Source organism: Phyllobacterium endophyticum, from assembly GCF_003010935.1.
Lineage (GTDB): Bacteria > Pseudomonadota > Alphaproteobacteria > Rhizobiales > Rhizobiaceae > Phyllobacterium > Phyllobacterium endophyticum.
This window is the reverse complement of the sequence record NZ_PGGN01000005.1, coordinates 171,027-286,369: the sequence shown is the minus strand read 5'-3', so window position 1 is coordinate 286,369 and position 115,343 is coordinate 171,027. Positions and strand designations below refer to the sequence as shown.

General features: G+C 57.4%; 107 protein-coding genes, 1 pseudogene and 1 riboswitch (2 of these 109 cut by a window edge). Of the genes and pseudogenes, 68 read left to right on the top strand and 40 right to left on the bottom strand.

All coding sequences use genetic code 11. The features are described from left to right. The 4 genes from CU100_RS22990 to gcvP form a co-directional block, all read left to right on the top strand. Positions 1–29: the final stretch of a metal ABC transporter permease gene (locus tag CU100_RS22990; protein ID WP_106718955.1), read on the top strand. Its footprint begins 814 nt before the window's first position; only the last 29 of its 843 coding nucleotides appear in the window; its start codon lies off the left edge, out of view; the stop codon is at positions 27–29. A 141-nt stretch (positions 30–170) separates the two neighbouring features. After that, a riboswitch (glycine riboswitch) is annotated at positions 171–270 on the top strand. A 155-nt stretch (positions 271–425) separates the two neighbouring features. After that, positions 426–1,529, top strand: a complete 1,104-nt coding sequence (gcvT, locus tag CU100_RS22985; RefSeq protein WP_106718954.1) for a glycine cleavage system aminomethyltransferase GcvT — start codon at positions 426–428, stop codon at positions 1,527–1,529. A 6-nt stretch (positions 1,530–1,535) separates the two neighbouring features. Further along, the gene (gene gcvH / locus CU100_RS22980) at positions 1,536–1,904 is read left to right on the top strand and encodes a glycine cleavage system protein GcvH (RefSeq protein WP_106718953.1); all 369 of its coding nucleotides are present in this window, start codon (positions 1,536–1,538) and stop codon (positions 1,902–1,904) included. Positions 1,905–1,910: 6 nt separating this feature from the next. Then, complete coding sequence (gene gcvP / locus CU100_RS22975; RefSeq protein ID WP_106718952.1) at positions 1,911–4,709, top strand: aminomethyl-transferring glycine dehydrogenase; 2,799 nt, start codon at positions 1,911–1,913, stop codon at positions 4,707–4,709. A gap of 57 nt (positions 4,710–4,766) precedes the next feature. On the opposite strand, the gene CU100_RS22970 is transcribed toward gcvP, so the two are convergent. Then, positions 4,767–5,828 carry a GSU2403 family nucleotidyltransferase fold protein gene (locus CU100_RS22970; RefSeq protein WP_106718951.1) on the bottom strand — a complete coding sequence of 354 codons (1,062 nt, stop codon included), beginning with the start codon at positions 5,826–5,828 and terminating at the stop codon, positions 4,767–4,769. A 218-nt stretch (positions 5,829–6,046) separates the two neighbouring features. Between CU100_RS22970 and CU100_RS22965 the strand changes: the two genes are divergently transcribed. Then, positions 6,047–6,799: an ABC transporter substrate-binding protein gene (locus CU100_RS22965; protein WP_106718950.1), complete on the top strand. Its 753-nt coding sequence runs from the start codon at positions 6,047–6,049 to the stop codon at positions 6,797–6,799. Between the two features lie 167 nt (positions 6,800–6,966). On the opposite strand, the gene CU100_RS22960 is transcribed toward CU100_RS22965, so the two are convergent. From CU100_RS22960 to CU100_RS22950, 3 genes are all read right to left on the bottom strand, one after another. Further along, positions 6,967–7,221, bottom strand: coding sequence for a hypothetical protein (locus CU100_RS22960; protein WP_106718949.1), 255 nt, complete (start codon positions 7,219–7,221; stop codon positions 6,967–6,969). A 237-nt stretch (positions 7,222–7,458) separates the two neighbouring features. Beyond that, positions 7,459–8,934: a M81 family metallopeptidase gene (locus CU100_RS22955; RefSeq protein ID WP_106718948.1), complete on the bottom strand. Its 1,476-nt coding sequence runs from the start codon at positions 8,932–8,934 to the stop codon at positions 7,459–7,461. Positions 8,935–8,942: 8 nt separating this feature from the next. Further along, on the bottom strand, positions 8,943–9,308 hold the full coding sequence (locus tag CU100_RS22950) for a RidA family protein (RefSeq protein ID WP_106718947.1): 366 nt from the start codon (positions 9,306–9,308) through the stop codon (positions 8,943–8,945). A gap of 197 nt (positions 9,309–9,505) precedes the next feature. Between CU100_RS22950 and CU100_RS22945 the strand changes: the two genes are divergently transcribed. The 3 genes from CU100_RS22945 to CU100_RS22935 are packed head-to-tail and all read left to right on the top strand — an operon-like array spanning position 9,506 to position 12,256. Beyond that, positions 9,506–10,294 carry an SDR family oxidoreductase gene (locus CU100_RS22945; RefSeq protein WP_106718946.1) on the top strand — a complete coding sequence of 263 codons (789 nt, stop codon included), beginning with the start codon at positions 9,506–9,508 and terminating at the stop codon, positions 10,292–10,294. Between the two features lies 1 nt (position 10,295). Further along, positions 10,296–11,195 (top strand): MurR/RpiR family transcriptional regulator, encoded by a 900-nt coding sequence (locus CU100_RS22940; RefSeq protein WP_170113937.1) that lies wholly within the window; start codon positions 10,296–10,298, stop codon positions 11,193–11,195. 2 nt (positions 11,196–11,197) lie between these two features. Then, a complete protein-coding gene (locus CU100_RS22935; RefSeq protein WP_170113925.1) occupies positions 11,198–12,256 on the top strand; it encodes a D-TA family PLP-dependent enzyme in 1,059 nt (352 codons plus the stop codon). 64 nt (positions 12,257–12,320) lie between these two features. On the opposite strand, the gene CU100_RS22930 is transcribed toward CU100_RS22935, so the two are convergent. After that, the gene (locus CU100_RS22930; protein WP_106718943.1) at positions 12,321–13,580 is read right to left on the bottom strand and encodes an adenylate/guanylate cyclase domain-containing protein; all 1,260 of its coding nucleotides are present in this window, start codon (positions 13,578–13,580) and stop codon (positions 12,321–12,323) included. A gap of 396 nt (positions 13,581–13,976) precedes the next feature. On the opposite strand from CU100_RS22930, the gene CU100_RS22925 reads away from it, so the two are divergent. The 9 genes from CU100_RS22925 to CU100_RS22885 all read left to right on the top strand — a co-directional run bounded on the left by CU100_RS22925 (position 13,977) and on the right by CU100_RS22885 (position 23,033). Further along, positions 13,977–14,690, top strand: a complete 714-nt coding sequence (locus tag CU100_RS22925) for a virB8 family protein (protein WP_106718991.1) — start codon at positions 13,977–13,979, stop codon at positions 14,688–14,690. Next, the gene (virB9, locus tag CU100_RS22920) at positions 14,687–15,496 is read left to right on the top strand and encodes a P-type conjugative transfer protein VirB9 (RefSeq protein ID WP_245419204.1); all 810 of its coding nucleotides are present in this window, start codon (positions 14,687–14,689) and stop codon (positions 15,494–15,496) included. Before CU100_RS22925 ends, virB9 begins: the two co-directional genes overlap by 4 nt. A gap of 3 nt (positions 15,497–15,499) precedes the next feature. Next, entirely contained in the window at positions 15,500–16,864 is a 1,365-nt protein-coding gene (gene virB10, locus CU100_RS22915) for a type IV secretion system protein VirB10 (protein ID WP_106718942.1), read from the top strand. Beyond that, positions 16,861–17,976, top strand: coding sequence for a P-type DNA transfer ATPase VirB11 (gene virB11 / locus CU100_RS22910; RefSeq protein ID WP_106718941.1), 1,116 nt, complete (start codon positions 16,861–16,863; stop codon positions 17,974–17,976). The genes virB10 and virB11 overlap by 4 nt, the downstream gene beginning before the upstream one ends. Continuing rightward, positions 17,973–18,653, top strand: a complete 681-nt coding sequence (locus CU100_RS27520; protein WP_106718940.1) for a lytic transglycosylase domain-containing protein — start codon at positions 17,973–17,975, stop codon at positions 18,651–18,653. The genes virB11 and CU100_RS27520 overlap by 4 nt, the downstream gene beginning before the upstream one ends. A 4-nt stretch (positions 18,654–18,657) precedes the next feature. Then, the gene (locus CU100_RS22900; RefSeq protein WP_106718939.1) at positions 18,658–18,957 is read left to right on the top strand and encodes a TrbC/VirB2 family protein; all 300 of its coding nucleotides are present in this window, start codon (positions 18,658–18,660) and stop codon (positions 18,955–18,957) included. 3 nt (positions 18,958–18,960) lie between these two features. Further along, positions 18,961–19,251 carry a type IV secretion system protein VirB3 gene (locus tag CU100_RS22895; RefSeq protein WP_106718938.1) on the top strand — a complete coding sequence of 97 codons (291 nt, stop codon included), beginning with the start codon at positions 18,961–18,963 and terminating at the stop codon, positions 19,249–19,251. Beyond that, complete coding sequence (locus tag CU100_RS22890; RefSeq protein ID WP_106718937.1) at positions 19,248–21,680, top strand: VirB4 family type IV secretion system protein; 2,433 nt, start codon at positions 19,248–19,250, stop codon at positions 21,678–21,680. Before CU100_RS22895 ends, CU100_RS22890 begins: the two co-directional genes overlap by 4 nt. A 195-nt stretch (positions 21,681–21,875) precedes the next feature. Continuing rightward, the gene (locus CU100_RS22885; protein WP_170113936.1) at positions 21,876–23,033 is read left to right on the top strand and encodes a type IV secretion system protein; all 1,158 of its coding nucleotides are present in this window, start codon (positions 21,876–21,878) and stop codon (positions 23,031–23,033) included. Positions 23,034–23,037: 4 nt separating this feature from the next. Here the strand turns inward: CU100_RS22885 and CU100_RS22880 are convergent, their stop codons facing one another. Together CU100_RS22880 and CU100_RS22875 are read right to left on the bottom strand one after the other, a co-directional pair. Next, complete coding sequence (locus tag CU100_RS22880; protein WP_106718935.1) at positions 23,038–24,258, bottom strand: glycosyltransferase family 4 protein; 1,221 nt, start codon at positions 24,256–24,258, stop codon at positions 23,038–23,040. Positions 24,259–24,305: 47 nt separating this feature from the next. After that, positions 24,306–24,875 carry a MarR family transcriptional regulator gene (locus tag CU100_RS22875; RefSeq protein WP_106718989.1) on the bottom strand — a complete coding sequence of 190 codons (570 nt, stop codon included), beginning with the start codon at positions 24,873–24,875 and terminating at the stop codon, positions 24,306–24,308. Between the two features lie 198 nt (positions 24,876–25,073). Here CU100_RS22875 and CU100_RS22870 point away from each other — a divergent pair, with 198 nt between their 5' ends. The 24 genes from CU100_RS22870 to CU100_RS22755 all read left to right on the top strand — a co-directional run bounded on the left by CU100_RS22870 (position 25,074) and on the right by CU100_RS22755 (position 58,147). Then, positions 25,074–26,843 (top strand): type I secretion system permease/ATPase, encoded by a 1,770-nt coding sequence (locus CU100_RS22870; protein ID WP_106718934.1) that lies wholly within the window; start codon positions 25,074–25,076, stop codon positions 26,841–26,843. After that, complete coding sequence (locus tag CU100_RS22865; RefSeq protein ID WP_106718933.1) at positions 26,840–28,258, top strand: HlyD family type I secretion periplasmic adaptor subunit; 1,419 nt, start codon at positions 26,840–26,842, stop codon at positions 28,256–28,258. Before CU100_RS22870 ends, CU100_RS22865 begins: the two co-directional genes overlap by 4 nt. Positions 28,259–28,547: 289 nt before the next feature. Further along, complete coding sequence (locus CU100_RS22860) at positions 28,548–29,207, top strand: calcium-binding protein (RefSeq protein ID WP_106718932.1); 660 nt, start codon at positions 28,548–28,550, stop codon at positions 29,205–29,207. A gap of 74 nt (positions 29,208–29,281) precedes the next feature. After that, positions 29,282–31,555: a glycosyltransferase family 2 protein gene (locus CU100_RS22855; protein ID WP_106718988.1), complete on the top strand. Its 2,274-nt coding sequence runs from the start codon at positions 29,282–29,284 to the stop codon at positions 31,553–31,555. Continuing rightward, the gene (locus CU100_RS22850; protein ID WP_106718931.1) at positions 31,552–32,397 is read left to right on the top strand and encodes a class I SAM-dependent methyltransferase; all 846 of its coding nucleotides are present in this window, start codon (positions 31,552–31,554) and stop codon (positions 32,395–32,397) included. Before CU100_RS22855 ends, CU100_RS22850 begins: the two co-directional genes overlap by 4 nt. Beyond that, a complete protein-coding gene (locus tag CU100_RS22845; protein WP_106718930.1) occupies positions 32,394–33,656 on the top strand; it encodes a glycosyltransferase family 4 protein in 1,263 nt (420 codons plus the stop codon). The genes CU100_RS22850 and CU100_RS22845 overlap by 4 nt, the downstream gene beginning before the upstream one ends. 10 nt (positions 33,657–33,666) lie before the next feature. Continuing rightward, a complete protein-coding gene (locus CU100_RS22840) occupies positions 33,667–34,437 on the top strand; it encodes a hypothetical protein (RefSeq protein WP_106718929.1) in 771 nt (256 codons plus the stop codon). Positions 34,438–34,454: 17 nt separating this feature from the next. After that, positions 34,455–36,689, top strand: a complete 2,235-nt coding sequence (locus CU100_RS22835; RefSeq protein ID WP_106718928.1) for a hypothetical protein — start codon at positions 34,455–34,457, stop codon at positions 36,687–36,689. Continuing rightward, the gene (locus CU100_RS22830; RefSeq protein ID WP_106718927.1) at positions 36,686–38,014 is read left to right on the top strand and encodes a glycosyltransferase family 4 protein; all 1,329 of its coding nucleotides are present in this window, start codon (positions 36,686–36,688) and stop codon (positions 38,012–38,014) included. Before CU100_RS22835 ends, CU100_RS22830 begins: the two co-directional genes overlap by 4 nt. 37 nt (positions 38,015–38,051) lie before the next feature. Next, entirely contained in the window at positions 38,052–39,236 is a 1,185-nt protein-coding gene (locus tag CU100_RS22825) for a polysaccharide pyruvyl transferase family protein (RefSeq protein ID WP_106718926.1), read from the top strand. Positions 39,237–39,340: 104 nt separating this feature from the next. Then, positions 39,341–40,357 (top strand): UDP-glucose 4-epimerase GalE, encoded by a 1,017-nt coding sequence (galE, locus tag CU100_RS22820; protein ID WP_106718925.1) that lies wholly within the window; start codon positions 39,341–39,343, stop codon positions 40,355–40,357. Between the two features lie 261 nt (positions 40,358–40,618). Continuing rightward, positions 40,619–42,148: a DUF6212 domain-containing protein gene (locus CU100_RS22815; RefSeq protein ID WP_106718924.1), complete on the top strand. Its 1,530-nt coding sequence runs from the start codon at positions 40,619–40,621 to the stop codon at positions 42,146–42,148. Between the two features lie 4 nt (positions 42,149–42,152). Beyond that, on the top strand, positions 42,153–45,005 hold the full coding sequence (locus CU100_RS22810; protein WP_106718987.1) for a glycosyltransferase: 2,853 nt from the start codon (positions 42,153–42,155) through the stop codon (positions 45,003–45,005). Between the two features lie 19 nt (positions 45,006–45,024). Continuing rightward, positions 45,025–46,365 (top strand): polysaccharide pyruvyl transferase family protein, encoded by a 1,341-nt coding sequence (locus tag CU100_RS22805; protein ID WP_106718923.1) that lies wholly within the window; start codon positions 45,025–45,027, stop codon positions 46,363–46,365. Beyond that, positions 46,362–47,201, top strand: a complete 840-nt coding sequence (locus tag CU100_RS22800; RefSeq protein WP_106718922.1) for a glycoside hydrolase family 16 protein — start codon at positions 46,362–46,364, stop codon at positions 47,199–47,201. Before CU100_RS22805 ends, CU100_RS22800 begins: the two co-directional genes overlap by 4 nt. Further along, the gene (locus tag CU100_RS22795; protein WP_106718921.1) at positions 47,198–48,955 is read left to right on the top strand and encodes an alginate O-acetyltransferase AlgX-related protein; all 1,758 of its coding nucleotides are present in this window, start codon (positions 47,198–47,200) and stop codon (positions 48,953–48,955) included. The genes CU100_RS22800 and CU100_RS22795 overlap by 4 nt, the downstream gene beginning before the upstream one ends. Positions 48,956–49,213: 258 nt before the next feature. Next, positions 49,214–50,047, top strand: a complete 834-nt coding sequence (gene efeU / locus CU100_RS22790) for an iron uptake transporter permease EfeU (protein WP_106718920.1) — start codon at positions 49,214–49,216, stop codon at positions 50,045–50,047. Between the two features lie 16 nt (positions 50,048–50,063). Beyond that, positions 50,064–51,254, top strand: a complete 1,191-nt coding sequence (gene efeO, locus CU100_RS22785; RefSeq protein ID WP_106718919.1) for an iron uptake system protein EfeO — start codon at positions 50,064–50,066, stop codon at positions 51,252–51,254. Between the two features lie 4 nt (positions 51,255–51,258). After that, positions 51,259–52,566, top strand: a complete 1,308-nt coding sequence (gene efeB, locus CU100_RS22780; protein WP_106718918.1) for an iron uptake transporter deferrochelatase/peroxidase subunit — start codon at positions 51,259–51,261, stop codon at positions 52,564–52,566. Between the two features lie 11 nt (positions 52,567–52,577). Then, positions 52,578–53,405 (top strand): iron uptake system protein EfeO, encoded by an 828-nt coding sequence (gene efeO, locus CU100_RS22775; protein WP_106718917.1) that lies wholly within the window; start codon positions 52,578–52,580, stop codon positions 53,403–53,405. A gap of 351 nt (positions 53,406–53,756) precedes the next feature. Continuing rightward, a complete protein-coding gene (gene repA / locus CU100_RS22770) occupies positions 53,757–54,956 on the top strand; it encodes a plasmid partitioning protein RepA (RefSeq protein ID WP_106718916.1) in 1,200 nt (399 codons plus the stop codon). An 82-nt stretch (positions 54,957–55,038) separates the two neighbouring features. After that, positions 55,039–55,998 carry a plasmid partitioning protein RepB gene (repB, locus tag CU100_RS22765; protein ID WP_106718915.1) on the top strand — a complete coding sequence of 320 codons (960 nt, stop codon included), beginning with the start codon at positions 55,039–55,041 and terminating at the stop codon, positions 55,996–55,998. A gap of 159 nt (positions 55,999–56,157) precedes the next feature. After that, on the top strand, positions 56,158–57,459 hold the full coding sequence (gene repC, locus CU100_RS22760) for a plasmid replication protein RepC (protein ID WP_106718914.1): 1,302 nt from the start codon (positions 56,158–56,160) through the stop codon (positions 57,457–57,459). A gap of 187 nt (positions 57,460–57,646) precedes the next feature. Continuing rightward, positions 57,647–58,147: a metallophosphoesterase family protein gene (locus tag CU100_RS22755; protein ID WP_106718913.1), complete on the top strand. Its 501-nt coding sequence runs from the start codon at positions 57,647–57,649 to the stop codon at positions 58,145–58,147. 72 nt (positions 58,148–58,219) lie between these two features. Here CU100_RS22755 and CU100_RS22750 read toward each other — a convergent pair whose 3' ends face one another. From CU100_RS22750 to CU100_RS22690, 13 genes are all read right to left on the bottom strand, one after another. Further along, a complete protein-coding gene (locus tag CU100_RS22750; protein ID WP_106718912.1) occupies positions 58,220–58,999 on the bottom strand; it encodes an alpha/beta fold hydrolase in 780 nt (259 codons plus the stop codon). 179 nt (positions 59,000–59,178) lie between these two features. Continuing rightward, a complete protein-coding gene (locus CU100_RS22745) occupies positions 59,179–60,861 on the bottom strand; it encodes an ABC transporter ATP-binding protein (protein WP_106718911.1) in 1,683 nt (560 codons plus the stop codon). Then, positions 60,858–61,802, bottom strand: coding sequence for an acetamidase/formamidase family protein (locus tag CU100_RS22740; protein ID WP_106718910.1), 945 nt, complete (start codon positions 61,800–61,802; stop codon positions 60,858–60,860). Before CU100_RS22740 ends, CU100_RS22745 begins: the two co-directional genes overlap by 4 nt. A 66-nt stretch (positions 61,803–61,868) precedes the next feature. Beyond that, positions 61,869–63,488 carry an ABC transporter substrate-binding protein gene (locus CU100_RS22735; protein ID WP_106718909.1) on the bottom strand — a complete coding sequence of 540 codons (1,620 nt, stop codon included), beginning with the start codon at positions 63,486–63,488 and terminating at the stop codon, positions 61,869–61,871. A gap of 26 nt (positions 63,489–63,514) precedes the next feature. Further along, a complete protein-coding gene (locus CU100_RS22730; RefSeq protein ID WP_106718908.1) occupies positions 63,515–64,435 on the bottom strand; it encodes an ABC transporter permease in 921 nt (306 codons plus the stop codon). Position 64,436: 1 nt separating this feature from the next. Further along, a complete protein-coding gene (locus tag CU100_RS22725; protein ID WP_106718907.1) occupies positions 64,437–65,285 on the bottom strand; it encodes an ABC transporter permease in 849 nt (282 codons plus the stop codon). After that, complete coding sequence (locus tag CU100_RS22720; protein WP_106718906.1) at positions 65,285–65,866, bottom strand: ANTAR domain-containing response regulator; 582 nt, start codon at positions 65,864–65,866, stop codon at positions 65,285–65,287. Before CU100_RS22720 ends, CU100_RS22725 begins: the two co-directional genes overlap by 1 nt. Beyond that, entirely contained in the window at positions 65,863–66,996 is a 1,134-nt protein-coding gene (locus tag CU100_RS22715) for a transporter substrate-binding domain-containing protein (RefSeq protein ID WP_106718905.1), read from the bottom strand. Before CU100_RS22715 ends, CU100_RS22720 begins: the two co-directional genes overlap by 4 nt. 289 nt (positions 66,997–67,285) lie before the next feature. Continuing rightward, a complete protein-coding gene (locus tag CU100_RS22710) occupies positions 67,286–67,726 on the bottom strand; it encodes a hypothetical protein (protein ID WP_106718904.1) in 441 nt (146 codons plus the stop codon). A gap of 146 nt (positions 67,727–67,872) precedes the next feature. Further along, a complete protein-coding gene (locus CU100_RS22705; RefSeq protein ID WP_106718903.1) occupies positions 67,873–68,118 on the bottom strand; it encodes a hypothetical protein in 246 nt (81 codons plus the stop codon). 137 nt (positions 68,119–68,255) lie between these two features. After that, complete coding sequence (locus CU100_RS22700) at positions 68,256–68,498, bottom strand: KTSC domain-containing protein (RefSeq protein WP_106718902.1); 243 nt, start codon at positions 68,496–68,498, stop codon at positions 68,256–68,258. 31 nt (positions 68,499–68,529) lie between these two features. Next, positions 68,530–68,949 carry an HD domain-containing protein gene (locus CU100_RS22695; protein ID WP_106718901.1) on the bottom strand — a complete coding sequence of 140 codons (420 nt, stop codon included), beginning with the start codon at positions 68,947–68,949 and terminating at the stop codon, positions 68,530–68,532. Positions 68,950–69,312: 363 nt separating this feature from the next. Next, positions 69,313–69,684 carry a hypothetical protein gene (locus CU100_RS22690; protein ID WP_106718900.1) on the bottom strand — a complete coding sequence of 124 codons (372 nt, stop codon included), beginning with the start codon at positions 69,682–69,684 and terminating at the stop codon, positions 69,313–69,315. 179 nt (positions 69,685–69,863) lie between these two features. On the opposite strand from CU100_RS22690, the gene CU100_RS22685 reads away from it, so the two are divergent. Further along, positions 69,864–71,543 (top strand): FAD-dependent oxidoreductase, encoded by a 1,680-nt coding sequence (locus tag CU100_RS22685; protein WP_106718899.1) that lies wholly within the window; start codon positions 69,864–69,866, stop codon positions 71,541–71,543. Between the two features lie 14 nt (positions 71,544–71,557). Here CU100_RS22685 and CU100_RS22680 read toward each other — a convergent pair whose 3' ends face one another. The 5 genes from CU100_RS22680 to CU100_RS22660 form a co-directional block, all read right to left on the bottom strand. Further along, complete coding sequence (locus CU100_RS22680) at positions 71,558–71,908, bottom strand: hypothetical protein (RefSeq protein WP_106718898.1); 351 nt, start codon at positions 71,906–71,908, stop codon at positions 71,558–71,560. A gap of 166 nt (positions 71,909–72,074) precedes the next feature. Beyond that, a complete protein-coding gene (locus CU100_RS22675) occupies positions 72,075–73,127 on the bottom strand; it encodes an alpha/beta fold hydrolase (protein ID WP_106718986.1) in 1,053 nt (350 codons plus the stop codon). Positions 73,128–73,269: 142 nt separating this feature from the next. Continuing rightward, positions 73,270–73,686 (bottom strand): organic hydroperoxide resistance protein, encoded by a 417-nt coding sequence (locus tag CU100_RS22670; RefSeq protein ID WP_106718985.1) that lies wholly within the window; start codon positions 73,684–73,686, stop codon positions 73,270–73,272. A gap of 196 nt (positions 73,687–73,882) precedes the next feature. Further along, the gene (locus CU100_RS22665) at positions 73,883–75,217 is read right to left on the bottom strand and encodes an ATP-binding protein (RefSeq protein ID WP_106718897.1); all 1,335 of its coding nucleotides are present in this window, start codon (positions 75,215–75,217) and stop codon (positions 73,883–73,885) included. Further along, entirely contained in the window at positions 75,214–75,954 is a 741-nt protein-coding gene (locus CU100_RS22660) for a response regulator (RefSeq protein ID WP_106718896.1), read from the bottom strand. The genes CU100_RS22665 and CU100_RS22660 overlap by 4 nt, the downstream gene beginning before the upstream one ends. 358 nt (positions 75,955–76,312) lie before the next feature. Between CU100_RS22660 and CU100_RS22655 the strand changes: the two are divergent. Further along, positions 76,313–77,608: pseudogene (locus tag CU100_RS22655) on the top strand (cytochrome c biogenesis protein DipZ); the annotation flags it as partial. A 36-nt stretch (positions 77,609–77,644) separates the two neighbouring features. Here the strand turns inward: CU100_RS22655 and CU100_RS22650 are convergent. Further along, complete coding sequence (locus CU100_RS22650) at positions 77,645–78,112, bottom strand: MarR family winged helix-turn-helix transcriptional regulator (protein ID WP_106718894.1); 468 nt, start codon at positions 78,110–78,112, stop codon at positions 77,645–77,647. Positions 78,113–78,394: 282 nt separating this feature from the next. On the opposite strand from CU100_RS22650, the gene msrA reads away from it, so the two are divergent. Further along, positions 78,395–78,913, top strand: a complete 519-nt coding sequence (msrA, locus tag CU100_RS22645; protein ID WP_106718984.1) for a peptide-methionine (S)-S-oxide reductase MsrA — start codon at positions 78,395–78,397, stop codon at positions 78,911–78,913. 60 nt (positions 78,914–78,973) lie between these two features. Here the strand turns inward: msrA and CU100_RS22640 are convergent, their stop codons facing one another. Beyond that, on the bottom strand, positions 78,974–79,993 hold the full coding sequence (locus CU100_RS22640) for a hypothetical protein (RefSeq protein WP_106718893.1): 1,020 nt from the start codon (positions 79,991–79,993) through the stop codon (positions 78,974–78,976). A 167-nt stretch (positions 79,994–80,160) separates the two neighbouring features. On the opposite strand from CU100_RS22640, the gene CU100_RS22635 reads away from it, so the two are divergent. The 11 genes from CU100_RS22635 to xylB all read left to right on the top strand — a co-directional run bounded on the left by CU100_RS22635 (position 80,161) and on the right by xylB (position 93,391). Next, positions 80,161–82,434: a patatin-like phospholipase domain-containing protein gene (locus CU100_RS22635; RefSeq protein ID WP_146141893.1), complete on the top strand. Its 2,274-nt coding sequence runs from the start codon at positions 80,161–80,163 to the stop codon at positions 82,432–82,434. Between the two features lie 88 nt (positions 82,435–82,522). Next, a complete protein-coding gene (locus CU100_RS22630; RefSeq protein WP_106718891.1) occupies positions 82,523–83,563 on the top strand; it encodes a zinc-dependent alcohol dehydrogenase in 1,041 nt (346 codons plus the stop codon). 1 nt (position 83,564) lies between these two features. Beyond that, positions 83,565–84,914, top strand: a complete 1,350-nt coding sequence (locus CU100_RS22625) for an ABC transporter substrate-binding protein (protein ID WP_106718890.1) — start codon at positions 83,565–83,567, stop codon at positions 84,912–84,914. An 83-nt stretch (positions 84,915–84,997) separates the two neighbouring features. Then, a complete protein-coding gene (locus CU100_RS22620) occupies positions 84,998–85,549 on the top strand; it encodes an SIS domain-containing protein (protein WP_106718889.1) in 552 nt (183 codons plus the stop codon). 39 nt (positions 85,550–85,588) lie between these two features. After that, positions 85,589–86,491: a carbohydrate ABC transporter permease gene (locus CU100_RS22615; RefSeq protein ID WP_106718888.1), complete on the top strand. Its 903-nt coding sequence runs from the start codon at positions 85,589–85,591 to the stop codon at positions 86,489–86,491. Then, on the top strand, positions 86,488–87,309 hold the full coding sequence (locus tag CU100_RS22610) for a carbohydrate ABC transporter permease (RefSeq protein WP_245419203.1): 822 nt from the start codon (positions 86,488–86,490) through the stop codon (positions 87,307–87,309). Before CU100_RS22615 ends, CU100_RS22610 begins: the two co-directional genes overlap by 4 nt. After that, complete coding sequence (locus CU100_RS22605) at positions 87,306–88,217, top strand: sugar phosphate isomerase/epimerase family protein (RefSeq protein WP_106718886.1); 912 nt, start codon at positions 87,306–87,308, stop codon at positions 88,215–88,217. Before CU100_RS22610 ends, CU100_RS22605 begins: the two co-directional genes overlap by 4 nt. A gap of 8 nt (positions 88,218–88,225) precedes the next feature. Continuing rightward, on the top strand, positions 88,226–89,200 hold the full coding sequence (locus tag CU100_RS22600; RefSeq protein WP_106718885.1) for a sugar-binding transcriptional regulator: 975 nt from the start codon (positions 88,226–88,228) through the stop codon (positions 89,198–89,200). A 25-nt stretch (positions 89,201–89,225) separates the two neighbouring features. After that, positions 89,226–90,833, top strand: coding sequence for an FGGY-family carbohydrate kinase (locus tag CU100_RS22595; protein WP_106718884.1), 1,608 nt, complete (start codon positions 89,226–89,228; stop codon positions 90,831–90,833). Further along, positions 90,834–91,919 (top strand): ABC transporter ATP-binding protein, encoded by a 1,086-nt coding sequence (locus CU100_RS22590; protein WP_106718883.1) that lies wholly within the window; start codon positions 90,834–90,836, stop codon positions 91,917–91,919. Further along, complete coding sequence (xylB, locus tag CU100_RS22585; RefSeq protein WP_106718882.1) at positions 91,919–93,391, top strand: xylulokinase; 1,473 nt, start codon at positions 91,919–91,921, stop codon at positions 93,389–93,391. Before CU100_RS22590 ends, xylB begins: the two co-directional genes overlap by 1 nt. Positions 93,392–93,414: 23 nt before the next feature. On the opposite strand, the gene CU100_RS22580 is transcribed toward xylB, so the two are convergent. Further along, positions 93,415–94,347: a Gfo/Idh/MocA family protein gene (locus CU100_RS22580; RefSeq protein ID WP_106718881.1), complete on the bottom strand. Its 933-nt coding sequence runs from the start codon at positions 94,345–94,347 to the stop codon at positions 93,415–93,417. Positions 94,348–94,804: 457 nt separating this feature from the next. Here CU100_RS22580 and CU100_RS22575 point away from each other — a divergent pair, with 457 nt between their 5' ends. Continuing rightward, positions 94,805–95,845 (top strand): glutamine synthetase beta-grasp domain-containing protein, encoded by a 1,041-nt coding sequence (locus CU100_RS22575; protein WP_106718880.1) that lies wholly within the window; start codon positions 94,805–94,807, stop codon positions 95,843–95,845. Positions 95,846–96,470: 625 nt separating this feature from the next. Here CU100_RS22575 and CU100_RS22565 read toward each other — a convergent pair. Together CU100_RS22565 and CU100_RS22560 are read right to left on the bottom strand one after the other, a co-directional pair. Continuing rightward, positions 96,471–97,169, bottom strand: a complete 699-nt coding sequence (locus tag CU100_RS22565; protein ID WP_106718878.1) for an MgtC/SapB family protein — start codon at positions 97,167–97,169, stop codon at positions 96,471–96,473. A 77-nt stretch (positions 97,170–97,246) separates the two neighbouring features. Then, the gene (locus CU100_RS22560) at positions 97,247–97,531 is read right to left on the bottom strand and encodes a DUF1236 domain-containing protein (RefSeq protein ID WP_106718877.1); all 285 of its coding nucleotides are present in this window, start codon (positions 97,529–97,531) and stop codon (positions 97,247–97,249) included. A gap of 157 nt (positions 97,532–97,688) precedes the next feature. On the opposite strand from CU100_RS22560, the gene CU100_RS22555 reads away from it, so the two are divergent. Together CU100_RS22555 and CU100_RS22550 are read left to right on the top strand one after the other, a co-directional pair. After that, the gene (locus CU100_RS22555; RefSeq protein ID WP_106718876.1) at positions 97,689–98,183 is read left to right on the top strand and encodes a YciE/YciF ferroxidase family protein; all 495 of its coding nucleotides are present in this window, start codon (positions 97,689–97,691) and stop codon (positions 98,181–98,183) included. Positions 98,184–98,313: 130 nt separating this feature from the next. Then, a complete protein-coding gene (locus tag CU100_RS22550) occupies positions 98,314–98,868 on the top strand; it encodes a cysteine hydrolase family protein (RefSeq protein ID WP_106718983.1) in 555 nt (184 codons plus the stop codon). Between the two features lie 27 nt (positions 98,869–98,895). On the opposite strand, the gene CU100_RS22545 is transcribed toward CU100_RS22550, so the two are convergent. Then, positions 98,896–99,594, bottom strand: coding sequence for a DUF899 family protein (locus CU100_RS22545; protein ID WP_106718875.1), 699 nt, complete (start codon positions 99,592–99,594; stop codon positions 98,896–98,898). A gap of 298 nt (positions 99,595–99,892) precedes the next feature. On the opposite strand from CU100_RS22545, the gene CU100_RS22540 reads away from it, so the two are divergent. The 4 genes from CU100_RS22540 to CU100_RS22525 all read left to right on the top strand — a co-directional run bounded on the left by CU100_RS22540 (position 99,893) and on the right by CU100_RS22525 (position 103,475). Continuing rightward, positions 99,893–100,711 carry a chromate resistance protein ChrB domain-containing protein gene (locus tag CU100_RS22540; protein ID WP_106718874.1) on the top strand — a complete coding sequence of 273 codons (819 nt, stop codon included), beginning with the start codon at positions 99,893–99,895 and terminating at the stop codon, positions 100,709–100,711. A gap of 4 nt (positions 100,712–100,715) precedes the next feature. Continuing rightward, the gene (gene chrA, locus CU100_RS22535; protein ID WP_106718873.1) at positions 100,716–102,125 is read left to right on the top strand and encodes a chromate efflux transporter; all 1,410 of its coding nucleotides are present in this window, start codon (positions 100,716–100,718) and stop codon (positions 102,123–102,125) included. A gap of 304 nt (positions 102,126–102,429) precedes the next feature. Continuing rightward, the gene (locus tag CU100_RS22530) at positions 102,430–102,993 is read left to right on the top strand and encodes a methylated-DNA--[protein]-cysteine S-methyltransferase (protein WP_106718872.1); all 564 of its coding nucleotides are present in this window, start codon (positions 102,430–102,432) and stop codon (positions 102,991–102,993) included. Positions 102,994–103,154: 161 nt separating this feature from the next. After that, positions 103,155–103,475: a molecular chaperone gene (locus CU100_RS22525; protein WP_183635566.1), complete on the top strand. Its 321-nt coding sequence runs from the start codon at positions 103,155–103,157 to the stop codon at positions 103,473–103,475. 43 nt (positions 103,476–103,518) lie between these two features. Here CU100_RS22525 and fae read toward each other — a convergent pair whose 3' ends face one another. After that, positions 103,519–104,058 carry a formaldehyde-activating enzyme gene (fae, locus tag CU100_RS22520; RefSeq protein WP_106718871.1) on the bottom strand — a complete coding sequence of 180 codons (540 nt, stop codon included), beginning with the start codon at positions 104,056–104,058 and terminating at the stop codon, positions 103,519–103,521. A gap of 334 nt (positions 104,059–104,392) precedes the next feature. On the opposite strand from fae, the gene CU100_RS22515 reads away from it, so the two are divergent. Together CU100_RS22515 and CU100_RS22510 are read left to right on the top strand one after the other, a co-directional pair. Then, positions 104,393–105,046, top strand: coding sequence for a TerC family protein (locus CU100_RS22515; protein WP_106718870.1), 654 nt, complete (start codon positions 104,393–104,395; stop codon positions 105,044–105,046). A 115-nt stretch (positions 105,047–105,161) separates the two neighbouring features. Further along, positions 105,162–106,079, top strand: coding sequence for a DUF930 domain-containing protein (locus CU100_RS22510; RefSeq protein WP_170113935.1), 918 nt, complete (start codon positions 105,162–105,164; stop codon positions 106,077–106,079). A gap of 93 nt (positions 106,080–106,172) precedes the next feature. On the opposite strand, the gene CU100_RS22505 is transcribed toward CU100_RS22510, so the two are convergent. Further along, on the bottom strand, positions 106,173–106,418 hold the full coding sequence (locus CU100_RS22505; RefSeq protein WP_106718868.1) for a hypothetical protein: 246 nt from the start codon (positions 106,416–106,418) through the stop codon (positions 106,173–106,175). Between the two features lie 203 nt (positions 106,419–106,621). Between CU100_RS22505 and CU100_RS22500 the strand changes: the two genes are divergently transcribed. Then, positions 106,622–107,224 (top strand): TetR/AcrR family transcriptional regulator, encoded by a 603-nt coding sequence (locus CU100_RS22500; RefSeq protein WP_106718867.1) that lies wholly within the window; start codon positions 106,622–106,624, stop codon positions 107,222–107,224. A 90-nt stretch (positions 107,225–107,314) separates the two neighbouring features. Here CU100_RS22500 and CU100_RS22495 read toward each other — a convergent pair whose 3' ends face one another. Then, complete coding sequence (locus CU100_RS22495; protein WP_106718866.1) at positions 107,315–108,304, bottom strand: substrate-binding domain-containing protein; 990 nt, start codon at positions 108,302–108,304, stop codon at positions 107,315–107,317. Between the two features lie 385 nt (positions 108,305–108,689). Here CU100_RS22495 and CU100_RS22490 point away from each other — a divergent pair, with 385 nt between their 5' ends. The 3 genes from CU100_RS22490 to CU100_RS22480 are packed head-to-tail and all read left to right on the top strand — an operon-like array spanning position 108,690 to position 111,384. Next, positions 108,690–109,433: an ATP-binding cassette domain-containing protein gene (locus tag CU100_RS22490; protein WP_106718982.1), complete on the top strand. Its 744-nt coding sequence runs from the start codon at positions 108,690–108,692 to the stop codon at positions 109,431–109,433. Between the two features lie 37 nt (positions 109,434–109,470). Next, positions 109,471–110,469 carry an ABC transporter permease gene (locus tag CU100_RS22485; RefSeq protein WP_106718865.1) on the top strand — a complete coding sequence of 333 codons (999 nt, stop codon included), beginning with the start codon at positions 109,471–109,473 and terminating at the stop codon, positions 110,467–110,469. A gap of 18 nt (positions 110,470–110,487) precedes the next feature. Beyond that, positions 110,488–111,384 (top strand): NAD-dependent epimerase/dehydratase family protein, encoded by an 897-nt coding sequence (locus tag CU100_RS22480; RefSeq protein ID WP_106718864.1) that lies wholly within the window; start codon positions 110,488–110,490, stop codon positions 111,382–111,384. 1 nt (position 111,385) lies between these two features. Here the strand turns inward: CU100_RS22480 and CU100_RS22475 are convergent, their stop codons facing one another. The 6 genes from CU100_RS22475 to CU100_RS22450 form a co-directional block, all read right to left on the bottom strand. Beyond that, positions 111,386–111,886: a DedA family protein gene (locus CU100_RS22475; RefSeq protein WP_106718981.1), complete on the bottom strand. Its 501-nt coding sequence runs from the start codon at positions 111,884–111,886 to the stop codon at positions 111,386–111,388. Between the two features lie 140 nt (positions 111,887–112,026). Next, the gene (locus tag CU100_RS22470) at positions 112,027–112,755 is read right to left on the bottom strand and encodes an amino acid ABC transporter ATP-binding protein (RefSeq protein WP_106718863.1); all 729 of its coding nucleotides are present in this window, start codon (positions 112,753–112,755) and stop codon (positions 112,027–112,029) included. 28 nt (positions 112,756–112,783) lie between these two features. After that, positions 112,784–113,458 carry an amino acid ABC transporter permease gene (locus CU100_RS22465; RefSeq protein ID WP_106718862.1) on the bottom strand — a complete coding sequence of 225 codons (675 nt, stop codon included), beginning with the start codon at positions 113,456–113,458 and terminating at the stop codon, positions 112,784–112,786. Then, positions 113,455–114,132, bottom strand: a complete 678-nt coding sequence (locus CU100_RS22460; protein ID WP_106718861.1) for an amino acid ABC transporter permease — start codon at positions 114,130–114,132, stop codon at positions 113,455–113,457. The genes CU100_RS22465 and CU100_RS22460 overlap by 4 nt, the downstream gene beginning before the upstream one ends. A gap of 101 nt (positions 114,133–114,233) precedes the next feature. Next, positions 114,234–115,025 (bottom strand): ABC transporter substrate-binding protein, encoded by a 792-nt coding sequence (locus CU100_RS22455; RefSeq protein WP_106718860.1) that lies wholly within the window; start codon positions 115,023–115,025, stop codon positions 114,234–114,236. Between the two features lie 44 nt (positions 115,026–115,069). Beyond that, positions 115,070–115,343 carry the 3' portion of an Lrp/AsnC family transcriptional regulator gene (locus tag CU100_RS22450; protein WP_106718859.1) on the bottom strand. Its footprint extends 233 nt past the window's final position, so the window shows 274 of its 507 coding nt (coding positions 234–507); its start codon lies beyond the right edge, outside the window; it ends in the stop codon at positions 115,070–115,072.

The following is a 115,343-nucleotide window of genomic DNA, read 5'->3' as shown; positions in this document are numbered from 1 at the left end:
ACGGGCAGGACGAACCAATTGAGGCATGAAGGGCTTGTGGCGCACAATATCCCCGGCTCGACATTTTTTGTCCATAAAGCGTCAGATCGACCGATTGGGCGGTGACAGGGCTTGTGCACTGCGATATGTTCGCAGCTGTCGAGGGTCTGTGATTGCAGAATCGGGGGCCCTGTCAATTTGCGGGAGAGTGTCTTTGAACAGAAATGTTCAACGGCCACCGAAGGGGAAATCGCCCGAAATCTCTCAGGTTCCAAGAACCGCAAAAGGATAAGACAACTCTGGAAAGTCGAGGGAAACCTCGCGCCGAAGGTGTAAGTTCAGATCGGATGTGAATCCATGCTGGGCGAGTCTCTCAGGCTTCCGACAGAGGGGCAAAGAACGGTCCGTCCTTGTGGCGGGGATCTTTGCACGACTCTGGAGTAAAAATGGGCACTGACGAAAATCTGAAATTATTGCCGCTCGACGATATGCACAGGGCCGCCGGAGCGCGCTTTGGCGGGTTTGCAGGCTGGTCCATGCCGATCACCTATCCCCTGGGGGTGATGAAGGAGCATCTGCACACACGCGAGAAGGCCGGGCTGTTCGATATTTCGCACATGAAATTGTTCGACGTGTCAGGGTCCGGCGCTGGGGATCTCCTGTCGCATGCATGTCCGCTCGGCGCAGGATCGCTGCAGCATGGCCAGTCCAAATACACGTTCTTCCTCAACGAGCAGGCAGGCATTCTTGATGACCTGATTGTTACTAGGCTCGGCGAGGAGCATTTCATAGTCGTTGCCAATGCCGGCAATGCGGCTGGCGATGAAGCCCATTTGCGCAATCTGGCCAAAAACTTCGATTGCAAGATCGATGCTCTCGATCATGCTTTCCTGGCGATCCAGGGACCACAAGCGGCCGACGTTGTGCGCGACGCCGGTATTGCGGGCACGGAGCTCGCCTTTATGAACGGCTTCGCGCCAAAGCCGGGCTGGTTCATGAGTCGCTCGGGCTATACCGGCGAGGACGGCTTCGAGATTGGTCTACCCTCAGGCGAGGCACGCGAACTGGCGACAAGGCTGCTTGCTGACGAGCGGGTAGCCTGGATCGGGCTCGCGGCGCGCGACAGCCTGCGCCTGGAGGCGGGGCTTTGCCTGCACGGCCAGGATATCAACCCCGATATAGATCCCGTAGATGCGGGCCTCGCCTGGGCAATCAGCAAGCCCGTGCGAGAAAAAGCCGTGTTCATTGGCGCAAGGGCGCTGCTCGACAAGATCGCTGCAGGTCCCGGACGGAAACGCGTCGGCCTCAAGCCGGATGGCCGCCAGCCGGTGCGCTCGGATTCGGTCCTGGTTGACGTCGACGGCAATAGTATCGGTCTTGTCACCTCGGGCGGATTCGGCCCCTCCGCCGGACATCCGGTTGCCATGGGCTATGTCGGCAAGCATTTCGCGGCCGTCGGAACCCTGATTTTCGCAGAGGTGCGGGGCAACCGTATTCAAATGCACATCCATCCGCTTCCATTCACCCCACATCGCTATCACAAAGGATAAATCGACATGGCAGTTACTTACTTTACCGAAGATCACGAATGGGTCCGCGTCGAAGACGGTATTGCCACCGTCGGCATTACCGATCATGCGCAGGACCAGCTAGGCGATCTCGTTTTCGTCCAATTGCCCGATGTCGGCCAGTCCTTGTCCAAGGGAGACGCCGCAGTCGTAGTGGAATCGGTCAAGGCAGCTTCGGATGTCTATGCCCCGCTCGACGGCGAAGTGACGGAAGTCAACGACGCAACGGCGAGCGATCCAGCCTTGGTAAATTCCTCCGCGACCGGCGATGGCTGGCTATGGAAAATGAAACTCTCCGACACCGATCAACTGGCTGGTCTGCTCGATGAGGCCGGTTACAAAGCGATTATTGGCTGATCCATCATGAACAAAAGCATTTTTCCCTTTTCTGACCGCCATATCGGGCCAAGCACCCTGGGATCGCGGGCCATGCTGGCGGCACTTGGCATACCTTCGCTCGAAACATTGATTGCGCAGGCTGTCCCGAAGTCCATCCGGTTGGAACGCCCGCTGAACATTCCCGAAGCCATCAACGAGGCCGAGGCATTGGCGGAACTCAGCCTCAAGATGGGTCAGAACAAGACCCACAAGAGTTTCATTGGCCAAGGTTATCATGGCACACATGTCCCGGCGGTGATCCAGCGCAATCTCTTTGAAAACCCCGCCTGGTACACGGCTTATACGCCCTACCAGTCCGAGATCAGCCAGGGGAGGCTTGAGCTTCTGTTTCACTTCCAGACGCTGATTGCGGAATTGACCGGCTTGCCCGTCGCGTCGGCTTCTCTGCTCGACGAGGCGACAGCCGTCGCAGAAGCGGTAGGAATCGCGTACCGCCATCATCGCGAGAAGCGTTCGCGCATCGTGCTCGCCGGCGACGTTCATCCGCAAATTCTCGATGTGGTCAGAACCCGCGCAGAACCGCTCGGCATGAATGTCAATGGCGGTGAGATCGACGGTGAGGTTGCGGCGATTATCGTGCCCTGGCCCGATACATATGGTGTTTATGGCGATCATGCGGCCGTAATCAGCGCCGCCAAAGCGGCAGGAGCCCTGGTCATTGCAGTTGCGGATCCGCTGGCGCTGACAATAACGGCTTCCGCTGCTTCAATCGGTGCCGATATCGCGGCGGGTTCCATGCAGCGTTTCGGCGTACCGATCGGTTATGGTGGTCCGCATGCGGCCTATCTCGCCGTGAGCGAGAATCTGACACGGCTTATTCCGGGCCGGCTTGTAGGCCAATCGGTCGACAGCAAGGGAAGGCCCGGTTACCGCCTCGCGTTGCAGACGCGCGAGCAACACATCCGCCGCGACAAGGCAACCTCGAATATTTGCACGGCTCAGGCCCTGCTTGCCAATATGGCCGTGTCCTTCGCGATATGGCACGGTCCACAGGGCCTGCAGGCGATCGCGATGCGCGTCCACGAACAGGCGGGACGCCTTGCAGCTGGTCTCGAGGAGGCTGGGTTTGAACTTGCAGGAAACCAGTTCTTCGACACGCTCACGGTCCATGTTCCCGGCAGGGCGGCCTCAATCGCCGACGCTGCCGAGGCGGGTGGTCGCTTGCTGCGGATTGTCGACGGGGACCGGCTCGGTATCAGTGTTGACGAGACGACGACAGATGAGGATCTTGGCGCACTGGCCGCGCTCTTCGGTGCAAGCCTGTCAAAGGAGGCCGGCATAAAACTGCCTGGCTCAAGGCCAGCCGAAGGGTTCATGACCCAGGCCGTGTTTCATCAGCAGCGCTCGGAGACCGAAATGATGCGCTTCCTGCGACGGCTTGCCGACAAGGACCTTGCGCTCGATCGGGCCATGATCCCGCTTGGTTCGTGCACAATGAAGCTCAACGCCGCCGCCGAAATGTTGCCGGTCAGTTGGCAAAGCGTTGCCAATGTCCATCCTTTCGCACCCGACGATCATGCGCTTGGCTATAAGTCATTGACCGGCGATCTCGAGGAATGGCTAGCCGAAATCACCGGCTTCGATGCGGTCTCCCTGCAGCCGAACGCCGGCAGCCAGGGTGAATATGCCGGATTGCTGGCCATCCGCCGCTATCATCTCGACCGCGGCGACGATCATCGCGATATCTGCCTGATCCCGGAATCGGCGCATGGCACGAACCCTGCAAGCGCCCACATGGCAGGTATGAGGGTCGTTGTCGTTGCTTGCGAAGAGGCGGGCGATATCGATCTTGACGATCTGAAGGCCAAGGCCGAGACGCATAGCCAAAATCTGGCGGCGCTGATGATCACCTACCCCTCGACGCACGGTGTGTTCGAGGAAGGCGTAAAGGACATTTGCGAGATTATCCACGGGCATGGCGGACAGGTTTATTTCGACGGTGCAAACCTGAATGCGCTGGTAGGTCTTGCTCGGCCCGGCGATATCGGTGCCGATGTCTGCCACATGAATTTGCACAAGACCTTCTGTATTCCCCATGGCGGCGGTGGCCCGGGCGTGGGGCCGATCGGGGTGAAGAAACATCTCGCGCCATTTTTGCCAGGACATGTCGAAACCGGTTCCGGGCATGCGGTTTCCGCTGCGCCGTTCGGCAGTGCTTCGATCCTGCCAATCACCTGGATGTATATCCGCATGATGGGTGGCGCCGGTCTGAAGCGTGCCACGGAGATGGCGATTCTCAACGCCAATTACATTGCCGAACGCCTGAAGGATGCTTATCCGGTGCTGTTCAAGGGCCGCAACGGCCGTGTCGCGCATGAGTGTATTCTTGATACCCGTGTGCTGAAGGACAGCGCGGGGATCAGTGTCGAGGATATCGCCAAGCGGTTGATCGACTATGGCTTTCACGCACCCACCATGTCGTGGCCGATCGCCGGAACGCTGATGGTCGAGCCGACTGAGTCGGAATCGAAACGTGAGATCGATCGGTTCTGCGATGCGATGATCGCGATAGCTGCCGAGGCGGCCAAGGTCGCGAGCGGCGAGTGGCCAAGGCAAGACAATCCCCTGGTCAATGCACCTCATACCTCTGGCGACGTTCTGGCGGATGACTGGACGCATCCTTACAGCAGGAAGGTCGCGAGCCTGCCCGCCGGGGAGAATGAGGAAAGCCCGAAATATTGGCCGCCGGTCTCGCGCATCGACAATGTCGCTGGCGACCGCAATCTGGTCTGTTCCTGTCCGCCGATGCAGGCATATAGTTGATCCCGGGTTCGTGAATGCCGGGGCGTTGGACCGCTTTCAACGCCCCGATCCTCGCAACTACCAGTCTGGCGTGAGGTGCGAGTCATCGTCGCTGTTTTCAGTCGCCGGAACAAGTTCAGGTGCCAGTTGCCGTAGTGCAAGGGGGAGAGCCTGCAGATCACTCGATTCGAATGAAAGATTGGCGAGACGCCGGGTAACGAGTTCAGCAACGAGCCTCGCCTGCTGCCCGTCCCGGATACGCTTGGCGGCGTCGCGATCGGCACGGCGTGACAGCCATAATTTATGCAGGGCGAAGGCCCGGGGATCAGGGCACGAGCAGGCGAGGGGGTAGCCGCGCTCATCGATCACTATGGCCTGCGTTTTCGGACTGTTGATCAGCCAGGACAGTCCCTCGATCTCGATTGCTTGCAGATCCTCTTCGTCCGAACTGAAACGACTTTTCTCGTTCGATAACATGACGTTCTTCGGTGCGGGCTTGATGAGGTCCACCAGAAAGCCATCGCGGTTTGCTGCGCGATAGCTATTTCTGGCGAGAGGCGCGAATGAATGGTCGATTTTCTGCAGAAGGCCGATCAGTCCCTTTTCCGAAAAGTCCCTGGCGACCAACCGAAGATTGAAACGGGAATCCATCAACAGGTCGACGTCCTGGGTTGAAAGCAAAGCGCTGCTGATGTGAACGGCGGCCAAGCGTTCGTAGACAAACAGAGCGTTGGTTCCCACGACGTCGACCGCCGTGCCTATGAGACCGAGCCTGTCGAGCGCCCGGATAATGCGGGCCGTCAAAAGAGGTACACGTCCCAAAGCCATGGCCCGGTTGACCGGAGCCATTTCATCGAGACGCTGCGCCAGCCGTGCCAAGCGCTGCTTCGCATTGTCGCGACCGGAATGAAACTGATTGTAGATCGCCTCGGTTTCAGCCGATCTTGGCCCCAGCGACTTCCAGATGCCACTCGTCTTTTTGTAGAGATATTCTTTGCCATTGGTGCTCTTCTTCCACGACATCGAGCCGGAATAGCGCTGCTCGAACTCTTTCGCACCGCTCCGGTAGACTTCGTATGCCTGAGCGCTGTCAATATGCTGGCGAGTCTGCTCCGAGCTTAATTCCTTGAAGTTGTTCATGTTATCCCCGAAAGAACGTTGAGCGGTCCCATTAGGGATAATATCACGATTTTCGCAATTATCCATTGATTTTAAACGGATTATCCCTTTTAAAGCGAAATGGCGTTGCAATGGGGATAATCTACGTCTTCAAGAATATGAAAAATCGCTTCGTTTGTCGGCCACTTCCGCTACGTTGAACCGGAGGCGCGAGAGGCCTTACCACAAGAGGATGGAACATGAAGAAATTCTTACTGATAACTGCTTTTGCCGCGATCGCTTTTGCACCTGTTGCCAGCGCTCAGGAGATTCGCATCGCCACCGAAGGTGCTTACCCGCCGTTCAATTCTCTTAAAGCCGACGGTACGCTCGAAGGGTTCGACGTCGATATCGCCAATGCGCTGTGTGCGGAGATGAAAGCGAAGTGCACCATCGTTGCGCAAGATTGGGACGGCATCATCCCCGGCCTCATGGCCAAGAAATACGATGCGATCATCGCTTCGATGAGCATCACGGAAGAGCGCAAGAAGCAAATCGACTTCACCAACAAATATTACACGACGCCACTTGCCGTCGTGGTCCCGAAGGACAGCACGCTAGCCGGCGTTTCCTTGGAAGACATGAAGGGGAAGACAGTCGGTGCACAGGCTTCCACGACACAGGGGAACTACGCAACGGATAATTACGGCAAGAACGGCGCTGAAGTGAAGCTTTATCCAACGCAGGAAGAAGCGACCGCCGACATGCAGAACGGCCGTATCGATGCGCTGATCTCCGACAAGTTCGTGGTGGTCGACTGGCTCAACAATGCAGGCAAGGATTGCTGCAAGATGCTTGGCGACGTTCCGGGAACGGAGACGGAAGCCGGCATAGGCATACGCAAGGGTGACGACGAACTCCGCGAAAAGTTCAACAAGGCTATCGACGCCCTCGTAGCCAACGGCACATACAAGAAGATCGTCGCGAAATATTTTGCATTCGATATCTACTGATGTTCGACAAGCCATTCGGCGCCAACCGCCGAATGGCTTCCGATCTTTTCGTTCCATAATACCTGTTATGCCTCAACCTGATGTAGCCGGGGCACATTCTATTTTCAATTGCGACACGTCGATAATATCAACCTGTCAGCTTTGGAGAAGAATGCATGCTTAGCGTACTATTGCTTGTAGCCCTTCGCCCGCATGCAGGCGCTGACAAGATTGGCCTCTTCTTTGCTTCTGGCGGAACTGTCATTGGCCAAGGCGGCGGTTGAACCGGCGGCCTGGTACTTGCATTGCACCATGTCCCTGTCCGCTGGCGTTACAGGATCGTCGCTCTGGACCCACTTCTTCTCGGATGAAGCGCAGGCCGTGAGGAAGACCAAAGGTATGACGTATAAAATAATTCGGCTCCTGGAAAGATTCGTGGACATTTGAAGTATTCCCTTATGGTATTGACAGAATGATCAGCGCCGGGGATAGAACTGCCCCGACACCCGATGAAACCACGACTTAACCGGAGCGGCAAATTACATTGCATTTCGGGTCTGACACAAACATGGATTATGAAGTTGGCGGCGGACAACTCGTTCAACCTTCCGCTTCTCCTCCACGCCATGGTTTCAGCCAGAGATAACGCTCCTGTGGGATAAACAGCGACGCTTCTGACTCTATTGCCCGAAAGGCATCTCCACCCGCGGCCAGATTTCACGCGAGAGTTTGCGATAGTTGGTCTTACCCGGATTGGAAGGGTAAGGCGCACCGGCGTCGACATAAAGGATTTCGGCCGCAACAGGCTCGAAACCGGCGTGGAAGTGGTTCGTCGATTTCACGAGCAGAATATCCCTGGCGCCAGGATCAATGCCGAGATTGGAGAAAATATCCGGTTCGAACGTCTGTGTGCGATTGGTGTTGAGGATGACTTCGACGTCTGTTCCTTCAAGACGAATGACTGCGGCGGCACCGAGCGTAACCTTGCTCTTGCCAAAACTTTGCCAAGCCTCCTGCACGGCTTTGACAACTTCGACCCGGGCGTCAATCGGAGCCCCTCCGTCGGGACCTGCCTTGCCGCCGAATCGTAGCTGGATGTTCGCGCCCTCCCCTGCTGCGAGGCAGAAGGTGACCGCAACCGGGTCCCAGATTGTCGCAACTGCAATATTGTCTATTCCACGCTCAAGGATCCGTCGAAGAATAAGCGTGCCATCTCCGGCAACGCCGCCACCAGGATTGTCCCAGACGTCGGCAATGACGATCGGCTTACCCGGCTTCTGCGCGACCAGCCGCATGGCCTCATCCAGACCCGCCTCTGTGTCAAGCATCGGCATGGCTGTCTTGCCGCGCATAGAAAACAGCTCCATACCAAGCCTTGCAGCCAGATCGGCCCCTTTCTCCGGCTCATTGTCGGTGACAACCATGACCTGTGTGCCGAGTTCCGGAACATCCCCGGCCATGAACCCGTGGATCAGGGAGATCGACAGGATCCCATCGCGGCCCTGCAATGCCTTCAGGCGATCCACATAGGAACGCATGGGTTCCCGGCTGGTGGGATAGATATCGATCATGCGGCAATCGAAGGTTGAAATCACCGGTTTGATCTCGCGCCGAAGCGCACGCAAGGCGAGATCGACCACATGCTCGGCGCGCTCGTAGAAATCCGTGTGCGGAAACTCAAGAAAGGCCGCGAGTATATCTGCGTTTGAAACCCGCTTCCTGGTGAGATGGCTGTGCGGATCAAGTTCCGAAGCGATGAGCACGTCGGGGCCCACCATTTTGCGGATACGCTCGAGAAAATCGCCTTCGCAATCGTCATAGCCCTGCGCAACCATAGCGCCATGCAGTCCGAGGACCACGCCGTCTACTGGCATGGAAGCCTGGAGCTGGCCAAGAATCTCGTCGCGCAATTGTTCGTATGCCTGCCGTTGGAGTAACCCTCCGGGTTCAGCCCAGGCCGCGGTTCCCTCGATCAGCGTGAACCCTTCCTCACGTGCCCTGCGCCGCAACACGACCATGGGCGCCGAACACAATGTCGGCGTATCCGGATGAGCGCCCGGACCCGCATAGAATGCCGTCTCAAAGCTGGCGCGGTCTGTCGGCACGGGGGAAAAGGTGTTGGTTTCCGTAGCAAACGAAGCAGTGAAGATGCGCATGATATGACTCAGAGTGGCTTATACGCGATGGCTTCGATCTCGATCTTGATGTCGATCATCAGGCTTGATTCGATCGTCGTGCGGGCGGGCGGATTAGCGGGGAAATAGGTCGCATAAGTCTTGTTGAAGGCAGCGAATTCCCGCGCATCTTCGAGGATGACGAAGGTCTTTACCACGTCTGAAAGTTCAGCGCCGGCAAGCTTTAGCGCGGTCTCGACGTTTTCCATTACCTGCCTTGTCTGCGCCTCGATACCGCCGACAATAACAGTTCCGTCTGCCCCGACAGGGACCTGGCCGGAAATGTAGATGAAGTCACCGGCGCGAACCGCGGGCGACAGTGGCACATGCGACTGGCCGAAATGTTGTTTGGTCATCGTGATCCTTCAGTTTATTGCGCCGTACCGACTGGCCCATGGGCGCCCTTGCGGTGGAGCACGGTGCTGTCCTTCGAACATGCTTATCATTCTATGTAATTTACTTTCGCGCAAGAGCGTATTTCATGTTGCTTTTTTTCAGGATCAGTCACTAACTAGGATCAGTGACCAACAAAGCGCTGCAATCGGAAGCACGTATGACCTCGCCACTCTTGCACACTGAACCTCGGTTCGCAGACATGCATGTGCTCATCACCGGCGCTGGTGGTGGCATCGGCAAAGTACTGGTCGAATTGTATGGTAACTCCGGTGCAATCGTGTCGGGCGCCGATCAGGAAAAGGGTTTGCTTGGCGAGCTACCCCTTGCAAACCGGCTGGTCTTCGATCTTGGCGACGAGAAGGCGACATCCGCGGCTATCAGGGATTTCACCGCGGATCATGGCGTTCCCGACATATTGATCAACAATGCCGGTTTCACTCGAGGCGAAACGCTTGATGCCGTGAGCAATGACGTATGGGAACGGGAAATAGCCATCAATCTTAACGGCGCATTTCACGTTACGGCTCCCATCGTCGATGCCATGTGCCAGCGCGGCAGTGGCAATATCGTGTTCATTTCCTCGGTCAATGCACTCGGCCATTTCGGTAATCCAGCCTACTCGGCGGCAAAGGCGGGATTGATTTCGTACATGAAGGCGCTTGCTGTCGAGCGCGGGCGTTTTGGCATAAGGGCCAATGCGGTCTGTCCAGGCTCGGTACGTACACCGGCGTGGGACCACCGACTGAACAAGCAGCCGGAGCTCCTGGCAAAAGTACTGCCGCATTATCCACTTGGGCGAATGGTGACACCGGAGGAAGTGGCGCATGCCGCGATGTTCCTCAGTTCAGACGCAGCATCCGGAATTTCAGGAGCGACGCTGACCGTCGATGGCGGCTTGACAGCGGGGAACCTGCGTTTCATCGATGACGTGCTGGGGGACCAATGATATGCCGGGTTCCCGCGAACAGATCATGCAGCCCCATTTCGACATAATCGCCCGCTTGCGGGAAATTGCCGAGACGGGCAAGAATTCCGACAGCCAGGTTGCCGCGGCCATACTTGCCGATGCCGAATTCGCAACACATGCGGCGATCGACAAACTGGCGCAGAAAGCTGGCGTCAGCGAGCCTACGATAACAAGATTCTGCCGTATGCTCGGGTTTGAAGGCACGCGCGAGTTCAAGGTGAAACTGGCGCAATCATTGGCGATTGCAGGGCGCTATATCGTGCCGGAGCCAGCGCAGGGCAATGAAACTGGCATTCCTTCCATCATCGCGAGCAGTGCCGTCGATGCAGTTCAAACAGTATGCGGTCTGGTGGACCTGGATATTCTGGAACGTTCGGCCTGCCTCATCGCTCGCGCCCGCATGGTTCGTGCCTATGGATCAGGCGGCGCATCATCCATGGCCGCGACTGAACTGGAAAACCGGCTTTTCCGGCTTGGAGTCCCGGCGGCGTCATATATTGACGGCGAGATGCAGCAGATGACCGCGGCTGCCAGCGACGAACGTACCGTCATCGTGGCGTTTTCGCTTTCAGGCGAAATCCAGCCACTGATTGAAGCCGTGGCGATTGCGGGACGCTACGGCGCCAGAACCATAGCGCTCACCGCGCCGGGTTCCTCGTTGGCATGTGCGGCCGAACTCGTCCTGCCACTCCACATAGAGGAAGGTACAGACGTTTACCGGCCATCGCCGGCGCGCTATGCCTTGCTTGCCTTGACCGATATGCTGGCGATGACTATTGCGAAGAAAATCGGCGCTCCCGCGGTGGAGCGGATGCGCCGCATCAAGAACCTTCAGGGCATGCACAAGATCGATGCACCGAACCTTCCGCTTGGAGATTGAAATTGAAGCTGTCCGAAATCGACACACCGGCTGTTCTGATCGACGTCGATCGCGCCGAGGAGAATATGCGGCGCTTTCAGACCTACGCGGACGTTCATAACATAGCCGTACGCCCGCACATAAAGACGCACAAGCTGCCGCTTTTCGCCAAGCGGCAGCTTGAACTTGGTGCTGTCGGCATCACCTGCCAGAAGCTGGGCGAAGCAGAAGTCATGGCCGACGCCGGTCTTACAAATATTTTTCTTCCCTACAACATTATTGGAAAGACGAAACTCGACAGGCTCCTGGCGTTGAACGAGCGTGTCGAACTCGCCGTGACGGCAGACAGTGAATTCACTGTCCGAGGCCTTTCCGAAGCGTTCAAGAACGCAGCGGCACCGCTCACGGTTCTGGTGGAATGCGATACGGGAATGGGGCGTTGCGGAGTGCAGACGCCTGACGAAGCGGTTGCGCTGGCCAAGTCCATCGCCGCTTCCCCAGGGCTGCTCTTCGCGGGCTTCATGACCTACCCAAAATCGGGTGCAGTTGCAGAAAACCAAGCCTTCCTGTCGGCAGCAAAGGAGAATGCGATCGCTGCCGGACTTCACCCTCGCGTCATTTCCAATGGTGGTTCACCGGACATGTGGCGGGCACACGAGGTCCCAAGCGCCACGGAACATCGCCCCGGCACCTACATCTACATGGATCGCTTTCAAGTGGCCAAGGGCGTTGGCACCTTCGACGACTGCGCGCTGACTGTGCTCGCCACTGTGGTCAGCCGTCCCAAGGATAATCGTGCGATCATGGATGCGGGCTCAAAGGCACTTAGCAGCGACACGTTCGGCATGGACGGCTTTGGGCACATCGTGGACTATCCGGATGCAGTGATCACCTCCTTGAGCGAGGAACATGGCGCGATCGATCTCTCCGCCTGCGAAATCAAGCCGCAGATCGGGGACCGGATACGCGTCATCCCCAATCACGCCTGCGTGGTGACCAATCTCTTCGACGAGGTCGTCTTGATCTCGGGCGACGAGGTTGTCCAAATTGCACCTGTCGCAGCGCGCGGGCGGGTCGATTGAGACGCTTGCTCAAGCGGGAATGAGACCAGAAGGAGCGGGCCTGCCGGCGTGGATCTGGAACGCGCTATCGTGAGGTAGCCTGCTCCGCCCGGCCGGCAGCCCTGTATTTCTCGAGAATGACAGGGTCTATAGTGAACAGTTCCTGTGCCCTTCCCACGCCGCGAAGTGCGAAGCGGCCGACTGACACCAGCTTTGCCCGGAGTTCGGCAGGCAGGGCCGCAGCGAAGTGATCCGACAAAAGGACATCCTGATCGACCGACCTGCACATGGACGCGATACGGCTGACCTCATTTACCGCCGGGCCGACAACGGTAAAGTCGAGCCGCGTATCGCTGCCGATATTGCCGTAGAAAACTTCGCCTATGTGAACGCCGAGATAGACGTCGGTCGCTGGCGCCCCATCGGTTTCCCGCGCCTGGTTGAGCGCCACAAGTCGTTTGCGCAGGTGCATCTGCGCTCTCAAGGCGGCCGTCGCGGCTGCTGAAGAATCACCTTCGGTGAAAATTGCGAGTATGCCGTCGCCAATCAGCTTCAACACGTCGCCGCCGGCTTCCTGAACCGAGGAAATAACGGCCTCCGCATAATCGTTCAGCATGGGAATGATCGCGTCTGGTGCCGCTGCCTCGGATATGCGCGTGTAGTCCCTCAGATCCGAATACCAGAGCACCGCTTCGATGCGTTCGGCCGAACCTCTATTGATGCGTCCCGCAAGGACACGCTTGGCGGCATCCCGGCCAAGATACACATCCGCCAATGTTTTCACGATCCGCGTAAGCGACGCACATTTGATCGCGAGGCCGAGACCGCGCACCAGCCGTCTGAGAACGGAGATCTCGTGGTCGCTGAAACCTTCGGGATGTGCTGTCGACCACTGGGAGTAGAAGCAGTCCATCTCGCCTATGCTTCCCTCGCTGGAGAAACGGTTCATGAAGGCCAGATAATCGGTGCAGCCCTCGCTCTTCAGACTGCTGAGGTGACGGAATCTGGGCTCTTCATGCTCGTGCAGGCGCAGCCGCATTTCGTCCTCGCCCACCTGCAGGAGGTGGTAGAAAGTCGAATTTTGCCAATTGTCCGCGCTCTCACCCTGCTGCGAAGACCCGTATTCGATGATGGGCTTTTCAACTTCGCCGTCCCTGCGCCAGGGAAACGCCCTGCCCTCATAGATCGGATGGAGCGTATCGACGAATGCGCTTGCGCGCTCAAGCTTTATACCCGCAGCGAGACATCGCGCACAGAACCCATTTATCAAGTCCATCTCGGAGGCGCCCGAAAGGCCCTGGACGTCGAGCCACGTTTCTATATCGGCGATATCGGCTTCATTCATTACAGCGCTCACATTGCTCATCAGGCACGGTCACCACAAGTGCTCGACGAGGACAAGCCATTGTGGACAGAAGCAATTTTTCAATTCTTTCGATGGTGGAGTTTGGCTGCAAAGATACAACCTAAGCTATTGTATTCCGCGAAAAAATCCGGATTTGGCAGCGTCTTGCCCGGGGTTTGATCCTACTTTAGTCTCATTGACACAAATAGATCAACTCAATACTCGAATTATGTCGTAGGGTCCTTATTCAGGGCCATTTTTCGAGCCTGCCCGATTTTTATAACTGTTTGAACGTGAACACATTTCAAAATTTTCCAGATTGATTAGGCGAATGATTTTGAGTCGAGTATTTGAAGCGTTACGTGCGTGTGCCCCGTTTTTTTCCAGCCGCTTTTCATGAGTGTGCGCGAGGAAGGCAATCACGGAGAAAGCAGCCCGGATGCGCGTTATTTCAGCGAGGCCATCCGCTGGGAAAACGATGTCATCCGTTCGGTCAAGCGTTCCCGTGCCCTCGCCTGGATCGTTGCAGCAGTCGGTGCAGTTCTCGCAGCCACAGCCATGGCTTGCCTTGCCTTGCTTCTGCCCCTGAAGAGCTACGAGCCCTATGTCATCGAAGTGGACAAGACGACCGGTTTCATGGAAATCAAGCGGCCGCTGGCGGAGGGCGACCTGACCCAGACCGAGGCGGTCACGAAGATGAATGTCGTGCGGTACATCCGCGCGCGAGAGACCTACGATCCTTCGGCGGTACAGGACAATTTCGATATGGCGCAGATGCTGTCTACCGGCGATGCGGCACGCGATTTCCTAAATTTCTATGGCCAGTCCAACCCTGCCAACCCCGTCAACCGTTTTGGCAGCGCCACACGCGTTATTCCGAATATCAAGTCCGTCCAAGTTCCGAACGGCCGCACTGCGATCGTAAGGTTCTCCACGCAACGCATAGGAAGAGATAGCGGGCCGGACGAGCACTGGGTCGCGCTGATGCACTTTCGTTATACGCGCGAGCCGATGACCAATGAATGGCGTTTCGACAATCCGCTTGGGTTCCAGATCGTCGACTATCGACGTGATCAGGAAAGCGTTTCCGGCAATGGTGATCAGCAATGATCGGGCGGCGCTTGCGGTGGGCCAGGCTCTTTATGGGCGCTGCACTGGTGGGTTTCAGCCTCATGGGCGGGGCGATCCATGCTATCGCGGAAGTAGCGCCGCGACGCGGGGCTGCCGATCCGCGCGTCCGCACTGTCATCTATAATTCGGCCAATGTCGTCTCGGTCGACGCAAGCCATGGCGTTTCAACGATGATCGTGCTCGGCGATGCCGAGAAGATCGAGACGGTGGCAGTCGGCGACAGTCTTTCCTGGAAAATCGAGCCCAACAAACGCGGCAATATAATATTCCTGAAACCGGTCGAAGCGAAGACGACAACGAACATGAACGTAGTCAGCGATAAACACGTTTATACGTTCATTCTGCGGGCACACGCGGAATCTGAGGGCGACCAGACCTACATGGTCAAGTTCCGCTATCCCGATGAAGAAGCCGACGTGAAGCTCCTGGCAGAAGCACAGCGGCTCGTCTCCGAGCCTAACCGCGACAATTTCCAATTTCAGGACACGAACACCAATTACAGCTTTCGGGGCGACGGGGAACTTAAACCCAAAAATGCGTTCGATGACGGGGTGAAGACCTGGTTTCGCTTCGAGGGTGACATACCGGCTATTTTCATCGTGGAGGGTGGCAAGCGCGAGATACTCGCCAATTTCCGCCGCGAGGGAGATTACATCGTCGTCGACAAGATCGCCAAGCAGTGGATGTTGAGGCGCGCCGACTATGCGCTTTGCCTCTTTAATCTGAAAGCCGGCGTCGCCGTTGCTGCAGCTTCTTCCCGCCCTGCCGAAAACAGGATGAGGTGAGCGATGCCAGATCCTGATTACCATCTGAATGTGGAACTCGAAGAGGCTGCACGGTCGAAACTTGCGGAGCCAAAACGCGGGTTGAGCAGAGCGGCACTCATCCTGCTGTTCGCTTTGGTCTGTCTGCCGCTCCTGGCGATGCCCTTCTGGCTCCAACGCCCGTCCACGCCTGAAAACGCCGACACTGGCGACGATAATTTTGTCCCTCCCGTAGGTAATGTGCAACTGGTCGTTCCACCCGTCGAAAAAGAACCCGTTCCCGAACCGGAGCCGACGCCAGCGGCGGGGCCTTCGCAAGACGAACTCGATGCCGCTGCCCGACGTGCGCGCCTGGAAGCGGAGGAAGAAGCGCGGCGAATGGCGGAAGCCGAGCGTCTCGCCCGCGAATCGGAGACTGACGAAAAAAAGTGGGAGCGATACCGATCGCCGATGGTGGTGACCGAGAGCGGTCAAACCGACGAAGTCCCGGGTGAGCAGCCAAAGCCGCCGACGGATGCCGAGAAAGCGGCCGGGACATTCCAGGACGCCAATCCCAACGGGCAGTTCCTGTCTGCCATGGCAAACAAACCGGTCGAGGTCGCCAAGGCCGAGCAGACAAAGCGCATCGATGCGCTTGTCCCACAGGGGACGATGATTCGCGGGGTTCTCGAAACTGCCGTTCAGACGGATTTGCCGGGCATGGTGCGGGCGGTGACTACGGAAGACATCTGGTCTTTCGATGGTCGTAGAATTCTCATCCCGGCAGCTTCACGCATGATCGGCGAATACAATGCCGGCATTGCACAGGGGCAAACACGAGCATTCATCGTCTGGACGCGGCTCCTGCGCGCGGACGGCATCAGCATGAATCTCGGTTCGATTGGCACAGACGAACTGGGGCGGTCGGGATCTGCGGGAGATGTCAACAACCACTATCTGAAACGATTTGGCGCCGCGGGTGTGCTCAGCATTATCAGCGCCGGTACGCAGTTGATGGCGGCTACTGGTATGCGCAAGACGACCGACACAAGACCTACCCAAACGACGACGACCGACATAGCGACTGGTAAGATAACTTACAGCACCACTTATCCTGAGGACAACGAGGCCAAGAACCGGGCCAAGGATCTGGCGATGCAAGGCGCTGCGCTGGCCGCCCAGAGTTTTACGCAGCTTGCCCAGGAAGCGCTCAAGGCGCAGATCAACATTCCGCCAACGATTACAATCGATCAGGGAACACCCGTATCGATTTTCGTGCGCCGCGATCTCGATTTCTCCGATCATTATCCCGATCCTGTCCTGCAGAAGCTCAAGGAACTGAAGAAGGGGCGCGGCTGGGATGTTGGCGATGGTAGTACGCAACCGTTCTACAAGGGGGGTACGCCGTGAGCCTTGCAGCGCCCCTTTCCTCCTTGATCGACCTGGCGTTCGCGCCATTGCGGCGTTTTCTCGAGGCGCCTGACGTCGTCGAGATATGCATCAACGAGCCGGGCGCCGTGTTTGTCGAACATGCAGGCGGAAGCTCGGGTGCGGCGATGGTGCGCCATGAACTGGCCGAGTTGACCGCCGAACGTATCCGCTTCATGGCGGAACGTGTTGCAGCCGCCAGCCACCAGTTCGTCAACGACGAAGAGCCGCTATTGTCGGCCGCGCTCCCCAATGGAGCACGTGTTCAGGTGGTGCTGCCACCGGCGGCTCCGCAGGGCGGCGCCATCGTCATCCGCCGGCAAGTCGCGCGGAGGCTTCTCCTTTCCGACTACGCCGCTTCAGGGGCGCTCGACTCTGCTGTCGTAACGGATGGTTCGCCTGAGTTTACAGACGACGAAAGTGATCTGTGCAACTTGCTCGCCGAGGGGGATATCTGGACGTTTTTGCGCCAAGCCGTGCGGCGCCGGGTATCCATCATGGTTTCCGGCGGGACCGGGTCCGGGAAGACCACTTTTCTCAATGCGCTGATGCTGGAGATCCCGCCGCACGAGCGACTGATTACAATTGAGGATACTCCGGAACTCACGCCCCAGCAGGCAAATCACGTGCGTCTGATCGCAACGCGCGGCAACCAGAATATCGCTCGCATCGAGCCGCGTCACCTTGTCGAAGCATCCCTGCGCATGCGTCCTGACCGCCTGTTGCTCGGGGAAGTCCGAGGCGGCGAGGCGCTGGACTTTCTGCAGGCGATCAATACCGGCCATCCGGGCTCCCTCTCGACAGTGCATGCGAATTCTCCCCGCGATGCGTACACGCGGCTGGCGCTCCTCATCATGCAAAGCGGCGCTGGTGGCGGGCTCGGATTAAGCAGGAACGAGATCATCGAAACGCTGCGTACGACGCTTCCGCTGGTCATCCAGATCGGCCGGCGTGATGGCCGTCCCGGCGCTGTGACGGAAATCTTCTACGATCCCTTTGTTCGCGCGAAGTGGCAGCCGGCTGCCGTGCTCAAGAGCAATGATCCAATTCGATTTCCGGAGGGGGGCATTGCCTCGATGGGGCGAAACCAATGAACAGGCGTGTTGTGTCAGCAGTCGTGGCAATTGCATTCGGGTTTGCCGTTTGCAACTTGGGGCATGCTGCCACTGACGATGAACCTTTGAAAGTCACGGTGATCGAGGACAATGCAGACAAGAGCCAAGGCAGCCCGAAGGCACAACCAGCCCCGGTTACCTGTAACCTTGCTGCGCCGATCGATGCAGCCCAAGGCGAAGCGATCGTCCGCAAAGTTGCCGTAGAAGAGCGTTTCGACAGTGATCTGGTTCTCGCCATTGCCCGGCAGGAGAGCGGATTTCGCATGAGCAGTCTTTCAAGCGCCGGCGCGGTCGGCTTGATGCAATTGATGCCGGGCACGGCGAAACGCTTCGAAGTCGATATCTGCGATCCCGAAGACAATGTGCGCGGCGGCATCCGATATCTGCGGTTGCTGCAAAAAAGATACCAGAACCTGCTTTATGTGCTGGCCGCCTACAACGCTGGAGAAGGCGCGGTCGACCAGAGCCGGGGCGTACCCCTCTATCCGGAAACAGTGCGTTACGTGTCCGCCATTCTCACCGACCTGAACGGCTGGAAGCCGCTGCAAGTGCCGGTTGTCAAGTCACGCCCGGCGGCACAACCAAACACACAAGAAAAGCCTCAAGGTGAAACGCCCGAGGCATGGTCCCAGGGATTTGTCCTTCATGTGGAGTAATTCTATGAACTTTCGATCTGCAATTTTCAAAGCATTCGTCGTACTGCCTTGCACCATTTTCGCGAACGAGGCCTCGGCGCAGTCAGGCCTTCAGCCCGTTCAGTCCGTGCTCCAGACACTGATCAGCGTTCTCACTGGTCCGATTGCATCCATGCTCGCGATTCTCGCGGTCATCAGCTGTGGTTTTCTGGCTTGGTCCGGGCGCTTTACCTGGGGTATCGCCGGATCGGTGATCATGGGCATCGTGCTCGTCTTCGGCTCGACGCAGATTGTTGCCTTTTTCCAGACTGCGCTGGGCAACTAGTTCATGGCCGAGGATGCGCCCGACCTGACACCCCTGGTCAAAGCCTTGACCAGCGCACCAACCATGTTCGGCGTGCCCTACATGTACGCCATGTTCAACATGGTCGTGACTGCGGTTGTCTTTCTGGCGACCAAGAGCCTGTTCACTCTGTTTCTGATCCTTCCCATTCACAGCTTCGGTTATTTTCTGACGCTCCGGGACAAGCAGATTTTCAATATTCTGCGGGTCAAGGGCGCACCGCAGTCCAAGGCGTTGTGGGGTGTGAAGAGCTATGCGCCGGGAGATCGGGCATGATGTCCCCGCTTGTGCGCAAGGAGATGCGCTTCGGCTCCCAGGCCAAAAGGGAACGTTCCGTTGCCGCGCACGTCCCCTACGCCCGACATGTGGACGACACCGTGTTGCGAACCAAAGATGGATTGCTGCTGAGTGTCATCAAGCTGGACGGGTTTTGTTTCGAAACGGCCGACATGGCACAGATCAACGGCAAGCTCGAGGGGCGCAATACGATCCTTCGTTCGCTGGGCAGCAGCCGCTATGCGGTCTACGGACACATGATACGGCGGCGGCTGCAACCGAAGCTCGGTGGAGAATTCGACAATGAGTTCGCTGCTGAACTCAACCGCCGGTATATGAAGCAGCTCGAAGAGCGGCGCATGTTCGTCAATGACATGTACATCACGATTGTGCGCAGGCCGCTACGCGGCCAGGTTGGGCTCATCGACAATCTCATTCGAAGCGTCTTCGCCGGTCGCGGCACCAAGGATCATGCGAAGGGCGCGCGGCAGGGCGAAGCGGAGGAACTACGCGAACTGCACGACGCCGTTCTCGGCGTGCGTGAGGTTCTGCAGGACTATCAGGCCCGCATTCTCGGAATTCGGCAGCCGGAGCCGCACAATTACTTTTCGGAGCCGCTGGAGTTTCTGGTGCAGATACTCAATGGGTTAGAGCCTGTCGCCATGCGATTGCCGCGCATGCCGCTCGACGGCGCGCTGGCAATGAAGCGGCTGCATTTCGGACGCAATGCGATCGAGTTCGTCGGCGCGACGCCGCCACAGGATTCCCGTCTTGGCGCGATGCTTTCGGTGCGTGAATATCCGTCGTACACAGGCCCTCTCCTCCTGGACGGGTTGCTGAAAGTGCCGCACGAGTTCGTCGTCAGCCAGAGTTTTTCCATCATCGACAAGCCCGTTGCGCAAAATCAGATGGAGCGGGTCTACCGGCAAGTCTCCATGGCCGATGAAGCGGGATCCATAGTCGGAAGCCAGCTTGCAAGCGCCCGCGATGAACTCTTGAGCTCACGTTCCATCTATGGGGAACATCATCTGTCCGTGATGTGCCTCGGCGACGACAAACCGGAACTCGACCAGTGCATCCGCTCCGTCGGCGCGACGCTCACCGATCAATCGATCATCCATGTGCGCGAGGATCTGAATTGCGAGGCTGCATTCTGGGCGCAATTGCCCGGCAATTTCTCCTACATCGCCCGTTCGGCTATGATCTCGTCGAAGAACTTTGCGGGGTTTCTCTCGTTACATAATTTTCCCAGCGGCCAGCAGAAAGGCACGCACTGGGGTACCCCGATTTCCTTGCTCGAGACCACCAGCCAAAGCGCATACTTCTTTAACTTTCACGTTCGTGATCTTGGCAATTTCACCATGATCGGGCCGTCAGGTTCGGGGAAGACCGTAGCGCTGTCCTTTCTTATGGCGCAATCGCAGCGCGTAAAACCCAGGCCGCGCTGCATCTTCTTTGACAAGGATCGCGGCGGCGAAATATTCATTCGCGCGCTCGGTGGCAATTATGAGGTGCTGCAACCGGGTTCCCCAACGGGATTCAATCCCCTTTCGCTACCAGATGTACCAGGCAATCGCGAATTTCTGTTTCAGCTGTTCTCGCTCATGCTTCGCCGCCCGGACGGTCTGCCTCTGCCCGCCAGCGAGGAGGGAGTTATCCGCGCCGCAATCAGCCAGATCATGTCGACAGCGCTGGAGGGGCGTTCGCTGCCGTCCTTTGCCACCCTGCTGCGCGGTCGAATCCGAGCGGGTGACGATGACCTTCTGGCACGGTTCGACAAATGGCTGCAGCCGAATCAACTCGGCTGGCTTTTCAACAATCCGCAGGATCGCTTCACATGGTCGGACGTTTGCGGATTTGACATGACGAAGATTCTCGACGACCCCCTCACCCGCAGCGCTGCGCTCATGTACGTTTTCCATAGGCTGGATGAATTGCTCGATGGCAGCCCAATTCTGATCTTTCTGGATGAAGGCTGGCGGCTCCTGGAAGATCCGGTCTTTGCCACCTTCATCCGCGACAAGATGAAGACGATCCGCAAGTTCAACGGCATTATCGGCTTCGGCACCCAGAGCGCATCGGACATCGTAAACTCACAGATTGCCAATACGCTCATCGAGCAGAGCGCGACGCATATGTTCTTTCCCAACCCGCGCGCCGATTTGCAGAGCCATGGCGCGGGGCTAGGTCTTTCATCGCGCGAGGTCGAATGGATCAAGACGACTGACCCGGCAAGTCGATCCTTCCTGATCAAGCACGGTCAGGAATCGGTGATTGCGAGACTTCGTCTCAACGGCATGGACGATCTCCTCAAGATATTGTCCGGCCGCGCCGAGACAATCCAGGAATTGACCGCCTTGCGTGAAAAGCTGGGTGATGATCCCAAACAATGGTTGCCGGTATTTCGCGGGCAAGGAGAGAAATTGTGAGAGTCCTTCCCGTTGGCGCAGCGCTTTTCGCCGCTGCCTTGTGTGCGGCGTGCGTGGGCGGCCATAAACTGAAGACGCCTTGCGATTTGCCCGCATCGGCTTCGTCCTATGCTGCTCCGGATTGCGGGCCGCTTCGGCCCGTCAACGGCGCGTTCGACGTCATCAATCAGCCGCCATCGCAATCGGGAGTATCCAGTGGACGGAGCTAATTCCATCGCCGCACTGTCGGGAAACATCGACAGCCTGGGTACGAATTTTACGGCTGCGACATATGGCGTCTTTGCCTACTATCTCACACCCGTCATGGCCGGGCTATTTACGCTTTACCTGATCTTTTGGGGGTTCCGGTTCTGGCAGGGACGCGGTGAAACGCTCGTCGGCATGGTGTTCAAGCTCGTCCGTATCGCGATCATCTTCTCGCTCGTCACAGCTTGGGGACCTTTTCAGGTCGCACTCTACGGACTTCTCACGAACGCGCCTTATATGGTGAGTTCCGTCATGCTCAATCATATCGTCAATCCGCGCAGCGGCAAGGCCATGGGAATTGGCACGCTCGCGGCGGACCTCAACGCCATCTACGGTTTCGCACTGACGGCGTCGGCCAAGATCGAACAGGCTGCGCTTGCGTCAGTCGCCCCGCTCCCGCAACCGGTTCCGGAGGAAGGCAGCCCGCCAAACCCGGCACAATCTAACGCGAATGTACGAACAAAAAGCCCCGCGGACAATCCGTTGACGGTCTCCTTGAGTTCGTCGGTGCAGGCAGCAATCATCTGGGTCGCGGCAGCCTTGTTTGTTGGCTACGCGGTTTCTCTCCTGCTGTTTGCGAAAATCGCATTGTGGGTCATGTTAGCGCTCGCCCCGTTCTTCATCATGTTGTTGATGTTCCAGATACCATCCCGATACTTTTCCGGCTGGCTGACGGGCACGATCCAGATAATCCTCGTACCAATTTTTCTCGCGACCTTCCTCAGTTTCTACAATCTCGGTATCCAGGACGTGGTGAAGGCGCTGATGCTAAGCATTGCGAAGGATAGCATGCCCGCCATGAAGGATGCCGGGCCCTTCGTGCTCGTCTGCCTGGCAGGATTTTTTCTGCTCACCCAAATTGTGCCCCTCAGTGGCCGGATAGCGACGAGCAGCCAGGACTGGTTTACGAACTTCGCGTCGCAGGCGAGCAATACCAGCCGAAATATGATCAGCGCCATGGCGGCGGGTCGCGACGCGAAGAGCGCTGGCAATACGACGCTTGCATCGGCGCCGGGGCAAATCGGACAGGGGCATGCGGGTGAGACCAGCCTGCGCGAGGTTCAGGACAGAAACGCTGCGATGAACCGGCAAAGCAGAAACAGGTAGGCGATCAGGCAGCTTTCACCACTGAATTGATCAGCGCCTTTTGACGCGCGAGGCAATCTGCCAACCGAAAGCGGGTCTCGACCGTCTTGCGCGCAGCAATACGCAAGGGCAGGAAATCGTCAGGCGATCGCAGCACCCGCAGGATGGTTTCGGCCAGCGCATCACTATCGAAGAAGGGCACGAGAAGGCCATTGGTGCCGGATCGGATTATCTCCTGAACCGGCGCTGTATCGGAGCCGATTATCAAAGCGCCACATGACATCGCCTCGATGACCGACCACGAAAGGACGAAGGGATAAGTCAGATAAATATGTGCCGCCGATATCTGGTAAAGCTGGCGCAAGAGATCATGCGAGATGGCTCCCGGAAACAAAATCCTGTCGGGCGGAATATCAAGAGTTGGAAGAAGCGCCTCCTTCCATGATCCGCCCCCAGGAGGCGCAGTTCCATAACTGACGCCTTCGCCCCCGACGAATACGAACAGCGCGTCTCGATTCTCATGTATGACCTTTGCGGCGGCTGCGAGTGCCTGAGGAAAGCCGCGATAGGGTTCGAGATCTCGGGCAACGAAGGTGATGATCGGTGGATCGCCGGCCTTTAGTACACGGCCGTCGGGCAGTTTCAGTGATGCATTGCGGTCGGGGCGAAATCTTTGCGTGTCCACGCCCTCATGACAGACGGCGATCCTGCTCTGGGCTGATGGCGGGTAGAGGCTCTTCTGCCAGCGCGTGGGGCTGATCCCGCCGTCGATCGCTTCCAGCGAGAGAAGCTGCGCAACGTTGCGCAGCCGCAATCGCTTGCGCGTTTCCAAATCCGGAATATCCTCCGGCGCGAATCCCACGTCCGCACCTTCTGCTTTGTAGAAGAATTCACAATATCCGATCGCCGGTACTTGCGGCAGAACGTCCTTGACGAACATCATACTGCCCCAGCCGATGTGGCCGATCACAATGTCGGGTCGTTGGCCATGTCGCACCATCGCATCAAAGGTTTCGGCGACACGATGTCCAATGCGGACATGGTGATCGGGAATACCAAGGTGCCTGGCCATAGTTGTATGGGCCCGGGGTCCCGGCTCCACTCTGTGCAAGATGACGCGGACCGACGGGATGCGCCGGTCCACCGTTTCGCAAACAAGGCTGACATCATGTCCGTTTGCCGCAAGATGCTCGGCCAAAGCTGCGAACTGGCCGAAGCCACGCCTGTGAACAAAGGCCACATGCATGGGTTCAAGCCTTCTCGGGATTCATCAATTCACTGTTCGAACAGGAATCAAATGCCATAGCGTGCGGCATTTCCCCAAACCAGTTCGAGCCTGTGCAGAGTCTGAAACGCAATTTCGAGATTTCGGAGATCATCAGCATCCCTGGCGAGAACACGATTATATGCCCCGCCAGCATCACGCAAATTGGCGCAAAGCTGCTCGCCCTTTTCCGTCAACCGGATTCGGGCAGACCGCTTGTCCCGTTGGGATGCGACCCTGTCGATGTAACCGCCGTCGGCAAGCTGTTTCAGATAGTATGAGATATTCGACCCGACATAGTGTCCGCGGTCGAGGAGTTCTCCTACAGAAAGTTCGACGTCGCCGATGGCCATCAGCACCATCGCCTGCGCCGGGCCGACGTCTTCAACCCCCAGTTTTGTCATCTCTGTTCTGAGCAGACTCGCGAATCGACGATTTACCCTCTCAATCATTCGAGCTAATTCGAAATGGGTCACGACCACCGTATGAACCGGATGTCTATGTCCCTGTTTTTCTGCGGTAATCTCAGGAAAATCAGCGGCGTGATATCCATCAAAAGATGTTTCGACTTCCACTCCTTCGTGCAGAAGTTTCTGTATCATCTGTATCTCCATGGTCATTTTACTTCAAAATTTGAAGTAAGTTGCGAGTATGTTTCAGGTTCTCCTTCGCTTTTTCCCCACCATATAAACTTTTTTCTGTCACATTCTGCACAGTATTACTTTACTAGTCTCTGGCCTTAGACCAAGGTCGTAGGGGCTAACTGGCAGCTGTGTCATTTCCAAGGCAATTTACACATGAATGATACTCGTCAAATCGATACAAATGGCAAGAGCAATGTTGCAAAAAAAGCGACCGCGCGAGGCGTGCCGACGCCGGAATCGCTTCTTTTCAAAGCGCGCCGGGTATTTTTGTCAGGCCTCCTATACGCCGTATTGCTTAGTTTCTGTATCAGCCTTTTGCAACTTACGGTACCCTTATACATGTTGCAGGTGCATGACAGGGTTCTGAACAGCCGCAGCACCGACACATTGGTTATGCTCACGGTGCTGGCGGTGGGCGCATTGCTGGTCTACGGTATCCTGGAGTTCATTCGCGCGCTCTCTTTTCAAGCCATGGGAAGCGCGCTGGTGCGCCGGCTAAATTTGCCCGTCCTGACGGCTGCAATCCAGGCGTCGGTGGACCAAGGCCTGCCGAAAGCAACCCAGTCGCTTCGCGATCTTACCGAATTGCGTACGTTTCTGACCTCGTCGGCCGTGAGCGCCCCCCTCGATGCCGCCTGGTCGCCGGTTTTTCTCACCGTGCTTTTCCTGCTGCACCCGGTTTTCGGCATTATCGGCGTTGTTGGTGTGATCATCCTTGTTTGTTGCGGAGTGATCACTGATCTCTTGACCCGCAGTCTGCTCAAGGATGCCAATCGGGCCAATATCGAAGCGATTTCTAAGATCGGAGCAACGCTGCGGCATGCCGAGGCGATCGAGGCGATGGGAATGTTGCCTGCGTTGGCGAGGCGATGGCGCGGTCTTCAGATGAATGCGCTGGAACTGCTCGATTTAGGTGGTACCCGCAGCCGTGCCATGGCGTCGATAGCGCGCACACTGCGATTCATGATCCAGGTTGCGACGCTCGGCGCCGGAACCCTGCTTGCCATGCAACAGGAGATATCTCCCGGGGCGATGATCGCCACCAGTATTATCGTCGGCCGTCTCCTGATGCCCTTCGACCATGTCGTCGAAACCTGGCGTCAGTGGGTGAGCGCAGTTGGCAACTGGCAGCGCATCCAGGCTTTGCTTGCGCAAAATCTGGCCGTGCGCCAGACGATGCCCACACCGAGGCCCCATGGCGACCTGATCATCGACCGGCTGGTCTACGCAGCTCCGGGTGTGGAAATGCCGATTATCAAAGGCATCTCCTTCAGCCTGTCGCCGGGCGAAGTTCTCGGAATCGTCGGGCCTTCCGCCGCCGGCAAGTCGACATTGGCGCGGCTCATGATCGGCATCGTCAAGCCGACCTCGGGCGGTGTGTTTCTCGATGGCAACAATGTCTATCTATGGGAGCGCGGTTCGTTTGGCGAGATTGCCGGTTATCTGCCGCAGTCAGTGGCACTCCTCGAAGGTACGATACAGGATAATATCGCACGCATGGGCGACAGCGACCCGCACCGGGTGCTGGAGGCAGCGCGTCTTGCAGATGTGCATGAGATGATCGGTCGTCTGCCGCTTGGTTATGATACACAGGTGGGCGACGGGAAGTTGACGCTTTCCGGGGGGCAGCGCCAACGGATCGGTCTTGCCCGATGCCTTTATAACCGCCCTCGCCTGATTGTTCTCGATGAGCCAAATGCCAATCTCGACGCGGTCGGCGAGCGGGCGCTGATGCGTGCGATCGAACAGGCCCGGGACGATGGAGCCATCGTGGTGATGATCGCCCATCGGCCGACGATCATGCAAGTGGCGGACAAATTGCTCGTTTTGGAAGATGGGCGGATCACCCAATTTGGTCCACGCACCGACGTCGTTTCGTCAATCACTCCGTCCGGTCCGAAGGTGGGAGCAACAGCATCATGACCGGCGAGAGAAATTCACTGAAACCTTCCCCTCATTTGCTGGCACCACGCGCCGCCGCGGCGGGCGACTATCTGCCTACCGGGTTTGGGGCGGTTCGGCCGGAATGGGTGACGGACCTCGAACAGGAGGATGGACGATCGCCCCTGCGCAAGCTGATCATCGCGGGTGCCTCGACGGTCCTTATCGCATTCGGAGGGTTTTTCGGATGGGCCTATTCGGCTGAGCTCGGTAGCGCTGCCGTTTCACTTGGGACGGTGATCGTTGATTCGAAGAGAAAGACCGTGAGCCATCTGGAGGGCGGGATTCTGGACCGCCTGCTGGTTCAGGAGGGGGATGAGGTAAAAGTCGGCCAACCACTCGTGCGGCTCGACGACACCAGGGCGCGGTCCGAACTGCAATCCCTGCAAAGCCGCCGGGTTGGTCTGATCGCAAAACTGGCGCGGCTTCGTACCGAGCAGGCAGGAGCAACGGAAATCGCCTTTCCGAAAAGCTTCGGGGAAATGGGCGACATCTCGGCCGAGAGTGCCATGAAGGCAGAAGAAATCTTCTTCGACAAGCGATACGCCCAGAAAATGAGCCGCATCGAGATACAGAAGAAGACTATCGAGCAATATACCGAGCAGGCGAAATCATCGGACGCCCAAATCGCAGCGACGGACCGGCAGATCGAACTCATAACCGAACAACGGGAGGCGATTGCCGGCCTTGTGAAGAAGGGCTTCGCGCAAAAGTCGAAGTTGACGGAGATCGACACGAGATTGAGCGAACTAGCCGGAACTCGCGGTGAATATGCGGGGGACAAGGCGAAGGCCGAACAGGCCAAGGCAGGCGCCGAGTTTTCGCTCCTCGGCATCGAAAGCGATTTGCAGTCGGAAATTGCTGGAGAAATCACCACGAGCCAGGTCGAATTGGCCGATACGGAAGAACGCATCGTCGCGGCCAAGGATGTGATGCGGCGCGTGGAGATACGATCTCCGCAGGCCGGAATCGTCGCCAATATCCGTTTGCGTACACCTGGCGGCGTGGTGGCGGCTGGCGAGGCCATACTCGACATCGTACCCGAGAACGAGCCCCTCGTCGTAGAGATGAAAATCAGCCCGCGCGATATCGACGGCGTTGCAGTCAGTTCACCAGTGCAGGTTCGCCTGACCGCCTATAACCAGCGTTCGTTGTCGCCCCTTGATGGCAAGGTTACGTATGTGGCCGCCGATCAGGTCATCGATGAAAAAAATGACACGGCCTACTTCGTTGCACGTGCGGAAATCGCTCCGCAATCGCTGGCATCGAATCCGTCGATCAAGCTCTACCCGGGGATGCCGGCAGAAGTGCTGATCGTGCATAAGCCCCGCAAGGCGATAGAGTATCTGATTTCCCCGATATCCGACAGCTTCAACCGTGCTTTCAGGGAGGATTGATCGAGTTTGGGGCCGCACTGCACAATAATGCGAGATATTTGGAATTTTGAAGTAATTTACCTGCAATATAAAACCATTAAGAAAGTACTTTTCTTTTAAAACCCAATTATATGATCTTAATATAAATGTCACAATACATGCACGTAATAATTTTTTACTATGGATTGCCAGATTTATATTCTTAGTCTAGGTTGCATTTCGATTTGGTGCAGCGCACAATCGGTAAGGCATCAATCGTCGGAACTTTCCGGCAATTTGTAGACTCAAAGCAGGACAGAAGGAGAAGCAGATGGCCACTTTAGAAGGCGGCGCCTACGACGACGTTTTGTTTGGCTCGCGTTTTGACGACTTCATCCACGCCAATGGCGGTGACGATGTCGTTTTTGGCTCGAACGGAAATGATTCGATATTTGGTGATGACGGCGACGACCTGTTGTTCGGCGGCAATGGAAATGATTCCATTTTCGGCGGCGCTGGAACAGATATCCTGTTCGGCGACAATGGGAACGACGTACTGAGCGGGAACGACGGGAATGACGTTCTCTTCGGTGGTCGCGGCGACGACGTTCTTACCGGCGGTGCCGGTTCAGACGTCTTGTTTGGCGACTCCGGCAACGATGTTCTTACCGGTGGTGCCGGCAATGACGCTCTCTTCGGCGGTGCCGGCGACGACACGCTCATCGGCGGTGCAGGCAGTGACGTATTCCTGTTCACCGGTGGCGGGGGCAATGACCTCGTACTGGACTTTACTCCTGGTGAAGACGTCCTTCAGATATCCAATGGTATCAACGGGCAGGACATCCATTCGGCTGACGACCTTGCGTCTCGTATCACCCAGGTTGGCGACAATGTCGTCGTCGATCTCGGTCATGGAGATTCCGTCACCCTCGTGGGCGTCGATGCCGACGATGTCACGACAAACCCAGGCGACTATTTCGTCGTTCATTGATAGCAAACCAAGGCGTGCCCTGCCCTCCGGCCGGGCGCGCTTTTTCTTTTCGACCTGGATGAAAGGGCAATTTGTTGAACCTCGAGCATTCGACGGATATTGCAGGGGACACCGGGAGTGTTTCGGTCTCGCGTCTCTGTGCGGATGTCGCCGTCCTGATATGGGATCTGCCGGCTTCCATGCGGGCTCCAACGAAATGCACGTTCGAGGCGGCTGAATCGCTCGTCCCGCTGATCAGCCTCAATCTTTCGCTCGCGACAGGTGGACAGCGTTTTCTTTGGGCAATTCGCACCAGGGACAAGCCCACCAGCGTCACTATTTCGGCAGGTGCGCTCGGGCCGACGGAAAAGGTCATCCTCTATCCAGCGATCGATCTCGACAGTTTCGATGTGGACCGCGCCCTCGATGGCCTCCCGGTAGCCGGACACATCAAGCTCCTGAATAATATGTTGGGCACGTGGCGCAGCGCCTTTCGCCTTTCGCAAAACCAGATATTTTCCATCGTCATTCGCGAACTTGTGCTGGCCCTGACGCCGGAACCGCGGCAGGTGCGGGATTGCGGCCAGCCTGTCGAGGGGCAGCATCTGATGGAAACCGCGCTCGACCCGGAGCTCGGCGATGTCACCGCGATCTACGCTATCAGCAGCAATTCCGTCATCGCACTTCCGACGAAACTCGTTACCGGCGCACGGACCAGGAAGGGTTGGCTGCCGTGCCATCTCCTTGTGGAATCACCGCGCCCCTTTCCGCCGTCGTTTCACCTCGTCTTTTCGGGAAAAAACGGTCTTGCCGTGCGCAGGTTTGCTGGCAGCGAGGGGCAAGTCGACTTCCCGAACTGGTGGGCAAAGCGGCACAATGACGTGGAACTGCGTGAGTTCCTGGTGCGCCAGCTTGCACAGATTCCCGGACCCGGTCATGCCACGGCAATTGACCTGCAGATGCGCGCGCCATTGCCTGTTCGCCAGATTGCAAAGTCAGCAACTCAGCCCGCCGCCGAGATCGATCTTGCACTCGCGCTGGACGGCGGCCTGCTTGTGGGTGGCTGGACTCACGACAACGCGGCAAGGCTTTCGCGTATCGAATACCTTTCCGAGGATGGAAGCGTCTTGCCGCTCCAACCCAATTTCTACAAGTTCCCCGGCAAGACGGGTGAGCGGGAGGACGGCCTTGGAGCCGATGTAACCGGCTTTGTTGCCTGGCTGCCGCAGCCCAAAAATCTCGGTCCCTTGCTGCAGCCGCGCTTCCAGATGCGCCTCGTCTCGTGCGCAACCTCGTTGCTTGTGCCGCCCATGCAGCCTTTTGAACCCTCGGCTCAACGCAACCGCATTTTACGTGCGGTTCCGCCGCAGCATGCGCGAAGCGACGTGTTCGAAAACATCCTTGCGCCGGCTCTGAAAGAGGTCGAACAGAAGCTTGGTCATACGGTGCGGATCGCGGATATCAAGGAATATGGGGCGGGACCGTCTGCGCCTTTGGTATCAATCGTGATTCCCCTTTATCGCAATCTCGACTTTCTACGTTTCCAGCTGTCCGCCATGGCAACCGATCCATGGCTTGTGAAGAATGCAGAAGTGATTTTCGTGCTCGATTCGCCTGAAATTCAGGATGACACGGAGCATATGCTCGGCGGGTTGCACGTACTCCACGACCTGCCGATGAAGCTCGCTACCATGAACCGCAACAGCGGATATGCCCGCGCGTGCAACGCAGGTGCGAGCCTCGCGTCGGGCACTATCCTGGTGATGCTGAATTCAGACGTGGTTCCCTGCTCGCCAGGTTGGCTGGACAAATTGACCCGGCCCTTGTTTGAGCAGAAGAAGCTGGGTGCGATTGGACCGAAATTGCTCTTCGAGGATGGTTCCCTGCAACATGCGGGCTTGTACTTTGCCCGGGATCAGCGTGGTGTCTGGCTTAACCACCACTTCTACAAGGGAATGCCTGGAAATTACTCGCCGGCTCAGATCGCCCGCACGGTACCCGGCGTGACAGGTGCCTGCCTCGTTACCCGCAAGGATATCTATGATCTCGTCGGTGGCTTCACCGAGGACTATGTCATTGGAGACTACGAGGATAGCGACCTTTGCCTGAAGATCCGGCAGATCGGTTTCCAGGTCGCTTATGAGCCGAACGTTGCCCTCTATCACTTCGAGCGCCGGTCCATCCGGCGCAGCCGCGACTACATGCGAGGTCTCGCAAGCCAGTATAATTCGTGGCTTCATACGAAGCGCTGGGACGACGACATTGCCGAATTGATGACAACCTATCTCGATGAAGCGGTAGCCGATCAAGTGGATGACGGCACCGTCACGTCCTTCGTCAAGGAAAAATCTGAAAGGAGCGCCGCTTGACCGAGGTTATTGCACTCAAGACAGCCTTTACGGAGCCTGCCCCCACGTTTGATAATGATCACGTCGAGTGGTTGATGGAAGCGGTGCTGGCGAACCGTTTCCTGCCCTGCCCCGATCCGGACAGTATTTTCGTTGGTGACGGCAATTTCCGGGCAGTGGGCGCAGAGTTTCTCGGTCATTTCATTCGCAAGGGTGGCTTGAAGCCGGAGAGCCGGGTGCTCGACATCGGTTGCGGTATCGGACGCATGGCTGTCCCGCTGACCCAGTATATCGACTTTGCCAAGGGCAGCTATCGCGGCATCGATCCTGTCGCGGGCGGCATCAACTGGTGCCGGCAAATGATCTCGCCGGTCTACTCAAACTTCGAATTCAACCATCTGGATATTGCTCACTCGCTCTATAATCCGAAGGGGGCAATCGACGGGCTCGAACTCGTCCTGCCTTATGAAGACCGGCAATTCGATTTTATCATCATGACGTCCGTCGTCACCCATTTACCGGACGAAGAGGTGAGCGCCTACCTGCGCGAGGTGGAACGGGTGCTTGCGCCGGGAGGCCGTCTCTTCATGACGTGCTTTGTCGTCGATCAGGTCGCGGCCGACAATCCACTGAAAAAGCGTGACGCGCGGCTGGGATTTCAGCGTTATGACGAAGGCCCCTGCTGGTTCGTTCCGGAGTTGCCGCCGCTGGCCGCGGTGGGGTTCGATGATGGATTTCTCGAAGGTGCGCTGCTGCGAGCCGGTTTGTCCGTCATGACCAAGTCGTTTGGTCATTGGCGCGGCATTCCCTCGGATCACTACCAGGATCTCTTTGTTGCGGAACTCCAAGGGGACAGGCGATGACACCGCGTGTCCTCGTTGCTGCACATAACCATCCTGCCCTGCACCCTGGCGGTACGGAAATATTCGCTCACGATCTATTCCGCGCTTATCAGCGTGCTGGTTGCGAGGCGCTGTTCCTCGGCGCGACCAATCATATTCACCGTGAGGCCCGGCCGGGAACCAGCTTTCAGAGCATCGGCTCGAAGGGCGACGAGATTCTCCTGTGGTCGGGGCATTTCGACCGGTTCTTCATGAGCCAGGTCGATCTCTACGGCATCGTGCCCGACATCGTGGAACTTCTGCGTGACTTCCGGCCCGACGTCGTCCATTTGCATCATCTCCTGCTCTTGGGCGCGGAGTTTCCACATATCGTACGCCGCACGCTGCCCGAATGCCGGATAGTCATGACGCTGCACGATTACTATCCAATCTGCCACCATGATGGCTTGATGGTACGCACGGCAAACAAGGAACTTTGCTACGGTGCAAGTCCCGACCGATGCCACAGTTGTTTCAAGGACATCGCACTCGACAAGTTCGTTCTGCGCGAGCGCCATCTCAAGTCACTCATGAGCACTATCGATGGGTATGTATCGCCAAGCGAATTCCTCAAACAGCGCTATGTCGACTGGGGTATCTCCGAAGATTTGATCAGCGTAATTCCCAATGGCCAGCCCCCGCGTAATCCGGTGAGAAGACCGCCCTCCGTGCAGCGCACCACGCCCATCTTCGGCTATTTTGGCAATCTCAATCCATGGAAGGGTACAACGGTCCTGCTCGAAGCGGCCAAGCAGCTGATTTCAAAGGGTTTCGACTTTGAATTGCGCGTGCACGGCGCTGCTCCGTTCCAGAGCGAAAGCTTCGTTTCAGACATCGATCGTCTGTTTGCCGAGACATCGCCGAATGTTCAGCGGCGAGGTGCCTACCGGCGTGAAGACATCGCAGATCTGATGAGCACTGTCGATTGCGCTATCATGCCCTCGATCTGGTGGGAAAACGCGCCGCTGGTGATCCAGGAGGCTCAAGGTCAGAACTGCCCGGTGATAACAAGCAATATCGGTGGAATGGCCGAGATGGTGGAGGACGGCGTCAACGGCTTGACAGTTCCTCCAAACGACCCCACGGCGCTGGCGGCCGCCATGCGACAGATGGCTGAAGATGCTGACTTGCGGCAGATTCTTGCTTTGGGAGCACGCCACCCCGACACTATCGACACCACGGCAGCGCGCTATCTGGCTTTGATAGAAAGATTGCGACCGGTTCATGTCGAAGCAGCCTGAGGGGTCCACCATGTCAATCGTCTCAAACGGATCGGCACAGACTGCAGTTCAGCCGGGCGCTGTTCCGCAACAGGATAATACGCAGGTTAAACGGGTGGAGCCGACGAAGGGGCGCGTGGACGCAATCGACGATGGTCGCCTGTTCGGTTGGGCGTTCGACCCGGCAGCGCCTGCCAAACGGCTGACCATACGCGTACTTCTTGATGGCAAGCCCATCGCTGAAGCGGTTGCCGACAAAGACCGGCCGGATCTGAAGCGCTCCGGTATCGGTGACGGTGCCCACGCATTCGATGTGATGTTGCCGCAATTCGCTGCACTGAGAGCGGGCGAACTGGTCGTCGTTGCCATAAATGGCGCAGGTGTTGAACAGGCCCTGCGGGTTCCAAAGCCCGACGAACAGGCCGCTGAAGCATTGATCGCGGCCCCGATGACCCGCATCCTCGACAAGCTGGATATGCTTATGGCGGCCCAGCGGCAACTTCAGGTCAATCAGCGATCGTTGCAGAGGATCACTCCGGTTATCGATGCAACGGGCAATGCTGCTGTCGACGCTGCCGATGTGAGCAATTCCATCGAGAACCTGCGCAGTGACGTTAACCAGCGCCTGACGGAACTTGACGTTCACCTCATGCGCATGGACGGGGTGGTGGCGGGCATGGAAAAGCGCATGGAGTCGCTGCAAAAGCGGTCCGGTGGCGACGTCAAGCCCTTGGTATTGCTTCTGTTCGTGCTCGTTGGGTTCGCTGCCGGTTCTATCCTGTCAATGTCAGTCATGCCTTGACCATGGAGCAGATTTGAATGCTTCGAGATGACAAGAACGTTTTGCCGATGAAATCGGGTAATCCCGAACGACTCCCCGTGGTGATGCAAGGAGAGATGGTCGTTGGTTGTCCTATTGAGGATACGCTTGTTCTTGTGCTCGGTATCGGCAGCCTGACCGCCGAACAAGCCACTGTATTCCTCAACGGCGATCCCGCCATGAGCGTGAAGGTAAGCCTTGTCAGTTGGCCGCTCAAAGATGCGTCGCCCGCTGGCACCCATGGTTTCGTCGCGATCGTTCCGACCAACATTCTACGCCGCGGTTCGTTGAAGACGATCATGTTTCAGCACAAGGCCAACGTTACCCGCTATGCCTTTGCTAGCCGTGCAGCATCAACGGGCGAACTGATCGCCATGGTCACGGACCTCGCCGGCCCCAACCTTCCCTCCATTATCGACGGACTCGTGGAAGGCCTGATTTCGGGGCCGATCGGCCGCAAGAAGCTTTCGGCCATCACTGTTTTGTTGCAGGCGGGCGCCCGTTCCGACGGTTGTATCGAACTGATCGGCGGTAGCGATGAGGGCGAGATCTTCGTGCAGGGCTGGGCCCAGGACCTGACACCTTCCGTGACCCGGCTCCTGATCAGCGGCCGGTCACCGTCACTTGCCGAATGCGCCATCAGCGTTTTTGCACGACCCGACCTGAACGATCAATCTTCAGGTTTCGCGGGACTTCTGCTTGCAAGCGAACACGTCGAACCAAATGATATCGAGCGCCTGTTGTTTCGCGGCCGCCGGGGCTGGCGGTTCACCGAAGTTTACGACCGCCGCCTGATATCCGGAGCGCGTGAGACACCTGGTCATGTGCGGGCAATCCTCCCCCGCGTCCGCAGTTCGACGGAAATTCTTCTGCGAATGCGCTCTGCGGCAAATCGGTTCGATGGAACAGAAACTGTTTCCGGCCTGCCATTTCCCGTGCGCATGGGCATTGACCATGTGTTCCGTGTCGAGGGTAGCGGCCTGCTTGTCTCGGGCTGGCTGCTCGATCCCGACAACCATGTCGCAAAGGTCAAATTGCGCCGGCACCGCAGTGAGATGCACCTCGATGCAAATTGGACACGTATCGACAGGCCCGATGTCACGCGGGAGTTCGACAATAAGCCGCCGTTCAACGCCGGGCTGGATCCGAACCGGCATGCACATGGGTTCGTCGCGTTCGCTCCGGAGCTCGAGGGCGATAGCACGGCGCCTTTCTATATGGAGCTTGGCTTGAGTGACGGGCGGCGCGCCTTCCTGCCGTTGACCCCAACGCGCATTACGTCTCGGGACGCGGTTGTCCGGCAAATCCGCGCGATTGACCCGAATGCCTGGGCCCTCAGGCAGATTGTCGATCAACAACTCGTGCCCCTGTTACGCGGGGTGAACCGCCCTGCCCCTGAAATCTTCGGGGTCGTCGACCTCGGTTCGTTCGAAGACGTTCCCGGGCCAGCCCTGATTATTGGTGTTGACGAACGTGTCGAAGAGATAGCGCCGCTCATTGGCTTGCTGGCGCTCGATCCGGAGACGCGGCGAGCCCCTATCGTCGTTGCGGCAGCGACCGAGATTGTCGATCGTATTGGTGTTCAGGTGCGCCGGCTTGCGGATTTCTACGGCCTGCATCTGCGTCTCGTCTCGGCAAGCGGCTCGGAAGACCTCTACGATGCCTTGGAAGTCGGCGCCCGCGCCGTGACTAGCGAGACTGTGGTTTTCCTTGCAGCTTCGCTCCTCCCACGCAATGCCGGCTGGTTCAGCAAGTTGTTGGCGGCGTATGAAGCACGCAAGGATTGCGTGCTCTCCCCAACGCTTGCCTATGAAGATGACTCAATCCGCTGGGCCGGCACCTGGGTAGCGGGGGCACAGTCTGACCGGGCCCTGATCAGCCGCTATGCCGGATACCCGCTCGATGCGGTAACGGGAATGGCGACCACGGAAGTTGCAACTGCCACATTCGAATGTTGTGTCCTGCCGAGGAATGCCTTGTTCTCCGTCGATGGGTTCACACGCGGATACCTCGGTACGCATGAAAAGGGTCTGGATCTCGGTCTCAAGCTTAAACAAACCGGCCTGAAGTCCTATTGGCTGCCATCTGCGCAGATGCTGGGCTCCGACGACATATCGGTTGCGGACAAGGCGTCGACGATCGCACTCATCGAACGCATCGATCGTCAGGTATTCGACACTCGTTGGGCAAACATTCATAGGAACCGCCCCGCGTCGGTGGAGAAACCGGTATGACGGAACAACTTCGGGCTCTTGTGATATCGCACGCCCACCCGAGCATCTCGCTCGGTGGCGGCGAAATCGCATCTTACAATCTGCACAAAGGCCTGAACGCGTTGCCTGGCGTGCAGTCGGTCTATCTGGCGCGTGCCAGCCACCCGATCCCACGCCATGGCACGACGGCTCTGATGAGCTTGCGCCGCAGCAGCGATGAAATCCTGTTTCATGCGGACGAATACGACCATTTTTACCTGTCAAACAGCAACACCGATGAAATCCGGCGGGACCTCCTGCGTTTCGTTCGCGATTTCAACCCGCATGTCGTGCACTTTCACCATGTACTGGGCCTTGGTCTGGAAACTCTGTACGCCATCCGCGAGGCACTGCCGGACGCGGCAATCCTTCTGACGTTCCACGAATACCTGTCGATCTGTAACAATGACGGCCAGATGGTGAAGGCCGGTTCGTCGAAGCTTTGCACCGAGGCCTCCCCAATCGATTGCCACGCCTGCTTTCCCGACGTGCCGCCCGCCCGGTTTTTAAAGAGGGAGCGGCTAGTCCGCGGAATGCTCGAACTTGCCGACGCATTTGTGTCACCAAGCGTCTTTCTTGCGCGCACATATGCTGAGTGGGGCCTTGACCCGGACAAGTTGCATGTCATCGAGAATGGTATCTCGGTTGAAACCGTGACGCCGCCACGTGAACTGACAGGACCAAATCCCCGCCGCAACCGCTTCGCGTATTTTGGGCAAATGACACCCTATAAGGGCGTGGACGTTCTGGTCGACGCCGTGTCACGGGTTCCGGACGAAGTATGGGGCACAGATTCACGCCTGATGATTTTCGGCGGTAACCTCGAAAAGCAGCCGCGTGAATTCCAGGACCATATGGAAAAACTCATCAAAGAAGCGGGCTCCCGGGTTCGCTTCTATGGGGCTTACCAGAATTCGGAGATGCCACGCCTGATGGAGTCTGTCGATTGGGTCGTGGTTCCATCGATCTGGTGGGAAAACTCGCCCCTCGTCATCCAGGAAGCCTTGCATCACCGTCGCCCTGTTATCTGTTCCAACATTGGTGGAATGGCCGAAAAGGTCCGAGACGGACTGGATGGCCTGCACTTTCGGGTCCGCAGCGCCGAAGATCTGGCTGATCGCTTTACCGAGGTATTGAGCGACCCGCTGATCTGGAACCGTCTTCACCACAGTGCTCGCCAGCCGACGAACTGTATCGAAAGCGCCGAAGAACATGTTGCCCTCTATGGCGAGCTTCTTAAATCGCGTCGGCAAACACCAGTCGACATAGCCGCAGCGACCGACGTCGTTCTTCCGCGAGCAAGCTGAGATTTCACCAGCGTCGAATCCACGAGAAGGAAATTCTATGGCACGTGTACTCGTAATGATCCCATCAGGCGAGGTCTACGATCACGACAATGTTCGCTGGTACCAGCACAGCGATGTGCAGGGGAATATGGATCACTACCACAACATAGGTGATGCCTTTGTCTTCGACTCGTCACTGAAACTCATGAACTACGAAAAAATCGCCGAGTTGCCGATCATGCATCTCGATATGGATCACATCGATCGGCTGCGGGAGGAATATGATTATGTCATTCTGCGCGGCTCGAACTACGTGCATCAGCACATGGACTGGACCAACGCGATCCCGGTCCTGAAGCGCCTCGGATTGCCGGTCATTGCATTCGGCATCGGAGCTCAGGCGCCGGTCCAAGGTCAACTGCAACTCTCGGAACAAACGAAAACGGTCCTGAAAATAATAGCGGATTCAACTGTCTCGCTTGGCGTGCGCGGTGCCTATTCTGCGGAGGTCATGAACGACATCGGCATAAAGAACGTTCGAATCATCGGTTGTCCCACGGCGTTCCGCCGCAACGAGCCCGGGATGAAGATAACACTGCCGCCGCTTGAAGAGGTGCGCACTGTCGGGATCACCATCCGGCGTGAGGTTTCACCGACTTATGCTCGGGATATCGAGCGCTACCTGACGTTTCATCGCGACCTCGTCAAGGAAATGGCAGGTCGCTTCGACGCAACACTGATGGCACAGGGTGAAGTTGAAGAAAAGAAGCTGGTTTTTGGCACAATGGAGCAGAAGGAAGAGGCGATTGCGGCGCTGAAGGCGAACAAATGGGCCGCCGACTGGTATCTCGACGAGACTGTTGAGAGGCTGTACCGCACGCGCATGTTCTATTCCGATGTCGTTGCTGACTATGAGAACCTCGTCCGTTCGAAGGACCTCGTTCTCGGTTATCGTCTGCATGGCAATCTCATGGCTTTGGCCAACGGCGTGCCGTCGATCTACTTCACCTATGACAGCCGGACGGTGGAATTTGCCGAGACGTACCAGATACCAAAGTTCGACATATTCGCAGGCGGGACGTTCAGACTGGAGGATTATTGGGACCAGTCGCTTTTCGATAAATACAACCAGGCGTGGCATCGCACCTATGGCGAGATGCAACGGTTTCTAACCGAAAACGGTGTGGCTCACAAAATGCTGGAGACGGGTCAGATGGCGGATCCGGTTCGCCGGGTCGCGTAATGTGATCACGTCGTTCCTCTGAGGAACGCAGGCAAGAGCGACCCAGCCGTAATCGCCACAATCCTACGACATATTCCCCAACAGACTTACCAGGAGTTTCCCCCATGACCGTTCTTGTTACAGGTGGCGCAGGCTACATAGGCAGCCATATGGTGCTAGCATTGAAAGATGCCGGCAGGTCCGTTGTTGTTCTCGATGATCTGAGCTGCGGCTTCTCATGGCTTGTGCCAGAGGATGTCGCGTTCTGCGCGGGCGACGTGGGAGACCAGCCGCTCGTGCGCGCTTTGATTCGCAAGCACAATGTGACAGCGATACTGCATTTTGCGGGATCGATCGTCGTACCGGATTCGGTGCGGGATCCCCTCTTCTATTATCGTAACAATACAGTGCAATCGCGCGCGTTGATCGAAGCGGCCATTGCCGAGGGTGTGGGGCACTTCATATTCTCGTCCACGGCGGCCGTTTATGGGGAACCCGAAAAAACGCCGATCTCGGAAGAGATGCCGCATCAGCCGATTTCGCCCTATGGAACGTCCAAACTGATGACGGAGTGGATGCTACGCGACGCAGCAGTGGCTCATCCTGATTTCAATTATGTTGCGCTGCGCTACTTCAATGTGGCTGGTGCCGACCCACTCTTGCGTTCTGGACAATCGTTTCCGCGCGCAACCCATCTGATCAAGATTGCCAGCCAGGCTGCGACGGGTGAACGCTCGCATATCGAGGTTTACGGTAAAGATTACGCCACCACCGACGGGACCTGCGTCCGTGACTACATTCACGTCAGCGATCTTGCCCAGGCGCATCTCTGCGCGCTCAATTATCTGGAAGCCGGCGGCAAAAGCACGGCCGCGAATTGCGGATATGGCTACGGCTATTCGGTCCTGGAGATCATCGACGCGGTCAAGCGCGTGTCTGGCATCGACTTTCCGGTGCACATGGCCCCCCGCCGTGCCGGAGACCCCGCTATTCTGGTGGCGGGTAACGACCGGATCCGTAACGAATTCGGCTTTGTTGCCGGACGCGCAGACCTCGAGCTTATCGTTGGCGATGCCCTCGCCTGGGAACGCAAGTTGCAATCCATGAAAACGGACGAACCGGAAGAACGCGCCGCCGGTTAGCGTCACATCTATTTTCCATGACATCGGCGGCTTTTTTGGAGAGTCGCCGGTGCAGGTTCTGCGGTTTGCAGTGCCTCGATAATATTTTGGATTTTGAAGTAAATTACTTCAATGATTACTATAAGTTACGTCAAGAAGAAATTGTGAAAGCGGAATATTTTTATTGTTGCGCCGCAATATAAATCTGTGACAAGCTTCACGAAGTTGACACTATAGTTCCATAGAAATGCAGCTGATGCATGATGGGCCAAGGATGAGGAAATGACGGTTCAGACTTCGTACAAGCTATCGCCAGCTGCGAAATCCTTGAGAGAAATAGATCTGCTCAAAGAGCCAATCCTGCTTCGCATGGGCATCGACCATGACGAGATTCCGGATGGCCTTTCGAAAGCTGTGAAGATTCTGGGCTTCGAAGGCGTCAAGGATGACGCGGCTATCTTGTCAGACTCGTCCGGCCAAAAATTCGAGATGCACGAGGCTCCCTTGTGCACATTGGCGGTTCTTATCAATCCTGTTCACCGGGGTCGGGACAAGCGCCTCCTCGACTGGTTGAAAAGCCGTGGTATTGTTGACGAGCCAACTGTTTTCGAATGGCATTCCGGCAAAGAGATCGAGACCGCGGGTCTGATCATTCAAAAACTCGTCAGCCTGTTATCGTTCGACGCGAGAAAGATCACCCAGTCAAATCGTGAATTATTGGCTTTGCGCACGCTGAACGACAACCTGCAAAACAGGTTCGCGGCAGTCGAGAGTTTTGTCGACCGACAGGGTTTGCAGCCGTTCGACCTAGCCTTTTCGAACGAGCCTGTCAGCAGTTCCTCGCGCGCCAACGTGTTGGCCGATGCGTCTTACGATGGTCTGTCGCAAATTCTTCCCGTCGCCAGCGCCGGTGTCAGCGCCGTGGCCATCCATTTCGAGCGCCTGGTGCGGCGCGATGATGCCACGTTGAGCGCGCAACTGGTCACGCTTGAGGACATGTGTATTGTCGAAAGTTGGGAAGTGCCGCTTTCAAAGCTCGGCCAAGGCTGGAATTATCTTGGTCTGTCGCGAACCCTCGCCGGCTTGCGGCGGACCTTGAGCCTGCGCCTTCGTATCGACGGTATCGATGATGAGATGCCCCTCTTGTCACTTGGCGGCTTGCAGCCTCTCGAGATGTTTCAGGTGCGTGATGCGGCGAATGACAGCCCGCTCCTGAAGAACAGCCTTGCCCTGCAGATCTGGTGCGGCATGCCCGGAATTCTGCTGCCCAGCTGGGCCAACTATCTGCCGGCACAGTCCAGGGAGGCGGGAGACGGCGGGTTCCGGGAAATACCCATGGCAACAGGCATCCTCGAACTGGCTGACCTGTCCAATACGGACGAGATCTCGTTTGAATTCGCAGCGATCCTTCCCCTGCCTGAGGAACGAGCAATTGGCTGCCATCCGCCCTCATCCGGCGTAACAATCGGCCATATACCAGCGGCGTGCCCACCCAATATCTTGCGCGTCTCGTCCAGTGCGGTCATAGACAATGAGGAATCAAAGGACGTCGATTTTGCTCTGGTTATAGCAAGCGATATTCAGAATGCCCGGCAATTGCTGGATGAGCAAAGGCAACCGGTTTCCGGCGAGGGATTTTCCGGCTGGGTCAGCGTCGCGCCGGGTGAAGAGCCTCGGCTCAACGCCTTTATCACCGAGCAGGTGCGAGTGTGGCAGAATATCTACATTGCCACCCGGATGAAGAACAAGCCGGGCGACAATGCATTCGCCTGGGCCAAATTCCGCAACATCAGCCTCATGGTCAATGGATAATTTCATGCTGGACCAGATCAACCGCCTTCGGGAGCAGATCGCGACGCGATCTCAGTCCGGAATCGAGCCCGATCAACTACTCTCGCCCAGGGTTGCGGTTCTCATCCCAGCTTACAAGCATTCTGTCCTTCTTGCGGAGGCTCTCGAATCCGTGCTGGCCCAGGAAGCTCCTTTCGATATTGCCGCGGTAATCATCGATGACGGCTGTCCCTATCCGGAAACGGGCGAAGTCGGGCGAACCTATGCGCTCGCGCACCCAAACGTCTTTTACCTTCGCAAGGCGAATGGCGGCCTGAGCTCTGCTCGCAATTATGGCATCGAATTTGCGTTGCGAAACTTTCCCGATCTCGAAGCTGTCTACTTTCTGGATGCCGATAACCGTATTACGCGCACTGCTATCCGCGACATTCTCAGTTTCATGAAATCAGACGACAAGGTCGACTGGATCTATCCGAACATCGACAAGTTCGGCATTGAATGGAACGGAAACTACACAACGCAGTACTCGCGGCTTCTTCACCTGACCTTCGACAATATATGCGAGGCAGGCAGCCTGGTGTCGCGGCGCATGCTCGACGCCGGCGTGCGATTCGATGAAAGCATGAAAGCGGGCTTCGAGGACTGGGACTTTTGGCTGCAGGCGATCGGACGCGGTTTCCGCGGCGCCAACTATCCGTTCTTCGGTTTCGAATACCGGCAGCGTGCGGAGAGTATGCTTCGCGATTCCAACCGCACGCGCGAAGGCATCCTCACCTATATCAGGCAGAAGCACAAAAAGCTGTTTGCCGCGGAGACCCTGCTTGCCTGGGAGCATGAGGAAGCGCCGCGTTACGCCGCGATCGGCATGGGCAACTATGCTGTCGACATGTTCACCGATCCTTCGGTCGAACATGAAAAGTGCAGCCTGGAAGATTTTGTCACCCGTTTCTGGGCGGCAAAGGCCGAGCCGGAAACTTTCGGGGTTCCGCCTTTCCTCTTGTGGATGACTGCAGCACACAGGGATGCCCTGACGCGCCTTGGCTTGATACACAACCTGCTATGGCTGGGCGAGCGCGTTTCTCAAAAACACCATTTCGTTGCCATACGCTTCGAGCGGAGCAACGCCAAGGTTGGCATCGACATACGCAGGATCAGCGAAGCGGAGCCCCTCGCAGACAAGCCTTTTGGCTGGATGTGCACATTCGATATTTTTTCGACTTGCGCAGATGATGTGTCCGACGATTGGACGCGCTCGCTTCACAAGCCGGTTCCAAGCCCGAACATAGTGGAAATTGTGATCAGTGGCCCGTTCACCTCGCGTGAAATGCAGAGCACTGCCCTCTCGCCAACCAATGCGCTTCTGGCCACACTGGGTGCTCTGCGCGATTCCGGATATCGCCTGCAGTCAAAGAACCGTTGGCTCTGGAGATCGGTCTACTTCCCCAATCGTAGCCGTTATTTTGAATTGCTGCGGCATGCGGTGGGCGCCAAACCGGTGATGCCACGTCTCGCCCACGCCTCCAACCCGCTGCGCGTCGGCTTTCTTCTGCCTATTGGCAGCTTTGGCGGCGTCGAGAAAGTTGCATATGCAGTAGCGCAGGCATTGAAGAATGCAGGCTGCGAGGTGCATCTCTTCCTGCTTGGCAAGCCGGTTTATAACCGCATCCCCGAAAACGACGGCGTGTTCAAGACGGTCAACTTCCTCGCGGACGATTATCCGCTCTGGGGTGGTCCCAATCAGTTCGCCGGGCATGACTTGTTGATGGGGCATGACGAGGCCGCGAAAGCCGAGTTGATCACGGGCTTCCTTGCCGGGCTGGACGTAGTGATCAACAATCAGGCGGCTCCGGTGAACTCCATGCTGGGCGAACTTCGCCGCCGTGGCATGAAGGTGCTGAACTATGTTCACGTGCTCGATAAATCAAAGATGGGACGGGATGCCGGCCATCCCTATCTCACTCTCGCCTTCGAGCATGTGTATGACACCATCCTGACCTGTTCGAGAGACATGGCTGAATGGTTGCATGCAATGGGCGTTCCTAACGCCAAGCTCATGCACATACAGAATGCGGCGAGCTATGCATTGCCGCCGAGAGAGCAGGATGCGATCCTCAGCGCTCGGCGCAACAAGCCGCAGCGCGACAAGCTCAATGTTCTTTTTCTGGGGCGGCTAGACGCCCAAAAGGGAATAGAACGATTGTTCGCGTCTGTTCGCGAACTACGCCAACGCTCGGCACCGATCGATTGGAAGATCATCGGCAGCGATGTCATGGACGCTGGCGCCGGGGGGTCCTGGAAAGAACGTTTCGCTGAAATCGGTGTTCATGTTGAGCCTCCGGTTTTCTCAAGCCGACACCTGAACAAGGCCTTTGCATGGGCCGATGTCGTGGTATTGCCTTCGCGCTGGGAAGGCGCACCTCTGACCATCATAGAGGCGCAGAGGCTCGGTTGCGTACCGATCGCAACCTCAGTGGGCGCAGTCGGCGAACTCATCGACCACGGTGTTGATGGCCTGTTGATCGAATCGACGGACGACAATGTGATCAGCCGCGAACTTACTGAGATGATCATGGCATTGTCCGAGGATCGTGCCGCGTTGATCCGCCTCTCTGAAGCTGCCGCAGAGCGCGGCGGGTCGCTCGCATGGGAGCAAAGCGTCAAACCCGTGGTGCAACAATTGAAGTCGTGGTTCCCGGATAGGCTTGCTGCGCAACCGGTGGAAACCACGCTGAAACTCGCCGAACTGGCTGCTTTGCCGCCGCCGCCGGAACGGATGTCTCTTGTCGAAAGGGCGCCCCGTGAACCTGGATCCCGGCAACATGATGAGAATTTCGAAATGAGGCCGCTGCAGACTGCCGCTGCCGGATCACCCAGTTGAGTAATTTGAGGAACTAACGATGAAGAAACTTTTTGTTCTGAATGGTGGCGCCGCGGTCAAGCCAGGCAACAAATCCGCCTATCTGAAATTTGAAGATCCGCTTGCAGCCTTCAACAAGGGCGGCATCAATACCGGAGACGTTCTCGTCTATGACGCCACGCTCAAAGCGCTTGCCTATGACGACATCAAGAACGTGCAATTCTCGCACGCTGGAGACGAGAAACTGTGGCCGCAAGATGGAACCTATGATGCCACTGTCGTTCGCGGCTCAAACTACCTGACGGAGACGGTCGATCTCGCCCACGTGGTGCCGCTGCTCAAGAAGCTGAAAGGCCCAGTCGTCGCCATAGGGGTTGGCGCCCAAGCCGGCAAATACAAGAAGCTCAACGTGCCAAAGGGGACCGTCGAGGCGTGGAAGATCATTGCGGACAAGTGCGAGACGATCGGCGTTCGCGGCTTCTATAGCGCGGAAATATTCAATGATCTCGGCATCAAGAACGTGCGGGTGATCGGTTGCCCCAGTTTCTATCGTTCCTTGCGCCCCTCAATCACCATCAAATCCATCGATCCAGCCACTGCGCGGGTCGGTCTTACGCTGAACAAGTACCTTTCTGCCGACTATGCCAGCAACGCGACGAAGACGAACCGGATGCAGCGCGCATTGATAGACGCAGTCGCCAAGCGTCCTTCGAGCAAACTCTATTCGCAGGGCGAACGCGAAGAGACGCTTGCAATATTCTCCTCCGGCAAGGAGAAGCAGGATAATATCAAGGCAATCCTCACGAAGTTCAATCTGCTTGGCCACGCGGAAGCGGAAGAGATGCTCAACAATCGCATGAGCGCATTTTTCGATATCGAAGAATGGGCGGCCGACGCAGCGGCGAATGTAGACGTCATGGTGGGTTTCCGGCTGCATGGCAATGTGATTGCCCTTCACCAGGGGATACCCGCGGTGTTCTTCACCTACGATTCCCGTATCCGCGAATTGTCATCGCTGTTTGCGATTCCATCGATCGAGATCGAGGACTACCTGCCGATCAATCTGGAAAAGATGCTTGAAAAAGCTGATTTCTCCAAGGTGCAGCATATTTATCGCCTCAACTATGCCGAGTATCACCGCTTCCTGACCGAGAACAAGCTGAACCACGTGTTGCCAAAGCCCTTGGCTGCTCCTGCAGATAAACCGCTCTCGGTGCCCAATCTGGTGCAAGTTCCGCACAACATTCACGAGGCGGTGGCGTGGTTCCGCAGCGAGATCGACTTCATGACGGGAGAGGTGGAGACGTTGCGCAACCGCGCCTGGAATCTGGAGACCAGCCTTCGCAGCCTCAAGGAGGCTCCGGCAAAGGCTGTCGTATGATGCGAAACCGCGCGCAATTCAGCCGGCGTACTTTCCTGGGCCTTGCAGGTTTCGGAATCGCCTCGGCTGGATTGCTGGCGCGGCCGGCACTTGCTCAGGCGCTGTGCTCGGATTTACCTGCTCCGCTCCAACGGGCGAGCGGCACATGGCAACTGTCTTTCCATGATGATTTTACCGACAATGGCGGCTTCGACCGACGCTGGATGAAGGTGAATGACAGCGGCGGAGAGACAAAGAGCGTGCGCGTGCCCGGAAACGTTGCGATCTCTGGTGCCGGCCTCTCGTTGAAACTCGGGCGCAATACAGGCAAGCTCAGTGACAAGCGACCGTTTACAGGCGGTTACATAAGAACGCGCGATTTCCGCCAGTGTTATGGCTATTTCGAGTGTGAAATGAAAATCGCGAATGAACCTGGTGTCAATAATGCATTCTGGTTGACCTCGGTTCAAGAGAGCGAAGGCAGCACGCGTTTTGAACTCGACGTTGCGGAGGCCAAATATCCGAACCTGGTCCAGGTAACCGCCCGCCGCTGGCTTCCGGACAGGCAGGTTCTATCCAAAACCTATCGGCCCCGGCTGAAACTGGCCGATGCATTCCATCGTTACGGTATGTTTTGGAGCAAGGACCGGTTCCAGTTCTTCTTCGATGACCGGAAAATATACGAAGTCACAAATGCCTTCGCACATACGCCAGCGCAACTTCTTTTCAGCAATGCTGTCGCTTCATTCGCCGGCAAGGATGACGGCGATGTGGACGGTGCGGCAACGTCAGTCAGAAGTATTCGCGTTTTCCAGAACAGGGAGTGGCAAGACGTTCCACTCTGGAGGTGCTCATGAGTGATGATTTCGTATCCACGTCGCGTGCTGACAGAGCCAAGAAGTATCTTCTTGGCAAGGACGGGTGGATTTTCCTCGACCACGATTCAAACCGCGTCATCGACCAGATCACCGGCCGTCACTTGCTGGATCAGCAAGGCGTCGACGCCTGGCGAAAACTCATCCTCGACCGTGACCAGTATGTGGCTTCGATTGGTGCCCAGCATTTGATGTTCGTCGCTCCAAACAAGGAACTTGTCTATTCGGAACAGCTTCCCGACTGGGTGGAGATTGCCGAACAGCGTCCCATCCATCAGATCATGGCTGCGCTCGGCCCCAAGCGGGCCAAAAAAATCATTTATCCGCTTGATTCAATTCGTGCGGCCAACGAGCAAGCTCTGACCTATCCGAAGACGGATACACATTGGAGCGGATTTGGCGCCTATATCGGTTATCACGCCTTTTGCGCAGGTCTTTCAAACAGCGGCATAGAACCCCTTCGGATCGATAGTTCGCGGGTGTCCTTCGAGGAGGTGCCCTATATCGGGGATCTCGGCGTCAAATTCGAACCGCCGGTTTCCGCGCTCACCCTTTCCGCCCGTATCGAAGGAGCGAACGGCAGGCTCGCTTTCGATAATCGCATTCCGAACCGGGGCAGGATAAGAGTCTTCGTCAACAAGGATACTACCCTGCCCCGCTGCGTCATGTTTGGAGACTCGTTCGGCGGGAACCTGTTGCCGTTCCTCAAGGAGAGTTTCAGCATACTTGTCTATGTCTACGGCAAATCATTTGATCGCGAGTTGATAGAGGCTTACCAGCCCGATGTCGTACTTTCGCAATTTGTCGAGCGGTTTCTCATCGAGCCGCCGGTCGATACCCCGAGCTTCACCTATGCTTCGGTGATCCGTACCAAGCTGAAGCTCCTGTCGAAGGACGATCTGGTCTTCGTGACAGAACAGGCAGCGAACATCGAAACGGCCGTATTTCCGCTTCGTGCGATTTACCAGAGCCTGCTATGCGCGCATAGCGGCAGGGCCATTCCTCCTGATCTCGTTGCGGCGCTGAAAGATCGTCATCCGGATAATTCGGAAGCACAGCACATGGTCTCGGTTGAGCTGTCCCGGCTCGGCGAACGGCTCGACGAGGCCCGTGTCTATGCCGAACGCGCCGTCAAGACGGAACCCTGGAGCGCGCGTGCCCGGCACCAGCTGGCTTTGACCCTGATGCGGCTTGAACAATCCAACGAGGCCGAGGCACAACTAAGAAAGGCGATCGAGCTCGATCGAACTGTCGAGTGGTGGAACTATCAATTGGCACAGATACTCTTCCGGCAGCAAAAATACGGTCCTTGCACCGAAGCCTTGCACGAATACATTGCCCGGCGGCCGGACTCTTCCGATGCGTGGCAATTGCTGGGACGTTGCCATGAGGCATTGAGCAACATCGAAGACGCCGCCGAGGCCTTTGTACGCGCGTCGGACGCCCGGCCGGAGTGGACTTGGCCGCTGCTCAAGCTCGCCAATCTTCGCGTCCGCAGCAAAACCGATCCGGAACAGGGTCTGGTCGCAACGGATCGCCTGCTGGAAATGGTCTTTCAGGCGCGAGAGCGGGCGGAAATCTACATGCTGCGATCGCAGCTTCATGAGGTAAACGGGCAAAAGGATAAGGCAATCGAGGCTGCCATGCGGAGCAACGAACTTGTGCCGGATTGGGAATGGGCAAAGACGACGCTGATGCGGTTGAACGCGCAAAGAAAACGACGTCAGATCGTCTGATCGAACCGTTTCGAGCGCTGCCGAGGATGCCTTCCGGAACGCCGATGCACATGTTGGTCAAGGATCGCCTCGATACGGTTGCAGACGATAGTGGATGAACCCACTCAACTTATTGTATTTATTGAGCAATTTACTCCGGTTATTCTTTAGAATTCTTCTAATATATTGTTATTGCTTCGCTTTTGGCGACGGTCTATGACTCCGGCGGCGCTTTAACCTGTCTTCAGGGTCGACAAAGGTCCGCCGAGGGTCTGACTAATGCTGGTTCCTTTTCTGATAATGCTGCGAGAAGGCGTCGAGGCGGCGCTGATTGTCGGCATCGTCGCGAGTTACCTGAAGCAGACCGGACGCGGGGCCTGGATGCCCGCGGTATGGGTGGGGATTCTGCTCGCCATGGCGCTGTCCCTCTTTGTCGGAGCCGGGTTGCAACTGGTCAGCGCGGAGTTCCCCCAGAAGGCCCAGGAGTTCTTCGAGGCCATCGTAGGGCTGATCGCCGTTCTCGTTTTGACGTCAATGGTCTTCTGGATGCGCAAGGCGGCTCGCTCGATCAAATCCGAGCTCCACCATTCGATCGATGCGGCGCTGTCGCATTCCACCGGACAGGCATCCGCGCTGATTGGGCTGGTGTTTTTCGCAGTGGCGCGTGAGGGACTGGAATCGGTGTTTTTCCTCCTCGCTATTTTTCAGCAGAGTACAAACAACGATGCGCCGTTAGGCGCTCTTCTCGGCATCCTCGTGTCGATCGTACTTGGTTTCGGGATTTATTTCGGCGGTGTCAGGATGAACCTTCGCCGGTTCTTCTTCTGGACAGGACTTTTCATTCTTCTGGTCGCCGCGGGAATCCTTGCGGGCTCGCTGCGTCACTTCCATGAAGCCGGTGTCTGGAACAGAATGCAGACCATTGTCTTCGACTTCAGCAATGTCCTTCCGGTCAGCAGTCCCCTCGGAACCTTGCTCTCCGGCATGTTCGGATATCAGGACACGCCGACACTGGGAGAGGTTATCGCCTATCTCACATTCCTTGCGCTGAGCGTCTTCATGTTCCTGCGTCCCGCGGGCAGGCATACCGTCGCCGCTCAAGCGTCCCATTGACGAGAAGAAAGATTTCATGACGCCAGCTCCCGGACCGAGTGCCCCCCTCCCCTCTTCGCAGAGGCTGATGAAGCTGGCGGTTGCCGGGGCTGCGCTTCTCGTGGTTGCGGGCGGGGCGGCATTCTATTACGCGTCAAAAGGGACCAAGTCGGCCAACCCTGGTGAGTCGATCACAGTCACAATCAACGATAGCGCCTGCGATCCCAACGAGATAACGGTGCCGGCCGGGCGTTCGACCTTCAGGATCGTCAACAATTCCAACCGGGCGCTCGAATGGGAAATCCTTGACGGCGTTATGGTGCTGGAAGAACGCGAGAACATCGTTCCGGGGTTTACCCAAACTATGCAGGCGAAGCTCAAGGCGGGAACCTATGATATTACCTGCGGTCTTCTCAGCAATCCGCGCGGCACACTGCACGTGACGCCTTCAGCGGAGTCGGAGGCCGAAGCTGCGCGCCCTGCGCTGGTATCGTTCATCGGGCCACTGGCTGAATTCCAGGTGTTCATGGTCACACAGGCCAATGCGCTGGTAAAGGCAACACAGGCGCTCGATGAAGCGGTCAAGGCTGGCGATCTGGAAAAGGCGCGGCAATCCTACCAGAAAGCGCGTGCTCCCTATAAGCAGATCGAGCCGATGGCCGATCTGTTCGCCGATCTGCACAATTCCATCAATCCGGTGGCCGATTACCTCGAAAAACGCGAGGATGATCCAGGCTTTACCGGGTTCCACCGCATCGAATACGGACTCTATGCGAAGAACAGCGTGGATGGCCTGGCTCCTGTCTCGGATAAATTGCTGGCTGATGTGACGGCGCTGAAGGACCGGATACGCGGCCTGCGAATTCCGCCTGAGCAGATCGCCAAGGGTGCGAGCCGGCTTGTCGGACAGATTGCCGACAGCAAGGTCACCACAGGAGAGGATCACTATTCGCAAACAGACCTTTTGGACTTCGAGGCCAATGTCGCAGGTGTCTCCCGCATGATGGCACTTTTGAAGCCGGTGGCGGTGCAGGCCGCACCCCTCGTAGTCTCCGACATTGACAGCCGGCTAACCGATACGAACAGCGCGTTGACCGCACTGAAAGGTGCGGACGGCTATCCGGCCTATGACAAGGTGGATGCGGACACCCGCAAGGTGCTGGCGCAGAAGATGCAGAGCCTTGCGGAAGCGATCGGCAAACTCAATGCGGCCGTGGGACTGGAGTAGCGCGATGGCGACAGATGAAACCAAATTGATTACCACACGGCGCGGCCTGCTGTTCGGCGCCGGCGTCGCTGGCAGCGCCCTTGCGGCGGGACTGACGAGTGCCCACTCTGTACAGAAGCAGGGCGAACAGGTGGCCGATGCGCCCGTGAGCGACAAGACGCAGGAGCGTCAATCCTTCTATGGTCCGCATCAGGCGGGTATCGTCACCCCTCGCCCGGCGGCTGGCATGATTGCCTCGTTTCATGTGCTGGCGCAAACGCCCGATGATGTGGAACGCTTGTTCAGGACACTCTCCGGCCGCATCGCCTTTCTCATGCAGGGTGGCACCCCGCCCGAGCTCGATGACAAGCTGCCTCCGGCAGATTCGGGGCTGCTCGGCCCCGTTGTCCCTCCGGACAATCTGACGATCACGGTTTCCCTCGGCTCGTCGTTTTTCGACCAGCGGGACTGGCTGGCGCCGTACAAGCCGTTGCGGTTGTCACGCATGAAAGCGTTTCGCAATGACGCGCTGGATGCCGATCTGTGCCACGGGGATCTGGCGCTGCAGATCAGTTCCAACACGCCTGACACCAACATCCATGCCCTGCGCGACATATTGAAGAACCTGCCCGACCTGATGGTGCTGCGCTGGAAGCAGGAAGGCTCTGTGCCGGTTCTGCCACCCAAGCCCGACGGAACGCATGAAAGCGCACGCAACTTTCTCGGCTTCCGCGATGGCTCGGCCAATCCAGATGCCACCGATGCGCCGCTGATGGACAAGATCGTCTGGGTGGCCGAGGAAAGCGATGAGCCTGACTGGGCACGCGGCGGAACTTACCAAGCGGTGCGTATCATCCGCAATTTCGTTGAGCGCTGGGACCGCACGCCGCTGGGCGAACAGGAGCGCATCATAGGCCGTAAAAAGCCTACGGGCGCGCCCTATGGCGGCCATACGGAGCATGATGTGCCGGACTATTCCAAGGACCCGGACGGCGCGATAACGCCGCTCGATGCGCATATCAGACTTGCAAACCCGCGAACGAAGCAATCGGATTCAAATCTCATTCTTCGCCGTCCGTTCAATTATTCAAACGGCGTGAGCAAATCCGGCCAGCTGGAGCAGGGTCTGCTCTTCATCTGCTACCAGGCTGATCTGGAGAAGGGCTTCATTGCCGTTCAGAAGCGGCTCGATGGCGAGCCGCTGGAGGAGTATATCAAGCCGATTGGCGGCGGCTTCTTCTTCACGCCACCCGGCCCCAGGGACGAAGCGGACTTCGTCGGCCGGACATTACTCGAAGCAGCGGGGCACGCAGTGACCCGCCTCAAATCTTAAAGGGGACTAGGATGAAACTGACAACAGCACTTTCCGCAAGCCTGTTCGCCGTGACGGCTGCCATGATACCGCGTGCCGCCATGGCGGACGTGTCGCCGCTCGATCTGGTTGGCCCGATCGCCGACTACAAAATCTATGTTTCAGAGAACCTCGAAGTTCTCGTGACGGACACGAAGGCATTCACAGATGCGGTCAAGGCAGGTGATCTCGAAAAAGCCAAATCCCTCTTCGGCTCCACCCGCATGAGCTATGAAGCCATCGAACCAATCGCGGAGCTCTTCAGCGATCTCGATGGTTCAATCGATTCTCGCGCGGACGACCACGAGAAGGCGGAAAAGGATCCGGAGTTCACGGGCTTTCACCGCATCGAGTACGGCCTGTTTGCGGAGAACAGCACCAAGGACCTCGCGCCTTTCGCCGACAAGCTGATGGCCGACGTCACCGAACTCAACAAGCGCATCACCGACCTGACATTGCCGCCCGAGAAGGTGGTGGGTGGAGCGGCCGCGCTCATGGAAGAAGTCGCCGCTACGAAGATTTCCGGCGAAGAAGACCGCTACAGCCATACGGACCTTTGGGATTTTAAGGCGAATTTCGATGGCTCGCGCAAGATCTTCGAACTCGTGCGTCCGCTCGTCGAGAAGGATGACAGCGCATTCGTCATCAAGGTTTCGGGTAACTTCGACAAGGTCGACAAGACCTTGGCGAAGTACAAGACCGAACAGGGCTATGAGCTCTATGACAAGCTGACCGATGACGACCGTGCGGTTCTGGCCGCTGCGGTCAATACGCTTGCCGAGGACCTGTCGACACTGCGTGGCAAGCTTGGCCTCAATTAATCAGCGCGCCTACTGGACTCACTCCCAGTTCTGGGCTTCTGTTGAACCTTGCTGGTCACCCCCACGGGTGGCCAGCCTCAAGGCAGCCCACAGCCCACCCGCATCGAGCTGTTGAGCCCCCTCCCCTCCTCCTGAGGCGCAAAAGTTTACTGCAGTAAAATCGCAGGTTCGCGGCGGATGATTGGTCGTAAAGCACTTGGTTCAGCCCATCCAGTTTAGTAAAGTTGTTAGCTTCGCACGCGTTAACCTTTTGTTAACCTAAAAAATCTTGCCGGATCAATCGAATCGGAGCTTAATAGCGGTTCTTAAAAGGATTGCTTTGAAAAAGCGCTATTAGAGGTTTCGACTCCGATGAATATCGCACTACCTCTGCCCAAGTTCGAGTTCGATGACAAGATACTCGATCAGGGCGCGGAGATCTCGCGCAGGCTAAATCAGCTTCGGATGGAAAAATTCCCCCCGAATGCGAAGAAGACATTGCGGCAGTTTTCCATGGCGGAGGTCGCGCACTATCTGGGCGTGACGCAGAACAATCTCAAGCGCCTGCATCTCGAGGGGAAGGGTCCCGTCCCTGCTCAAGCTTCCTCGGGGCGTCGCTCCTATACGGCGGAGCAGATGCTGGAACTTCGGCATTATCTCGACCGCAACGGTCGCACCGAGGTCAAGAAATATGTTCCGCATCGCAAGTCCGGGGACAAGCTGCAAGTTATTGCCGTAGTCAATTTCAAGGGTGGATCGGGCAAGACCACCACTGCGGCGCATCTTTCGCAATATTTGGCGTTGACGGGTCATCGCGTCCTGGCCGTCGATCTCGATCCACAGGCGTCGCTATCGGCGCTGCACGGTTTTCAGCCGGAGCTTGATCGAAACCTGTCGCTCTACGAAGCCATCCGTTATGACGACGAGCGCAAACCGATCGCTGAGGTCATCGTCCCGACGAATTTCCCTGGACTTGATATTATTCCGGCCAATCTTGAATTGCAGGAATACGAGTATGACACGCCGCTCGCCATGCAGGACAAGGCCTCGCGCGACGGCAGGCAGTTCTTCACCCGTATCGCAAGTGCGCTCGAGGAAGTCGATGACCGCTATGATGTGGTCGTGATCGATTGCCCGCCGCAACTCGGTTATCTGACACTCACTGCGATGTCGGCGGCAACCTCGGTGCTGATCACCGTGCATCCTCAGATGCTCGATCTTATGTCTATGTCGCAATTCCTCTTGATGCTTGGCGGCATCCTTAAAACTGTCAAGCAAGCGGGTGCACGCGTGGAGCTGGACTGGTTCCGCTATCTCATCACCAGATATGAACCGACCGATATTCCGCAGGCGCAGATGGTCGGCTTCATGCAGTCCATGCTCGCCGAGGAAATTCTTGCCAACCCCATGCTGAAGTCGACCGCCATTTCCGATGCCGGTCTGACCAAGCAGACACTTTACGAGGTTGAAAAGACCAGCTTCACCAGAACAACCTATGAACGTGCAATCGAAGCGCTGGATTCCGTGAATGCGGAAATTACGGCGCTTGTGCACAGGGCTTGGGGGCGCTGACATGACGTGTTGTTTTACTGCGGTAAAAACTTCGGTTTTCTCGTTGGAGATCAAGCTATTGCGCAAAGACGGGAGCAGATAGATGGCCCGTAAGGACATATTCAGCAGTGTTATGAACCCGGCGCCTGCACGGGCGGAACGGAACGAGGCTTTGTCCTACGTGGTGAGCGGAGCCTCGCGTTCGATCAAGAGCTCGTTCGAGGAACTCGCCAAGGGCAGTGTTGTCGAACTTGATCCGGAGATCATTGACGGCTCCTTCGTTACGGACCGGATCGATGATGACGATGAAGCGTTTCAGGAGCTGCTTGCAGCGGTCAAAGAGCGGGGGCAAGACTCTCCTATTCTGGTCCGTCCGCATCCCTCAGCACCCGGCCGCTATCAAGTTGTATTCGGACATCGTCGCGTCAAGGTTGCGAGAGCGCTTGGCAGGCAGGTTCGCGCGGTGGTCAAGCCGATGGCGGACCAGGACCATGTGATCGCGCAAGGTCAGGAGAATGCCGCCCGCTCGAATCTCTCATTCATTGAGCGCACGCTGTTTGCCAAACGCCTTGCCGATCTTGGTTACGATCAAACGGTCATCAAGTCGGCGCTGGCGCTTGATGCCACGACCTTCTCCAAGATGCAGTCCGTTGCTTCCCATGTACCCGAAGCCGTCATCCTGGCCATTGGGTCGGCCAAGGCGACGGGGAGGGATCGTTGGTGGCAATTGTCCAAGCTGATGCAGGTGCCAGGTAATGCAGACAAGGCACTGGCGTTTGTGATGTCCAATGACTTTGCGGCGGAGACAGGCGATGCCCGTTTCTCCCAAGTTTCGGATTTCCTCGCCAAATCGAAACGCACTGTGAGTTCCGGTGCAGCGGCGTCGAAAACTTGGGCGGCAAAGGATAAATCCGTCAACGCTGCGATCAAGGATAGTGGCAAGGCTTTTACCCTTGCGTTGAAGGCGAAGAATGCCTCGCGCTTCGGTGCATATATTACCGATCATCTGGATGAGCTCTACCGGGCCTTCCAGGAAATCCAGTCATCCAAACCGGGAGATTAATCCGCAAAAGAAAAAAGCCCACCTCAACATCGCTGTCTCGGAAGGCTTCTCTCATATCTCTAGCAGGATCGAGAATCGCATTTCCCCGAATCAGTGTCAAGACTTTTTGGCGTCGTTCAGGCGAGCGGATTTCTTTTGCCTTGAGAAAGGTGAGAGACAATGCAGACAGGAAATGCGTTCACGACGCCCTTTGGGCGGCGATCGCTGTCGCTTGGCATGCTGGCAACACAGGCACAGGCACGGGAAATCGATCCGCAGGCGTCCATCGACAAATGGAAGCTGTTCCGCAGCCTTTGTGAGGCGAGGGCGCTGATTGGAATATCCGACCGGGCACTGGTAGTACTCAACGCACTTTTGACGTTTCATCCACAGCCGGCACTCTGCGAGACGAATGGCCTTGTGGTTTTTCCGTCGAACGTCCAGCTGTCGCTCCGCTCGCACGGCATGGCGCCGGCGACGCTGCGGCGGCACCTGAGCGCACTCGTCGAGGCCGGGCTGATTTTCCGGAAGGATAGTCCCAATGGCAAGCGCTATGCCCGCAAGGCGAGGGCAGGGGAGGGGACCGAGGCATTCGGATTTTCCTTGGCGCCACTCGTTTCGCGCGCTGCCGAGTTCGAAATGATGGCGGAACAGGTACGCTCGGAACGGCTGCAATTGAAGCTCATGAAGGAACGTGTCACGCTCTTGCGGAGGGACATTGTCAAGCTTGTTGAACTCGGGCACGAAGAATTGCCGCATATCGATTGGAGCTCTGAGTATAAGCGGTTCCGTGCGGTAATCGACAATATCCCGCGCCAGGCGGGGATAAATGATCTTGAGCCGGTAGTGGATGCGCTCGAATGTGTGCAGCTGGAGATATGCAACCTTCTGGAAGTAACGCTGAATACTCAAAAAATAAGCGCCAAAGAGTCTCATTTTGAGCGCCACAAACAAAATTCAAATACACAACACTCATCTGATCTTGAACCTGGCTTTAGAAAAGACCAAGGCCAACTATCCGAGAGCGGTGCTGAGATAAATGCACCATATGCGACACGACAGGGGTTCACACCGGTTAGGGCAGGGTCGCCATCCGCTAACGCGGAGATTGCCGAGGCGAAGCCGGTTCCGCTGGGACTTGTCCGCCAGGCATGTCCGGAGATCGCGGCTTATGCCAAAAACGGCATCATGAAATGGTCGGATTTGATGGGAGCGGCCGTCGTGGTTCGCGCTATGCTTGGTGTCAGCCCCTCGGCCTATGAAGAGGCCTGTGATATTCTTGGACAGGAGAATGCGGCCATTGCTATCGCATGTATCCTTGAACGGGCGGACCAGATCAACTCGGCTGGTGGCTACATCAGAACGCTAACCGACAAGGCAAGTAGGGGCGAGTTCTCTGTCTGGCCGATGCTTCTGGCGCAGCTCAGGGCGAATGGCACTCATGTCCAGTTGGTCCCGCCGAATGAAGGAGATGGTGAGTGAGAGCTTCGGTTTTACGCATGAGCAGATAAGAAATGGCTCGTTCGCTCCGGCGCTGTCGCACGAGGCGAAGCGAAAGCCTATTTAGCTGCCATATGCGAGAAAATATTAACCTAAACAAGTCACTAACAGGGCGCGTGGCATTTCAGCCAAAACGCGGTTGCCGCCCCCAGCACAGGTTGCTCGGAAGATGGACTATTTCACAGGGGATACGCATTTCGGTGATGCGCGGGTGCTGCGTATCGATCGTCGGCCTTTCCCGAATATGGCAGAACACGACGCTGCTCTGATCGCACTGTGGAACGAGACGGTCTCGCCGCAAGACGATGTCTGGCATCTCGGTGATTTCGCGTCGAAGCGACCAGGCGTGGCTGAGAATATACTGCCGCGCCTGAAGGGCAGGAAGCATTTGATCGTGGGTAACAATGATCCGGTGGAAACGACCGGCCTAGCGGGCTGGTCGAGCATACACCACTATGCGGAACTGACCATTGACGGTCGATTGCTCATCCTGTGCCATTATCCGTTTCGAACATGGAACCAGATGGGAAAGAAATCGATCAACCTGCACGGCCACTCGCACGGAAGATTGAAGCCTATGCCGCGGCAGTTTGACGTGGGGGTGGATGCTCAACATCTTCGGCCGGTGAGCCTCGCCGAAATTCTAGCAGCGCCGCGCGGAAAGGCGTGATGCAGCGACAAAGGCTAGTCCGATGCCACGGAGTTGACAGGCTCGCCTTTGCCGTAACTGCTGGTGCCGGAACTAGCGGGAGGTTGCCGCGGCTTCCTCAATCACTTTGGCGACGGTGTCGGGGTGGGAAAGCATAACGACATGGGACGCGCCCTTGACCACGACCGTATCCTTTGAATGAGCCCGCTCGGCCATCCAAGCGAGCGCTTGTGGGGGAATGTTCTTGTCGGCGTCGCCATAGACAGACCAACTCGGTATCTTCTTCCACGCGGCGGCTGTCGCCACTTCCGTCAGCGCAGCTTCGGTAACCGGACGTTGCGCCGCTGCCATGAGTTTGGCATCGGTTTTGGAAACGTCGGCGGCAAACTGATCATGGAATTTGTCCTGTTGAATATAGAGATCCTTTCCTCCGCCCGGTAGTTCGACCGGTGGGGCGAGCGTCGGACCGAGCGTGCTGCCAGGGAACTTGCCAGAAAGCCCACCTGCGCTTTCGCCGACGTCCGGAGCAAACGCTGCAACATAGACGAGAGAACGTACGTTCGGAGTCTGATCGGCAGCTTCACTGATGACAGAGCCCCCATATGAATGCCCGACCAGCACGACATCTGTCTTCAGTCCCGTAACGATGCGCCTCACGTAGTCGGCATCCGATTTGACACTACGCAGGGGGTTGGCAACCGCAACAACGGAATAGCCATCCTTCTCCAACCGCCCGATGACGCCATTCCAGCTCGACCCGTCAGCAAATGCGCCGTGCACCAGAACGATCGTCGGTTTTGATTCTGCTGCCGAGGCGAAGGAGGCTGATGCCACAAGGACGGCTGACGCCAATCCGACCAGTAATTTTCGCATGATGATCCCACTTTCAGAAATTAGATTGCACGCAATGGATTATCGAAACAATCGAATGGTGTCAAGCCGGTTTGCACGTATGCCATTATCACTCCTGTGTGAACCGGCGTCGGCAACTCCGATGGGTGAGGGCGGTGACCTGCGGGCTGGCTGGAAAGAAGACGAAGCCGGCCAAGCGCTCAGACGAGCTGGCGGTCACGCGGGTCCGGAATGGGAACTGCAGCCATCAAGGCCCGCGTATACTCGTCCTTCGGATTCTCGAACACCTCACGCCGTGTCCCCATCTCCAGGATCCGGCCGGATCGCATGACGGCGACATTGTGCGACATTCGCTCGATAACGGCCATATCATGCGAAATGAATAGATAGGCGAGGCCCATCGTCTCCTGCAATTCGAGCATCAGGTCGAGAACACGCGCCCGCACGGAGACATCGAGTGCGGCGACGCTCTCGTCCGCAACGATGAGCTTCGGCTCAAGGGCAAGAGCCCTGGCGATGCAGATGCGCTGGCGCTGACCACCGGAGAATTCGTGCGGGTAGCGGCTCGCTGCATCGGGCAGCAGGCCAACACGCCGCAACAGTTCCGCCACGCGATCGTCGCGCTCTCCCTTGTCGGCGAGACCATGAATGATCAATGGCTCTGCGATGGCTGCGCCGACTGCCATGCGCGGGTCGAGCGAAGCATAGGGGTCTTGAAAGATCATCTGAGCCGTCCGGCGGATGGGCTGCATCTGGCGAGCGCCGAGCCCGGCAATGTTCTGACCGCCTATCATAACCGCACCCGTGAACGGGATGAGACCGAGAACAGCTTTTCCGGTGGTCGATTTTCCGGAACCGCTCTCACCGACGAGTCCGAGTGTTTCGCCGGAACGGAGTTCAAACGAAACATCTGCGACGGCAGAGACAGAGGGGTTTCCCTTGAAAAGCCAGCGTGCCGGACTGCCATAGGTGACGTTTAGATCCCGCACGACGAGCACCGGTGATGGGGCGGGTACGTCCGCAGGTTTCGCTTGAGGACTTACCCGCGGCGGACCATCAGTGCCGGCATGGGCACCAAGGCGGGGCACTGCAGCGAGCAGTTGCCTTGTGTAGAGCTCCTTCGGACGCTCGAATAACGCGAGAGTGCTGCCTTGCTCGATGATGCGGCCGTTCTGCATGATGGCGACGCGGTCTGCCATCTCGGCAACGACACCCATATCATGGGTGATCAGGATGATCGACGCACCGAATTCCCGCTTGAGTTCGCGCATCAGCTTGAGAATCTGCGCCTGCACCGTGACGTCGAGCGCGGTAGTCGGCTCATCGGCTAAAAGCACCTTTGGCCTGCATGAAAGGGCCATTGCGATCATCACGCGTTGCCGCATGCCGCCGGAGAGTTCGTGCGGATACTGGGTCAGCCGCCGGATCGGCTCGGTGATGTGAACCGCGTCGAGCATTTGCAGCGCTATCGCCTCGGCCTTGCCTGCTTCGGTTCCCTGATGTTCGCGGATGGCTTCGGTCAGTTGCGTACCGATTGAAATCACGGGATTGAGCGACGTCATCGGTTCCTGAAAAACCATGGCTATATCGCCGCCGCGAACGCTTCTCATCGCGTGATTCGATAGATTCGTCAGCTCGCGATCGCCAAGCTTGATACTGCCCGAAGCGATCTGGAGCGAGGCCTTTGGCAGCAGTTGCATGATCGATAGGGACGTAACGGATTTGCCGGAGCCGGATTCCCCGGCGATACACAATGTCTCGCCCGGGTTGAGGTCAAAACTGACGTCTTGGAGTACGCGCCGCCTGCCTTCGGGCGTGCGGGCATCCACGCACAGATCGCGTATCGAGAGGACCGGGGTGGACGCTGTCGTGTAGAGTTTCACGCGAACACGATCCTCGGGAAATAGAACGAGACTACCCAATTGGGCGCATCGACAATTTCGCTGATCCGCAGATCGCCGCAGACCGAGCAGAGTAGATAGGCGTCGATCGGACTCATTCCGTGTTCCGCCCCAAGCAGGTCGATCATGCGCATCAGGCTTTCGCGCGCGCCTGTCATGAGATCGGGCCCGATACCCGTCGTGACCTCATAGCCTGCACCATCAAGATGGCGCGTTACCGGCTCTGTCGTTGTAAACCTTGGGCTCTTCAGACGCACGTCCTTAACGAGTTCGATGGTGGCTTCGACCTCCATCTGGCTTTCAATGGCAGTTCCGCAAACTTCGCCGTCGCCCTGTGCCGCGTGCGTGTCGCCAATGGAGAAGAGTGCACCTTCGACTTCCACCGGAAGATAAAGCGTTACACCCGCTGTCAAATCCCGAATGTCCAGATTGCCGCCGACCTGCCGCGGCGGGACGACGGAGTGGAGCCCCGGTTCGGCAGGAGCAAGGCCGATCGTCCCGGCAAACGGCTTAAGGGGAACACGCCCGCCGGGGCCATAAAGCGACGGCGTCATGGCCACCGGATCATAGGTCCACATGTGCAAGGCTGGTTCCATGAACTGATCCGCCAGCAGGCCGAACCCGGGAATGTTGGCTGTCCAGCCGACGCCCGAGGGTATGAACCGGCGAAGTGTGACCTTAAGCGCATCGCCGGGCATTGCGCCCTCTACGTAAACTGGACCCGTGACCGGATTGATCTTGCCGAAGTCGAGGTTGGAAAGGGTTTCGAGCGTGGCGCCCTTGCCGAGTTGACCACCGGAGGAGTCCAGACATTCAAAGTGAATTGTCTCGCCCGCCTTGGCGACAAGAGCAGGCTCGAAGTCACGGCTCCAGCCGAAGTGATGTCTGGCGCGGTGAATGGTGTGGGTGCAGGCAATGCACATGGCAGCTCTCCAGGGATTTAGGTTTATTCCCCGGGACCGTCACGCCCCGGGGTCGTACGAAAGCGATTATTGCTTCACGTAGATCGCGTCGTAATTGATGACGCGCGTTGGATCGATGTAGATGTTGTCGGCACCGCCCATGCGCAGGGATTTTGCAACGACGCGTCGCTCGTTGATGACCGGAATCCACGGAGCATCGGCCATGATGTCGGTGAATATCTTGCCCCATGTGCCTGAGCGTTCGGCCACCTTGGCCGGATCGGACATTGAATCCGCAGCAACAGCACGCTTGTCGATATCCGGATTGCAGTACCAGGACCAGTTCCAGCCACCGGCAACAGCGCCTGAACAGCCGAGGATCGGACCGTAGAAATTGGATGGATCCGGAAAGTCTGCAATCCAGGCCATGCCGCCGGACCAGATCATGGGTGCTTCACCCTCCGTTCCGCCCGCAGCAATCACATTGGCCTGCGCCAGCGCGCGAACCTCGGCCTTTACACCGACTGCCGCCAAATCCTGCTGGATCGCCTGTGCTATGCGCGGCTGCGGATCCGTGTTGGTGGAGTAGAGAACTGTCTCGAAACCGTCCGGGAAACCCGCTTCGGCCAGCAGTGCCTTGGCCTTTTCCACGTCATAGGCGTAGCCGGTGTAGCTCTTGTCATAGCCGGGCATCAAAGGCGGAAGCGGCTGGTTGGCAGCCGTCGCGCGACCGTTCAGGATACGCGTGATGCGATCCTTGTTGACAGCCATGTTGAGCGCCTGGCGAACCTTCACATTATCGAGCGGCTTGACCCTGGTATTGAGCGTGACGTAGCCGGTGTGGAGTTGCTGGCCATCGACGATCATGTTCGGGCCGTCAGGCGAATTCTTGATCTCGAGAAACTTTGCAGGGGGTATGCCATCGCCGGCGATGTCCACTTCGCCTTTTTGCAGCCGAAGAAGTGCCACAAGCGGCTCCTGACCGACCTCGACCGTGAATTTGTCGATATGCGGCATATCCTTGACGAAATAATCGGGATTGCGCTCAAACACGAGGCGCTGTCCGATGGTCCAGTCCTTGAGCATGAAGGTGCCGGAGCCGACAGGCTTCTTGCCGAAGTCACCACCCGCAGCCTCGACTGCTTCATGCGGAACAACGGAAGCAAAGTTGATGGCAAGGACGTGAAGGAAAGTCGCATCGGGACGGGAGAGGTGGAAGATGACGGTTGCGTCATCCGGTGTCTCGACGCCTTCCAACGTTGTCGTCTTGCTACCCGTCACCTCCTCGTATCCCTTGATGGAGCCGAAGAAGCCAGCGCCGGGCCCTTGGGTCTTGGGGTTGACGGCACGCTCGATCGAATATTTCACGTCGGAAGCCACCACCTCGCGGCCGTTGGTAAACTTCACACCCTTGCGGAGCTTGAATGTATAAGTCAGGCCATCATCCGAGACTCCGAACGTTTCGGCGAGCGAGGGCACCAGATTTGCCGTTCCCGGCTCATAATCCATCAGCCGGGAGTAAAGGCTCTTGATCATCGACCAGTTGACCCAGTCATAACCGATGGCCGGATCCAGCGTTGCGATGTCGTCCTTGTAGGTGACGATGATATCGCCACCTTGTCGCGGCGTATCCTGTGCGAAGGAGGGTAGCGGCGCTAGCGCCATTAGCGTCGCAATTGATGTGTTTCGAAGCCAGCGTTTGAACATTGTGTTCCCCTTTTTGCTTGTTGAAGTCATTGCGCACGAATGCGCGGGTCGATAAGCGGTGCAATGATGTCCGCGATGAGGTTGCCCAGGACGATGGCCAGGGCCGACACGAGCGTCACGCCCATGATGATCGGGATGTCGACCTGCTGTATCGCCTGCCAGGCGAGTTGTCCGATGCCCGGCCACCCGTAAACGGCTTCAACGACCACGACACCGCCCATGAACTGGCCGATATCGATACCGATCATCGCGATGATGGGGAGGAGTGCGTTCGGCAGGGCGTGCCGCAGGACGATGCGTGCGGACGATAAACCCTTTGCGCGGGCAGTCCTGACATAATCCTGATTGAGAACGTCGATCATCGCCGAGCGCACCATGCGCGCGTACCACCCGGCGCCAAGGATGCCGAGCGTTGCGGCCGGCAAGACGACATGGGCGGCTGTGCCGAAACCGCTCATAGGCAGCCAGCCGAGCGTGACTGCAAAAATATACAGAAGCAGCAGGGCAACCACGAATTGCGGCGCGGAGACACCGACAAAGGACGCCATCATCACGACTCTGTCCACTGGGCCGCCACGGCGAAGCGCCGCCATGATCCCGAGCGTAAGCCCGAGGACGACTTCCACAAGTATCCCCGCCGCCATCAAGAGGAGCGTTGCCGGGATCCGAGCAGCTATCAGCGCGCCAACATCCGTCTTCTGCGCGTACGAGCGGCCGAGGTCGCCGTGAACGATACCCTGCAGATAGGCCCAGAACTGAACGAGGAGTGGTTGATCAAGACCGAGTTCGCGGCGGATATTGGCGACCGTTTGGGCCGTCGCACTGCGCCCGGCGATCATCCGCGCCGGATCAGCCGGGAGGGCATAAAGCAACAGGAAGGTGATCGCCGCAACGCCAAGCAGGATCAGAGCGGTTTGCACGAGGCGGCGTAGAATGAGAAATGCCATGTCAGCCGCGCCCCCGCTGGGTCGGGTCAAGGATATCCCGCAGGGCATCACCGACAAGATTGAACGACAAAGCCGTCAAGAGAATGATTGCGCCGGGAAAGAACACGAGCCATGGGGCGGCCTGGAAATAGCTCTGGCTCTCGAAGATGATATTGCCCCAGGACGGCTGGGGCGGCTGCACCCCGATGCCGAGAAACGAAAGCGTCGCTTCCAGTAGCACGGTCGTTGCGATGCCGAGCGTTCCCCACACGATTGCCGTCGGCATGAGATGCGGGAGAATATGTACGAACAGGATGCGGAAGTGCCCGGCACCGAGTGAGCGTTCCGCGAGGATGAAATCCCTTTCGACCAGCCCCCGGGTTTCCGTGTAGACGATGCGGGCGACCTGCACCCAGTTCACGAGCGCAATGACCATGGCCACAATCCACAGGCTGGGCCGAAGCAGGGCCGCGAGCACGATGGCGAGAAGAAGAGCGGGAAACGCCATCATCAGGTCCGTGAAACGCATGAGCAGTGCACCGACTATGCCGCGCAGGTAGCCGGACAGGATGCCGACGAACAATCCTACCGCGACCGCAATTCCATTGGCGACGAGTCCGATGACCAGAGATGTGCGTGCACCAAATAGCAGGCGCGAAAACAGATCGCGCCCCAGCGTGTCCGTTCCGAGGAGAAACTGGCTGCTCGGCGGCATGGGAGCACCCTCGAGCGTCAGTCCGTCGAACATCTGATTATCCGGATCGTAAGGCGCAATGAGGGGCGCGGCGATCGCCATTGCCAGAACTGCGAAAACGACGATGAGCCCAAAAAGCGCGGCGGGCTGGCGCAACATGGCTTTGAGGACCCGCATCAACCGGCCTCCGGCAGGGGTTCTGCGCCGCCAACGATAGAGGCTGCAACCTGCTCCATCGGGAGCCTTTTCTGCATCGCACGGGCGCGCAATATTTTGTAGGCCTGCTCCTCGTCCAATTGGCGCGCCTCCATGATTTTCTGTACCGCGGCATGCACCAGCGGGCGAAGACGAACGCGCTCTTCAAGAAGCTGCAACCTGGATCGAACCGCCTGCCGCTCCTTGTAGATGCTCACGGCCATCACCAGTGCCGGATAGACCGCGGACGCGGTGACCGGTTTGGATATGATCGTGCATGAGCCCTGTTCCATGAGCCAGGCGATGCGGCCCGGCGCTTCGGATCCGAGTAGAGCGACAACCGGCAGGGGGGCATCGGCGCCGTTCCACGGCAAAAGCTCATCCCAGCCCTGATCGGCATCGACCAGAACGACATCCGGGAGTACTACCGCATCGAGGGGCGCCCATTGGACTGTCACGCGGAATCCCAAAAGCCTCAACTGCCGCGTCAGCCTCTCCGTCGCCGCTTCCGGACGATGCAGGATGGTAGCGCGCCAGCCTGTGAAGTTCGGTGTTTCCTTCATGACACGATCCGCAACTTTGGCGCTGAACGCCTGCGGCGTCCCGTCAGATAGGGATCGGCCGCAATTGCGGGACGCGAGGCGATGATCTCGAATCCATTATCTGCCGTAATGCGGCCGAGGTGAAACGGAAGTGCCGCATGATTCGTCTCGGCGTCGATCCGGATATCGCCATGCACCGTCGACAGGGGTGCTCCCGACAATCTGCGGCGAACTGTTTGCGGGTCGTCCGTCCCGGCCGCCAGGATGGCCTCGCCACACATTTTTACAGCCGAATACGCGCTGGCGAAGAAGTTGGAAATGCGTCGCCCCGCTCCGAAATGCCTGGTGATACGCGCTTTGAAGGCAAGATTCTCCGCCGAGTTGAGGCTGTCGAAATAGGATGCAGCCGACAATTGTCCTGCAGCAACACCTGGGCCGACTTCGCCGAGCTCGCATTCCGTCAGATCGCAACTGACGACCGGGCAACGTTCGGGTTTGAATGCCGGATCGCGATCCCCGAGCTCCTTGAAGGCTTTCAGGAAAGCATAACTCGCCGGGCCGATCAGATTGCTCAGAACAAAACTCGGGCGGCGCTGCTCGATATCGTCGATGATCCTCTCGACGGCTGTTTCCTCGAAAGGCAGGTAGCGCTCGCCGAGAATCTCGCCGCCCGCCTCGTTTATGAGTTCGCGGGAAAGCCTGTTCATCTCCCAGCCCCAGACATAATTGGCGCCGACAAGATACGGCCGCTTGCCGTAACGGGGGAGGAGATAGTCGAACAGCGGGATAAGATGCTGGTTGGGGCAGGCGCCGGTATAAATGACGTTCTCGTTCGCCTCGAACCCTTCATAGGGGCACATGTACCAAAGTAGGCCATCGTGCTTCTCCACCAGCGGGATGACTTCCTTGCGCGCCAAGGACGTAATCGTTCCGACAATATGACGATACCCGCAATCACGAAGCATCGAACGAGCGCCGTCGAGATATTCAGGGATGTTTCCGTGGGGATCGATGTAAACCGGCTGGATCAAATCGCCATGCGTGTCGCGCAGTTCTTCGAAGGCGAATTCGGCACCGTCGCGGGACTCTCGCCCCATCGCCCCGTAGGGTCCGGTCGTCGAATAGAGAATGCCGATCTTCACAGCGTCCATTGCTACACTACCAACACCAAAAGCCCCACGACGCTTGCTCCCGTCCAGAACGGGGCGTCATGGGGCGAAACTGCCCATCGACCATCGAAGTCATGTGATTGCAGATGCTATGCTCAATCTGCAGGCACGATTAAATTACCGGCAGCAATCCTTGTCAAGCGGCATTAGGACTCAAGATGAGAAACTTCCCCTGATAGCTGCGCAGGTTTGGAAGCCAATACGCTTTATCCACGGCCGCCCTCCAGAGGCGAGCCGTGACTGGCTTAGAACCACATGAACGCACAGCCTGTTAACCGACGAACATATCTCGCAGCCGGGAAAAAATCCCACGCTGGCCCGCTTTGGGTACTAGCCTGCGAATATAGTAGGCCGCGGTTGCCGCATTCACCGTCGCTCCGAAATGGCAATAGCAGATGACGTTGTGCAACTGCCGGTCGCTCAATTGGAAGAAGCGCTTTGCTTCGCCATAGCTGTCATTTTCCAGACCGGCGGCGCGCAGAACAGGGTCATCGAACGCGACCGAGATCGGCGTGCTGTCCCCGCGCATGGCGGAACGTTGGCTGGCCGGTTGATATTCGGTCTGGTGCAACGTGGAGAGGCGTCGCTCAGGATTTTGTTCGAGGAGCTGAGCCCAACGTTCGAGCCGCTGGCTGCGTGTCAAGGTTTGACGGGGATAGTCCTGATCGACCTCTGCGAGGATCTGCAGTTGTTCGAGAGCTTGATGCTTCATCTTGGCCTCCTATTTTGACAATAGTTGGTCCGCCCATCCAATATAAAACCCCGAATTAAAGTGACTCCAATGGGTAGGTAAGTCCAATCACGTTCCAGCCTCGATTGTACAGATCACGAAAACGTGCGCACTCGAACGGCGGATGCTCACGCTACCCCGTGGCGCAGGGCTCCGATCCTGGCAATCAATCGTTCCTGGTGCGCGGCATTCAATGCGATGATCTCTTCATCGCGCAAGCCCTGGTCGAAGAGTGTCATCACCCGGCGGGCGAGCCTGTTGGCATATTCATGGTCTGGACCGCGGTGCAAATGTTCGGATGCCTTCACCAGCGCGTTCTGCATGAGATTCCAGTCTTCGCTGGAATAAAAAACTTTTCTGTTTCGACGGGTCATATTGTTCTCCCGCGTGTCTTACGGCGGGAGCACGTTGTATCTCTCAATCACGAGTGTGCCGATAGGAGGTCCCGCGACGGATAGTATTAAAATGCCCGCGTTAGGGTGGCGTCAATGGGATGTCCGCCAGTAGACAGTCACCTGGCAACGCCGCGATCGGCCTCAATGCTGTGCCGACGCCTCTCGGCAAGGCGGCAGCGAAACCGGTCGCGGATGACGGCATTGAAGTATTGACCTTTGGAATAGGCAGCGCGGAGCCCGGCATGAATCTCGGGTGGAACATCCTGATAATCGTAACGGTTTCCGCTCGGCACGAACCAGATCGAAAGGATCCCGGCTGCTTCATCGTAACTCGTCTTTTCTATCACAGTAGAAGGCATGGTATGCTCCAACAACTGCTTTGCCCAGCTATCACTGCTTGAGGCGATGCAGTGCCTCTTCATATCTGGCGAGCTTGTCCGCAGACTTTGGATCCTCAGCGCTGGTTCTTGCGTTGGCGATATTGTCCTTGAGGTCTGCGATCTTGACGCGCCTGCCGAGTTCATTCTCCCGGGTGCGCTGCACGAAGTCGAAATAATCTTCGCCCTGGCGGCGGCTTACGGAGTTGATGGCGGAGATAATGTGATCGGGGAAATTCTCGGTCCTGAGGTCGTCTTGGGACCATCCGGTCTTTTCAATAACGTCATGCAGAACAGCGACGACTCTTTCGTCTTCTTCCTGAAGCGAGAGCATAACCCGCAATGGATGGAGGATGTATGGCTCGCCATTATCGGCGAGATAACCCGCATGGGCCCGGGCTGCAATTGAAATGGCGCGCTCCAGAATGGACATTTTGCATCTCCAGTTGAAAGATCATCAACCTTTTGAAGAGCCAATGCGTTCCGCAACCTTTTGTTTTTGCCTTCACCTCCGCGTACTCAAGACAAGCTCGTGGAACTACAAGTTGCGCGGCGACGTTATTATTACCAGACCGAACGCGTGTGAGGTCGCGAAACTACAGGAGGCCGGATTATGGATCTCACCACACTTTTGATTATCGTACTTGTATTGCTATTGTTAGGCGGAGGTGGCTGGTACGGCCGCGGACGCTGGTACTGACACATTTATACTGGCGGCGCGTAGCCGCCATTTCTTTGTCGGGTCTTTGAGGCATCCAGACAAGTGAGAGGCGGCTGCGACCGCCTCTCAACCAATCTAATCCTTGCACTCTTCGGCTTTTGCCATAGCGGTCTGGTCGCCCTTTTGCTGAGCGGCGACATCCTGTTGCGAGGTTGCAACGTTGGGATCACCGCCGCCTTCCTTGTTGGCGAGCGGCATCGTCTTGCCGTCTTTCGCGACCGAACCCGCTTGACTGCTGTCGCTGGTGGTTGTGCCAGTGCTTGCAGTACCTGTCTGAGTCTGAGTGTTGGCGCTGTTTTCCAAGGGGGCCTTGGTGCCGTCTTTTGAAATTCCAGTCTTTGCGTCAGTACTTACAGAACCCGTTGTGTCGGGACATGCGGCCAAAGCAGTGCCAGATAGTAAGGCAGTCGCGGCTACGGCCATGATAGCTGATACAATCGTCCTCATGGGATCCTCCTTTATCGGTGCCTGTTTGATAAACCGATCTCCAGGGCAATGGTTCCTGCTGGACGGTGGATATTGGCGCGACTCTCGAGCGGGAAATCTTTATGGGCCGCTTTCACTGCGCGGTAAAACGGCCATAATAGTCCAGTTCCTACTCCAGCACATACGGAAGCGTGCCGATCATGAACCAGGGCGAGTTTGGTGCAGATGTCTCGTTGGATCCAAGTGATCCTTATGCACGCAGATCCCAGACATTTCCGCGCCTTGAGCCAGAGATGATGGACCGGGTGTCGGCGTTTGGTTCCGAGATCGAGGTCAGCAAGGGCACAATCCTGTTCAGCCGGGGCGAGCGTCATACGGATTTCTTCCTGATAAAGTCCGGCTCGATCGAAATCCTCGACCCGTCGGGTGACGGATCACTCCGGGTTCTGGCCCACCAGGGAGAGCGGGAGTTCACAGGAGAACTTGACCTGTTTAACAATCGCGAAAATCTGGTCACCGCCCGGGCAGCCGAAGATTCGAGGCTTGTCCGGCTGGACAGGAGTTCGTTCCTGCGGATGATGTCGGCCGAGCCTGATATCGGCGAGATTGTCACCCGTGCGCTCATCCTCCGGCGCGTCGGTTTCATCAGACACGGTCAGGCAGGTGTCGTCCTGATAGGTCCGGGACACTCCGCCGATACTCTGAGGCTGCAGCGTTTTCTCACCCGCAACGGTTACCCGCACAGGCTGATCGACTCGGATATTGACCCGCATGCGGGCGAAATGGTTGCAGCTTTGAAAATCTGCGCCTTGTCCCTACCCGTGATCGTACCGCCGGGAAAGTCAGTCCTGCAGAACCCGGCTACACAGGAACTCGCAGATGTACTCGGCTTGACTGAGGCCATCGATCCGGCCGAGGTCTATGATGTTCTGGTCGTAGGTGCAGGACCTGCAGGGCTCGCCGCCGCGGTTTATGCAGCATCCGAAGGTTTGAAAACGATTGTAATCGAAGGGGTTGCTCCGGGCGGGCAGGCTGGGACCAGCTCCAAGATCGAGAATTACCTCGGGTTTCCAACCGGTATATCCGGGCAAGCATTGGCCGGTCGCGCCCAGGTTCAGGCACAGAAGTTTGGAGCACGTCTGGCGATTTCCCGAATGGCCGTTTCGGTGGACTGCAGCGAACTGCCCTATCGCACAGTGCTTGATGACGGCCAGAAAGTTTCAGCGAAAGCTATCGTCGTGGCCACCGGAGCCCGTTACCGCAAGCCTGACCTGCCCAATTACGAACGCTTCGAGGGGCAGGGGATTCACTACGCGGCGACGGCGATGGAAGCGCAGTTGTGCCAGCAGCAGGAGGTGGTGGTTGTCGGTGGTGGGAACTCGGCAGGACAGGCAGCGATGTTCCTGTCCCAGTGGGTCAGGCATCTGCACATCGTGGTCCGCGGGCCGGGGCTGAAGGAAACGATGTCCGATTATCTTATCCAGCGGATAGAAAAGTCCCACCGCATTACCCTTCATCCATATTCGGAAATATCTGCAATCGACGGGGACAGGTACTTGACCAGCGTGACCTGGACCAACCGCATGACCGGTAAATGTGAGAGCTGGCCCATTTCAAACATATTCATGATGATCGGGGCCGCCCCCAATACGGAGTGGCTCAAGGGCTGCGTAAAACTGGATAAATCCGGATTTGTCGAGACTGGAATAATGGCCGGCACGGTCACGAGCGGGTCACCCTTCGAAACCTCGGCTCCAGGCATATTCGCGGTAGGCGACGTTCGTTCGGGTTCAATCAAGCGCGTGGCATCGGGCGTGGGCGAGGGCTCTGTGGTCGTGCAGGCGATTCACCAGTATCTGAAGCAGATCCCGCGACTATGACGGCCGGGGCAGACCTAGGGTTTTTCGCTTAGGCATTCGCCGTCGCTGCCGTCGCAACAAGGGGCGTTCAAGGCCGCCGCGATCTGCCCGGCAGTCACCCTCTCACGCATCGTAGCCCTTGGGCCGCGCTCCGCGTTATCCTTGAACTCGAGACTGATTTCGCGGTTTGCGGCAACTGCTGCAATGAGGTCCGGATCGCGCATTCCCCGGTCGAAAAACATCATGACCGTCCGGGCCAGCCGGTTGGCCCGGTGGTCTGTCTTGTGCGGCCGCTTCAACAGCGCCGAAGCCTGCGCGAAGGCATGCTCCATTATCTGCCAGTCTGACGAGGAATAGGTCGGTTGTTCCGCCCGCGAAAAAGGCATGGTTCCCCCAAAAGTCCAGCCACCCCTCCTCACGTAATCAGATGATCATTCGTTTTACAACGGGTAAATTGTTACCCACGAAGATGTGACGCCAGTGCGGAAAATGCACTGGCTTCCGGTGCCTGAGGAACCTATCGCAGCCCGCAGGCTCCTTCCTCATCCTTGGTCAATAAGTATCAACCTCAATGACGGCTTCGGCAAAGGCCTGCGGCGCTTCCTGAGGCAGATTGTGACCGACCCCATCGTTGATGGTCCGATGCGTATACTTGCCCGAGAACTTGCTGCGATAGGCGGCAGGATCCGGGTGCGGAGCACCATTGGAGTCGCCTTCAAGGGTGATCGCAGGGACACCGATGACCGGGAACTTCGCCAGCCGGGCCTCGAGTTCGTCATATTGCGGCTCGCCCTCAGCGAGGCCCAGCCGCCAACGATAGTTGTGGATGACGATATCGACGTGATCCGGATTTTCCAGCGATGCAGCGCTTCGCTCGAACGTCGCGTCGTCGAACTGCCATTTCGGTGACGCGGTCTGCCAGATGAGCCGGTTGAAAGCATTCCGGTTCGCTTGGTAGCCGGCGCGGCCGCGTTCGGTTGCGAAGTAATACTGGTACCACCATTGCAGTTCGGCTTTTGGCGGCAAGGGTTTCTTGTTGGATTCCTGACTGCCGATGAGATAGCCGCTCACGGACACGAGTGCCTTGCAGCGCTCGGGCCACAGCGCCGCCACGATACAGGCGGTCCGCGCACCCCAATCGAAGCCGGCTATGATTGCCCTGTCTATCTTGAGAGCGTCCATCAGGGCGATGACGTCGGCGGCGATCACCGACTGCTGTGCCTGACGCCGCGTGCTCGCCGAAAGAAAACGCGTCGTCCCGTGACCGCGAAGGTGCGGGACAATTACCCTGTAGCCTTGGGAGGCAAGCAAGGGAGCGACGTCGACGAAGCTGTGAATGTCATAGGGCCAGCCGTGCAGAAGAACGGCAACGGGGCCGTCCGCCGGGCCGGCCTCGGCATAGCCAATATTTAGGGTTCCGGCATCAATCTGTTTGATCGTGGCGAAGGATGTGTTGGTCCCCGGTCTGATGGGTGGAAGCTTCCCAGAACTCGGCTCGGCTGTCTGTGCGCTCGCCGCGAAGGGCACGACAAGTTGCGTCGCGGCGAGCGTGATGGCTGTCATGCCAAGAAAGCCGCGGCGATTATGGTTGATCTCTTCGGACATATTGAAAACACCCATGGCTGAAGTTTGTAGGGAAAGTGAAGTTAACAGGATGCACTGCCCGTTCAATCCGGGCAGTGCTCGAGCGGAGACTGTCGCTGCCATCGAAAAGGCTGCATGCCGCCGATGATGATTGGACGGGGTGTTACACGAGGCTGATCACCACGTCGATATTGCCGCGCGTGGCCTTCGAATAGGGACATGTCTGGTGTGCGGTATCGACCAGAGACTGCGCGACCTCACGCGCGAGACCGGGCAAGCTGACATTGAGGCGCGCCTGAAGGAAATAGGCGCCGTCTGCATTGCAGAGGTCGACTTCCGCATCGATGGCAGTATCCGCGGGGATGGCGATCTTCATCTTGCGGGCTGCAAGTCCCATTGCACCTTCGAAACAGGCTGACCAGCCAGCCGCAAACAACTGCTCGGGATTGGTACCGCTGCCCGCTGTGCCGGGGGAGGAAAGCTTGACCTCCAGACGGCCATCGGAACTACGCGAGGCGCCGTCGCGGCCCCCGGTGGTGTGGGTTCTGCCTGTATAAAGCACGTTTTCGACTTGGGTCATCATGGCTCCTTCAAGGGTTGATTGCATCGGCAATGGCTGGAAAATCGCCATTGCCGCATAAGGCGCTTGGGCGCGTATCCCGCATGTGTCGGGATCCCGGGGATTTGCAACGAAGTGTGTAACGAAGGCGGGTCACCTACATTCTGATACGAAAAGCGGCAGTGGAGCGCGCCGGTCATGTCTTGATTATGCTAGCTCACCTGGGTTGCTTGGGCAGATATATCGCGGCGATCAATCCTCCCCCCGGCCTGTTTTCGAGTTTGAGTGCTCCGTCGATAGCCAAGGTCAGCTGCTGGGCGATCGCCAATCCCAGCCCAGTGCCACCGGTTCCACGGTTGCGGGACTGCTCAAGCCGGAAGAATGGTTCGAGAACCGCTTCAAGCTGGTCTTCGGGAATCCCGGGACCACGATCCAGCACCTTGACCACGATCGAGCCTTGCGCATCCTTTTCCAGCGTAATCCCGGCAGTACCGCCGAATTTGAGTGCATTGTCGATGAGGTTGGTGAAGATGCGGCGAAGGGCATGGGGCCTTGTTACAATGGCGGTTTCGATCCTGCCCGTTAGTGCAACCGCCTTGCCGGTGTCTTGATAGTCATAAACGAGGCTCTCCATGAAGGAGTCTATGTCGATCCGCGACGCTTTCTCGGTATTGCCGTGGGCGCTGCGGGCATAGGCCACTCCCTCGTGGACGAGACGCTGAATTTCGGCCAAATCCTGCACGAGCTTTTCTTTTTCCGGCGACTCTTCCCCGAGTTCCGCCCGCAGTTTCATCCGGGTGATCGGCGTTTGCAGGTCGTGCGAAATTGCGGCGAGAATCTGTACTCTCTCTTCGAGGTAGTGAGCGATGCGATCGCGCATCGCATTGAATGCCGTTGCCGCATAGGCGACTTCCTTCGGGCCTGTCTCGCTCAAACGCGGCGCCATCTTGTTCGGATCCAGCGTGTCCGCGGCATTGGCCAGATCTACGAGAGGGCGGATGGCCTGACGCACCGCAAACCATGTACACAGGATGAGCACTACAAGCTGCACCGCCAGCACGTATGGCAGCCACGCCGCCAAAGGCATGGGCGGCGCGGGATTTACATCGATGGTCAGCGGCTTTCCATCGCTCAGGGTCAGGTGGGCCTGAAGACGCTTGCCATCGCCGGGTATGGATTGGAACCTGATTGCATATCGTTTGTCCACGGCCTGCCTGATCGTGGCGGCGATTCCAGCACCCTGGTCGGTCAGTTCATCGACACCTGGAATGCCGGTCCCCAATTCGTAGCGGTAGGTATCCCGTTCAAGACGCTTGAGCCATTCCGCCCGCTCATGCGCGGGCAAGCGATCGAGAATTGCGATCGAAGTCGCGACATCATTCTCGAGAGTATTTAGCATTACTGTCTTGGCCGTCATGCGGCGTTCTAGAAACTGTGCGGTAAACGTCAGTCCCTGCGACATCATCAGCCCCAGAAGAAGTATAAGAAACAGCCTTGTCCCCAGTGTACGGGGGAACGGCCAGGACCGCCGGATCGCGGCGATAGCTTTCATTGGCGAAGCTCGGTGATCTCAACCGGCATTGCGAGGACATAGCCCTCACTGCGAACCGTTTTGATGTAGGCCGGTTCGCGTGCATCGTCTCGCAACCGCTGGCGAAGCCGGCTCACCAGGAGATCGATGGACCGGTCGAACAGTTCAGCTTCCCGCCCCTGCGTGAGGTTCAGCAGCTGGTCGCGATTGAGCACGCGCTGCGGATGATCGACAAAGACGCGAAGCAGGCGGTATTCAGCGCCGCTGAGTGCTATGGCTGTTCCCTCGCGGTCGAGGAGATGGCGCCCGGACGTGTTTAGTTGCCAATCGCCAAAGCTAAGCACCTGACCAACCTCGGTAATTTGCAGATTTGGAGGAAGCATGCGAGTCCGGCGCAGAACCGCTTTGATGCGTGCCAACAGTTCGCGGGCAGCAAAGGGTTTCGCCAGGTAGTCGTCGGCCCCCATCTCAAGGCCCACGATACGATCGGTTTCATCGTTACGGGCCGTCAGCATCAGTACCGGGGTGGCCTTGTGCTTGCCTGCGCGCAATTCGCGACACAGGACCAGGCCATCATCGCCGGGCATCATGATATCGAGAACGATGAGGTCGACGGAGTCCGTCTCGAGGAATGAGCGCATGTGACGGCCATCCGCCGCTACAGTGACGCGCAGGCCATTCTTCTTCAGGTAGCTCGATACGAGTTCGCGAATTTCGCGATCGTCGTCGACGATCAGGATATGGTCGATGTGATCCATCGTAAAGTGCCTTCCATTGACATAGGGGGACTTTAGCAGGTGTTTCCCGATGACGGGCCGTTATCAGCCAGAAAATTGTCAGCCAATGTATCCGAATGGACAGTGGATACATTGGCTGACAATTTTGCTTTCACACTCGGTGTGCCGGCAATTGATTATCACGATAACAATTACCATTCAATTATGTCTTAGCGGCGGTGTAACCGAAGTCGGGTTTGTACCGAAATGTAATGGCATGCCGCCAACCAACACGTCGTTACAGTTTTAGGTCAATCGAGACACACGAGGGATACGTTCCTGGCGCCTCTTTTAGCCACCACGGCTGGCCTTCAGCCTCGATCAATTCAAGGAGACGATGATGACCCTACCGGTTATTGCATATCTCGCAGGTGTGCTGACGATACTCAGTCCGTGCATTCTGCCCATACTACCATTCGTCTTTGCCCGTGCTGGACAGCCTTTCGTCAGAAGCACGTTGCCGATGCTGGCGGGCCTTGCAATCACGTTTGCGCTGGTGGCAACGCTTGCCGCAGTCGGCGGCAGCTGGGCCGTTCATGCAAACGAATATGGGCGCCATGCGGCGCTCGCCCTGTTTGCGCTCTTTGGGTTCACACTTGTTTCACCGCAACTCGCAGCCATCCTGACACAGCCAATCATCGCTTTCGCAAACAGGCTTTTGAATGCACGTGGCGGATTGAGTGCAGTCCCAACGGCCGGCGGTTCGCTCGTTCTCGGTATTGCGACCGGCCTGCTCTGGGCGCCCTGTGCAGGGCCGATTCTCGGCCTGGTGCTGACAGGAGCCGCGCTTCAGGGTGCGAACGTTCAGACCACGTTGCTACTCCTCGCTTATTCGGCGGGTGCGGCTACCTCCCTGGCCTTGGCACTGCTGATCGGAGGTCGCGTTTTCGCCGTGATGAAACAGTCGCTTGGTGCGGGTGAATGGATCCGCCGCGGACTTGGCGCCGCCGTCATCGCAGGTGTCGTCGCCATAGGCCTCGGGGCCGACACGGGCCTGCTGGCACGCCTTTCGAGTGTGGGGACGGGCAAGATCGAACAGGCACTTCTCGATGGTTTCAGCGGGAAGAAATTGGCTGCTGGCGCCTCGGCGGTTGCAAGCGAGCGCACGACGCTTGCGGCAGACACCCAAGAAAAATTCCAGAGTGACCTGCCGGTCGAGGGGTTATTTCCTTCATTGGACGGCGCAGTGGAATGGCTCAACTCCCCACCGCTTAGTGTCGAACAACTTCGGGGAAAGGTTGTTCTGGTCGACTTCTGGACATTCGCTTGCATCAATTGCATCCACACCGTTCCCTATGTCCGTGCATGGGCAGAGAAGTACAAGGATCAGGGCCTGGTTGTAATCGGCGTTCATGCACCGGAATTCGCATTCGAGCGCAAGATCGACAACGTCAAAAAGGCCATAAGCGACTTCAAGATCGGTTATCCGGTTGCAGTGGACAACAATTTCGAAATCTGGAAAGCATTCGAGAACAGCTACTGGCCAGCCCATTACTTTATCGATGCCAAGGGGCAGATCAGGTACCACCATTTCGGCGAAGGCGACTATGAGCAGTCCGAGAAGGTCATCCAGGATTTGCTAGCCGAAGCGAAAAGCGAACGGCAGAGCAAGGCTGCGCCAGAACCTGCTGCAAAGCTTTTGCCGCCGGTCGTAAAACAGGGATGACGAAGATCAAAGTTCTCCCTTGCTTGCCTTGACGAGGTTGTCGCGGAGTTTCGCGATCGCCTTCTGCAGGACCGGAAACTCCTCGGACGTCAGGCCCGAGGCCTTCACGGTCACCTCGCCGAAGCCGAAGCCCTTCTCGCGCAGGGAACGGCCAGCCGCGGTCAAGGATATGCGCACGTTGCGTTCGTCTTTCGTATCTCGCGTTCGGGTAACATATCCCATGGCTTCCAGCCGTTTCAACATTGGCGTCATGGTGCTGGGTTCCAGGAACAGCCGATCACTCAGAGACTTGACCGTCTGGCGATCCTCTTCCCATAGCGCAATGATCGTTATGTATTGGGGATATGTCAGGCCCAGTGCGTCAAGCACAGGCTTGTAGACACGGGAGTACGTCAGATTGGCCGAGTAGATCGAGAAGCACATGAAGTCGGCCAGTTTGGCGGTCTCGGTGCGGTGAAGAACTTTCTTGGCCATCTACCTTCTCCAGGATGATTACGATCCAAATAATTATCTTACCTTGTATCTAGACCGTAGCATAACCATTTCACAACCAACCTGGCGAAAGCCATAGGAGCTTTTCTCATGCGATACGTGATGCTGTTCCTGACAAGCGCGGCGATACTGGTATCTCCATGTGCCTATGACACCGACCCGCGCGAGCCGTCAGCGATAGCTGCGTTGATCGCCCAAGCGAAACAGTAGCCTTGAAACCTCAAGCTGCTTCAACGTATGTTTGACTCAAAGGAGGACTTTCAGATGACCGTAGAACGTGCAGTTCTTGCCGGTGGTTGTTTCTGGGGAATGCAGGACCTCTTCCGGCGCTATGATGGCGTAATCTCGACCCGCGTCGGCTATAGCGGCGGCGACGTCCCGAGCGCAACATATCGCAACCATGGCACTCACGCCGAGGCAATCGAAATCGTCTTCGACCCGGCCCGGATCAGTTATCGGCAAATTCTCGAATTCTTCTTCCAGATCCACGACCCGAGCACTCGCAACAGGCAGGGCAACGACGTGGGACTGAGTTATCGCTCAGCAATATACTACACCTCGGAAGAACAGGAGCGAGTGGCAAGAGATACGATCGCGGACGTCGATGCTTCCGGGCTCTGGCCCGGAAAAGTCGTTACCGAGGTCGCACCTGCCGGAGACTTCTGGGAAGCCGAGCCCGAGCACCAGGATTATCTCGAGCGAATTCCGGACGGGTATACGTGCCATTTCATCCGGCCCGGCTGGAAGCTTCCGGTTCGGGCGAGCGCCGCCCAGCCTTCCTGATAGCTCTAGCCTTCGGGCGCAGGAAAGTGCGTCCGAATGCCTATGGCCAGGTCCGGAGATCTAGCGGCAGCGTTTCAGGCTGAAACTGTCGCCGCTTTCGAGCGAATACCAAGTCAGCGTTCTGTTCGTGACGTTTCGCAGCGCGAAGGAGTAGCCGTCGCTCAATTCAACCCGGAAATTATTGCCGTTGCGCTCGATATTCGTGACAGGCGTCCCGTCATAGGACTTTGTGTTCAAATCCCAAAGCCTGCCCCGGCAATTGCCGTCCACCTGATCCCATTTGCCGACGAATTCCATTCCTGCCTGCGCCGGTTTGGCCGCCGGCTTGGTGGCGGGCTTTGCCATGATTGCCGCGACGTCGGCTGCCTTGTTGCTCGAGGGAGGAGGCGTCGGCTTTTTTGTTTCAGCGGCCGCAGCTTCGGTCTTCCTGGCTACCTCGCCAGTGGCTGCGGTCTGCTGCTTCGCCTTGGCTTCGTCGGCGGCCTTTTGCTCAGCGCGCATTCCCTCGATGCGCTTGTCGACCTTGGCGATGTTGTCGACCCCAAGCACATCCGCGCAGTCGAGAAGCGGCATGCGCAAAGGAACCAGGTTCTCGAGGTTGGCGGCGTCTGCCCGCGACTGAAGTTCGCGGCATGTGGTATTCCGTTTCTCAGCCAGCGCCGCCTTTTCTTGGGCCGCTTTCGCCTCGGCAAGGCTCTGTTTGATGGCTTCCATAGGCTGTTTCGCATCGTCGATCGTCGCGACGACACCTTCGACGAAGCTGGCGGCGGGCGCACAGGCGGATTGGTCCACTTTCAGATGCTCTGCCGCCATCCGGTCCGCGTCGGCAATGATGTCCGTAGCTTTCTCCTGCTCCCCGATTTCCTGGCGGAATTCCGCTTCCTGCTGGGCGGCGTCGGCAAGGGGCTGCGTTGCGAAGGGATGGTCAGCAAAACAATATGAATCGATAGCTTTCGCGTAGGCGTTCGCCTTGGTGAATTTGAGCGCCTTGATAGTATCGCGCGTCTTGTCGTCAGGGACGGCATGAGCGGTACCAGAAAGGATTGCCCACGCCGCAGCAGCAATCAAGAGTTTCCTCATCGTCGCAGATCCTCGCCTTGCAGCAGCAACAGAAGTCGAATGTACGCACCCCTGAAAAGTTCACGCGGCACGTAACAATCTCCGAAGGTATTTGGATCAGCTATTCAAGCCACAATTGTGGCGAACGAGCCTCGCATCGCCTCTGGAAGATCAACAAAGTGCTTGCTATGATCCAGTCTCTGAACGCCTCCAGAGAACTCGAGCAGATAAATTCGGCCAAGGGTTGTGTCATGGCGCAGGAAGGCACCGACGCTAAAAAGTCTACCGGCTTGCTCGAATGCGATATCGTCATGGCCGGCGGCGTCACGAGCGGGATAATCTATCCTGGTGCCGTGGCGATGATTGCCCGCAGATATTCGTTTCGCTCCATTGGAGGGACCTCGGTCGGCGCGATAGCCGCGGCAGTTACAGCGGCGGCTGAATACGGGCGCCGTACAGGCGGACATTCCACAGCGTTCGACGAGGTCGGCAGGCTTTCAAAGAGCCTTGGAGACGTGGCTGGTGATGGCCACTCCCGGTTGTTTCACCTGTTTACCCCCGAAGAGGCAACGAAGCCGCTACTCTCGCTGGTCACTCCGATTTTCGGCGGCGGCGGAGCGCTGAAGAAAGCGCTTACGGTGATCAATGTAACCTTGGCGGCATGGCAGTTTGCGCTGCCCGTCGCAATTGTAGCGCTGGCGGGCATCTATCTGGTCAGTTTTCTTTTGTCTGAAGGTCACCCCGTCATCGCGATGATTGCGATCGCCGCATCGTTTGCATTGATCGCTGTTACCTGGCTTGTGGCCCTCATCCTCATTCTTCGCAATCGGTGGCTCGTTTCCTGGCGCGATAATTACTACGGGATATGCACCGGGAGCCGCTCCGGGACGTTGGAAGCCGAGGCGGGCAAGCTGCGCTTCGAGGGTCTTACGCCCTGGATGCACAGGACCGTACAGGCTGCAGCTGGCCGAGGCTTGGATGACAGTCCACTGACATTTGGCGATCTCTGGAGTGCACCTTTAGTACAGGGTGGTGCCAGCAGGCAGAACCCCGATCCATCCGCACCTCGTTCGATCGAACTTGCCATGATCGCGAGTGACATCAGCCGCAACAGAACGGCCCAGATACCTTTTCTGGAGACGCCCTCGCCCCTCTACGTGGAAAAGGCCGTGCTCCATGATTTTCTTCCCGGGTCTGTCGCCAAGTGGATGGTGGCTCATGCCGGGACCTATGACAGGCGGATAGAGCAGCGGGATGATGTTATCCGGCTTCCGCTCCCGCAGGATCTTCCGATCGTCTTTGGCGCGCGCCTGTCGCTCAGCTTCCCCGTGCTTCTTGCGTCGATGCCACTGATGACCCCTGACTTTGCCAAGGCCAGCAAAGGCGAACCGGTACCGCTGCGCCGCGTGTGGTTCTGCGACGGAGGATTGACCTCCAACTTCCCGATCCATTTCTTCGACAGCCCAATACCTTCACGACCGACGTTCTGTCTCAACCTCATCGATTTCGACGCCGAAGCACCGAATGTTCATACCCCGGAGACAGACACGCCGGAGACGGACAATGAGGGTCAGGACAAAGTCGCGGACGAGGTGTCAAAACCGATCGCCAAACCGCGAGCTTCGGAGCGAACAGCCGCCAACCGGCCGGATGCGGCCTCCGCCAGGGACCCCGGACCGGGCGACAAGGTCTGGGGATTCATATCCATGAGCAAAGGCAATCGGATAACGCCGATACCCTTCACTGCTTTCGACATCGCCCCGGGGTCGGGACTCATGGCGTTCCTCAAGACCCTGCTGAACACCGCACGGTTCTGGAGCGACAACCAGATGCTCATTGCCCCCGGAGTTCGCGAGCGCATCGTGAACGTAGCTTTGCGTGACGATGAAGGGGGACTCAATCTCGACATGACAAGCGAGATGATCGCCGATCTCGATCTGCGGGGTAGAGCCGCAGGGCTCCTCATCGCTACGCGCTTCGACTCAAGTGCAACCACCGATCCGGAGACGGGAAGTCACAACCAGCCAATTTTTGCTAACCATAGATGGATAAGGTTCCGCAATTTCATGGCTGCTTTCGAGGATCTTTCGCGGCGATTTGCACTCTCGCGCCGGAAGTCCGACGCAGCCGCGTCAGCCCGAAAGGAGACATTGCTTAACCGGATGATCATGGGCAAGGCAAAGGAGAAAATCGGCTATCCCGCGCCGGCGGCTGCCCGTCCATTTTACCGCCAAACGACCGACGATTTCGAGCAACTTGCCTTGCAGATGGCGAAGGCGACTCGAGAAAATCCCCATGCGACGTTCGATGCGCCTCGTCCCCCTGCGGGTGCTCCCAAGACTGTTGCGGGAATGGCACCTCGGCCGAAGATGCGGCTGAGGCTGCGGCCGCTGGCAGACAACGACCCACGAGATGAAACTGCAGAACTCCCGCCTGGGCCTTCAGCAGGAAAGTTCGGCTAATCGACAGTTTCCGGCCACGTATACACTTGAAAATTCTATTTTACATTTGTATGGTGTTCGAGAACCTTTCGATTGCGACGGAAAAATCATGAGCCGTGCCCTTTTCATCCGTGGAGCCCATGACGCATATGTAGCGCCATTCAATCTTCGCGAAGGACGCCCCGGCGAAGTGCTCATTGACGTTGCTTCGGTGGGTCTCTGCGGTTCGGATCTGCACTATTACAAGGATGGCGGTATCGGTTCGGCAGTGGTCAAGGAGCCGTTCGTGCCGGGGCATGAGTTTGGCGGGTATCTGTGCGAGGACCTTGATGAATTCGGCCTGGCACGTGGGGCGCTTGTTGCCGTCGACCCGAACAAGGCCTGCGGACATTGCGAGTTCTGCGAGCGGGGCCATCCGAATCTCTGCCCAAATGTGGAATTCATTGGGGCACCGCCGTTTGACGGGGCGATGACCGAGCGTATCTGGGTTCCGGCATCGCAGATTGTGCCGCTGCCGGCAGATTTCACTCCGCTTCAGGCCGTCATGCTCGAGCCTCTGGGCGTCGCCATTCACGCGGTCGACCTTGCCAAGCCGAGGCTGCTCGAACAGGTGGCGCTTATCGGCAGCGGTCCGATTGGACTATTGATCCTGCAGGTCTTGAAGGCCGCGGGGGCAGGTGAGATTCTGGTCATAGACCCGCTGGAGCATCGCCGGGAAATGGCCGCCAGGCTAGGCGCATCGCGCACGGGAACGACGGTGGATGACATTCGTGAATGGACCGGCCGCGCAGGTGCACCACTGGTTATTGAGGCCACCAACTCTCCGCTTGGTTTCCGCGATGCCGTTCTCGCCGCAAAGATCGGCGGCCGCATCGTCCTGGTTGGCATTCCGGACGGTGACATATACACGCTGCCGGCGGCCGAAGCGCGCCGCCGCGGCCTAAAAATCAAATTCGCGCGCCGGATGGGGGAAGTTTATCCGCGCGCAATCGAACTCGTCGCTGGAGGAAAGGTCGATGTCGCATCACTTGTGACGCATGAGGTCGCCCTGGACGAGGCGCCCGAAACATTCCGCAACCACGCGGACAATGCGCCGGGTTACATCAAGAGCCTGATCTATCCGAATGGAGTAACAAAACTGGGAGGATGACGTGAGGAAACTTTTATATGCATCACTAAGCGCTGTAGCGCTTCTGGCCGGCGCAGTATCGCTACCGTCGACGGCTCTCGCCGATTGGCTGGAAACGGCCGCGCAGCCCTTCAAGGGCAAAGAGATCAATGTGACTTTCCTGGATCGCCCGGGCTATCGCGCGATCATCAAGCTGCTGCCGGAGTTTGAGAAGAAAACCGGTATAAAGGTCAACTACGAGATCGTGCCATACGAGAACACCCGCGAGAAACAGGTGCTCAATTTCACCTCGAACGGCGACCTCACGATCGCGCTGGTCGACCTCGTGTGGATCGGCGAGTTCGCTGAAAATGGCTGGATCACGCCGATCGACGAATTCACGGCGGATAAATCCATCACTGATCCGAATTTGAAACTCGAGGGTTTTTTCCCGCTCTTGATCGATGCGTTCGGATCCTGGGGTGGCAAGACCTACGGCTTGCCGTTCGATAATTATTCGGGTCTCTTGTTCTATAATTCCTGCCAGTTGAAGGAAGCCGGGTTCGAGAAGCCACCGGCGACATGGGACGAGCTCCTGAAGGATTATGCGCCGAAACTGACGGATGCATCCAAGAATCGTTACGCCTTCGCCCTGCAATCGCTGCGCGGTGAAACACAGTCGGCTGACAGTTTCATGCGCGTGCTCTGGCCCTTCGGCGGCTCTCTGCTCAACAAGGAATTCAAATCGAACCTGCTCAGCCCCGAGAGCCAGAAGGGTCTGACATTTCGCCAGGATTTGATGAAGTATATGCCTCCGGGTATCATCAGTTTCGACCATGCCGAAGCGGTCAATGCGCTGGCGCAAGGCCAGGTTTCCATGATTACCGAATGGTCGGCCTTCTATGGCACCTTGACCGATCCTGCGACTTCGAAATTGGGCGAATGTCTGGCCGTTGCCCCGGAGCCGGCTGGTCCGGCCGGGCGCCTGCCCGCGCTTGGCGGCTTTTCGCTTGCCGTTGCCGAGCAGGCTCCGGACGATCTGAAGAAAGCCTCCTGGCTCTTTATCCAGTGGGCAACCTCCGAAGAGATCGCTCGTCCTTATGTTGAAGCCGGGGGTGTTTCCGGCCGTACGTCCATCTACGAGCAGCCAGATATCAAGGCGAAGTACAAGTTCGTCGAACCGATGGTCGCTTCCTGGCAAAAGGGCGTGCCTGAATTCCGTCCGCGGTTCCCGGCCTGGCCGGCGATTTCGGAAGTCGTCGCCGAGTGGGGTTCCAAGATGATGCTGGGCGAGGTCACCACCGAAGCCGGCGCCAAGGAAATCGGAACCCGCATGGAGGGTATCCTGGCCAAGGAAGGCTATTATGATGGCAAGAAGGAACTGCTGCAGTAGCTGAGTCTTAAAAAGCGGCGGCGGGTGGATAGCATTCACCCGCCCGTCTTTTCACAGACTAAATCTTGTACCGGGAGAGTGTTGTGCCCAAACTCTACAACGAAGCGCTGCAGGAACTGGCGGGTGTTTTCGATCGCATAGATGAGCAGGCGGTCGACGCTGCCGTTGCCGTAATCGCCGGGGCAGGGCGGATCGCCCTCTATGGTGTGGGCCGCGAAGGGCTGCAGATCAAAGGGTTTGCCATGCGGCTGTACCATCTGGGTCTGAAGGCTGCCGTTGTCGGGGACATGACGACGCCACCTGTGAGCGGTGGCGATTTGTTGATCGTCTCCGCAGGACCGGGCGGCTTCTCGACAGTTCTCGGACTGATGGGTGTGGCTACAGCCGCGGGTGCAAAGACGCTCGTCGTTACCGCGCAGCCGGATGGCGACGCGGCGAGGCGCGCGGATCATGTCCTGACCATTCCCGCGCAGACCATGGCCGACGACCGGGGAACGAACGTTTCTGTCCTGCCGATGGGATCGCTGTTCGAGGGCGCTCAGTATATTCTCTTTGAGGTGATGGTCCTGAAACTCCGGGAACAGCTTGGAATTTCGACCGAAGCCATGCGGGCCAACCACACCAATCTCGAGTAATTGCACCTGAATAAACGTGCGAGCAGGGGAGGAGATTTCGTGGTGCAGATACAGGCAAAACTCAATCCGGGATATGGTCGCTGGACGCCATTCTGGTTTCTCGCTCCTGCTGTACTCGCCCTTCTCGTTATCGGCATTTATCCGACGATATCAGCCCTCGTAACCTCATTCAGGCGCTACAATATCACCCGCCCGCGCGACGGATTTCCCTTCGTCGGGCTGGAAAATTACGTCAACGTGCTCTCCGATCAGACTTTCTGGCAGTCGCTGGGCTTGACGGCACGCTTTTTCCTGACCGTTCTGCCATTCGAACTCTTTTTTGGCATTTGCATTGCGCTGCTTTTGCATCGGCCGGGCCTCGGCATGTTGCGGGCGCTCGCACGCGTGTCGCTGGTGGTGCCGCTGGCCACGACTTATGCCGTTGTGGGCTTGATCGGACGATTGGTATTCAACCGCGATTTCGGCATCGCAAACCAGTTTCTCAACGCAATCGGTGTTGGCGGACTGGACTGGCTGGGATCGACAACCGGCGCGTTCATTGCGATTGCGATCATGGACATCTGGCAGTGGACACCATTCTGCGCCCTGATCTTTCTCGCGGGCTTGTCGATGGTGCCGGTGGAGATCGAGGAAGCGGCCCGGCTCGAAACCAGTTCCAAGACCGCGATGCTGCGCCATGTACAATTGCCCTATTTGCTGCCGGGCCTGACTGCGATGCTGATCCTGCGGTCCGCCGACATTCTCAAACTGTTCGATATGGTCTTTGTGATGACACGGGGCGGGCCTGGCTCAGCCACGGATCTTGTGTCGATCTACATTCAGCGTGTGGGCTTCCGTATTTTCGATATGGGCACGGCTTCGGCGCAGGCTATCCTCCTCTTGATTGTGACGATCGTGCTCAGCCGGCTTTATATCAAGCTCATCTACAAGGAGATCGAATGATGTCCATGACGCTTCGCCGCATCCTGCACGGTCTGGGCCTGCTCGTCGTCCTGTGTTTCACACTGTTTCCGTTCTACTGGATGGTTTCGTCGAGCTTCAAGGACCAGACGGACCTGCTGGCATCGCCGCCGGTCTGGCTGTTCACGCCGACACTGTCCAACTACACCGATATCTTTGCCGACGAGAAGGTTTTCGGAGCGATCGTGAATTCGTTGATCGTCGCGACCCTGACAACCGCATTGTCGGTACTTCTTGGCGCACCTGCGGCCTACGCTCTGGCGCGTTTCAATTTTCGCGGCAAATCCGATCTCTGGTTCTGGTTCATCTCCAACCGGATGATCAGCCCTATCGTTCTGGCGCTGCCTGTCTATATACTTGCGCTGCAATTGAAGCTGCTCGATACTCACCTCGTGTTGATCCTGATCTACCTGACGTTCAACCTCCCGATCGTCGTATGGATATGTACCGATCAATTTCGCTCCATACCGATCGAACTGGAACAGGCGGCGCGTCTCGACGGAGCGGACCAATTCACGATCTTCAGGAAGATTTACGTTCCGCTCGGCCTTCCGGGGATAGCCGTCTCGGCTATATTCAGCTTCATTTTTTCCTGGAATGAGCTTCTCTACGCGCTGGTGCTCACACGCAGGAGCGTGCAGACGGCTCCGGTGATAGCGACGAGTTTCATGTCGGGTTATGAATTGCCATGGGGCAAGATCATGGCCACGGGAACTGTGATCGTGCTGCCGGTGACGATCTTTGCGCTTCTCGTCTCCAAGCACATGGTCCGTGGTTTGACGATGGGTGCAACGAAATGACGGAATTCAAATCCATTTCGCTGGGGATCAATCTCTCGTTCTGTGTGAAGCGGTGGGTAACACCGGATCTTTGGGCGCCAATCGTGCAAGAACAGCTTGGCCTGGATCTGGTGCAATTTTCGTTCGATCTGGTAGATCCGGCGTGGCCGGAGGATATTCTCAGAGACTGCGCGAGGGATATAAGGCGGGCAGCCGGCGATCATGGGATCAACGTACACAGTGCCTTTATCGGGCTTGCGCATTACACGTTCAACCAGTTGCTCCACCCCGATCCGCGCGTTCGCGACGTGGCGGAAGATTGGATGAAGAAAGCTTATCGCTTCGCCGCAAGTGCTGGAATCGATAGAGTCGGCGGACCGCTGGGCGCTGTAGCGTCGAGGGTTGACGGTTTCGAACCGGACAGCATTCCGGAGCGCGATTACGATGATCTGATCCTGCGGATGCGCCGCCTTTCCGAGGCGGCGAAGGAGTATGGTATCGTCGAGCTCTATGTGGAGCCGACGCCCATGCGGCGGGAATGGCCATGGACCGTGGAGCAAGCGGAGCGGATGGCCGCGAACCTTGCAGACACGCCGGTTCCGTGGAAATATTGCATCGATTGGGGGCATGCGACGTTCCAGCCGCTCTACGGTGAGGGTCATGGCACGATGGGAGAATGGTATCGGCGGTTAGCGCCGCATATCGGGATGATCCATCTGCAGCAGACAGATTTCCAGTTCGACCGGCATTGGGATTTTACGGAGAAGGGAGCAGTGATCCCGGAGGAGGCGGCGCTCCAGCAACGGCAATTCGGCCTCGCCGACAGGCCGGTTTTCATTGAAGTGTTCTATCCATTCGAACGGGATGACGCGTCGATCCTTCAGGCGCTTGGCCGTACGACCACGATCCTCAAACCGGCCTTTGCCTGAGAATAGCATTGAACGAATTCGCTCCAGACGAAGTACTTTCAAATCCCGCCGCCGATACCGAGCAGATACGGGCTCGGGTGGCATGGTACTACTATGTCGGTGGTCTGACGCAGCAGGAGATCGCCGACAAACTGTCGATCACCCGGCTGCGCGTCAACAAGATTGTCGTTCAGGCGAGAAGCGACGGACTGGTGAGTGTCGATATCAGGATGCCGCTTACCCATTGCGTGGCACTGGAAGAAAAACTGAAGAATCGCTTTGGCCTCGTCGATTGCTCGGTTGTGCCGTCGGTATCCCAAGTAGAAGACCTGCACCGCGTTCTGGGCCGCGCCACCGCCGCCATGCTTGATCCGCTGCTTGTCGACGGCAAGGGTTTCGGCATAGGTTGGGGGCAAACGCTTTCGGCCGCGCGCAGGCATCTGACACCACGCCGCCTGAGCAACGCCTGGGTTGCTGCGCTGATGGGCGGCTTGACACGTGGATCCGGCACGAACACTTTCGAAGTGTCTACGGAATTTGCCCGCATTCTGGGTGCCGAATGTTACTACGTCGCCGCACCCATCTACTGCCCTTCCAGCGAGAGCCGCACCACGCTGCTGACCCACTATGGTCTGGCAGAAGCGATGCAACGCGGCCGAAACACCGCCGTGGCCCTGATTGCCTGCGGTGACCTTTCCGACCATTCGCTGCTGGTAAGGACGCAGGTCGTGACCGAAAACTTGCCGACGCTGAGAGAGGCAGGTGCGGTCGGCGACATTCTCGGCGTGTTCCTCAATGAAAATGGAACTCCTGTCGATCATCCGCTGAACCAGCGCGTGATGGCGATGCGTCCCCCGGACCTCAAGCTCATTCCGTCATCGATCCTTGCTTCCGGCGGCATGCACAAGGAGCTCATCATCAAGGCGGTGTTGCGAGCGGGCTATGTCAATCGTCTCGTCACGGATGAAGACGTGGCGGAAGCGATCTTGAAGGACGCGGCATGAGAATGACGACAATGGTGAGCGAACAATGAGGCATCTGCTCGCAATCGACGTAGGGACACTATCTGCGCGCGCTGGCCTTTTCGATGGCGAAGGCCAGCTCATCGCGGTTGCGTCCGCGTCATTCAAACTGCTGACGCCAGCAGAACATCATGCAGTCTACCGCATGGACGATATCTGGAAGGCTGTTTGTTCTGCGGCGACCGAGTGCCTGTCGCAGCGACCGGAACTTGCATCCTCAGTCGCCGGTCTCGCCTTCGACGCTACCTCATCCGTTTATATCGAAGCGGCAGGCGACCCGCCCCTTGATGGCGGCGGCGATGTGATCTGCTGGATGGATCACCGGGGCGAGGCCGAGGCTGCGGAGGTCGATGGGACCGGTCATCGGTTTCTCGACCATGTCGGTGGCTCGCTTTCGCCGGAAACCAATCTGCCGAAGCTGCTTTGGTTGAAGCGGCATCGACCGGCGGCGTGGGCGCGGGTAAAAAGCGCCCGCGACCTTTGTGACGAACTCGCACGCCGCGCGACAGGGGCGGATCGTCACTCCGTCTGCGGGCTTGCTTGCAAGTGGCCATATCTACCCAACGAAGCTGACCCATGGTGTCAGGATCTGCTCGATCGTCTCGGTATCGGTGATTTGACAAAGCTCGGGGAGCTTGGCGTCACACCAGGCAAAGTTGGAGAAGTGCACGGCAAGGTATCGGCTGAAGCCGCAGCGGCGATGGGAGTTCCACAAGGTGTACCGGTGGCTGTTGGCCTGATCGATGCGGAGGCCGGAGCGCTAGGTGTTCTTGGGCGAGATTATCTCAAGCGAATGAATAATCTCCTGCCGATGATCGCCGGTACATCGACCTGTTACATGCCATTTGCGCAAAACCCCCGCCATGTTCCGGGCGTGTGGGGCCCGTTCAAGGACGCGGTATTTCCCGGCTACTGGATGCACGAAGCGGGCCAAAGTCTTTCCGGAACGGCACTCGATGCGGTGCTCGAGCACCATCCCGCAAGTCCCGGGCCACCGAGCAGCACGCTTCACCTGGAAACCGCCAATCGGGTACTTCAAATCCTCGAACAGGAAGGAACCGCCTTCGCGGCAGCGCGCCACATTGTTCCGGACTGGCTCGGCAACCGCGCGCCACTGGGCGATGGCCGAGTCCGGGCGCTGGTAACCGGCCTTGGAACCGAAACCGGGGAGCGGTCCTTCCTGGAAGCCTACTATGCCACGGCACGGGCGCTGGCTTTGCAGACGCGGCAGATCATCGAACACTTGAACAGCCATGGCCAATACACGATCGACAGCGTGGCGCTGGCTGGCGGTCACCTGCACAATCCACTGCTTGTCCAGCTTTATCGTGATGCGATTGGAGCAAAGCTCATCGTCAGCGATACCAGGGAGCCGGTGCTACTCGGAACCGCCATGGTAGCTGGTGTGGCGGCTGGTCTCCATCGGGATTTGTTCGCCAGTCTGCAGGCGATGGCGCCGCGGCAAACAACGCTGCATGCCGATCCTCGGTGGCAGCAGGCACATGACGCTGCCTATCGCATCTACCTGAAGCTTTTTGCTGTAAGAAACGAGGTTGAAATCGCAGGGCGCGCGCTTGCAACCTTGGTGCCTGTCAAAGAATCCGGAGTCTCCTGAATGTCTTTTCTTCGTCTCGACAATGTGGTCAAGCGCTATGGCGAGCATTCGGCCGTCCAAGGTGTGAGTTTCTCGGCAGAGAAGGGCGAGTTCGTCGTTTTCGTCGGGCCTTCCGGATGCGGAAAATCAACGCTTCTGCGGATGATCGCCGGTCTCGAGGAGATCAGCGACGGCGATGTACTCATTGACGAAAAGATCGTCACGCATGTGGAGCCTGCGCGCCGCGAAGTGGCAATGGTGTTTCAGTCATATGCACTTTATCCGCATATGAGCGTGTTCGAGAATCTCGCTTTCGGGCTCCGAATGGTCAAGACCAAGGAGGACGAGATCAAGCGTCGCGTTGCTGAAGCAGCGCGGATATTGCAGATCGAGATGCTGCTCGAGCGCAAGCCCCGCCAGCTCTCGGGCGGACAGCGCCAGCGCGTGGCCATCGGCCGGGCGATCGTGCGCAATCCGAAACTTTTTCTGTTCGACGAGCCGCTCTCAAACCTTGATGCCGAGTTGCGCACACAGATGCGTGTCGAGATCGCCAAGCTTCATCGCGCTCTCGGTGTCACAATGGTTTATGTTACGCATGACCAGATCGAGGCAATGACGCTTGCCGACAGGATCGTCGTCCTGCGCGCCGGGCTCGTCGAGCAGGTGGGAACACCAAGCGAGCTTTACGACAATCCAGCCAATATCTTTGTTGCGGGCTTTATCGGCTCACCCAAAATGAACTTCATTCCCGCTGTTGTCGCGGGCGTCGCGGATCGCCAGCTGACTGTCTCCTGCCCTGCCTTTGCCGGCGGCACTCTAACTGTCGCTACGAAACGCCAGCATCAGCTTAAGGCTGGTGAAACGGTGACTGTGGGCATGAGACCCGAGCATCTCGAGCTGCAATCGTCCAGACCGGTGCTGACCTTGAAAGCGGACTTTGCCGAGTATCTTGGCGGTGCAAGCCAGATATACGCTCAGCCTGAAGGTGCACCGATGATGACGATCGTCGTTCCCGGCCGTCCCGCAATCGCGAGGAACGATACGCTGCCGATTGGGATTGCCCAAGAGCACATATACCTGTTTGACGGCCAGGGCCTCGGAATCTGATGGCAACTTTTCTCGGCATTGACGTTGGCACCTCCTCCGTCAAAGCGATTCTGGTCGACGAAAATCAAAGGTTGATTGCTGAGGGATCAGCTTCCGTCGAGGTCATGCGGCCCCGGCCCATGTGGTCGGAACAGAACCCTGAAGACTGGTGGAACGCCGCCCACGCGGCTGTTGGTCGTATCCGCGAATTAGCTGCATCCGATTTCCTGGAGCTTCAAGCCATCGGTCTGTCGGGGCAGCAGCACAGCGCAACGCTACTGGATGGCCACGGCTCGGTTCTGCGCCCCGCGATTCTCTGGAACGATGGGCGCTGCGGGCGCGAATGTGCCGAACTGCTCGAGCGGATACCGGATTTCTTCGCTCGTGCCTCGAACACGACAATGCCGGGCTTCACGGCACCCAAGCTGCTCTGGGTTGCGCGGCACGAGCCGGAACTCTTTGCGAAAGTCGCAAAGGTCCTGCTACCGAAAGACTATCTTAGATACCGCCTCTCGGGGGACTATGTCTCAGACAGGTCTGACTCAGCCGGTACACTTTGGCTCGATATAGGACGACGTGAGTGGGATGACGTTCTGCTGCAGGGCGGCGGCATGAAACACTCGCAGATGCCGGACCTCGTCGAAGGATCGGAAGTCTCGGCTTTTCTCTCCACGGAAGTGGCCGCACTATGGGGCCTGACCGGACGCAAAATTCCGATCGCCGGCGGCGGAGGAGACAATGCGTCGTCAGCGGTGGGAATCGGCGCCGTCAGCCCGGGGGATGGATTTTTGTCACTTGGCACCTCCGGCGTCCTGTTCGTATCGACGGACCGTCTGGTTTCCCTGCCAGAGCGGACACTGCATGGCTTCTGCCACGCGCTGCCGCAGCGCTGGCATGGGATGGTCGTGGCGCTTTCGGCTGCATCGGCATTGTCCTGGCTCGGCGCGCTAACTGGTCATGGACACGACGTAGCCGGTCTGATCGAAAAGGCGAAAATCTTCGCTTCCGATCCGGCGCGCCGTGACGCCGCACCCCTCTTCCTACCCTATCTCGCGGGTGAAAGGACGCCTCACAACGACCCGAATGCAACGGCGAAGTTCGACGGTTTGCGGGCGGAGCATGATGCGGGTGCGCTTGCCTATGCCGTCCTCGAAGGCGTAGCCTTTGCTCTCGCGGACGGCCTCGACGTGTTGAAGGCGGCGAGCGCTGCGCCTCGAACCTGCATGCTGGTGGGGGGCGGGTCTCGCAGCGCCTACTGGAACGGACTGCTTGCCGATGTCCTTGATGTGTCGCTCGATTTGCCCGAGGGCGCCGAGATCGGAGCGGCATTCGGTGCAGCACGCCTGGCAATGCTGGCCGGTGGTGCCGGGACAATTGAAACGGTATGCCGGAAACCCGCTATCCGTGCCCGGTTCGAACCGGACCGGGACAATGCGGCTGCCCTCGCTGGGCGGCGAGAACGTTACGTCCACATGTATTCGCCAGCCGGCTAGAGTGATCTGACAGGCCGGGGGCTCTAGGCCCGATCGTAAAATGGCTCGACGACGATGCGCTCTCCCAGCAGGAACGCATCGGCAACATGGCGAAGTGGTGCAAGGTCGACATCTGACTCACCCTTGGCGATCAAGTCCGCGAACCGGCGATAAAGTGCCGGGTACTCCTCCTGCGACGACACAAAAATGGCGGCGCCATCGATGGACAGTGCCGAGCCGCCGCGAGCGAGAGCCATCTCTCCACCGGACGTGTTTGCCTTGATGTCCCACGTCTGTTCGCCAGTCTGGCGCCAATCAAACTCTGCACGGATATTTATGTTGGCCGCGTCCGTGAAATGCAGGTCGGCAGCGATCGGTGCTTGCCTGTTCTCAGGAAACTCCAGTTTGGCACTGCGAAGGAAAGCGGCTGACGGCAGAATATGCGTGAGGATCGACAATGCATTGATTCCGGGATCAAATACGCCGAGGCCACCTGCCTGCCATATCCATTCCTGGTTGGGGTGCCAATGCCGGACGTCTTCTTTCCAGACTATATGGACGCTCTGGATTTCCACGGATGCGAGGAAGGATCGCGCAGCCTCGACGGCTGCGGCATATCTCGAGTGCCAACTCGCGAAAAGCGACGAGCCCTTGCTCGTGGCAAGCGTTTCCAGATCGACCACTTCGCTGAGCGTCGCCCCAGGTGGCTTTTCCAAAAACACATGTTTGTTGGCGCTGATGGCGGCGCGGGCGGCGTCGTAGCGAAACTGCGGCGGCATGCATAGCGACACGGCGTCTATCGATGGCATGGCCTCGAGCATGGCCTCGATTGTCGTATAATGAGGTATGCCTTCGACCCCGCCATGGCGGCTAGCCGCTGCTACAAGCCGAAAATCGGGATTGCTTGCGATGGAAGGAAGATGCTGATCTCGGGCAATCTTCCCAACACCAACGATTGCCAAATTGATTGGGGACATAGCGAATCCTCTTAACAGGTTTGGCGGGAGATTATCCGTTTCGGGGCCGGATGCCAGAGCCAATGTTTGGAACTAGCGGAACGCTTACCGTCCGGACGCCGCCATCAAGGCAGCCCACCGCACATCGAATGCCAAAACTATCTGGCAAGGGATGTGTTCTCTTACGACTGCAGATGAAGCAATGGTACTCCGTTCGTTGCTCAAATAAATATCATCGTGACGCTTTTTGATGCGCCGCGTTGCCTGTCTGGCGTTCAATGAGCTTCTTTCTCCTGCGGGGATTTCGCCGGCTCGTTGCGATAATTCTGCAGCTTGGCATTCTATTCGGCATTCGACCTGAAATTTGTGGAAGAGGCCTCAAACTGGCACGAGAAATGCTTTGTCTACTGATGGTACTCGCTGGCGAAGAATCGTTCGGCGGGAAAGGCTTTGGATCGCTATCAGTGGAAGGTTTGAAATGACAAAATATAAGCTCGAATATATTTGGCTGGACGGCTACACACCGGTGCCCAATCTTCGCGGCAAGACGCAGGTCAAGGAATTCGACAGTTTCCCCACCCTCGAGCAGCTTCCGCTGTGGGGTTTCGACGGCAGTTCGACAATGCAGGCCGAGGGCAGAAGTTCCGACTGCGTATTGAAACCGGTTGCCATTTATCCGGATAGCGAGCGCAAGAACGGTGCTCTTATCATGTGCGAGGTCATGATGCCGGATGGCGTCACGCCGCATCCCTCGAACAAACGCGCATCTATCCTCGACGACGAGAATGCCTGGTTCGGGTTCGAGCAGGAATATTTCTTCTACAAGAATGGCCGTCCTCTTGGCTTTCCAGAAGCGGGTTATCCGGCGCCGCAGGGGCCATATTACACCGGCGTCGGCTATAGCAGCGTTGGCGACATTGCGCGCAAGATCGTTGAGGAACATCTCGATATCTGCCTTGCAGCCGGCCTTAACCACGAAGGCATCAATGCCGAGGTAGCAAAGGGCCAGTGGGAGTTCCAGATTTTTGGCAAAGGCTCAAGGAAAGCCGCCGACGAAATCTGGTTGGCACGTTACCTCTTGCAGCGGCTGACTGAAAAATACGGGATCGACGTCGAATATCACTGCAAGCCGCTCGGGGATACCGATTGGAATGGCTCGGGGATGCATGCAAATTTCTCGACACAGTATATGCGCGAAGTAGGTGGCAAGGAGTATTTCGAAGCCTTGATGGGCGCGTTCCAACAGGCAACGGCCGACCATATCGCGGTTTATGGCCCTGACAATCATTTGCGCCTGACTGGCAAGCACGAGACACAATCCATTGATATGTTCAGCTACGGGATCGCTGATCGCGGCGCATCGATCCGAGTGCCGCACAGCTTTGTGAACAATGGATATCGTGGTTACCTCGAAGACCGCCGGCCAAATTCGCAGGGCGATCCCTACCAGATCGCATCCCAGATCCTGAAGACGATTGCCTCCGTTCCTGTTGAATCAGAAATCTCGGTCGCTGCCTAACTTCTCAGGGCCATGGCAAGATTCTTCTTGCCATGGCCCGCACGCGAAATGCTCCTGTCAAAAACAATCAGGTTTGGCAATCGGTGCCAGAACCAACACCTCCCAATGCACAATCGACTATGTATCAAACAGGCTCGTCATCCGGCCATACTTCATCGTCCGGTGGCAGACAGAGGCGGAACCAACATAGGTCTTGAGGGTTCTAACGTCGCTGATTTCCAGGTCAGCTGAGCCTTTGATCCAGCTTTGCCGCTAGAAACCCGGGCTCACCAACTCGGCGGGGGGTCGAAAGCCCGCCGTCTTTTTTAATCCTGCACCTGGCTCAGCGGTATCCTTCAGTGGGAATGGATGCGACAAGACAAAGCAGGAGAATCGGTGCTGCGATTGTGATTAGTTCGAGACTTTCATGCATGTCGGCCTCAGTTTCCAAATTGTTGGGCGGGAGTTTGTCCTGGCGATATGTTGTCCATCGGAAAATACCAAAACAACGCCGCCACTGCGGCGATGAGTAAGAAAACTCCAACGAACAGCGTATGTGTGCGTGACACGGCAGGCTCCTTTTTCAGAAGGCAAACCGTTCTGGACAGCGGTTGTTCCTTACGTGGAGCCGGACAAGCTTCGATCATCAGCCGGACTCGCGGATCGTTTCAAATTTTTCCACTGAATAGCTGCTTTCCAGAAGGTCCAGGAGGTCGACGGGCGGGTCGGCCGCTTCAGGCCGACGCCAATGAACTTCGTACGAAAGGATCGCCTTGCCGTTCTCGGCTTTTTGTGCCTTCACGAAACGCGCGCGATAACCGAGATGGCGAATGCTGCTCTCAAGTTCGCCGCGCGGTTCACCGGATTTTCGGACGACGGATAAAATCGCTCTGTGTTCGCGCGGTATCCTTGCGTCCAACCACTTGAGGCCCCACAGCGTCAGAAAAGCCAGAACCGTTACTATGCTTGCCAGGATAATTTGCCCGCCACCGAAAGCCAGTCCTATCGCGGTCATCACCCAGAGCGTCGCCGCCGTCGTTACTCCCGTGACAAGGTCGCCCCGCTTGAATATGGCGCCGCCCCCAATGAAACCCACTCCGGTCAAAATGCCGAGAGGAAAACGCAGCACATCCATATTTACGAAGTACTCTGGAGATTTGCCGGTCGTGGGTAGTATGAGGTTGGCCTGGATCATGGCTGTGCAAGCAGCCAGTCCTACCAGAATTGTGGTGCGAAAGCCGGCTGCCCGGCCGCTTGCTTCACGGTCGAGCCCAATGATCGCGCCCGCGACAATGGTCAGCAGCAATCGGATGATGATGTCTTCCCATGTCGGGTAAAGCGTCATTTGGCTTTGAACTCGATTGAAGCCCGCTACAGAGCGTAGCGGGCTTTCTCTTCAGCTGCCTTGATGTCAATTGCCACTTACTTGGACAGATACACGACCTTCCGTTCCTTGGTAGAAACGATTACCGGTTTTTTCTCGACATACACGTAGCTGTATTCCGGAGTGTCGGGTATGGGGACCAGTTTCACGTCTTCCGGAATTGCCGTTCCGATCGCGAGATCTCCTTCGACCACGATCGGGTCGGATGGATGGGCCATTACATAGTCGCGCGCCGGTTGGGGGACCTCAACAATAACGGCATCTTGTGCAAATGCCGGACCTGCGAACAGCAACGCAGTCATGACTAGGATCGTTCTCTTCATGGCTTCTTCTCCCTGTATGGATATTCCCTTCTGCATCGTAATCGCCGGTACGCGATTTGGTTCCGAATGCCGGCAGGATGGCCATCATGTGGAACTCTCTTTGGCCTTAACGGTTAAGATGGAGCGAACACCCCCAGTTCAACCAAGGAGAGAGTACATGGCTGAGAAAACGCTTGAGACACTGTTCCACGAGACACTCAAAGATATTTATTATGCTGAACGGAAAATTTTGAAGGCACTGCCGAAGATGGCCAAGGGAGCAAACTCCTCGCAATTGAAAGCAGCCTTCGAAAAGCATCGTGACCAAACTGAAACGCATGTAGAGCGGCTCCAGCAGGTTTTCGAAATTTTTGGAAAGCGCGCGCAAGGCAAGACCTGCGAGGCAATCGAAGGCATCATCGCGGAAGGCGAGGAAATCCTGGAGAACTTCAAGGGGCAGCCCGCTGTCGACGCGGGCCTTGCATCGGCCGCCCAAGCCGTCGAGCACTATGAGATTGCCCGTTATGGGACGCTGGCCAGATGGGCGGGCGATCTTGGCCTGAAAGACGCGCAAAAATTGCTTGCAATGACCCTTGACGAGGAAACGGCGACTGACAAGGAACTGACCGCACTCGCAGAGAGCTCGCTGAATCCGGCTGCAAAAGCTGCCTGACTCGTAGAAAGCGCCGCCGCTTCGGCGCGGTGGCGCTTCCCCATACAAATGAGTTCGCGGAGGATGAACCGTGGCGACAGGCTTGCGATTTGGGCCGATCGGTTCGCGTGCAAAGCATCTGTGCGTCGACATGCAAGGCATCTTCACGGGAAGCAGCCCATGGGCGATGCCATGGTTCGAACGCGTGCTTCCCAATGTATGCCGTCTCGTTGCCTTTAGCCCCACGGACACGATCTTTACCCGGTTTATCCCCGCTGATGATCCTGCCGCCGCAGGGGGCAGCTGGCGTCGGTATTACAAGCGGTGGTCGCACATGACCCTTGATCAACTGGACGCGAAAGATGTAGATCTCGTGCCGCAACTTGCACGTTTTGTTCCCCCATCGCGTGTTGTCGACAAAAGAGTGTATTCACCGTGGCATTCGCAAGAGTTGCACGGATTATTGACGAGCGCGGCTGCGGATACACTCGTCATTTCAGGTGGAGAGACCGACGTATGCGTCCTGTCGTCCGTATTGGGGGCGATAGACGTGGGCTATCGGGTAATCATCGTCACCGACGCGGTTTGCAGTTCCTCCGACGAAGCACATGACGCCATGCAGCTATTCTTTGGGCAGCGCCTGTCGCAGCAGGTGGAGACCGCCGAGACAATCGAGATCATGGAAAATTGGAAGCCGGGCGAGTGACAGTGCCTGAGATGTTGAACGATGGTCCTAGTAGTCGAGTTTCGGGTACCAGTCCGTTCCACGACCCTCCGGGGTGGAATCAAGGATTGTCCAGAGTGGCATGAGGTCCGGCGCGCCTCGCGGGTCCTGTCCGGGGTCGGCGGTTTCCATCCCCATCTCTCCGCTCCAGAAATGACGGATAGTACCGTCGCGGCGGGTGAATACATTATAAGCCGGGACGTCTTCGTCATCTGCACTCACATAGTCGCGGGTATAATCGCCACTCACGTCAGAGTATAGTTTAAGGCCGTGCCAGCCGCGTTCCTTCTTGAATTCGATCAGCCGATCGATGGGAGATCGTGCGATAACCGCCAAGGCGACACGCTGCTCCACGTCGCGTGCCTCGCCATCCCAAGCGCTCAGCAACGAGGTGCACATAGGACAGGGGCGCTTGCGCTGCGGACCGAACATATAGCTGTAGGCTACGAGCGTCTGTTTGCCGGTGAACATATCGGCGAAGCTAACGGGACCTGTCTCGCTGTCGAAGCGGTAGTCCTTTTCGACTTTGCCCCCGGGCGGCAAAGCGCGGCGCTGCTGAGCGACTCGCTCGATGTGACGCCTCAATTCGATCTCTTCTGCCAAAAGGGCATCCCGCGCCTGACGATACTCCTCGCTCTCATTGGGGAAACGAACCCCGTTCCGTTTGACCAATTCCGCAGCGGGGGTAAGCAATTCAGTGGTGCTCATGACAGCGTCCTCTCAGAATTATCGATGTCCTGCGTGGTGCCTGTTCTCCTAAAATAACGTTGATATCAACTTATTATACAATTTGCAACTTGGAACTTTGGACAGCTGTTTTCGCGGAAGAAATGCAACCGGCTCGTCATACCCGAGCCGCCGCGTCGCGAGCGACCGGCGGCTTGGTCGAGCCGCTTGACATAATCTGCATTCGTGCCAAGCTGGCGGCATGGGGATTGCGATCTCCCCACGAGGCGTCAGCCCAAGTATCGCGTCCAGAAAACCGAAAACAACGGAAGGACGCGACATGTCTTCTACGACTAGCATTTCACACGACAAGTTAACGCGGTTGATCGGACTAGCTACCACGCCTGAACTCATCGATGTTCGTATCGATGAAGACTTTGCTCTGGATCCGCGGCTCATCCCTGGCTCACATCGTCGATCCCACAAGGACGTGGCACTTTGGGCCCCCCAATACGGCGGCAAGCGAGCCATTGTAATATGTCAAAAGGGTAAAAAACTCAGCGAAGGAACAGCCGCACTCTTGCGCCATAATGGTGTTCCGGCTGAAGTTCTGGAAGGTGGATACGAGGCATGGCGCGACGCAGGACTACAAGCGGTGCCTGTTTCGCTCTTGCCGCCACTTGATCATAGAGGCCGAACCATGTGGGTCACTCGTGCTCGTCCGAAGATTGATCGTATTGCCTGTCCCTGGCTGATCCGCCGTTTTGTAGATCCGGCCGCGGTTTTCCTGTTTGTGACACCTGCCGAGGTTGAAGCCGTTGCAGAACGCTTCAATGCCGTGCCGTTCGATGTCGAGAACGTGTTCTGGAGTCATCGCGGCGAGTTATGCACGTTCGACGTGATGATAGAAGAGTTCGGGCTTTCGTCCGCACCCTTGTCGCGGCTTGCCACCATCGTCCGTGGCGCAGATACTGCCCGCCCGGACCTTGCTCCGGAAGCCGCGGGACTATTGGCTGCGTCGCTTGGCCTCTCGCGTATCTTCTCCGATGACCTTGAACAACTCGAGGCAGGCATGACACTTTACGACGCCTTCTATCGTTGGTGCCGTGACGCCAGCGATGAGACCCACAATTGGCCAAATCGCAGGCCGGGAGCATGATGACATGGCTGATATCGCGAGCGACGACGGCGTGATACCGCCCGGGACCCGTCAAGATAATGGCATTCCTTTCGCCGACGCTGTCCGCGTTTGGCTGCGCATCGCATCGTTGAGCTTTGGCGGTCCCGCCGGACAAATCTCGGTCATGCACCGCATCCTGGTTGATGAGAAGAAATGGATCGGCGAGGGGCGATTTCTGCATGCGCTGAATTATTGTATGCTCTTGCCCGGTCCCGAGGCCCAGCAACTTGCCATTTATATCGGATGGCTCCTGCACAAGACCAAGGGAGGTCTGGTCGCCGGAATATTGTTTGTACTTCCCGGCTTTTTCTCGATTCTGGCGCTCAGTTACATCTATGTCCTCTTCGGCAATGTCGGGGTTGTCGAGGGCCTGTTCTTCGGCCTGAAGGCGGCCGTTCTCGCTGTTGTCATGCAGGCGGTCGTCAGGATCGGCAGCCGGGCGCTGAGGAACAGGGTCATGGTTTTGATCGCCGTGGCGGCATTCCTTGCAATCTTCGTTTTCCATGTTCCTTTTCCCATCATCATTCTGACAGCGGCGGTCATCGGCTACATCGGCGGCCGGGCGGGCTCACACCTATTTCAGGTGGGAGGCGGCCATGGAAGCTCGGGTCCGGGTCTTGCCGACCGGGATTCCGCGCTCGGTGAAGAAACACCTGCGCATGCACGGCCGAATCTTGCCTGGTCGCTGAAAATATCAGCAGTTTTCCTATTCCTGTGGCTGGCGCCTGTCATGGCCATTGTTCTTGAACTCGGATCTGCAAACGTGTTCAGTCAGATCGGCCTGTTCTTCAGCAGGATGGCGATGGTGACGTTTGGCGGAGCCTATGCCGTCCTATCCTACGTGGCGCAGGAAGCAGTCCAGAACTATGGCTGGCTTCGTCCTGGCGAAATGCTGGATGGGCTTGGCATGGCAGAGACGACGCCTGGACCTTTGATACAGGTCGTGCAGTTCGTCGGGTTCATGGGCGCATATCGCGATCCGGGGACATTATCGCCGCTGGTGTCCGCCACACTAGCTTCCATTCTGACGACCTGGGTGACGTTCGTGCCGTGTTTTCTCTGGATATTCCTCGGTGCACCTTTCATCGAAGGTCTAAGGAACAGCCGCGCGTTGACCGGCGCGATGTCGGCTATCACGGCCGCCGTCGTCGGGGTCATCATGAATCTCGCCGTGTGGTTTGCTCTTCACGTCATTTTTAGCGAGGTCATTCGCTGGCAGGGGTACGGGATTGTGGTGGATGTTCCTGTTGTGCAGTCGATCAACGTCGCCTCAGCCTTGCTCGCCTTGTGTGCAGTTGTCGCCATCTTCCGCTTCAAGCTCGGAATGATGCAGACGCTGCTGGCTTCATCTCTGGCCGGGATCGCGTGGTACTTGGTATCAGGGGCGATTTGAAGAGGCGACGATCATGAAACGAAAAGGACCGCTGCGGGAGGAGGTGCAGCGGTCCTTGATCTTAAAATGCAGCAAGGGAGGAGGTTGCTGCATTCGGTGCCCGGGTTTCCGGGAGGAGAGAACCCGATGGACTTAGAATAACATCGCTTAAGGATTAGGCAACACTATAGCTTGGGCAATTAATGTGCAAAATGTCGCACCAGTGGTCGCAAGTATATTGTACCGGGAGACGGGAAGCAGGAATCGGGTGGATTTCTTGCGCCGCCTGGAGGATTTACGGTGGAGCAATCGGGAGGACCGGACGATGGGCCAGGCATTGATGCACTATCGCATCTTCGAAACCGCAAGTGGCTTCTGTGGCATCGTCTGGAACGAAGCTGGCATTACGCGCTTTCAGCTGCCGACAAGTAAAGCCGATACAGCAGAAAGAATGCTGCTGCGCCGAGCGTCGGGTGCCCAGCGGAGTTCTCCCACGCAGCACGTGTCCGATGCTATTGCCGCCGCCATCCGCTATTTCAACGGGGAGGAGACTGATTTTTCCACTTTCAAGCTCGACCTGAGTGAACAGGACAGCTTTTCTACGGAGATATATGCTGCGACACGGCAGTTGGGTTGGGGCCGCACCACGACCTATGGGGCCTTGGCAAAACAACTTGGCGCCGGGCCTGAAGCTGCACGTGATGTCGGGCAAGCGATGGCGAGGAATCCGGTTCCCCTTATTATTCCCTGCCATCGTGTTTTGGCGGCGGGCGGCAAGGTAGGTGGGTTTTCTGCACCGGGAGGCGCTACCGCCAAAGCACGCATGCTTGAATTGGAAGGTGTCCATACTGAGCCGTCTCCACCCGTCCAGAAATCATTTGGTTTCTGAATCGGCCGCAGGCGCGCGGATGAGCTAGTATGTAAGTTTTACGGGAACATTCGTCTCATAGTATAACCAGAAGTAGATCAACCTCAGCAAACATTGCGGGCGCTTATAGCGACACAGTTGCAGTAACCGTTACCTACTGACGATGCTTTAAGGAGAACCGAATGCGGATCATGCTTTATGGCATCGGCGCGATGAGCCTCTTCATGCTTTTTTCCGAGATGGCTCAGAGTGCTTCGTTACGTGTTTCGCCGACCAACCCCGGGATGATCGCTCCAGGCAGTTCTGGTGTTCTCACGCTGACAAACGAGGCCAAGCGGCCTATCAACGTGCAAATCCGTGTGTTCCGCTGGACGCAGGTAAACGGCGCGGAGCAGCTCGATCCGACGAACGACGTCGTCAGCCCGCCATCCACCACCTTGGCCAGTGTCAAGGAATATGCCGTTCTATACAGCGATACGATCGTCGTGACGGTGACCTATTGACTGAGCTTTCTAACAGTTGCGGCCGCGAACTCAGCTCTGCCGACTAATAGTCGATCACGCCATCAAGTGCGTAGTGCTTGATGGTCTTCCGATTGGCTATCAGTTCGTCGACAGTCGGCTTACCGGTCATGGCGCGGGTAATCGCGAGTTTGGTCGCTTCGTAGTTGGTGCGGTAAAGATCCTTGTGGTCGAGATTTTCATCATCCACGCAGCGTGGATCAAGCCAGACCGTGATGATCATGCACAGCTCATCGGCCTGGTCCCTCGGCAGGATATCTTCAATGAGACAATCCACGATGGCATCACCCATCGCAGCCTGCACGACACCGCCCAACAGTTCTGCATAGGCCATGTTCTTGATGGTGACCTTGGTTGTCATCATAGTCGCCGGGCGTACCGCCTGATTGAGGTCGCGCACCACGAACATCCGGGTATGTCCCTTCACCTGACCCATCATGGAGGCGAATGCCTGTCCAACGGGCCCACGGACGGAGCCGATTACCACCTCCGGCATGGCGTCGGTCACTTGACCCTCAGCCGCCAGTACAGTTGCTTCCCCGGTCCGAAACCAGATATCCGTCATGTGCTTCCCCTTCGTTGCGGCGCCAAGCTAGCGGCACAACCGGGTTCGGTCCAGTTGACGAAAAGTCGCTCCCGGTTGAGTTTTGGCCCCTTGAGTTAATGCCAGGTTTCGACTAGGTATGTCGCATCAGGCCGGGCCCCTCTGGCAGTTCTTGCGAGCTGTGATGTCGGACTGAGTGTTCAACTGGATGGCCTGGTGTTCGTGGAATTCAATCGACCGCACTGTTCTCGGTAAAAGTTAGCATTCGGTACGTAAGTGCAGGTTGCGAAAACACTTGTGAATTCGTCTATTTCACGACCTTCGGTCACCCTCTCTTATGGAAATCGGGTACCACATGAGCGAACTCCTTTCTGCCGACGCACTTTCAGCCCTGCTTCAGGTCATCATGATGGATCTGGTCCTGGCAGGTGACAACGCTATCGTCATAGGCCTGGCTGCCGCCGGTCTGCCCAAGGATCAGCGCAGCAAAGCCATTCTGATGGGCATCATTGCTGCCACCGTCCTTCGCATCATCTTTGCCATAGCCACCACCCAGCTGCTGCAGATCATCGGCCTCCTGCTTGCCGGTGGCATTCTCCTGTTGTGGGTTTGCTGGAAGATGTGGAGGGAATTGCGCACCAGCCATGCTGAGGAGAATGAGGCACACGAAGCCCTCCTGAGCGGCGATATAGATGGTGATGGACAAATTGCAGCGGGCGCGCCGCGCAAGACCTTTGCTCAGGCCGCGTGGCAGATTGTCATCGCCGACGTGTCCATGTCTCTCGATAACGTGTTGGCCGTGGCCGGCGCTGCGCGGGATCACGTGGAAATACTTATCTTCGGTCTCGTTTTGTCAATCGCGCTCATGGGTATCGCCGCCAGCTTCATCGCGCGCCTTCTGCAGCGCCACCGCTGGATCGCCTATGTTGGTCTCGCGATTATCCTCTACGTGTCATTGGAGATGATATATCGCGGTAGTCTGGAAGTGTTCGCCTACGCGCAGGTGTAACCGACTTGCCGGTGGTGTCCTTTGCACCGCCGGCTTCACTATCCGGATGCGACCCCTTGTTGCGCGTGCCGCAAACTCTTAGCGTGCGCGCATGCGGGCCGGTAACGTTTCATCAATGCGACACTACAATAAACCGTGGAGCGGATGGGGCGCAGTTGCGTCGGTCACCTTGCATCTGGCGGTCGTTTCCCCTTTGATATTTCAACTTGCCGAAGCGCTACCGAAACCGCCGGAAGAGAATATCAAGGTAGAGATAGTTCCTCCAGAGCCGCCCCCGCTGCCGGAGAAGCCCGCGACTCAACCAGCGGTGAACAAGGCGCAACCAGCGCCCCCGCCGCCCCCGCCGCCCAAAGCGTTCCAGTCGGCCCCGGCCAAGGTCGATCGGCAGGTAACTACGCCCCAGTTGCCCTCAGCGGACGAAAACCCGCTGCGAAGCGCCGGCTCGGCGAACGGCGGGGATGAACCTGCCGCAGATCCGGAAGCGCCACCAACGACGGGCAAGCCGCCCCTTGAGAGCAAACAGGACCCGGCAAGGCTATCTCTCTCAGAGATGAGCACCGGAACTGAGCCGCGCAAGCCGGACGAGCCTACCGCAAAAAACCCCGCGCGTAATGCTGAGAAAACAGATCGCGCACCGGCAACCGCGAGAGGCGGCCAGAAATCGAGCAATCAGGTCCAGTCGAAGGACCCGTTTTCTCCGGATGCATTGATAGACTCCCGCGTGTTGCAGGCAATGGGTAAGCTCTCCGCCAGAGAGCGAATCGTTCAACTTTGCAAAATCGAAGCCTTGGACCGGATCCGCAGGCAACGACCGGATTCAGATCTTCTAGCCTATGATCCTTCCATGGGGCGTGTCTCAATCCGCGGTCTGGATGCCAGCGGGGTGGCGTTTCGCACGAGGAGCAACTGGTACGATGTGAAATTTAACTGCCGGGTTGATGCGGGTGCGACGAAGGTGGTGTCTTTCAGCTATGTCATTGGCAGCGCAGTGCCTAAAAGCAAGTGGGCGGCACGCGGGCTGATCCTGGACTAGAATCGCCGCCTCAGAGTGATATGAACGCACATGCCCAAACGCAAACTGCGGCCCTCCATCTTGAAGACCGCAGTTACTGAGCCAAATTGGGAACTAGCAAGCCAGGCCCTGGCATCCCTTGCTCAAATCGCCGGTGCTCTTCAACGGCTGTGAGGCAATAAAAGCGGGAATCGGTCGGCGCCAGTCCTCTCCGGTCTTATTGCTGAAATTCTTGTTCGCCACCGTTGTCATAAGGAGCTCAAGCTCATTGCGGCTCACCCGATCGGCACGCATGACTGCGTTGATCAGGGGATCCGAAAGGACTTGTGACTGCGTGAGGTCGGAATATAATTGAGCCATGTTGGTCTCCTTTTCGATGACCAGAGATAGTCTATTATTTTAAATCAATCGGCGTTGGGGGTTTCGGAGCTAGGTTCGAATGAACGAATTGACTTCGATATTCAATGTGTGTTACCGGTCAGTAACGTTGCAATAGTTACTAGGCGGTAACATCGGTGTCAACCACCCTCTCGCAAAAAATATCCGATTCTTCTGACATCTCTATGAATGTCCTGACACGACCACGTGAGCGGATCGTGAAAAGCGCGATCGAGCTTTTCCGTCAGCACGGTATCAAGGGCGTCGGCGTCGATGCCATCGCCGAAGCAGCTGGGTCCAACAAAATGACGCTGTATCGGCATTTTGGTTGCAAGGACGATCTGGTGTGTGAATGCCTCAAGCAGGTTTCCGATGAAAAGGAACGGATTTGGGACAATCTGGAGAATTCTTATCCAGGTGATCCTGCTAGGCAGCTACGCGCCTGGGTCGATGAAGCCGCGCAGCATATTTATAGCGATTTGCGCGGCTGCGATCTTGCCAATGCCGCCGTGGAGCTGAAAGAAGCCGGTCACCCGGCTCAAAAAGTCATCATGGATGCAAAGAAGGCTCATGTGCGGCATCTGGTAGAGCTTTGCCGGAGTGCGGGCATCGAGCATTATGAACAACTCGCACAGGCGCTTGTGCTTCTGGTCGAAGGTGCCCGTGTTTGCGGTCAGAGCATCGGGGTCGAGGGGCCACAACAGCAGCTAAAGCAAACCTGCGAAGCCATGATCGATGCATTTTCCGGGCACGGGAGTAATTCGGACCGTGCTGCTGTTTCCAATTGAACCAGCATACTGACGAGGTCAGTCGCTTCGAGCAAACATGGATCCAAAAAGATGGAAGCGCCCGCTACGGGCGCTTCCAAAACGTCAAGTCTACTTCTGGATGCAGGTTGCGACCGTATCCTTGGTGCATTCGTCAAGGCCGGTGAAGACCGGATCTTCGACGGGCTTGCCTTCGATCAGATCGATCATGACGGAAGGTGCCTTGTATCCCATCTCGAATGGCCGCTGGCCAACGAGTGCAGTGACCAGACCTTCGCCGGCAATCGCCACTTCTTCGCCAATTGTATCGGCGGCGCCAATGACGAACTCGTTGCTGGCAATCTTGTCCTTGTATGGCTTAAACAGATCGCGATAAGGCTGCGGAGCGCCGAACAGTGGCCAGCCGCCCATGATCCCGAAGGCATCGAGCTTCGGGTTGGCGGCAAGAATGTCAGTCATCGCCTGAACGCCCTTGGCGCCGTCGTCATTGGTGAAGACTGGGCAGCCAGCAACTTCCGTCCAGCCGCCTTCGCCTTTGAGAGCCTCGATGCCTTTCTGGCCGGTCAGCGCGTCGCGCATGCCCTGGGCGCGGCGGAGAATATTGTCAGCGCCGGTATTGCCTTCGATGGTGCAGATCGTTCCGCCATTCGGCTTGGCTTTCTTGATGTATTCGCCGATCTTAAAGCCCATCAGATAATTGTCTGTGCCAAGATAGGTCTTGCGTAACGCGGCATCTTCAGCGGCAAGATCAGCGTCCAGCGTCATCACGGGGACCGATGGATTGGCTGTCTTGATCGTCTGGGCAATCAGCTTGGCGTTCGAAGGCGAGATCGCGATCGCGGCCGTATCGGCCTTGCCGAGCATGTCCTGGACGATCTGGGCTTCGCCGGCCTCGTCCGATGTCGATGCAGGACCGGTGTAGAAGCATTCATACTCCGAACTCGCATTCTCGCTGTTCCACTTCTCGCAACCCTGGTGGATCGCCTCGAAGAATGGATTGTCGAGACCCTTTACCACAATGACGAGCTGCTTCTTTGCCAGAGCGGGCCCTGCACCAAGTGCAAGAGCGGCCGCAGCAACTAACAATAGTGACTTCTTCATCTATTCCTCCCTTGGAAACAAACGGACATGAAATGTCCGCCATTCAGTATTCAACCGCTGATAGGACGCGCAAACTGCGGGTTGTTAAACCTGCTTTATGCCTGATCCCCTCCACTTTATCCGCTGTACCGCAGACAAAGGCATTCCTCCAGTCACCAGCTAATATTGGCAAAGATCGCCCGTCAATGGGTATTTATCATATAAAACGACTTTTGATGTACATGGTGACCGGAATCGTCCGAAAGTCGATTGACGCCCCGCTCGGCGTTTGCGTAAATGCCCTCCAAACTCTTCCTGGGAGGGGAGGGCAGGATCGCAAACCGAGGTGTTTCCAAACTGGAATGCGAGGCAGCGCGATGAAAAACGCACGGGAGGCAGGCAGCTGGTGGCAGTTCTAGAACTCACCAATATATCAAAACATTTCGGCGCCATTCAGGCCGTCAACGATGTTTCATTTTCCATTGAGGCCGGCGAAGTTGTTGGCCTCATGGGCGACAATGGCGCGGGCAAGTCGACGCTCGTCAAAATGATCGCAGGCAATTTCAGCCCGAGCCATGGTACCATGCGAATGGACGATGTGGAGCTTGTTCTCAATAAGCCAGTTGAGGCCCGACGCCACGGTATCGAGATCGTACACCAGGATCTGGCGCTGTGTGACAATCTCACTGCGGCGGCAAATGTCTTTCTTGGACGCGAGATTAGGCGAGGCGTCGGACCTTTTCGAATTCTCGACTATGCAGCGATGTACAAGCGGGCCGGGCAAATCTTCGCCGAGCTGAAGTCGGAGACGCGCCCGCGCGATCTCGTCAAGCAAATGTCTGGTGGACAGCGGCAGGCCGTCGCAATCGCTAGAACAAGGCTCTCCGAGGCGAAGATAGTTCTGATGGACGAACCGACGGCGGCCATTTCGGTTCGGCAGGTGGCCGAGGTATTGAACCTCATCCGCCATCTGCGCGATCAAGGTATTGCCGTTGTGCTGATCAGCCACCGCATGCCGGACGTTTTCGACGTCGCCGATCGTGTCATCGTCATGCGGCGAGGACGCAAGGTTGCCGACAAGCGAATTGCGGCGAGTTCACCCGAAGAAGTCACCGGCCTCATTACCGGCGCCATCGAACAGGTCGCATAGCCGCTCGCTGGCAGAATCAAAAGATAGAAGGTCGACTATGGCAATTACACTTGACCAGACCATTGCGCACAAGCAGCAGAGCTGGCTTGGAGAGAAACTCAGCAGTCAGACTTTCTGGGTTCTGATCGCCGTCATCCTCGCATGTATATTCTTGTCGTTCGCGACCGATTCGTTCGCGACATCCAAGAACCTCTACAACATCACGCGCAACGTCACGTTCGTTGCGATCATCGCACTTGGCATGACACTCGTGATCATCACCGGCGGTATCGATCTGTCAGTGGGTTCGGTGCTTTGCCTTTGCAGCATGATTCTTGGCGTGGTCATGCATGCCGGATATAGTCTCGAAGTTGGTATCGCCGCTTCCGTTGCTACGGCCCTGGTAATCGGCGCATGTCATGGTGTCCTCATTGCCTATATAGGCATGCCGCCATTCGTTGTGACGCTCGCAACGCTGTCGATCGCGCGCAGTTTGGCGATGGTTGCCTCCGGCAATACCGTGGTTTTCCAGTTCGGGCCGGACCATGATAAACTGCTCGCGCTTGGTGGCGGTGCATGGTTCTTCGGCATCGCCAATCCCGTGTTCTACATGGTCGTGCTGGCCTTGATTACCGGCTTTATCCTGCGCTGGACGAGGTTCGGGCGCTACATCTATGCAATTGGCGGTAATGAACACGCAGCGACGCTTACGGGCGTGCCTGTCCGCCAGATAAAGGTCGCGGTGTACATGATCTCTTCGCTGTCGGCCGGTATCGCCGGCATCATCCAGACCGGTTGGCTGGGCGCGATCACCACCAATATCGGCGCGGGACTGGAATTGCAGGTTATCGCCGCAGCCGTCATCGGCGGCGCGGCCCTCGCGGGCGGCGTTGGAACGGCCCTTGGCGCGATCGTCGGAGCGGCATTGATCGAGATAATCCGCAACAGTCTTGGATTGCTTGGTATCAATGCGTTCTGGCAAGGCTGTTTCATTGGCGGTGCCATCCTCTTTGCGGTGCTGTTCGACCGGATACGCAAATTCCGCCAGAGTGAATAAATCAAGGAGAATGCAACAATGAAAAAGCGGATCGTATTCACAGGCGGTACCGGCAAGGCGGGCCGTCACGTGGTCGCTTATCTGGTCAACAAGGGCTATGAAGTCCTGAACGTGGATCTCGCGCCGCTGGACCATCCCGGCGTCAATACCATGAGCGCCGATATTGCCGATAGCGGCCAGATGTTCGACGTACTATCCAGCCACTTTGGTTTCGAAGGTTTCGAGACGGGCAGGGGACCAGCGCCGATCGATGCGGTCGTGCACTTCGCAGCGGTACCGCGCGTGCTGATCAAGCCGGACAACGAGACGTTCCGCATCAACACGATGGGAACGTACAACGTCATCGAGGCGGCGGTTAAGCTCGGAATACGGAAAATCATCATCGCTTCGAGCGAAACGACCTATGGCGTCTGCTTTGCCGAGGGGGACAAGGATTTCCACCATTTTCCTCTCGAGGAAGACTATGACAGCGATCCGATGGACAGCTATGGCCTCTCCAAGGTTCTGAACGAGAAGACCGCTCGCGCCTTCGCGATGCGTTCGGGGGCTGATATCTACGCGCTGCGCATCGGCAATGTCATCGAACCGCATGAATATGACCGGTTTCCCGCGTTCCTCGCTGACCCTATGTCGCGCAAGCGCAATGCCTGGAGCTATATCGATGCCCGTGACCTCGGTCAGATCGTTGACCTGGCGATTCGCAAGGACGGCCTTGGCTTCCAGGTGTTCAACGCCGTCAATGATACGATCACGGCAAAGCTTCCTACACGTGAATTCCTGGAGAAATATTGCCCCGGCACTCCCATCCTGCGTGAGCTTGGCGAGTTCGAAGCGCCTCTCTCCAATCGCAAGACGCGCGAAGTTCTTGGTTTCCGGGAGGAGCATGACTGGCGCAAATACGTCCCACAGACGTGACCTAACCCCAGAGCGTGTGAAACAGTCCGCGGAAGAAATAAGGTCCGACGCTCCATACGGCTGCCCAAAGGGCAGCCCCAAGTATGTTGGCGAAAACGAAACTATGCCATGCCATCCCGACCGAGCCGGCAACCAGACCATTCAATTGCCGCAGCACGACGACGAAGCGCGCGCCGAAAACGATGATCGGTCCCCGGCGACGGAAAAGTTCCTCCAGCTTTTCCAACCTTTCGGGCGTGAGCTTGATTAGCCAGCCATATCGCCTCAGCAGGGGTCTTCCACCGAAGCGTCCGATAGCATAGCCGGTACTGTCGCCTAGAACGGCGGCGGCCCAGACTGCGAAAAACAGGTCACCAACGGCGAGATCGCCACGTATTGCGAGTAGCGAGGAGGCGATAAGCACGCTTTCACCGGGAAGCGGCGCACCGAAAGATTCCAGATAGATGATGGCGAAGATCGCGTACAGTCCATATTGCTGTATGTACGGCTCCAGGAATGTAATGCCGGTGTGCAGGACGTCCACGGCTTTGCCTTCTGTCATATGGCGTGCCGCGAGATTATTATGATTCTCGGCGCATGCGATACACTCCGGTCGTTCCGCCGCCTGAAAACGTCGTGCGGCATTGCCAAGCGATTGCCGTGTCAGTGCCGCAGAATTTTGCTCAGGAATGCGCGGCTCCGGTCGGTTTTCGGATCGGCGAAGAACTCTTCCGGCGTACCGGTTTCTACAATCGCTCCAGCATCCATGAACACGACACGCTGTGCAACCTTGCGGGCAAAACCCATCTCGTGCGTCACGACCATCATCGTCATGCCTTCTTCGGCAACGCCGACCATCACGTCCAGTACTTCGCTGATCATCTCGGGATCAAGTGCAGAAGTCGGCTCATCGAAAAGCATGATTTTCGGGCGCATGCAAAGACAACGGGCTATGGCAACGCGTTGCTGCTGACCGCCCGAAAGTTCGGCGGGATAAGTGTCGAACTTGTCGGCGAGACCAACTTTCGCCAGCATCTCACGCCCCGACGCCTCGGCCTCGGCGCGGGGGATTTTTCGCACGTGGATCGGTGCAAGCGTGACATTCTCAAGAGCCGTTTTGTGCGGATATAGATTAAAGGCCTGGAAGACGAAACCAATTTCCGCACGCAATCCGGTCATGTTCGTGGTGCGATCGCCGAGACGCTGTCCATCGACGACAAGGGCGCCGTCATTGATTGCCTCGAGGCCGTTTATGCAACGGATCAGAGTGCTCTTGCCCGAACCGCTCGGCCCGCATACGACAACGACTTCGCGCGGCTCGACGCTCAGCGTGATATCCCTGAGAACATGAAGCGCGCCGAACCATTTGTTGACGCCGCGAAACTCGATCATATCTGGCTACTTTCGTTGATTAAGCGCGTCACAATTGCACCTCGCCATGGGCGGCGCTCATGCGTCTCTCCAGGCGGCGAGCAAGCAGGATGAGCGGATAGCACACGATGAAATAGCCAATGCCGACAATGGCGAACACGAGCAACCCGTTGGGTACCCGCTGAACCACCAGCCAGCCGACCCGGGTAAGATCGGTCAGGCCGATAGCGGAGACGACGGACGAGTCTTTGATGAGAAGGACATATTGGCCAACGAGAGGCGGCAGGGAGACACGCATCGCCTGCGGCAGCACCACTTGGCGCATACGCTGCCACTTCGACAGGCCGGAAGCGAGCGCCGCCTCGACCTGGCCCGTCGGCACCGAACGTATCCCCGCTGCAACAATCTCGCAAATGAAGCAGGCGGCGAGGTTCGTGAGCGCTATGATGCCTGCAGTGAACGCATCGAGCTCGACACCAAGTTCGGGCAGGATGAAGAAGATCAGGAATATCTGCACGAGGAACGGCGTCCCGCGGATCAAATCGACCCACAAGCCGATTGCAGAACTAAGCAAGCGGCTGCCGCTCGTCCGTAGAACGCCGAGTGCAAAGCCAAGGATGGTACCAAGCACCAGGCTTATTCCCGAAAGCGCTACGGTCATGCCGAGACCGCGCAAGGCAAGTGGGTAGCTGCCGACAAGGCTTTGTAGCTGGAACCAGATCATGCGCGGACTCTGATAGGACGCACGCCCAGCCAGCGTGCCGACAATACAGCCAGAGATTTCAAGGCGTAGTAAAGTAGGAGATAGCACGCAGCAGTTGTGATGAAACCTTCAGCAGGCATAAAACGGTCGGAGGCAAGAAGCTGGCCGGCACGCGTCAACTCCGCGACGGAAATCAGCGAGAGCAGGGCGGAGTCCTTCACCAGAACGATTGCCTGTCCGAGCAAAGGCGGGATGGTCACGCGGACGGCCTGCGGCAGAATAACAAGTCGCATGCGCTGGGAATAGGTCATCCCCGATGCGACGCTGGCCTCCACCTGCCCGCGGGAGATCGACAGGATGCCGGCCCGGATGATTTCGGCGATATAAGCTCCGCTGTTGAGGGCCAAGGCAAGAATACCGACGAAAAGTTCGGGAAGCACGATTCCGAGCCGTGGCAGGCCGAAATAGAGGAAGTAAAGCTGCGCGAGCAGCGGCGTGGCGCGGATTGCGTCAATATAAATCTTCGCGGGAAGCTTGAGCACCTGCGAGCGCTGGAGATTCATGGCGCACAGGAGAGTCCCTACCGCAAGCGCACCGGCAAACGAGACGATCGATAGCCACAGCGTCGCGACGAACCCGTTCCCGAACAGGGGCAGGTATTCGGCAATGGTGCGAAAGCTGAAGTTTTCAAGCATGCCGGGACGATCCCTCAGGCGGCGGAGCGGGCGCAGTCACAATATGGCGGACGGAAATGCGTGGGACGAAGTGTGCCCCACGCAAAATCGTCCGGGTTCCATTATTGGTGGTCTTTTTTCCAGTCTTCGGAATTAACCCAGTAGTCGAGGTTCTTCTGAAGGCGGCCGTCGAGCGTAACCTGATCGAGGAAGAGATTCATCCAGATGAGAAGATCCGGCTCATCGTAGCGCGTGGCAAATGCCAGGGGCTCCTTTGAAAGGGTTTCCGGCATGATCGTGAAAGTACCAGCCGGATAAGCTGCCTGCTGACCCTTGACCGCCGACACATCGTTAACGCCGCAATCGGCCTGTCCGTTGTTGACCGCATCGAGCAGGAGTGGCCCGCCACCCTTGTAGCTCTTGATTTCAGCCTCCGGGAAAGTTTCCTTGGCCACTTTTTCACCAGTCGCTCCGAGGAGGACGGCGATCTTCGTGCCCTTTGCCTTGCATGCGTCCAAGGTGCCGAACTTGCTGTCGGACTTGGCAAAGACGGCACTGCCCGTATGCATGAACGGCTTGGTGAAGGCGACTTTCATCGCCCGCGCCAGTGTCGGGGTCATGTCGGCGACGAGAAGGTCGGCCTTGCCCGAAAGCAGCGCCGGTATAAGTCCGTCCCAGTCATAGTCCTGAAAGGTGATTTTTACGCCCATTTCCTTCGCCATCAATTCGGCAAGCTCGACCGAACTCCCGGTGCGCTTGCCAGCAGCATCGACCATGGAAAAGGGCGGGCCCTGTGTCTGAACTGCTACGCGCAGCTCGCCGCGCTTGGTAATGTCGTCAAGGGTTCCGGCGCTTGCCGCGGCAGTCATGCCGAGCAGAGCAATCCCCGCGATGAATAGCTGAGTGATCTTCATTCCTGTCTCCTCCGGTTGTATTCCCCGCCCTTGTTTGGGCGATTTTAGTTTGTTCTTGGCGCTGTCGCTGGTTCCGTCCAGCAACCCTCCGGTAAACTCACCCATTTATTGCACGAAGCCATGACCACAAAAGTCTCGCTTCGCACGATCTCTCCAAGGTCACCCACTCCCGGGATCAATTCGCTGGTTACCCGGTAAAGATCAGCAATATCCCCTGCGACGACCACGTCGACGATGATGTCGAACCGCCCGGTCACCACACATGCCGATGTTACGAAGGGGAGCGCGGCGATACGTTCCGCGATCTCCCGTACGCGG

Excerpts from the sequence above, each read along its gene's own strand:
- fae (WP_106718871.1), bottom strand. The coding sequence starts at position 104,058 with ATGACGGATATCTGGTTTCGGACCGGGGAAGCAACTGTACTGGCGGCT.
- CU100_RS22555 (WP_106718876.1), top strand. The coding sequence starts at position 97,689 with ATGGCTGAGAAAACGCTTGAGACACTGTTCCACGAGACACTCAAAGAT.
- CU100_RS22665 (WP_106718897.1), bottom strand. The coding sequence starts at position 75,217 with ATGAAAGCTATCGCCGCGATCCGGCGGTCCTGGCCGTTCCCCCGTACA.
- CU100_RS22755 (WP_106718913.1), top strand. The coding sequence starts at position 57,647 with ATGGACTATTTCACAGGGGATACGCATTTCGGTGATGCGCGGGTGCTG.
- gcvP (WP_106718952.1), top strand. The coding sequence starts at position 1,911 with ATGAACAAAAGCATTTTTCCCTTTTCTGACCGCCATATCGGGCCAAGC.
- CU100_RS22505 (WP_106718868.1), bottom strand. The coding sequence starts at position 106,418 with ATGGCTCAATTATATTCCGACCTCACGCAGTCACAAGTCCTTTCGGAT.
- CU100_RS22800 (WP_106718922.1), top strand. The coding sequence starts at position 46,362 with ATGATGCGAAACCGCGCGCAATTCAGCCGGCGTACTTTCCTGGGCCTT.
- CU100_RS22835 (WP_106718928.1), top strand. The coding sequence starts at position 34,455 with ATGCTTCGAGATGACAAGAACGTTTTGCCGATGAAATCGGGTAATCCC.
- CU100_RS22525 (WP_183635566.1), top strand. The coding sequence starts at position 103,155 with ATGCGGATCATGCTTTATGGCATCGGCGCGATGAGCCTCTTCATGCTT.
- CU100_RS22590 (WP_106718883.1), top strand. The coding sequence starts at position 90,834 with ATGTCTTTTCTTCGTCTCGACAATGTGGTCAAGCGCTATGGCGAGCAT.
- virB10 (WP_106718942.1), top strand. The coding sequence starts at position 15,500 with ATGCCAGATCCTGATTACCATCTGAATGTGGAACTCGAAGAGGCTGCA.
- CU100_RS22565 (WP_106718878.1), bottom strand. The coding sequence starts at position 97,169 with ATGACGCTTTACCCGACATGGGAAGACATCATCATCCGATTGCTGCTG.
- CU100_RS22795 (WP_106718921.1), top strand. The coding sequence starts at position 47,198 with ATGAGTGATGATTTCGTATCCACGTCGCGTGCTGACAGAGCCAAGAAG.
- CU100_RS22860 (WP_106718932.1), top strand. The coding sequence starts at position 28,548 with ATGGCCACTTTAGAAGGCGGCGCCTACGACGACGTTTTGTTTGGCTCG.
- CU100_RS22705 (WP_106718903.1), bottom strand. The coding sequence starts at position 68,118 with ATGACCCGTCGAAACAGAAAAGTTTTTTATTCCAGCGAAGACTGGAAT.
- CU100_RS22955 (WP_106718948.1), bottom strand. The coding sequence starts at position 8,934 with ATGCGCATCTTCACTGCTTCGTTTGCTACGGAAACCAACACCTTTTCC.
- CU100_RS22480 (WP_106718864.1), top strand. The coding sequence starts at position 110,488 with ATGAAAAAGCGGATCGTATTCACAGGCGGTACCGGCAAGGCGGGCCGT.
- CU100_RS22970 (WP_106718951.1), bottom strand. The coding sequence starts at position 5,828 with ATGAACAACTTCAAGGAATTAAGCTCGGAGCAGACTCGCCAGCATATT.
- CU100_RS22515 (WP_106718870.1), top strand. The coding sequence starts at position 104,393 with ATGAGCGAACTCCTTTCTGCCGACGCACTTTCAGCCCTGCTTCAGGTC.
- CU100_RS22545 (WP_106718875.1), bottom strand. The coding sequence starts at position 99,594 with ATGAGCACCACTGAATTGCTTACCCCCGCTGCGGAATTGGTCAAACGG.
- efeO (WP_106718919.1), top strand. The coding sequence starts at position 50,064 with ATGACGCCAGCTCCCGGACCGAGTGCCCCCCTCCCCTCTTCGCAGAGG.
- CU100_RS22470 (WP_106718863.1), bottom strand. The coding sequence starts at position 112,755 with ATGATCGAGTTTCGCGGCGTCAACAAATGGTTCGGCGCGCTTCATGTT.
- CU100_RS22500 (WP_106718867.1), top strand. The coding sequence starts at position 106,622 with ATGAATGTCCTGACACGACCACGTGAGCGGATCGTGAAAAGCGCGATC.
- virB9 (WP_245419204.1), top strand. The coding sequence starts at position 14,687 with ATGATCGGGCGGCGCTTGCGGTGGGCCAGGCTCTTTATGGGCGCTGCA.
- CU100_RS22675 (WP_106718986.1), bottom strand. The coding sequence starts at position 73,127 with ATGTCCGAAGAGATCAACCATAATCGCCGCGGCTTTCTTGGCATGACA.
- CU100_RS22710 (WP_106718904.1), bottom strand. The coding sequence starts at position 67,726 with ATGAAGCATCAAGCTCTCGAACAACTGCAGATCCTCGCAGAGGTCGAT.
- CU100_RS22640 (WP_106718893.1), bottom strand. The coding sequence starts at position 79,993 with ATGAGGAAACTCTTGATTGCTGCTGCGGCGTGGGCAATCCTTTCTGGT.
- CU100_RS22670 (WP_106718985.1), bottom strand. The coding sequence starts at position 73,686 with ATGACCCAAGTCGAAAACGTGCTTTATACAGGCAGAACCCACACCACC.
- CU100_RS22840 (WP_106718929.1), top strand. The coding sequence starts at position 33,667 with ATGTCAATCGTCTCAAACGGATCGGCACAGACTGCAGTTCAGCCGGGC.
- CU100_RS22550 (WP_106718983.1), top strand. The coding sequence starts at position 98,314 with ATGCAAGGCATCTTCACGGGAAGCAGCCCATGGGCGATGCCATGGTTC.
- CU100_RS22945 (WP_106718946.1), top strand. The coding sequence starts at position 9,506 with ATGACCTCGCCACTCTTGCACACTGAACCTCGGTTCGCAGACATGCAT.
- CU100_RS22805 (WP_106718923.1), top strand. The coding sequence starts at position 45,025 with ATGAAGAAACTTTTTGTTCTGAATGGTGGCGCCGCGGTCAAGCCAGGC.
- gcvH (WP_106718953.1), top strand. The coding sequence starts at position 1,536 with ATGGCAGTTACTTACTTTACCGAAGATCACGAATGGGTCCGCGTCGAA.
- CU100_RS22595 (WP_106718884.1), top strand. The coding sequence starts at position 89,226 with ATGAGGCATCTGCTCGCAATCGACGTAGGGACACTATCTGCGCGCGCT.
- CU100_RS22455 (WP_106718860.1), bottom strand. The coding sequence starts at position 115,025 with ATGAAGATCACTCAGCTATTCATCGCGGGGATTGCTCTGCTCGGCATG.
- CU100_RS22960 (WP_106718949.1), bottom strand. The coding sequence starts at position 7,221 with ATGTCCACGAATCTTTCCAGGAGCCGAATTATTTTATACGTCATACCT.
- gcvT (WP_106718954.1), top strand. The coding sequence starts at position 426 with ATGGGCACTGACGAAAATCTGAAATTATTGCCGCTCGACGATATGCAC.
- CU100_RS22460 (WP_106718861.1), bottom strand. The coding sequence starts at position 114,132 with ATGCTTGAAAACTTCAGCTTTCGCACCATTGCCGAATACCTGCCCCTG.
- CU100_RS22630 (WP_106718891.1), top strand. The coding sequence starts at position 82,523 with ATGAGCCGTGCCCTTTTCATCCGTGGAGCCCATGACGCATATGTAGCG.
- CU100_RS22845 (WP_106718930.1), top strand. The coding sequence starts at position 32,394 with ATGACACCGCGTGTCCTCGTTGCTGCACATAACCATCCTGCCCTGCAC.
- CU100_RS22715 (WP_106718905.1), bottom strand. The coding sequence starts at position 66,996 with ATGGACGCTGTGAAGATCGGCATTCTCTATTCGACGACCGGACCCTAC.
- CU100_RS22560 (WP_106718877.1), bottom strand. The coding sequence starts at position 97,531 with ATGAAGAGAACGATCCTAGTCATGACTGCGTTGCTGTTCGCAGGTCCG.
- CU100_RS22605 (WP_106718886.1), top strand. The coding sequence starts at position 87,306 with ATGACGGAATTCAAATCCATTTCGCTGGGGATCAATCTCTCGTTCTGT.
- CU100_RS22700 (WP_106718902.1), bottom strand. The coding sequence starts at position 68,498 with ATGCCTTCTACTGTGATAGAAAAGACGAGTTACGATGAAGCAGCCGGG.
- CU100_RS22930 (WP_106718943.1), bottom strand. The coding sequence starts at position 13,580 with ATGAATGAAGCCGATATCGCCGATATAGAAACGTGGCTCGACGTCCAG.
- CU100_RS22810 (WP_106718987.1), top strand. The coding sequence starts at position 42,153 with ATGCTGGACCAGATCAACCGCCTTCGGGAGCAGATCGCGACGCGATCT.
- CU100_RS22680 (WP_106718898.1), bottom strand. The coding sequence starts at position 71,908 with ATGCCTTTTTCGCGGGCGGAACAACCGACCTATTCCTCGTCAGACTGG.
- CU100_RS22740 (WP_106718910.1), bottom strand. The coding sequence starts at position 61,802 with ATGTGCATTGCCTGCACCCACACCATTCACCGCGCCAGACATCACTTC.
- repC (WP_106718914.1), top strand. The coding sequence starts at position 56,158 with ATGCAGACAGGAAATGCGTTCACGACGCCCTTTGGGCGGCGATCGCTG.
- CU100_RS22895 (WP_106718938.1), top strand. The coding sequence starts at position 18,961 with ATGGCCGAGGATGCGCCCGACCTGACACCCCTGGTCAAAGCCTTGACC.
- CU100_RS22870 (WP_106718934.1), top strand. The coding sequence starts at position 25,074 with ATGAATGATACTCGTCAAATCGATACAAATGGCAAGAGCAATGTTGCA.
- CU100_RS22880 (WP_106718935.1), bottom strand. The coding sequence starts at position 24,258 with ATGCATGTGGCCTTTGTTCACAGGCGTGGCTTCGGCCAGTTCGCAGCT.
- CU100_RS22685 (WP_106718899.1), top strand. The coding sequence starts at position 69,864 with ATGAACCAGGGCGAGTTTGGTGCAGATGTCTCGTTGGATCCAAGTGAT.
- CU100_RS22510 (WP_170113935.1), top strand. The coding sequence starts at position 105,162 with ATGCGACACTACAATAAACCGTGGAGCGGATGGGGCGCAGTTGCGTCG.
- xylB (WP_106718882.1), top strand. The coding sequence starts at position 91,919 with ATGGCAACTTTTCTCGGCATTGACGTTGGCACCTCCTCCGTCAAAGCG.
- CU100_RS22900 (WP_106718939.1), top strand. The coding sequence starts at position 18,658 with ATGAACTTTCGATCTGCAATTTTCAAAGCATTCGTCGTACTGCCTTGC.
- efeO (WP_106718917.1), top strand. The coding sequence starts at position 52,578 with ATGAAACTGACAACAGCACTTTCCGCAAGCCTGTTCGCCGTGACGGCT.
- CU100_RS22580 (WP_106718881.1), bottom strand. The coding sequence starts at position 94,347 with ATGTCCCCAATCAATTTGGCAATCGTTGGTGTTGGGAAGATTGCCCGA.
- CU100_RS22725 (WP_106718907.1), bottom strand. The coding sequence starts at position 65,285 with ATGCGGGTCCTCAAAGCCATGTTGCGCCAGCCCGCCGCGCTTTTTGGG.
- CU100_RS22465 (WP_106718862.1), bottom strand. The coding sequence starts at position 113,458 with ATGATCTGGTTCCAGCTACAAAGCCTTGTCGGCAGCTACCCACTTGCC.
- CU100_RS22650 (WP_106718894.1), bottom strand. The coding sequence starts at position 78,112 with ATGGCCAAGAAAGTTCTTCACCGCACCGAGACCGCCAAACTGGCCGAC.
- CU100_RS22660 (WP_106718896.1), bottom strand. The coding sequence starts at position 75,954 with ATGGATCACATCGACCATATCCTGATCGTCGACGACGATCGCGAAATT.
- CU100_RS27520 (WP_106718940.1), top strand. The coding sequence starts at position 17,973 with ATGAACAGGCGTGTTGTGTCAGCAGTCGTGGCAATTGCATTCGGGTTT.
- galE (WP_106718925.1), top strand. The coding sequence starts at position 39,341 with ATGACCGTTCTTGTTACAGGTGGCGCAGGCTACATAGGCAGCCATATG.
- CU100_RS22825 (WP_106718926.1), top strand. The coding sequence starts at position 38,052 with ATGGCACGTGTACTCGTAATGATCCCATCAGGCGAGGTCTACGATCAC.
- CU100_RS22830 (WP_106718927.1), top strand. The coding sequence starts at position 36,686 with ATGACGGAACAACTTCGGGCTCTTGTGATATCGCACGCCCACCCGAGC.
- repA (WP_106718916.1), top strand. The coding sequence starts at position 53,757 with ATGAATATCGCACTACCTCTGCCCAAGTTCGAGTTCGATGACAAGATA.
- CU100_RS22635 (WP_146141893.1), top strand. The coding sequence starts at position 80,161 with ATGATCCAGTCTCTGAACGCCTCCAGAGAACTCGAGCAGATAAATTCG.
- CU100_RS22735 (WP_106718909.1), bottom strand. The coding sequence starts at position 63,488 with ATGTTCAAACGCTGGCTTCGAAACACATCAATTGCGACGCTAATGGCG.
- CU100_RS22695 (WP_106718901.1), bottom strand. The coding sequence starts at position 68,949 with ATGTCCATTCTGGAGCGCGCCATTTCAATTGCAGCCCGGGCCCATGCG.
- CU100_RS22530 (WP_106718872.1), top strand. The coding sequence starts at position 102,430 with ATGGGCCAGGCATTGATGCACTATCGCATCTTCGAAACCGCAAGTGGC.
- chrA (WP_106718873.1), top strand. The coding sequence starts at position 100,716 with ATGGCTGATATCGCGAGCGACGACGGCGTGATACCGCCCGGGACCCGT.
- CU100_RS22690 (WP_106718900.1), bottom strand. The coding sequence starts at position 69,684 with ATGAGGACGATTGTATCAGCTATCATGGCCGTAGCCGCGACTGCCTTA.
- efeU (WP_106718920.1), top strand. The coding sequence starts at position 49,214 with ATGCTGGTTCCTTTTCTGATAATGCTGCGAGAAGGCGTCGAGGCGGCG.
- CU100_RS22750 (WP_106718912.1), bottom strand. The coding sequence starts at position 58,999 with ATGCGAAAATTACTGGTCGGATTGGCGTCAGCCGTCCTTGTGGCATCA.
- CU100_RS22890 (WP_106718937.1), top strand. The coding sequence starts at position 19,248 with ATGATGTCCCCGCTTGTGCGCAAGGAGATGCGCTTCGGCTCCCAGGCC.
- CU100_RS22720 (WP_106718906.1), bottom strand. The coding sequence starts at position 65,866 with ATGAAGGAAACACCGAACTTCACAGGCTGGCGCGCTACCATCCTGCAT.
- CU100_RS22950 (WP_106718947.1), bottom strand. The coding sequence starts at position 9,308 with ATGACCAAACAACATTTCGGCCAGTCGCATGTGCCACTGTCGCCCGCG.
- CU100_RS22540 (WP_106718874.1), top strand. The coding sequence starts at position 99,893 with ATGTCTTCTACGACTAGCATTTCACACGACAAGTTAACGCGGTTGATC.
- CU100_RS22730 (WP_106718908.1), bottom strand. The coding sequence starts at position 64,435 with ATGGCATTTCTCATTCTACGCCGCCTCGTGCAAACCGCTCTGATCCTG.
- repB (WP_106718915.1), top strand. The coding sequence starts at position 55,039 with ATGGCCCGTAAGGACATATTCAGCAGTGTTATGAACCCGGCGCCTGCA.
- CU100_RS22925 (WP_106718991.1), top strand. The coding sequence starts at position 13,977 with ATGAGTGTGCGCGAGGAAGGCAATCACGGAGAAAGCAGCCCGGATGCG.
- CU100_RS22610 (WP_245419203.1), top strand. The coding sequence starts at position 86,488 with ATGATGTCCATGACGCTTCGCCGCATCCTGCACGGTCTGGGCCTGCTC.
- CU100_RS22495 (WP_106718866.1), bottom strand. The coding sequence starts at position 108,304 with ATGAAGAAGTCACTATTGTTAGTTGCTGCGGCCGCTCTTGCACTTGGT.
- CU100_RS22575 (WP_106718880.1), top strand. The coding sequence starts at position 94,805 with ATGACAAAATATAAGCTCGAATATATTTGGCTGGACGGCTACACACCG.
- CU100_RS22940 (WP_170113937.1), top strand. The coding sequence starts at position 10,296 with ATGCCGGGTTCCCGCGAACAGATCATGCAGCCCCATTTCGACATAATC.
- efeB (WP_106718918.1), top strand. The coding sequence starts at position 51,259 with ATGGCGACAGATGAAACCAAATTGATTACCACACGGCGCGGCCTGCTG.
- msrA (WP_106718984.1), top strand. The coding sequence starts at position 78,395 with ATGACCGTAGAACGTGCAGTTCTTGCCGGTGGTTGTTTCTGGGGAATG.
- CU100_RS22865 (WP_106718933.1), top strand. The coding sequence starts at position 26,840 with ATGACCGGCGAGAGAAATTCACTGAAACCTTCCCCTCATTTGCTGGCA.
- CU100_RS22965 (WP_106718950.1), top strand. The coding sequence starts at position 6,047 with ATGAAGAAATTCTTACTGATAACTGCTTTTGCCGCGATCGCTTTTGCA.
- CU100_RS22485 (WP_106718865.1), top strand. The coding sequence starts at position 109,471 with ATGGCAATTACACTTGACCAGACCATTGCGCACAAGCAGCAGAGCTGG.
- CU100_RS22815 (WP_106718924.1), top strand. The coding sequence starts at position 40,619 with ATGACGGTTCAGACTTCGTACAAGCTATCGCCAGCTGCGAAATCCTTG.